This is a genomic window from Variovorax sp. 54, assembly GCF_002754375.1.
GTDB lineage: Bacteria > Pseudomonadota > Gammaproteobacteria > Burkholderiales > Burkholderiaceae_C > Variovorax.
Map to the genome: position 1 here is coordinate 4,172,174 of NZ_PEFF01000001.1, position 113,213 is coordinate 4,285,386.

The window sequence follows — 113,213 nt, forward strand, 5'->3', positions numbered from 1 at the left end:
TACGCCTGGCGCTTCACGGGGTCGGTGCTGCTGACGGCATTCAGCCTGATCGTCGGCAGCATCGCGCTGGCGCTGTGGTTCACCCAGGTCGACACCGGCGCGACCGGCCGCCGCCAGCGCGACGCCCTCTACTTCTGGGCCGCGGTCGCCGAGTTCTGCTGGGCCGTGCGCGTGGCCGACGCCATGATTCCAGAGCCGCCGCTGCCGTGGCAGCTCTGGGGCGTGCTGATGGCCGGCTGCTACGCGGGCTGGGCCGCGTCCGCCATGATGTTCTGCTATCACCTCGCCGACTGGGCGCAGAACCCGCGCCTGCGCTGGGCGCGATGGCCGATGGCGGCCGTGGTGGCCGGCACCGTGGTGTTCACCTGGCTGGCGCTGAACCGCGAGGAACCGCGCTGGCTCACGGGCTGGCTGGCGGTCGAGATCACCATCGTCGTCGGCTTCGTGATCGCCTTTGCCGTGGCCACGGTGCGCCGGCCCAGTGTCGAACGGCTGCTGGTGGCCGGCGCCGCGCTGGTCACGGTGGCCTTCGGCACGCGCGACTGGCTGGTGATCCGCCTGAGCGACGCCTATGGCGAAACCACCTGGGTGCGCTATTCCTCGGTGATGTTCGGCGTGGCGCTGCTGCTCATCGTGCTGCGGCGCTTTCACTTTGCGAGCGTGCAGGCGCGTGGCTGGGTCAAGACGCTGGCCGACCGGGTGGCGCAGCGCGAGCGCGAACTGGCGGCTACCTACGCCGAGCTGGAAGAGGTGGCGCGCGACCAGGCGCGCACCCACGAGCGCGAGCGCATCCTGCGCGACATGCACGACGGCGTGGGCTCACACATCAGCTCGGCCATCCGCCAGCTGCAGTCGGGCCAGACCAGCCCGGAAGAACTGCTGCGCACCCTGCGCGACTCGCTCGACCAGCTCAAGCTGTCGATCGACTCCATCCACCTGCCGCCCGGCGACATCGGCGCGCTGCTGGCGGCGCTGCGCTACCGGCTGGAGCCCCGGCTGGCCGCCGCGGACATCGCCTTCGAATGGGGTGTGGACGAGCTGCCGACGGTGACGCAGCTCGACGCCCACGCCACGCGGCAGCTGCAGTTTCTGCTGTTCGAGGCCATCTCGAACGTGCTGCAGCACGCCCACGCGAGCGCGCTGCGCATCGAGGCCGACGCGCGCGCCGGCGGCGTGCACCTGCGCGTGATCGACAACGGCGTGGGCTTCGACGCCACCGAGGTGCCGACGGCGCTGTCGAAGCGCGCCGCCGCCATCGGGGCCCGCCTGGCGATCGAAAGCCGACCGGGGCGCACGGTCGTTCAGCTCGGTTTCGACTGAAGGGGCGGGCGGGGCGGGGATAATCCGCCCCCATGTCTGCCGTGTTCAATCAGCCCTCCCTGGCGCGTCGCATTGCGCCCATCTTCCAGGGCTTCGACGGCTTCCTGGCCTTTGCCGTGATGCTGCTCGTCTTTGCCGGGCTGCTCACCATGTATTCCTCCGGCTACGACCATGGCACGCGCTTTCTCGACCATGGCCGCAACATGCTGCTGGCCGGCGGCATCATGTTCGTGGTGGCGCAGGTGCCGCCGCAGCGGCTCATGGTGTTCGCCGTGCCGCTCTACGCGGCGGGGGTGGCGCTGCTGATCGCGGTGGCGCTGTTCGGCATCACCAAGAAGGGCGCCCAGCGCTGGATCAATGTGGGCGTGGTGATCCAGCCCAGCGAAATCCTGAAAATCGCGATGCCCCTGATGCTGGCCTGGTGGTTCCAGCGCCGCGAAGGCCAACTGCGGCCGCTCGACTTCGTGGTGGCGACGGTGCTGCTCGCGGTGCCGGTCGGGCTCATCATGAAGCAGCCCGACCTGGGCACCTCGCTGCTGGTGCTGGCGGCCGGGCTGGCCGTGATCTTTTTTGCCGGGCTGCCGTGGAAGCTGATCGTGCCGCCGGTGGTGCTCGGCGCGGTCGCCATCACACTCATCGTGGGCTTCGAGTCGCGGCTGTGCGTCGACGGCGTCGACTGGCGCGTGCTGCACGACTACCAGAAGCAGCGCGTGTGCACGCTGCTCGACCCGAGCAAGGACCCGCTGGGCAAGGGCTTCCACATCATCCAGGGAATGATCGCCATCGGGTCGGGCGGCGTGGGCGGCAAGGGCTTCATGCAGGGCACGCAGACGCACCTCGAGTTCATTCCCGAGCGCACCACCGACTTCATCTTCGCGGCCTATTCGGAAGAATTCGGCCTGATCGGCAACCTGGCGCTGATCGCGGCCTTCATCCTGCTGATCTTCCGCGGGCTGACCATTGCGCTGAACGCGACCACGCTGTTCTCGCGCCTGCTGGCCGGGGCGGTGACCATGATCTTCTTCACCTATGCCTTCGTGAACATGGGCATGGTCAGCGGCATCCTGCCGGTGGTGGGCGTGCCGCTGCCGTTCATCAGCTACGGCGGCACGGCCATGGTCACGCTGGGGCTGGGGCTGGGCCTGTTGATGTCGATCGCCCGGGCGCGGAAACTGTCCCAGAACTAGAGTCCCCCGGGGCGGCACGGACGGGGGCGGCTGCCTAGAATGGCAGCCATGATCTCTCGCGAACCCACCATCGAGCGCTTGGCTATAGCGCAACAGCTCCTGCTCACGCCGTTCGGCCTGGACGAATCGCACCTGAGCAAGGCACTGGCCGAGATCACCGCGCACCGCGTGGACGATGCCGACCTGTACTTCCAGTACACCCGCAGCGAGGGCTGGAGCCTCGAGGAAGGCATCGTCAAGACCGGCAGCTTCAGCATCGACCAGGGCGTCGGCGTGCGTGCCGTGAGCGGCGAGAAAACCGCTTTTGCCTATTCGGACGACATTTCCGAGGCTTCGCTGCTCGACGCGGCCCGCACGGTGCGCTCCATTTCTTCCGCCGGTCGCACGGCCCGCGTGAAGACGCCCGCCCGCAAGATCGCCGCGAGCCGCTCGCTCTACAACGGCGTCGATCCCATTTCGACGCTCGACAGCACCGCCAAGGTCAAGCTGCTCGAACGGGTCGAGAAGCTGGCCCGTTCGCGCGATCCGCGCGTGGCGCAGGTCATGGCCGGCCTGGCGAGCGAGTACGACGTGATCCTGGTGGCGCGCGCCGACGGCACGCTGGCGGCCGATGTGCGTCCGCTGGTGCGGTTGTCGGTCACGGTGATCGCCGAGCAGAACGGGCGCCGCGAGGTCGGCTCGGGCGGCGGCGGCGGGCGTTTCGGCCTGGCTTACTTCACCGACGAACAGATCGCCGAGTACGTCGACCACGCCGTGAAGGCCGCGCTGACCAACCTCGACGCCCGCCCGGCCCCGGCCGGCGAGATGACCGTGGTGCTCGGCTCGGGCTGGCCCGGCATCCTGCTGCACGAGGCCATCGGCCACGGTCTGGAGGGTGACTTCAACCGCAAGGGCTCGAGCGCGTTCTCGGGCCGCATCGGCCAGCGCGTGGCGGCCAAGGGCGTCACGGTGCTCGACGATGGCACCATTGCCGACCGCCGCGGCTCGCTCAACGTGGACGACGAAGGCCACGCCAGCCAGCGCAACGTGCTCATCGAGGACGGCATTCTCAAGGGCTACATCCAGGATTCGATGAACGCGCGCCTCATGAAGGTCAAGCCCACGGGCAACGGCCGCCGCGAGAGCTACGCCCACGTGCCGATGCCGCGCATGACCAACACCTACATGCTCGGCGGCGACAAGGACCCGAAGGAAATCGTGGCCAGCATCAAGAAGGGCCTGTACGCCACCAACTTCGGCGGCGGGCAGGTCGACATCACGAGCGGCAAGTTCGTGTTCTCGGCCAGCGAGGCCTTCTGGGTCGAGAACGGCAAGATCCAGTACCCGGTGAAGGGCGCAACCATCGTGGGCAACGGCCCCGACGCGCTCACCCGCGTGACCATGATCGGCAACGACATGGCGCTCGATTCGGGCGTCGGCACCTGCGGCAAGGAAGGCCAGAGCGTGCCCGTCGGCGTCGGCCAGCCGACCCTTCGCATCGATGGCCTGACGGTAGGTGGAACGGCTTAGGACTTTCGGCACTTGCCGGCTGTTTCCTTCGGTTGCTAAGCTGCGCTCCTTTTTTGCGAACGACGAATCAAGGAGCATCTCAATGGGGAACAGGATCAATTCGCCCGCCGTGCTGTGGGCCGTGACCGCCGTGGTGGCGCTGGCCACCGCCGGTTGTGCATCGCGCGGCAGCTCGGGCAGCCAGCCCGCCGCCGCACCGGCACCCGCTGCTGCAGCGCCTGCGGCGCCCAGCGGTTCGAAGGCCGGCCTGGACGCGCGTGGCAACGTGGTCGACTCGTCCAAGGTCGAGGCCGGCAGCGGCCGCACCGTCAAGGGCCTGAACGGCTACGAAGGCGAGATCACCGGCAACCCGGCGCGCAACAGCAAGTTCACGCGCCTGCAGATCGGCATGAGCACCAAGCAGGTCACCGACCTCGCCGGCCAGCCCACCGACCAGGGCGCCTACATGACGGGCAAGGCCTGGATTCCGTTCTACTTCGGCAGTGATCGCCACCGTTTCGAGATGACCTACAAGGGCCAGGGCCGCCTGATCTTCGCGGGCGGCGGCATGGGCGATTTCAGCAGCGGCAACCTGATCTGGATCATTCACAACGCCAACGAATCGGGCTACCGGTAAAAACAACACCGACCCGGCCGCGCGGCCGGGTTTTTATTTTCCGTGCTACATTCCGCCCACATGTCCGCCCTCCGCGCTTACTTTTTTGCCTACTTTTGGTTCCCGGTTTCCGGCGGACGAGAGGCGAGCGCGTAAAGCAAACGAACACCCTCCCAGAACCGCCGGTGGCTTCCAGCCCCCGGCGGTTTTTTTATGCCCTGACGATTTTTCATTCACACCCACAAGGAAGAGAACCATGAGCACGAACACCCCTCCCGCCGGCGACAGCTGGTATGCGAGCGTCGAAAAAACCAGCAAGACCGACGACGAACGCATCAAGGACATCAACGTGCTCCCCCCTCCTGAACATCTGATCCGCTTCTTCCCGATCCGCGGCACGCCGATCGAAACGCTGATCACCGGCACCCGCCGTGGCATCCACAACATCATGGCCGGCAAGGACGACCGGCTGCTGGTGGTCATGGGCCCGTGCTCGATCCACGACCCGGCCGCAGCCCTCGAGTACGCCCGCCGCCTCAAGGCCGAGCGCGACAAGTACGCCGGCACGCTGGAAATCGTGATGCGCGTGTACTTCGAAAAGCCGCGCACCACGGTCGGTTGGAAGGGGCTCATCAACGACCCGTACCTGGACGAGAGCTACCGCATCGACGAAGGCCTGCGCATCGCGCGCCAGCTCTTGATCGACATCAACCGCATCGGCCTGCCGGCGGGCAGCGAGTTCCTCGACGTGATCTCGCCGCAGTACATCGGCGACCTGATCGCCTGGGGCGCCATCGGCGCGCGCACCACCGAAAGCCAGGTGCACCGCGAGCTGGCCTCGGGCCTTTCGGCGCCCATCGGCTTCAAGAACGGCACCGATGGCAACATCCGCATCGCCACCGACGCCATCCAGGCGGCGGCGCGCGGCCACCACTTCCTGTCGGTGCACAAGAACGGCCAGGTCGCGATCGTGCAGACCAACGGCAACCGCGACTGCCACGTGATCCTGCGCGGCGGCAAGACGCCGAACTACGACGCCGCCAGCGTCGAGGCCGCCTGCAAGGACCTCGAAGCCGCCAAGCTGCCGCCCACGCTGATGGTCGATTGCAGCCACGCCAACAGTTCCAAGCAGCACCAGAAGCAGATCGACGTGGCGAAGGACATTGCCGACCAGATCGCCGGCGGCTCCAAGCGCGTGTTTGGCGTGATGATCGAAAGCCACCTGCAGGCAGGCGCCCAGAAGTTCACGCCGGGCAAGGACCAGCTGTCGGGCCTGGAGTACGGCAAGAGCATCACCGATGCGTGCATCGGCTGGGACGATTCGGTGCAGGTGCTCGAGACCTTGTCTCAAGCCGTCAAGCAGCGCCGCGGCTGAGCCGGTAGTTAGTTAGAGCATGGGGGCCAGGTCGGGCCAGTGGTGCCGCATCGACGCCGCCTCGTCGCTGCCCTGCGGCACCAGCGAGAAATCCGCGAAGTCGAAGCCCGGCCCGACCATGCAGGCGACCAGCGTGTAGTCGCCGGCCGCGTGGCCCTGGATCGGGCGCGCGGCCTGCCATTGGCCGGCGGGCACCACGTGCTGCGGCCGCGTGCCGTGGATATCGACCGGGCCCAGCTTCACGTGGGCCGGCGCGGTTCGCATGGCTGCGTCGCAGGTCCACAGCGCCAGGGGCACGCCTTCCAGGTGCACCCAGACTTCATCGGACAGCACCCGGTGCCAGCGCGAATGCTGGTGGACTTCGAGCAGGAAATAGATGCTGGTCAGCGCGCTGCGGGGCGCGCGGCCGTCGGCGGGCGTCACGCTCGTGGCCGACCGGAACACCTCGGCATACCAGCCGCCCTCGGGGTGGGGCTGGAGCTTCAGGGTGTCGATCAGCTCACGCGCGCGCATGCCGCTCATGATCCGTGGGCGGCGCGCAGGGCGTCCAGCAGTTTCTCGTGCACGCCGCCGAAGCCGCCGTTGCTCATGCAGACGATGTGATCGCCGGGCCGCGCCGCAGCCACGACCTGCTGCACCAGCGGCTCGATGGCGCCGACGACCTGGGCGCGTGCGCCCATCGGCGCCAGCGCGGCGGCGGCGTCCCAGTCGAGGCCGGCTGTGTGACAGAACGACAGGTCGGCCGATTCCAGGCTCCATGGCAGTTGCGCGGCCATCACGCCCAGCTTCATCGTGTTGCTGCGCGGCTCGAAGGCCGCGAGGATGCGCTCACTTTGCTTGCCGGCATCGTCGAGTTTCTTGCGCAGGCCGTCGAGCGTGGTGCGGATCGCGGTGGGGTGGTGGGCGAAGTCGTCGTAGACGGTGATCGCGCCGCCGGTGCCCTCGACCGTGCCGCGCAGCTCCATGCGACGGCGCACGTTGCGAAAGCGCCCGAGCGCGCGGGCCGCGTCGGCCGGCGGCACGCCCACGTGGTCGGCGGCCGCGATGGCGGCCAGCGCATTCATCTGGTTGTGCAGGCCCGAGAGTGCCCACTCGACCCGGCCGACCACCTCGCCGCGGTGCAGCACATCGAAGGCGTCGTGCGTGCCGCGCGCCTGCCATTCCGTGGCCGGACCGCCATCGCCGAAGCGGGCGAGTTCGCTCCAGCAGCCCTGGGCCAGCACGCGCTGCAAACTGTCTTCGGTGGCGTTCACCACCAGGCGCCCGGTGCCGGGCACGGTGCGCACGAGGTGATGGAACTGGCGCTCGATGGCGGCCAGATCGTCAAAGATGTCGGCGTGATCGAACTCCAGGTTGTTCAGCACCGCGGTGCGCGGCCGGTAGTGAACGAACTTGCTGCGCTTGTCGAAGAAGGCCGTGTCGTACTCGTCGGCCTCGATCACGAAGGCTGGGCCGTCGCCCAGTCGGGCCGACACGCCGAAGTCCAGTGGCACGCCGCCGACCAGGAAGCCGGGCGCCTTGCCGCCCTGTTCGAGTACCCAGGCCAGCATCGAGGTGGTGGTCGTCTTGCCGTGCGTGCCGGCCACGGCCAGCACATGCCGGCCCTGCAGCACGTGCTCGGCCAGCCACTGCGGGCCGCTGGTGTAGGGCTTGCCGGCGTCGAGGATGGCTTCCATCAGCGGGAACTTGGGGCTGCCGTCGGGCAGCCGGGCCCGCGACACCACGTTGCCGACCACGAACATGTCGGGGGCGAGGGCCAGCTGGTCGGCGCCGAAGCCTTCGATCAGGTCGATGCCGAGCGCGCGCAGCTGGTCGCTCATCGGGGGGTACACGCCGGCGTCGCAGCCGGTGACCCGGTGGCCTGCTTCGCGTGCGAGGGCGGCCACACCGCCCATGAACGTGCCGCAGATACCCAGAATATGAATGTGCATCGGCCAATTCTAGGGAGGCGCTGCAGGTGCTCCGGCCGCTTCGCCCCGGGCGCCGTACTGATGTTCATGTGAGGGACGCTCGCAGCGGGCAGAATGCCCCGATGGACACGTCCAAGCGTGAGATCGCCGCCGTTGCCGCCCGACTCGTGGTCGAGGAGGGGCTCGAGTACGGCCCGGCCAAGCGCCGGGCGCTGCGTGAACTCGGCCTCCCGACGCGCACCGCGCTGCCCAACAACGACGAGGTCGAGGCCGAGGTGCGCGACTACATCGCGCTCTTCTGCGCCGACACCCAACCCCAGGAACTGCACGCACTGCGTCTGCTCGCGCTCGAATGGATGGAGCGCATGGTCGTGTTCCGGCCGCATGTGGGTGGCGCCGTCTGGCATGGCACGGCCACACGTTTGTCAGACATTTATATTCAATTGTTCTGCGATGATTCCAAGTCGGCCGAAATCGCCCTGATCGATCACCACGTGGACTACGAGCCGCGCATGGTGACCGGCTTCCATGGCGAGCAGGTCGAAGCCCTCAGCGTCCACGCGCCGAGCCGGGCGCTGGGCGAGGAAATCGGGGTCCACCTGCTGGTGTACGACCTCGACGACCTGCGCGGCGCCCTCAAGCCCGACGCCCAGGGGCGCGCGCCGCGCGGCGACCTGAACGCGCTGCGCCGACGCATTGAACAAGTAAAGGACCAGTGAATGACTTCAACGCCCACACGACGCGGCATGCTGTATGCCGGCGTGGCGGCAGTCGCTGCCGCGGCCGGCGTGGCCGGCGCCTGGTGGCGGGAGCGCAATGACAGCGGCGTCGCGGCCAGCGGCGGCGAAAAGCTCGATGCAGCCATGTTCTGGGACCAGCGCTTCGAGCGCCCCGAGGGCGGCGAGCTGGCCCTGACGAGCCTGCGCGGCAAGCCCCTGCTGCTCAACTTCTGGGCCACGTGGTGCCCGCCCTGCGTCGAAGAAATGCCGATGATCGACGCCTTTTTCCGCGAACATGGTGCCAACGGATGGCAAGTGGTGGGATTGGCCATCGATCAGCCCAGTGCCGTGCGCAAGTTCCTGCAGCGCACGCCGGTCACCTACCCGACCGCATTGGCCGGGTTGCAGGGCATGGAACTGGTCAAGAATCTGGGTAACACTGGGGGCGGCCTGCCGTTCACCTTGGTACTCCACGGCGACGGTTCGGTACTGGCTCGTAAAATGGGCAAGCTTGAAACCACCGACCTGGACGCTTGGCGACGCCAACTTGTTCACGGTTAGAATTTAAATACACAAGCTGGCGTTAGACGCCAAACGCCGAAAATCGACGGTTTTCGGTCAAGTTCTTTCCTAAAGACCGGCAAAGCTGGCACTGGAGTCCCATGGATCTGCGCAAACTCAAGACACTGATCGATCTGGTGTCCGAATCGAATATTTCCGAACTGGAAATCACCGAAACCGAAGGCAAGGTCCGCATCGTCAAGGGTGGCGGTGCCGCCCCCGTGCAGTACGTGCAGACCCTGGCCGCCGCGCCCGCCGTGGCAGCGCCCGCCGTTGCTGGTGCCGCTCCGGCCGCCGCGGCCCCCGCCGTTGAGGCTGCTCCGAGCGGCCATGCCGTCAAGTCGCCGATGGTCGGCACCTTCTACCGTTCGTCCAGCCCGGGTGCTGCGGCCTTCGTCGAAGTCGGCAGCAAGGTGAACGAGGGCGACACGGTCTGCATCATCGAGGCGATGAAGATCCTCAACGAAATCGAGGCCGACAAGTCCGGCACGATCACGCAGATCCTCGGCGAAAACGGCCAGGCGGTCGAATACGGCCAGCCGCTGTTCATCATCGAGTAAGCATGTTCAAGAAGATTCTGGTCGCCAATCGCGGCGAGATTGCCCTTCGGATCCAGCGTGCCTGCAGCGAGATGGGCATCAAGGCCGTGATGGTCTATTCCGAGGCTGATCGCGACGCCAAGTACGTCAAGCTGGCACAGGAAGCCGTCTGCATCGGCCCCGCGCCGTCGGGCCTGAGCTACCTCAACATGCCGGCCATCATCTCGGCCGCCGAGGTGACCGACGCCGAAGCCATCCACCCCGGCTACGGTTTCCTCAGCGAGAACGCCAATTTCGCCGAACGCGTGGAGCAAAGCGGCTTCCAGTTCATCGGCCCAACGCCCGACAACATCCGCACGATGGGTGACAAGGTCTCGGCCAAGCAGGCCATGATCAAGGCCGGCGTGCCCTGCGTGCCCGGCTCGGAAGGCGAACTGTCCGACGACGCTGCCACCAACAAGCGCATCGCCCGTGCGATCGGCTACCCGGTCATCATTAAGGCGGCAGGCGGCGGCGGTGGTCGCGGCATGCGCGTGGTGCACACCGAGGCGGCACTGGTCAATGCGATCCAGATGACCAAGGCGGAAGCCGGCGCGGCCTTCAACAACCCGGCCGTGTACATGGAGAAGTTTCTCCAGAACCCGCGCCACATCGAAATCCAGATCCTCGCGGACAAGCACAAGAACGCCGTCTACCTGGGCGAGCGCGACTGCTCCATGCAGCGCCGCCACCAGAAGGTGATCGAGGAATCGCCGGCCCCCGGCATTCCGCGCAAGCTGATCGAGAAGATCGGCGAGCGTTGTGCAGCGGCCTGCAAGAAGATCGGCTACCGCGGCGCCGGCACCTTCGAGTTCCTGTACGAGAACGGTGAGTTCTACTTCATCGAGATGAACACGCGCGTGCAGGTGGAGCATCCGGTCACGGAGTTCACCACCGGCATCGACATCGTGAAGACGCAGATCATGGTCGCCGCCGGCGAGAAGCTGCCGTTCACGCAGCGCCAGATCGAGATGCGCGGCCACGCCATCGAAGTGCGCATCAACGCCGAAGACCCGTGGAAGTTCACGCCGTCGCCGGGCCGCATCACCATGTGGCACCCGCCGGGTGGCCCGGGCGTTCGCGTCGACTCGCACGTGTACACCAACTACTTCGTGCCCCCGAACTACGACTCGATGATCGGCAAGATCATCGTGTACGGCGACACCCGCGAACAGGCGATGGCGCGCATGCGCACGGCGCTGAACGAGACCGTGATCGAAGGCATTCAGACCAACATGCCGTTGCACCGCGAGCTGATGGTCGACGCCAAGTTCATGAGCGGCGGCACCAACATCCATTACCTCGAAGAGTGGCTCGCAGCGCACAAGCGCTGAGTCCACGCGCGAAAACGCCCTGTATGTTTGAACTCCGCCTGATGGCGCCGGAAGACCGGGTCGAATGGCTCGGCGATGCACTCGACGCACTCGATGCGCTGAGCGTGTCGGTCGAAGACGCCGACGCGCAAACCGATGCCGAGCAGGCCCTGTTCGGCGAGCCCGGCATGCCGCCGCCCAAGGAGGGCTGGCAGCGTTCGCGCGTGATCGCGCTGTTCCCCGATGAAGCTGCTGCCAACGAGGCGGCTTCGGTGCTCGCGCTGCAAGACCTCTTCGGCGGTTGCGCGGTGCTCGGCGTGGGGCCGGTGCCCGATCAAGACTGGGTGCGGCTCACGCAATCGCAGTTCGCACCGGTCGAGATCACGCCCGAGTTCTGGATCGTGCCCACCTGGCACGAACCGCCCGCGCAGGCCAAGCAGGTGATCCGGCTCGACCCGGGTCTGGCCTTCGGCACGGGCACGCACCCGACCACGCGCATGTGCCTGCGCTGGATCGCAACGCAAGGCGAGGGCGCGTTTGCCGACCAGCGCGTGCTCGACTACGGCTGCGGCTCCGGCATCCTGGCCATCGGCGCGGCGAAGTTCGGCGCGCGCACCATCGACGCCGTCGACATCGACGAGGCCGCGGTCTCCTCGACCCGCCTCAACGCCGAGGCCAACAGCGTGCAACTGAACGCCGGCCTGCCCGAAGCGGCCCAGGGCGAGTACCAGACGGTGCTCGCCAACATCCTTGCGACGCCGCTCAAGGTGCTGGCGCCGCTGCTGCGCAGCCACGTGGCCACCGGTGGTTCGCTGGTGCTGGCCGGCATCCTCGAGCGCCAGGCCGACGAGCTGAAGGCGGCCTATGCGCCGTACGCCGCGCTCGAAGTCAGCGACACCGAGGACGGCTGGATCCTCATGACCGCGCGCTGCTGAAGCGCGCGGCCGGGCGCTCGCGCTGCGGGCGCCCCGGGTGCTCGCCTGCACGGCGAGGGCCCAACCCTACAATCGCCCGGTCATGAGCCTCGTCACGCGTTGCCCCGCCTGCACCACCACCTTCAAGGTGGTGCGCGACCAGCTTCGCATCTCGGACGGTTGGGTGCGCTGCGGCCGCTGCAGCCATGTGTTCGATGCAACGCTCGACCTGCAGGATGCGCCTGATGGCGCCGTGTCCGCGCCTGCCGCGCCGGCACCTTCGCCGATGGCTTCGATGGCCGCACTGGTGGCGTCTTTCGACGATGCGCGCATCGACCTGACGGCCGTGCGACCCGCTGTCGAGGAAGCGGACTTCCTCGATGACGAACCCGAGTCCCAGGCGTCGCCGCCGGCCCCTCAGGAGGAAGCTGGCCTCTCGACTGCGGCCGTCAACGCCGCGGCGGCCGTCTCTCCGCTGCCTTTCTCGCTGACGCTGCCCGAGCATGGCCTCGCTGCAGACGAGCCCTGGTCCGACCTCGACACCACCGAACCTGCATGGCGTCCGCCCGCGAGTTCGCTGCCGCCGTTTCCGAACATCGACCTGAACCTCGGCGCACCACCACCCGCATCGCCGTCGCCTGCGCCGCCGTTGCCCAACCTGCCGCGCAGCACCGCGCTGCGCGGGTTGGTCGCAGCGACCGGTGAGAACGACGATGGCGCGGCTGGAGAGCGCGAGCAGGAAGAAAAAGACCACGACCAGCTTTTGATCCAGAAGGCGCTGCGCCGTGCGCGCGCCAAGTCGGCCAAGATCGCGAACGCCAAAGCCCGCGACGCGCAACACGAAGAGGCCGTCGCGCCGCTGCCGGGCCCAGGCATCCGCGCCGAAGGCGAACCGGACTTCTCGCTCTCCGCGGCCTTCGAGGCGCCCGAGGATCACCCCTTCGCCGAAGAAGACGAGCCCGTTGAAAAGCCTCTTGGCTTCTGGCAGCGCAAGGGCGTGCGTCGTCTGCTCGTGGTGCTGGCCGTGCTCGCGGCCCTGGTCCTCCTCGTGCAGGTCGTTCGCCACGAACGGGACGGCATCGTGGCGCGCCAGCCGAACCTGCGGCCAGCCCTGTCGGCGCTGTGCCAGTACACCGGCTGCGAGCTCGCGGCGCTGCGCCAGATCGGCGACATCGTGATCGAAGGCGCGGCCTTCGCGCGCGAGAAGAGCGGCGGCAACGACTACCGGTTGAGCTTCACCTTGCGCAATGCCGCGACCGTACCGCTTGCCATGCCGGCCATCGAGCTGTCGCTGCTCGACACGCAGGAACAAGCGGTTGTGCGGCGCGTGCTGACGCCCACGGACTACGGCGCGCCGGGCGTGCTGGCGGCGCGTGCCGACCGCGCGGCTTCGCTGCCGCTGACCTTGTCGGCCAACGAAGCGGCGGCGCTGCCCCCGATCGCGGGTTACCGCGTCGAAGCTTTCTATCCCTGAGCGGAGCGCCGACACGCGCGCCGTTCTTTCCTTTCTCATCCAACCTACGGTCCACCCATGGCAGCAGTGATTTGCGGTTCCCTCGCGTTCGACACCATCATGACTTTCGAGGGCCGGTTCGCCGACCAGATCCTGCCGGACCAGCTGCACATCCTGAATGTGTCGTTCCTGGTGCCGGGCCTGCGTCGTGACTTCGGCGGCTGCGCCGGCAACATCGCCTACAGCCTCAACGCACTCGGCGGCACAGCGCTGCCGATGGCCACGCTGGGCAGCGACGGCGCCGACTATGCCGAGCGCATGCGCACGCTGGGTATCAGCACGGAGTTCGTGCGTCAGCTCGACGGCACGTTCACCGCGCAGGCGATGATCATGAACGACACGGACAACAATCAGATCACGGCGTTCCACCCCGGCGCGATGCAGCAGGCGCACGTCACGAAGGTGGTGGCGCGCGAAGACATCAAGCTCGGCATCATCGCGCCCGACGGCCGCGACGCGATGCTGCAGCACGCCGAGCAGTTCGCCGCCGCCGGCATTCCCTTCGTGTTCGATCCGGGCCAGGGCCTGCCGATGTTCGACGGCGACGCGCTGCGTCACTTCATCGAGCTTGCGAGCTGGGTCGTGGTCAACGACTACGAAGGCAAGATGCTGTCGCAGCGCACCGGCTGGAGCCTGGCCGAGATCTCGCAACGCGTGCGCGGCCTCGTGGTCACGCTGGCTGCTGAGGGCTGCGAGGTGTGGACGAAGGGTGAACGCGAGCACGTGCCCGGCGTGACACCCACGGCGGTCATCGAGCCCACGGGTTGCGGCGACGCATGGCGCGGCGGCCTGCTGTACGGCCTGGAAAAGGAATGGCCACTGGCGCGCTGCGCAGCGCTCGGTAACCACATCGGTGCGCTCAAGATCGCGCAACGCGGACCGCAGAACTACCAGATCGATCGCGCGGCGCTCGACCTGTGATTCGCTGACTGGCCCGCATCGCTTCGGCGATGCGGCCACAGCGGGCGCCCATGAAAAAAGCCCGGCACCTTGCGGTACCGGGCTCTATGCCTTTCAGGGCCGCTGAGAATTCACTCAGGGCTTGCTGGCCGTCGGAAACGGCCAGGCTGCCTGGGGATTCAGCGTCGTTTGCGCCGCAGGGGCAGGCGCTACGGCAGCCTTCGCAGGCGCGGCGGCCTTCTTGGCAGCAGGCTTCTTGGCAGCAGCGGCAGGCTTGGCAGCGGGCTTTTTCGCGGCTTTCTTGGCCGCAGCCTTCTTGGCAGGGGCCTTCTTGGCGGCAGCCTTCTTCGCAGGCGCCTTCTTGGCAGCAGCCTTCTTGGCAGGCGCCTTCTTCGCTACGGCCTTCTTGGCAGGGGCTTTCTTGGCGGCGGCCTTCTTTGCCGGAGCCTTCTTGGCAGCGGCCTTCTTCGCCGGTGCAGCCTTCTTCGCTACGACCTTCTTGGCTGCAACCTTCTTGGCCGCGACCTTCTTTGCCGGAGCCTTCTTCGCTACGACCTTCTTGGCGACAGCCTTCTTAGCCGGAGCCTTCTTGGCAGCGACCTTCTTTGCCGGAGCCTTCTTCGCGGCGACAGCCTTCTTTGCCGGAGCCTTCTTTGCAGCGACCTTCTTGGTCGGCGCTTTCTTTGCAGTTGCCATTTCTATTTCTCCTTGATCAAGTTGAAAAAATCAACCTATTGAAGCACTCCACGCGCGTTGGGAGCGTGAAGCGATTCATGGCGTTGGAATCTGAGCCCCAGCACCATGAACACCTGAGCCCTCGTCCATGCCGCGCTCTGTGGCGCGGTCGGTGGCAAGGGCAATTCTTGAATTCATGAATTGTTGTGTATCGAAAAATTCAATCCCAGGAGAGCGCACCACCCGACTGGTACTCGATCACGCGGGTTTCGAAAAAGTTGCGCTCTTTCTTCAGGTCAATCATTTCGCTCATCCAGGGGAACGGGTTTTCCTCGTTCGGGAAGAGCGTTTCGAGGCCGATCTGCTGCGCGCGCCGGTTGGCGATGTAGCGCAGGTAGCCCTTGAACATGGAGGCGTTCATGCCGAGCACGCCGCGCGGCATGGTGTCTTCGGCGTATTTGTATTCGAGCTCGACGGCCTTCATGAAGAGGTCCTTGATCTCGGCCTTGAACTCTGCGGTCCAAAGGCCGGGATTCTCGAGCTTGAGCTGGTTGATCAGGTCGATGCCGAAATTGCAGTGCATCGACTCGTCGCGCAGGATGTACTGGTACTGCTCGGCGGCGCCGGTCATCTTGTTCTGGCGGCCCAGCGCAAGAATTTGCGTGAAGCCGACGTAGAAGAAGAGGCCTTCCATCAGGCAGGCGAACACGATGAGCGACTTGAGCAGCGTCTGGTCGGTCTCGTGCGTGCCGGTCTTGAAGAGCGGGTCGCTGATGGCGTCGATGAACGGGAGCAGGAACTGGTCCTTCTCGCGGATCGACTGCACTTCGTTGTAGGCGTTGAAGATCTCGCTCTCGTCCAGGCCGAGCGACTCGACGATGTACTGGTACGCGTGCGTGTGGATCGCTTCTTCAAATGCCTGGCGCAGCAGGAACTGGCGGCACTCGGGGGCCGTGATGTGGCGGTAGGTGCCCAGCACGATGTTGTTGGCGGCGAGCGAATCGGCGGTCACGAAGAAGCCGAGGTTGCGCTTGACGATGCGGCGCTCGTCTTCGGTCAGGCCGTTCGGGTCTTTCCACAACGCGATGTCACGCGTCATGTTCACTTCCTGCGGCATCCAGTGGTTGGCGCAGGTGGCGAGGTACTTTTCCCAAGCCCACTTGTACTTGAACGGCACCAGCTGGTTGACGTCGGTCTGGCCGTTGATGATCCGCTTGTCGGAAGCCTTGACGCGCTGGCCTGCAGCGGCAGCCACCGGTGCGGTGGCAGTGGCGGGTTGTGCAAGCGACGAAGTCGGAGCGGCGACCGCGCGACCTGCGGAAGAACCGCTGGTCGATGCGTGGTGCTGCTGCAATCCTTGTTGCATATCCTTTGGTAAGGAGGGCTTGACTTCTTCGTCCCAGGTCAACATAGAAAAATCCAATGCGCAATTATCGGAGCAACGATGTGAGTTGCAAAGTGCTCGTTCACATCGTGCGCCATTTATGGGGTTGTTATGTTGCTCGCATGCATCGCGCGACGTCAGTCAATGCCTTGATTGATTGAACGTCGCGCGCTTTTTACTTGTGCGAGCACCTCGCTGATCGATCGAAGCGTCTGGTGTGTTGACGCTTCACTTGCACATCACTGGCAGGCTTCGCAGGTCGGATCGTCGACACCGCAGAACGCGATGTCGGTGGCGGGCATTGCGCTCATCTGTGCCTGCGCTGCAGCAGCGGCGGCTTCGAGTGCGCTCATGCCCGAGGGTGCGTCGTTGCCCGACGACACCGCGTTGAGACGGCCCGATTGCACCGTCGACTTTTCTGCGTGCGTCGCGCTCTGCGTGCGCAGGTAGTACGTGGTCTTCAGGCCGCGCAGCCACGCGAGCTTGTAGGTGTCGTCGAGCTTCTTGCCCGAGGCGCCGGCCATGTAGATGTTCAGCGACTGCGCCTGGTCGATCCACTTCTGGCGACGCGAGGCGGCTTCGACGAGCCACGTGGTTTCGACTTCGAACGCGGTGGCGTACAGCGCCTTCACGTCTTGCGGCACGCGGTCGATGGGGCGCAGCGAACCGTCGAAGTGCTTCAGGTCCATGACCATCACGTCGTCCCACAGGCCCAGGCGCTTCAGGTCGCGCACCAGGTAGTGGTTGATGACGGTGAACTCGCCCGACAGGTTCGACTTGACCGACAGGTTGCCGAAGCAGGGTTCGATGGAAGCGTCAACGCCGATGATGTTCGAGATGGTCGCGGTCGGAGCGATGGCCACGCAGTTCGAATTGCGCATGCCCTGGGTCTTGATCTTCTGGCGCAGCGCGTCCCAGTCGAGCGTGGACGAGCGGTCCACTTCGACGTAGCCGCCGCGTGCCTTCTCGAGCAGGTCGAGCGTGTCGATCGGCAGGATGCCCTTGTCCCACAGCGAGCCCTTGTAGCTCGAGTACTTGCCGCGTTCACGTGCCAGGTCGGCCGACGCCGAGTACGCGTGGTAGCAGATGGCTTCCATCGACTCGTCAGCGAACTGCACGGCTTCTTGCGAGGCGTAGGGAATGCGCAGTTCGTACAGCGCGTCCTGGAAGCCCATCAGGCCCAGGCCGACCGGACGGTGGCGCAGGTTGGAGTCGCGCGCCTTCTTCACGGCGTAGTAGTTGATGTCGATCACGTTGTCGAGCATGCGCATCGCGGTCGAGATCGTCTTCTGCAGCTTGACCTGGTCGACCTTGCCGTCCTTCAGATGCTGCAGCAGGTTCACGGAACCCAGGTTGCACACGGCGGTTTCGGTGTCGCTGGTGTTCAGCGTGATCTCGGTGCACAGGTTCGACGAGTGCACCACGCCGGCGTGCTGCTGCGGCGAGCGCACGTTGCAGGCGTCCTTGAACGTGATCCAGGGATGGCCGGTCTCGAACAGCATCGTGAGCATCTTGCGCCACAGGTCCGACGCCTGAATGGTGCGCGCGGGCTTGATGTCGCCGCGGGCAGCCTTCTCTTCGTAGGCGACGTAGGCCTTCTCGAAGTCGGCGCCGAACAGGTCGTGCAGGTCAGGCACGTTGGAGGGCGAGAACAGCGTCCAGGTGCCCTTTTCCATCACGCGGCGCATGAAGAGGTCGGGGATCCAGTTGGCGGTGTTCATGTCGTGCGTGCGGCGGCGGTCGTCGCCGGTGTTCTTGCGCAGCTCCAGGAACTCCTCGATGTCGAGGTGCCAGGTTTCCAGGTACGTGCAGACGGCGCCCTTGCGCTTGCCGCCCTGGTTCACGGCCACGGCCGTGTCGTTCACCACCTTCAGGAACGGCACGACGCCTTGCGATTCGCCGTTGGTGCCCTTGATGTGGCTGCCCAGTGCGCGCACGCGGGTCCAGTCGTTGCCCAGGCCGCCGGCGAACTTCGACAGCAGCGCGTTTTCCTTGATCGACTCGTAGATGCCGTCCAGGTCGTCGGGCACGGTGGTCAGGTAGCAGCTGGACAGCTGCGAGCGCAGCGTGCCGGCGTTGAACAGAGTGGGCGTGCTCGACATGAAGTCGAACGACGACAGCACTTCATAGAACTCGATGGCGCGGGCTTCGCGGTCGATTTCGTTCAGCGACAGGCCCATGGCCACGCGCATGAAGAACGCTTGCGGCAGTTCGATGCGCGACTTGCGCACGTGCAGGAAGTAGCGGTCGTACAGCGTCTGCAGGCCGAGGTAGTCGAACTGGTTGTCGCGCTCGGCCTTGAGGGCGGCGCCCAGGCGAGGCAGGTCGTACTGCAGCAGTTTTTCGTCGAGCAGCTCGTTGTCCACGCCCTTCTTGATGAATTGCGGGAAGTAGTCGGCGTAGGCGGTGGCACGGTCGACGGGCATCACTTCGCGGCCGATGATCTCCTTGAAGATCGTGTGCAGCAGCAGGCGCGCGGTGGCGAAGGTGTAGTCGGGGTCCTTCTCGATCAGCGTGCGGGCCGCCAGGATGGAAGCCTTGTAGACCTCGTCCAGCGGCACGCCGTCGTACAGGTTGCGCATCGTCTCGGCAACGATCGGGGCCGCGGTGATGCTGTCGCCCAAGTTTTCGCAGGCCGATTCGATCAGGCCCTTGAGCTCGTTCAGGTCGAGCGCCACGCGCTCGCCGTTGTCGAGCACGTGCAGCACCGGCGCGGCGGGCAGGTCCTGCTCGCCTTGCTTCGAACGCTCCTGGGTGCGGCGTTCGCGGTACAGCACGTAGGCACGTGCGATTTCATGGTGGCCGCCGCGCATCAGGCCGAGCTCGACCTGGTCCTGCACGTCTTCGATGTGGAAGGTGCCGCCGCCCGGACGCGAGCGCACCATGGCGCGGATCACGCCTTGCGTGAGCACGTCGACCGTTTCGCGCACGCTGGCCGACGCCGCGCCCTGGGTGCCATGCACGGCCAGGAAGGCCTTCATCATGGCGATGGCGATCTTGTTCGGTTCGAAGGGAACGACGGCGCCGTTGCGGCGAATGATCTGGTAGTGGGCGAGGTTCTGACCGGTGGGCGAGCCCGCAGTGTCTTGTTGCTGCTGCGGCGTCGCGGGGACGGCGCGGGGGGTCGACGGGGTGTTCAGTGCAGTTTGCATTCGCTTCCTCTCGGTTGTGCAATTCTTGTTGGTTGGCAGCGCCTCGTTGGACGCTGCGTCGGCGTTGGTGCCGAACGGGAGGACACTATATCTAGGGTGTGGAGGGGCTACAACCCACTAGATGTAGTGTTTTGCATCGAATTCAAGCGCTACGGGTAATCCCTTGGAAGGCCGATGTGCCCGGCGATCCCGCGCCAATACTGAGTCATGGTCGCGCAAGCCGCGCGGGGCGGGGCTTGTGGGCCGATTTGGGCCTGCAGGCCGCATGGTTGCTGCGTTGCGCGTCTGCGCTCTCGAGATTGCTGCACTGCGAGCGCAGCGCATCGCGGGTCGCGGGCCGATTGAAAAAATTAGCGCGCCACCACCTGCTCGGGAAACATCTGTGGACTCCAGCCGAGTTGTTCGCGCAGCACGCGCCAGTCGAAACCGGCGCCGGGGTCTTGCTTGCGGCCGGGCGCGATGTGCTCGTGGCCGGCGATGTGGGCGATGGCGCAGTGCTGCGCGAGCGCAGCGCAGAGGCTGGCCAGCGTTTCGTACTGGGCCTCTTCGAAGCGCTCGCCCTCGAGGCCTTCGAGCTCGATGCCGACCGAGTCGTCGTTGCAGTTGGTGCGCCCGCGCCACGACGACACGCCGGCATGCCAGGCGCGGTCCTCGCAGCTCACGAACTGCCAGAGCTCGCCGTTGCGCCGCACATAGAAATGCGAGGACACCTCGAGCCCGCGGATCGACTGGAAGTACGGGTGCGCATCCCAGTCGAGTTGGTTGGTGAAGAGCTGCTGCACGGCGTTGCCGCCGTATTCGCCCGGCGGCAGGCTGATCGAGTGCAGCACGATCAGGTCGGTCTGCGCACCGACGGGGCGCGGGCCGAAGTTGGGCGAGGGCAGGGCCTTGGCGAAGCGGTACCAGCCAGCGCGCCACAAGCCGTCGTCGCCGGCCGGTGTCGCGACGGGGGCGTCAGTCGTCGGCATGCGCGGTGGCACCGTCGTCGCCGTTGGGTGTGGAGATGCCCAGGCGAGCGATGCGGTAGCGGATCTGGCGCAGGCTCATGCCCAACCGCGCGGCAGCGGCCGTGCGGTTGAAGCCGCTTTCGTGCAGCGCGCGCACGAGGATCTCGCGCTCCTGCTGGTCGAGCCAGGCTTGCAGGTCGGAGGGCAGCGGCGGCGGCGCGGGCTTGGGTTCGACGGCCGGTGCCGATGCGGGCGCAGCAACAGCGGCGGTCGCAGCCTCGGTTGGCACGGCGGCAGATTCGTTGCGGGGCGCCGCCGGCATCGTGCCCATCAGGTCGATCTGCAGCTCGTCGCCGTCGTTCAGCGCCACGGCGCGGTGCAGCAGGTTCTCGAGCTCGCGCACGTTGCCGTCGAGCGGGTGCTGGGCCAGGCGCTGCAGCAGCGCGTCGGACAGGCGCGGCGCCGGCAGGCCGCCGTCTTGCGCGATGCGCGCGAGCAGCGCGGTGCACAGCGCGGGCAGGTCTTCGCGGCGCTCGCGCAGCGCGGGCACCGCGATCTCGATCACGTTGAGGCGGTAGAACAGGTCTTGCCGGAAGCGGCCGGCCAGCACTTCGGCGTGCAGATCCTTGTGGGTGGCGCTCACGATGCGCACGTCGACCGCGTCTTCCTGCGTCGAACCGATGGCGCGCACGCTGCGCTCCTGAATGGCGCGCAGCAACTTCGACTGCATGGCCAGCGGCAGGTCGCCGATCTCGTCGAGGAACAGCGTGCCGTCGCGCGCCGCCTGGAAGTAGCCGTCGCGGTCTTGCGAGGAGCCGGTGTACGAGCCCTTCTTGGCGCCGAAGAATTCGGCCTCGAGCAGGTTCTCGGGAATCGCGCCGCAGTTCACCGCGACGAAGGGGCCGTCGCTGCGCTGGCTGCAGCCGTGCACGGCGCGCGCGACCAGCTCCTTGCCGGTGCCCGACTCGCCGCGCACCAGCACCGGCGCCATGCCGCGCGCCACCTTGGCGATGCGCGACTTGACGAGGCGCATCGGGTCGGAGTCGCCGACCAGCCGGTCGAGCGCGGTGGCGCCGCTGCGCGTCACGGACAGCGCATCGGGGCGCTCGCCGCCGTGGCTGGCAGCCTGCGGCGCCGGCTTCTGCGGCACGACCACCGCGGCGCGGTTGGCCTGCACGGCCGACGCCACCACGGCGCGGAACTGCTTCAGGTCGACCGGCTTCGTGAGGTAGTCGAAGGCGCCGGCCTTCAGCGCCTCGACCGCGTTCTCGGCCGAGCCGTAGGCGGTCATGACCACGCAGCGCTCGCTGCGCTGGTCTTTCTGGATGCGGTGGATGATCTCCATGCCTTCGCCGTCGGGCAGCCGCATGTCGGTGATCACGGCGTCGAAGCGGCCGGCCTCCAGGTGCTGCCAGGCTTCGGACACGCTGCCCGCCGCTTCCACCCGGTAGCCTTCACGCAGCAGCGTGAGTTCGTACAGCGTGCGCAGGTCGGGTTCGTCGTCGATGACGAGGATCTGCGCGGGGCGCGGGGCGGCGGCGGAAGGCGGGAGGGAGCTCACGGCCGCTATTGTGTCAGCCGGTTTTCGCTCGGGGCGAAGCTGACGAAGAATTCGTTGCCCTCGGGGCCGCCCGGCACCAGCGCGCGCCGTTCGTAGCCGATGGTGGCGCCGTGGCGCCGGCACAGCTCGCGGCACAGGAACAGGCCCAGGCCGCTGGAGCGGCTCTCGGACGAGAAGAAGGGTTCGAACAGATGGCGCTGCACCGCGGGCTCCAGCGGCGCGCCGTCGCTCCACACCAGCAACGCGGCGCGCTGCACGCCGGCCCGCTGCGTCGTGGTGATGACCTGGATCGCGCCCTCGCGCTGGCTCGCGTAGCGCGCCGCGTTGTCCAGCAGGTTCACCAGCAGGCGGCGCAGGTGCTCGGCTTCGAAGCGCACCTCGCTGCCCGGCGCGTCGAGCGCCACGCGCACGCCCTTGCGCTGCGTCTGGCGCACCCATTCCTCGGCCAGGATCTGCGCGGCCGGGTCGAGCACCAGCTGTTCGCCGAGCGACAGCACGCGCTGCTGGCGCGCGCGCGAGACGTCGAGCACGTCGTCCACGATGCGCGCCAGGCGCTGCGCGTTGTGCTGCACCATGTCGGTCAGCTTGCGGTGCGCCGGGTCGGTCAGGTCTTCGCTGAGCAGCGCGCTGGCCTGCGCGATGGCGGCCAGCGGGTTGCGGATTTCATGCGCCACCGCGGCCGACATGCGGCCCATCGCGGCGAGCTTTTCGGTGCGGATGCGGGCTTCGAGCTCGCGCAGGTCCTGCAGGAACATCACGCACAGGCTGTCGGCGCGCCGGTCGTCGGTGGGCGTGAGCCGGGTGCGCACGCGCACCTCGCGCGCCGCACCGCGCGCCTGCGCCACCGGGATTTCTTCGGTCTGCGGCGCGCGCCGCGCGAAGGTCTGGCGCGCTAGCGCGGCCAGCGCGTGCCAGGCCGGCTGGGCGTGCAGCGGGAACGGCAGTGGCAACTGCGCCAGGCCCTGGCCGAGAATCGCGTCGGCCGCCGGATTGGCGGTGTGCACCAGGCCCTCGGCGTCGATCACCAGCACGCCTTCGGTGAGCGTTTCGATCACCAGGTCGTTGACCTGCGCCTGCATCTGCGCGTGGCTGCGGCTGCGTTGCGCCACCGCCTCTTCGCGCGCCAGCCGGCGCGCCAGTTCGTGCGCGAGCAGCGCCACCACGAACAGGCCGGTGCCGGTGAGGGCGGCCTGCACGAAGCGCGCGGAGGGGTCGTTCGGTTGCTGCAGCCAGTGCCAGCCGGCGTCGGCCAGCAGCAGCAGCGTCACGGTGGCCGTGGTGCCCAGGCCCACGAGCAGCGTGCCGAGCACCGCGCTCATCAGCACCGGCAGCGCGAACAGCGGCGTGTAGTTGACGCTGCCGCCCTGCAGCACCTGCAAGGCGCTGAAGATGCCCAGGTCGACGCCGATGGTCAGCAGCCACAGCGTCGAGAAGCCGCGGATCGGCGGCGCGAAGTGCGCGTAGCGCATCTCCAGCCAGGCCAGCACGAGGTAGCCGCCCGACAGCACGATCGGCAGTGGCTGCACCGTCTGTCCGATGGCGAAGGCCACGCCTTGCAGCAGCACCAGCACCAGCGCCACGAAACAGCGCGCCGCCATGAAGCCGCGCCACAGCCGCAGCAGCGCGCTGCTGTCGCCGGCGCCCAGGTCGAGCACGTCCCAGTCGGTGGCCGGCTCGCCGCGCGACCGGCGCAACGAACTCATGCGGAGGTGCCGGCCTGACGGTGCGCGGCGCTGCAGTACACCGCGCCGTCCGGCCCGGGGAGCGCGTCGGCCGCGGGCAGGTGCAGTCCGCAATGGGCGCAGCGCACCATCGCCTGCGGCGGGCCTACGGCCGGCGTGCGCTGTTGCGCCTTCCTGGCGCGTTCCTGTTGCGCGTCGCGCATCTCTTCGCGCCGGTTCTTGCGCCACAGCCAGATCGCGACCCACACCACCGCGAGGACGAGCAGGTACTTCATGCGGGCAGGCGTGTCAGCACGACTTCGAGCACGAAGCGCGAGCCCACATAGGCCAGCAGCAGCAGCGCAGCGCCTGCGTACAGCACGCGTCGCGCGGTGCGCCCGCGCCAGCCGAAGCGCGCGCGCCCGGTCAGCAGCACGGCGAAGCTGAGCCAGGCGAGCACCGAGAAAATCGTCTTGTGGTCCCACTTCCACGCGCGGCCGGCGGCGCCGTAGAGCTGTTCGCTGAACAGCAGGCCGGCCAGCAGCGTGGCCGACAGCAGCACGAAGCCCGCCGTGACGAAGCGGAAGGTGAGCCGTTCCAGCGTGAGCAGCGGCACGCCGGCCTGTGCATCGGCACTGGCAAGGCGGATCTGCTTTTCAGCCCGCGTGATCAGCCAGGCGTGGACCACGGCGGCGCCGAACAGGCCGTACGAAGCGATGCCCAGCGCCAGGTGCAGCGGCAGCCAGGGCGAGGCGCTGACATGCAGCGGCGTGCCGGGGAACAGCAGCGCCAGCAGCACGGCAGCCGCGCCCAGCCAGGCCAGCGCACGGCGTGCCTTCAGTTGCGGGTACAGGCGGCTTTCGACCGCATAGACCGTGAGCACCAGCCACGCCGTGACCGACAGCGCCGGCGCAAAACCGAAGCGAGGGTCGCCGCCGATCAGCCCGTGGCCCAGCACCGCAGCGTGCAGCAGCCATGCGATGCCGAGCGCCCATTGGGTGGTCTGGCGGCTGAGCCGCGCACCGGCGGCAGCGGCAAAACCGTAGGCTGCCGCGGTGGCGATGCCCAGCGCCACGCCGAGTGGAGAGGGGATCGCTAAAATCATCGGTGGAGTGTATAGGCTCGCCTCGAGGCTTCGCGCACGTCGTGTCGCTTCGCCCACCCCCTGCCGGGGGCAACACCCGTGGTCCGGCACAGCCGGTTGCGCGGGGTTCCACGACAGAGCGAGCCCGCATACCGCTTCCAGGTTTTCACGACTTTCCATCGGTCCGCTGCCGCGGACAACAAGGTATTTCCTTCATGGCCACCGCCCTCACCGAAAAGTTCTCCCGCCTCGTCAAGACGATGAGCGGCCAGGCGCGCATCACCGAAAGCAACGTGCAGGACATGCTGCGCGAGGTACGCATGGCGCTGCTGGAGGCCGACGTGGCGCTGCCCGTGGTGCGCGACTTCGTCGCCCGCGTGAAAGACAAGGCGCTGGGCCAGGAAGTGCTGGGCTCGCTCAAGCCGGGCCAGGCGCTGGTCGGCATCGTCAACCGCGAACTCGCCGCCACCATGGGCGAGGGCGTGTCGGACATCAACCTCGCGGCCCAGCCGCCCGCCGTGATCCTCATGGCCGGCCTGCAGGGCGCCGGCAAGACCACCACCACCGCCAAGCTGGCCAAGCACCTGATCGAGAAGCGCAAGAAGAAGGTGCTCACCGTGTCGGGCGACGTGTACCGCCCGGCCGCCATCGAGCAGCTCAAGACGGTGACCAAGCAGGCCGGCGCCGAGTGGTTCCCGAGCACGCCCGACCAGAAGCCGCTGGACATCGCGCGCGCCGCGCTCGACCACGCCAAGCGCCACTACTTCGACGTGCTGCTGGTCGACACGGCCGGCCGCCTCGCGATCGACGAAGTGCTGATGACCGAAATCAAGCAGCTGCACGCCGAGCTGGATCCGGTCGAAACCCTGTTCGTGGTCGATGCCATGCAGGGCCAGGACGCGATCAACACCGCCAAGGCCTTCAAGGAAGCGCTGCCGCTCACCGGCATCATCCTGACCAAGACCGACGGCGACTCGCGCGGCGGTGCGGCGCTGTCGGTGCGCCAGGTCACGGGCGTGCCGATCAAGTTCGCCGGCACGAGCGAGAAGATCGACGGCCTCGAAGTGTTCGACGCCGAGCGCCACGCCGGCCGCATCCTGGGCATGGGCGACATCGTCGCGCTGGTCGAGCAGGTCACGGCCGGCGTCGACGTCGAAGCGGCGCAGAAGCTCGCGGCCAAGGTCAAGAGCGGCGCGGGCTTCGATCTGAACGACTTCCTCGGCCAGCTGCAGCAGATGAAGCAGATGGGCGGTCTCTCCAGCCTGATGGACAAGCTGCCCCAGCAGATGGCCGCCAAGGCCAGCGAAGCCGACATGACCCGCGCAGAGCGCGACATCCGCCGCAAGGAAGGCATCATCCAGAGCATGACGCCGCTGGAGCGCCGCAAGCCCGAGCTGCTCAAGGCCACGCGCAAGCGCCGCATCGCGGCCGGCGCCGGCGTGCAGGTTCAGGAAGTGAACCGCCTGCTCAACGAGTTCGAGCAGATGCAGGGGATGATGAAGAAGATGAAGGGTGGCGGCCTGATGAAGATGATGAAGAAGATGGGCGGCATGAAGGGCATGGGCGGAATGCCCGGCATGGGCGGAGGCGGCGGCAAGCTGCCGTTCTGAGCGGACGCCCCGACCCTCTCTTATATATAAGAAGGCCCGCCGGTTCGCACCGGCGGGCCTTCTTGTTTTCAGGTCTGTCACGCGCCATGAAAAAAGCCGACCCTGAGGTCGGCTTCTTGTGGGTGCTGTGTCTTCAGCGCATCAGGCGGTTGCCAGTGCCGGGCGCGCCAGGCGCAGCGCATGCATCCACGCACGACGCAGCACGGCGGGCGAACGCGATTCCTCGGGAATCAGCAGGAAGCCGCGGTCGCGCAGCGTGGTGCCCAGCGCGATCTGGCTGGTCAGCACGGTCAGCGGGATCGCCAGCAGCAGCGGCAGGCCGACAGGCATGAGCCAGATCAGCGCGCTCGGGTCGATCATGGCGACACCGACGGCCAGCATGGCAATCACCAGCGTCATGGGGGCCAGCTGGGTTGCAGCGACCTTCCACGGCACGGCGTTGGCTTCACGCGGGGGCGACTTCCAGTCGAGCTTGATGCCGGTGAGGGCGACCAGCACGAACAGCGAGTGGGCCAGCATGCGCACCGGGGCTTGCACGATGGCCAGGCCGGCTTCGAGCACCGAGCTCTTCACGAGGCCCCACACACCACCGTACTGGCGTTGCTCGCCGCGCATCAGCACGGCGGCGATGCCCAGCACGCGCGGCAGGAACAGCAGGCACAGGGTCCAGACCCACAGGCCGGCCAGTTCGGCGGGCAGCACGCTCCAGCTCGACACGAGGCTCGAGCCGCTCAGCCACAGGGCGGTGCCCAGCGTCAGGAACGCGAGCCACAGCGGGGCCGAGGCATACGCCATGGTGCCGGTCACGAACATTGCGCGGTGCACCGGGTGGATGCCGGGTTCGGCCATCAGGCGGGCGTTCTGCAGGTTGCCCTGGCACCAGCGGCGGTCACGTTGCAGCTCGGCCAGCAGGTCCGGCGGTTGCTGTTCGTAGCTGCCGACCAGGTCGGACACCAGCCACACGTGGTAGCCGGCGCGGCGCATCAGCGCGGCTTCGACGAAGTCGTGCGACATGATGCCGCCCGACATGCCGCCGGTGCCCTTGATGGGGGCCAGCGCGCAATGCTTCATGAAGGCTTCGACGCGGATGATCGCGTTGTGGCCCCAGTAGTGCGACTCGCCGAGCTGCCAGAACTGCATGCCCAGCGTGAACAGGCGACCCGTCACGCGCGAGGCGAACTGCTGTGCACGAGCGTGCAGCGTGACGTGGCCGATGGCCTGCGTCGCGGTCTGGATGATGCCGGCGGTGGGGTTGGCTTCCATCAGCTTGACCATCGAGGACAGGCAGTCGCCGCTCATCACGGAGTCGGCGTCGAGCACGACCATGTAGCGGTAGTCCTTGCCCCAGCGGCGGCAGAAGTCGGCCACGTTGCCGGCCTTGCGGTGCGTGCGGCGGGTGCGCAGGCGGTAGTACACCTCGACCTGCGGCTGGTTCGGGCTTTCGGCCAGGGCGGCGCGCAGGTCTTCCCAGGCGGCGCGCTCGGCGGCGGCGGTCTCGGGGTTGTAGCTGTCGGACAGCACGAACACGTCGAACTGCTTGGCGTGGCCCGTGGTGGCGACCGATTCGCAGGTGGCGCGCAGGCCGGCGAACACCGTGGCCACGTCCTCGTTGCAGATCGGCATGATGATCGCGGTGCGTGCCTCGGGGTTCATCGGGTGGTGGACCACCTGTTTCGCCGAGAGGGCGTGCTTGTCACCGCGCACGGAGACATAGAAGCCCATGAGCGCGGTCACGAAGCCAGTGACGACCCAGCCCGACAGCAGGCCGTACAGGCCGATCTGGCCGTATTCGAGCCAGACGTTGTCGTAGTCGGGTTGCACGCTGGCGAATAGCGACGACGCGATCACGGTGCTCAGCAGCGTGAGCAGCATGAAGGCGAGGCGGCGCTGGCCGGCGGCGCGTTCCCAGGCCTGGGGGGCCGGGGCGGCCTGCTTGGCGGCGGGGGCGCTGTCGGCATTGCGGCCGGCGCCCAGGCGCACGAGCATGGCGGTGCCCAGGCTGTTCCAGAAACCGCGCCAGGGGCGCGGTGCCATGGAGCCGCGATTCACCGGCGGTGCGGTGACGGCGTTGGGGTGGCGTTCCTCGCGCAGCGCGCTGCGGCGCGCGATGTCGGATTCGGCGAGGACGTTGAGGTGGGAGAAGTCGTTCGGCTTCATCGTTTCATTCACCAACGTTGCTTGTCGAGGGGGGTGTCGCCAATGGCCGGAAGGCGCTTGAAGACGCAGTCCGTGGCGGCGCCGCCAACGCCCGAGAGCGCGGTCAGCGAATGGCCCGCGGCACGGGGCCGCGAGGAGGAAAACTGCTTTTGACGCAGGCCGTCGCGCTGCGGACGCAGTGCGAAAGATGGGCTGGTAAGTGCTGTCATGCCAGTACAGGGGCAAACCCTGTGCCAGCCTGGAAAAACGCTTTCAAATCAACGACTTGGCGCGACTCGGAGCGTTTTCCGGTGGGGGAGGGGCCTGTTGGACCCCCGAAACCCCTGTTTTTGTCGCCGAATCCCGACAAGCCGGGGAGACCTAGGGAAAACAGCCTTTCAAATCAACGACTTAGGCCTGTCGCTACTCGGCGACAGGGTCGCCACCGGGAGCGACAACGTCGGCCTTGAAGTTGCCCGGCGTGAGCTCGTGCTTCTGCAGCAGGCGGTAGAACTCGGTGCGGTTGCGGTCGGCCAGGCGGGCGGCGTCGGCCACGTTGCCGTCGGTCAGCTTGAGCAGGCCGACGAGGTAGTCGCGCTCGAAACGCTGCTTGGCTTCGGCGTAGGTGAGCACCTCCACGCTCGGCACGCGCAGCGCGCGCTGCACCAGCGCCAGCGGGATCAGCGGCGAGCCCGACAGCGCGCAGACCTGTTCCACCACGTTGTAGAGCTGGCGCACGTTGCCCGGCCACGCGGCGGTGGTCAGCGCCTTCAGCGCCTCGGGCGCGAAGCCCGACAGCCGCTTGCCGTACTTGGTCGACAGCTTCTGCAGGAAGTGATTGGCCAAGAGCGGAATGTCTTCGCGCCGCGCCGACAGCGGTGGCAGCGTGAGCGTCACCACGTTCAGGCGGTAATAAAGGTCTTCGCGGAACTGGCCGGCTTCCATCGCGGCGTCGAGGTCGCGGTGGGTGGCCGAGACGATGCGCACGTCGACCTCGATCGACTGGCTCGCGCCCAGCGGGCGCACCGCGCGCTCCTGCAGCACGCGCAGCAGCTTGACCTGCAGGGCGGGCGGCATGTCCCCGATTTCGTCGAGCAGCAGCGTGCCGCCGTCGGCCTGCTGGAACAGGCCCTTGTGGTTGGCGTGGGCGTCGGTGAAGGCGCCCTTCATGTGGCCGAACAGCTCGGATTCGAGCAGCGCCTCGGGAATGGCGCCGCAGTTGACCGCCACGAAGGGCTTGTCGGCGCGCGCGCTGGCCTTGTGGATGGCGCGCGCCAGCAGTTCCTTGCCGGCGCCGGAGTCGCCGCGCAGCAGCACGGAGGCGTCCGACTTGGCGACCATGCGCGCCTCGGCCAGCAGCTCGGCCATGCGGTTGCTGCGGCTCACGATTTCCGAGCGCCAGCTGTCGTCGCCGGTCTTGCTGGGCGTGGTGGTCGGCGCGCCGAGCGCCAATGCTTGCGCGATTTTCTCGAGCAGCTCGCGCGCGTCGTAGGGCTTGGTGAGGTAGGTGAACACGCCGCGCGCCGTGGCCTCGACCGCGTCGGGGATGGTGCCGTGCGCGGTCAGCAAGATGACGGGCAGCGTCGGGTGGCGCTTGCGGATCTCGTCGAACAGCTGCAGGCCGTCGCGCCCGGGCAGGCGCACGTCGCTGAGCACGAGCTGCGGGTGCTCGATCTCAAGTTGCGTGAGTGCGGTCTCGGCCGAAGTGACGGCCGTGACCTGGTAGCCCGCCGACACCAGCCGCATCGAGAGCAGCCGCAGCATGTCCGGGTCGTCATCGACCACGAGGAGGCGGGCACCGGTTGTGCTCATGGGTTCGTTCTGCTTCCGTTGGCGGGCGTGACAGGTGCCGGCGTGTTGGGCCGGGCGAAGCTGCGCTCGATGGCGCGCAGCGCCTCGATGCGGTCGTTGAGCTGGTCGATGCGACGCTGGCTGTCGCGCAGCTGCTGCACCTGCTTGTCGCGGTCGTCCTCGACGCGGCGTTGCTCGATGTAACGCGCCGCCAGCACCCGTGCGAGCGGATGCAGCGGCTGGGCCTCGGGCGCGGGGTTGGCGATCACGCGCTGCAGCAGGCCCAGCGCGCGCGCCAGGTCGGCCGGCACGCGGGTCTGCGCGAGCAGGATCGCGAGCTGCATCTGCGCCGCGGGCGTTTCGCCCTGTTCGCTGACGCGCGCAATTTCGGCGCTCAGGTCGGCGCCGCCCAGCGGGCGCACCTTGTCGGCGTAGGCCAGCAGGGTCGCGAGGGGGCCTTGCGTGAGCTGCGTGAAGAGCGAAGCCGGCTGCGTGGCCGGCGCGCGGGGCTCGGCCTCGACCGGCACCACGCGCGGCGCGGCCACGGGCGGCGGCAGCGCGTCGGCTTCGGCCGGCGGCTTGGGCTGGGAGGCGCAGGCTGCCAGCAGCAGGGCGCATGGCACGGCCATGGCCCCGATGAAGGTGGATCTGCGGACGAACGAAAGGAACATGGGTCGAAAAAGCGCGGGGCGGTGTTGAAGAGGGGGTGTCCGGGGTCAGGTCGTGCGCGGCAGTTCGATGCGAAAGCGTGCACCGGGGCCGTCCGGCAGCAGGGCGATGCGGCCCCCATGGGCTGCAATGTACTCCTGCACGATGGAAAGTCCGATGCCGGTGCCTTTCACCGTGTGCTCGGGCTGGCGCTCGCCGCGGAAGAAGGGTTCGAAGATGCGGTCGCGGTCGTTCACGGCAATGCCGGGGCCGGCGTCGCACACGTCGATGTGCACTGCCTCGGGCGTGCCCGACACGGCCAGCGTGATCACGCCGCCCGCGGCCGAGAAGCGGATCGCGTTCGACAGCAGGTTGGCGATGGCGGTGCCGAGCTTGGTGCGGTCGACCGTGAGCGTGATCGGCTCGCCCTCGGCGCGCACGCGCAGGCCGTGTGCCTGCCACTGCAGGCGCTGGGCCTCGATCTGCTCTTCGATCAGCGGCAGCAGCTCGGTGCGCTCGCGGCGCAGCTCGCGCGCCTCGAAGGCGGCGGCGTTGAAGCGCAGCAGTGCCTCGATCTGGTTCTGCAGCGACACGGTGTTCTGCTGCAGGATCTGCGCGACTTCGAGCTGCGCCGGGTTCAGCGGACCGGTCACGCCGTCTTCGAGCAGCGACACGCCTTCGCGCAGCGCCGCCAGCGGCGTCTTCAGCTCGTGCGACACGTGGCGCAGAAAGCGCGCCTTGTCGGCATCGAGTTCGGTCAGCCGCAGCCGCAGCCATTCGAGCTGCTGCGACACGCGCCGCACGTCGGCCGGGCCGCGGATGTCGATGGGTTCGTCGAGCCGGTTCTGGCCCAGGCCGACGATGGCGTTCTCGAGCCGCTTGAAGGGCCGCGCCAGCCAGATGCCGAAGGCCAGCGCCAGCGACACGGCCAGCACGCTGGCGGCCACCACCTCGCGCATCAACCGGCGGCGTGCGTTTTCGATGCGCTTGGCCAGCGCGTCGTTCTGCGTTTCGATCAGGAACTGCGCCTGCTGGGCGAGGTTGGTGTTCAGCGCGTCGAGTTCGCGGAACTGCATCGCCATCGTGCTTTCGCGCGCCAGGGCGCTGTCGGGGCTGCCGCTGAGCAGCCCTTCGATCACGCCGAGCTGGCTGCGCCACATGTCGATGCCGGCGGCCGGCAGGCCGTTGCGTTCCAGGCGCTCCAGCACCTGATGCGCCTCGCGCGCCGCCTCGTCGAAGCGGCGGCGCAGCACGGCGTCGTTGAGCACCAGCGACTGGCGCCCCGCGCGCTCCATGGCCGCGCTGCGTTCGGCCAGCGACTGCGAAGCGCCCGACAGGCGCAGCGCACGCGCGGCAGCGTCGCGGCTTTGCGTGACGAGCGCGTCGTACTGCAGCACCGAGCGCAGCGCCACGCCCACCAGCAGCGCGGTGATCAGCAGGAAGGCAAACAGCAGGAGCTGCTGGAACGAGCCCCGGACGGACGGACGTTTCGCCATCAGTGGGCGAGCGCCGTGGCGGCAGCAGCAGCCAGGGCCGATTCGCGCGTGACCACTTCGCCGCGCAGCGTGTACGCCAGCGAGCGGGTGATGCGCAGGTCGGCCATCTGGCCCACGAGGCGGGCGTCGCCCTCGAAGTTGACGACGCGGTTGCAGGCGGTGCGGCCCATGAGTTCGTTCGCGTCCTTGCGCGAGGCGCCCTCGACCAGCACGCGCTGCGTGCTGCCCACGAGCGCATCGCCGAAGCGGCGCACGTTGCCATCGATGACGCGTTGCAGCGTCTGCAGGCGCGCCAGCTTCACCTCGTGCGGCGTGTCGTCGGCCAGCGCGGCGGCGGGCGTGCCGGGGCGCGGGCTGAAGATGAAGCTGAAGCTGTTGTCGAACTGGCAGTCGTCGATGAGCTTCATCATCTTGTCGAAGTCGGCATCGGTCTCGCCGGGGAAGCCGACGATGAAGTCACTGGACAGGGCCAGGTCGGGGCGGATGGCGCGCAGCTTGCGCACCGTGCTCTTGTATTCCATGGCCGTGTAGCCGCGCTTCATGGCCATGAGGATGCGGTCGCTGCCGTGCTGCACCGGCAGGTGCAAATGCGAGACGAGCTGCGGCACCTTGGCGTAGGCCTCGATGAGCCGCGGCGTGAACTCGTTCGGGTGGCTGGTGGTGTAGCGGATGCGCTCGATGCCGGGGATCTCGGCCACGTACTCGATGAGCAGCGCGAAGTCGGCAATTTCGGCGGTGTCGCCCATCTTGCCGCGGTAGGCGTTCACGTTCTGGCCCAGCAGCGTGATCTCGCGCACGCCCTGGTCGGCCAGGCCGGCGATCTCGACCAGCACGTCGTCCAGCGGGCGGTTCACTTCCTCGCCGCGGGTGTAGGGCACCACGCAGTAGCTGCAGTACTTGGAGCAGCCTTCCATGATCGACACGAAAGCGGTCGCGCCTTCGACGCGCGCGGGCGGCAGGTGGTCGAACTTCTCGATTTCTGGGAAGCTGATGTCGACCTGCGGGCGGTCGAGCCTTTCGCGGTCGTTCAGCATTTCGGGCAGGCGGTGCAGCGTCTGCGGGCCGAACACGATGTCGACGTAGGGCGCGCGCGCGATGATGGCCTGGCCTTCCTGGCTCGCCACGCAGCCGCCCACGCCGATCTTCACGCCCTTGGCCTTCAGGTGCTTCACGCGGCCGAGGTCGGAGAACACCTTCTCTTGTGCCTTCTCGCGCACCGAGCAGGTGTTGAACAGGATGAGGTCGGCCTCGTCCACGTTCTGCGTGGGCTCGTAGCCCTGCGCGGCGTGCAGTACGTCGGCCATCTTGTCCGAGTCGTACTCGTTCATCTGGCAGCCGAAGGTCTTGATGAATACTTTTTTCATGGGGAGCTCTCTGTGCCCTTCGAAAAGGTGAAGGGCTGCGAGGCGCGCGTGGCGCCCGCGGATTTTTGCTTGCTTGCGGGGTGGCCGCGTTACTGCGTGTTCACCGTGTCGTTCGAGACGAACGGCCAGATGTTCAGGAACGGCTTGTTCAGCGATTCACGGCTGGCCATGGCCTCGTCGGGCGTCAGGATCCAGACCTCGCGCAGCAGCCCGGCGGCGTCGCGCGTGTAGTTCACGAGGTACTTCTGGCCAATGATGGCGCCGGGCATCACCAGCATGTTCTGCGGGCTGCGGATGCGCGCACCGGCGCCCAGGCGGTCGGCCCGGCCGTCGAGCTCGACGTCGGGGGCGCTGGTCACCATGAACTTGCCGCGCAGCGTGCCGATGGGGAAGTTGCGCCCGCCATTGAGCGATTCGTTCTGCGTCTGCGGACGGGGCACTTCGTCCTGGGCGCTGGCGTGGAGCGAGAAAAGGGCTGCGGCGCCGGCAACGGCTGCGCAAAGGGCGAGGGAGGTGAGTGTTTTCGTGGGTGTCTTGCAGCGGTTCATGGGGTATATCCAGAGGCTGTGGACCGGCGATTTTAGCGAGGGGGTGTTTTCCCCTATGCCGGAGCGCAGCGGGTGGTGCGGGGGCTTTCTGTCGGCCTGCTTTACATTTCTTTACGGTGCCCGTGAACACTGCGCGTCGGCCACTGCTCCAATAGATGCTGTCAGCCCAAAGTGCACAAGAACTCCATGAAGAAAACTGCCGCCTTCGCCCTTGCGGGCGTGTTGATCGTAGCCGTCGCGGGCGGCTGGTGGCGCATGTCGGGCGATCGGCCGGCCGCGAAAGACGCCAAGTCCGCGAATGCCGGCCCTCCCGTCGCGCTGGTCACGCTGGCCACGGCTGAAAAGCAGGACGTGCCGGTGACGGTGCAGGTCAACGGCAGCGTGGTCTCGCTCAACAGCGTCGACCTGCGACCGCAGGTCACCAACACCGTGAGCGCGGTGCACGTCAAGGAAGGCCAGTTCGTGAAAGCAGGGCAGCTGCTCTTCACGCTCGACGACCGCAACGACCAGGCCAACCTCGCGCGCGCCCGGGCCCAGCAGCAGAAGGACGAGGCCACCATGGCCGACCTGGAGCGCCAGTACAAGCGCAGCCAGGACCTGGTGGCACAGAACTTCATTGCCAAGAGCGCGGCCGACGCCACGCTGTCGCAGCTCCAGGCGCAGCGCGCCGCCGTCGCGGCCGACCGCGCCGCGGTGCAGTCGGCGCAGGTGGCGCTGGGCTACGCCACGCTGCGCGCGCCCATCGCCGGGCGCATTGGCGCCGTCAACATCTACCCCGGCACGCTGGTGCAGCCCACGCTGTCACTGGTCACCATCACCCAGCTCGACCCGATCGCCGTGAGCTTCCCGGTGCCCGAAGGCAACCTGCAGGACCTGCTGGCCGCCGCGCGCACGCGCGCCAAGGTCGAGGCGCTGGTCACGGGCCGGCGCGAGCCGCTGTTCGGCACGCTTGACTTCGTTGACAACACGGTCGATCCGCAGATCGGCACCGTGCGCGCCAAGGCCGTGTTCGCCAATGCCGACCAGAGCCTGTGGCCCGGCCAGTTCGTCAACACGCGCATCACGGTGCGCATGCTCGACGGCGTCACCGTGGTGCCGGCCGCGGCGCTCATGATGCTGTCCGACGGCACCTCGCTGTACGTGGTCGATGCCGAACACAAGGCGGCGCGCCGCCAGGTCAAGGTGCTCCACACCTTCGGCACCAAGGTCGCGGTGAGCGGCGTGACGCCCGGCGAGCAGGTCGTGATCGAAGGCAGCCAGAACGTGCGTCCGGGCGGCAAGGTGCGCGTCGACACCAAGGCGCCGGCCGGACCGGGTGGGGCGCCCGCCAACGGCACCACGGGCGTGACGCCGGGCAGTGCGGCCTCGTCGGACATCAAGCCCACGCGGGAACGCGCATGAACATTTCAGAGCTCTGCATCCGCCGTCCGGCGATGACGGTGCTGCTGTCGGCGGCCGTCGTGGTCATCGGCATCTTTGCGTACTTCAGCATCCCGGTCGCGGCGCTGCCGAGCTACAACACGCCGGTCATCAACGTCAACGCGCAGCTGCCGGGCGCCAGCCCCGACACCATGGCGAGTTCGGTTGCGCTGCCGCTCGAAAAGCAGTTCTCGACCATCCCCGGCCTGCAGACCATCAGCTCGGTGAACACCCAGGGCGTGACCTCGCTCACGCTCGAATTCGTCAGCAGCCGCGACATCGACGCCGCCGCGGTCGACGTGCAGGCCGCGCTGCTGCGCGCCCAGCGCCAGCTGCCGCAGGAACTCACGCAGCTGCCCTCGTACCGCAAGGTGAATCCGGCCGACGCGCCGGTGCTGTTCATTGCGCTGATCTCGCCGTCGATGAACCCGTCGGAGCTCAACGACTACGCCGAGAACCTCATTTCGCCCACGCTCTCGACCATCGACGGCGTGGCGCAGGTGGGCGTGTACGGGCGCAAGGCCTTCGCGGTGCGCATCAAGGCCAACGCCGACCTGCTCAACGCGCGCAACATCACGCTCGACGAACTGGCCAAGGCCGTGAACTCGGCCAATGCCAACACGCCGGTCGGCACGCTCGACGGCCCGCGCCAGACGCTCACCATCCAGGCCAACCGCCAGCTCATGAAGGCGGCCGACTTCGCCAAGCTCATCATCGCGCAGCGCAACGGCGCGCCGGTGCGGCTGGACGAAGTGGCCACGCTCGAAGACAGCTTCGAATCGGTCAAGACGGGCAGCAGCTTCAACGGGCAAGACTCGATTTCGCTGGCCGTGCAGCGCCAGCCCAATGCCAACACCGTGCAGGTGGTGGACGCGGTGCGCGCGCTCATCCCGCGCTTCAAGGCCGAACTGCCGCAGTCGGTCGAGATCCAGATGGTCAACGACCGCTCGATCTCCATCCGCGAGGCGGTGCACGACGTGCAGCTCACGCTGCTGGGCACCATTGCGCTGGTGGTGTTGGTGATCTTTTTGTTCCTGCACCGACTGGTGGCCACGCTGATTCCGGCGGCCACCATCCCGATCTCGCTGATCGGCGCGGTGGCGCTGCTGTACGCCTTCGGCTACAGCCTGGACAACGTCTCGCTGCTGGGCATCACGCTGGCCGTGGGCCTGGTGGTGGACGACGCCATCGTGGTGCTCGAAAACATCATGCGCTACGTCGAGAAGGGCATGGAGCCGATGGCCGCCGCCCTGCGCGGCGCGCGCGAGGTGGGCTTCACCATCGTGTCGATCTCGATCTCGCTGGTGGCCGTGTTCATTCCGATCTTCTTCATGCCCGGCGTGATCGGCCTCTTGTTCCACGAGTTCGCCGTGGTGGTGGCGCTGGCCGTGCTGGTGTCGGCCGTGGTGTCGCTTACGCTCGTGCCCATGCTCGCGAGCCGGTTGCTCAAGCACGTGCCGCGCAAGGAAGGCGCGCTGGACCACGAAGAAGAGCACCCCGAGCCCGGCACGGCGATCGGCCGCGCCTTCGAACGCGGCTACCGCGCGGTGCACGGCGGCTACATGCGCACGCTCGACTGGACGCTCGGGCACCGCGCGCTGATGCTGGCGATGGCGGGCCTGACCTTCGTCGTCACGGCCTGGCTCTTCGTCAGCATTCCCAAGGGCTTCTTCCCCGAGGAAGACATCGGCCAGATCCAGATCACCACCGAGGCGGCCGAAGACATTTCGTTCACCGCCATGAAGGCGCTGCAGGACCGCGTGGCCGCCGCGCTCCAGGCTGATCCGAGCGTGGACTACGTGAGCTCCTTCGTCGGCGTGGGCGGCCCGACCGCCACGCAGAACTCGGGCCGGCTGTTCGCGGTGCTCAAGCCGCGCAGCGAGCGCCCCAAGATGGCCAAGGTGCTCGAGTCGCTGCGCCAGCGCTTCCGCGAGATTCCGGGCATTGCCGTCTACATGCAGCCGGTGCAGAACCTGCGCCTGGGCGGGCGCCAGAGCAAGGCGCGCTTCCAGTACACGCTGCAAAGCGTGAACGCCGGCGAAATGGTGCCGTGGTCGACGAAGCTCATGGAGCGCATGCGCGCCGATCCCGACTTCCGCGACGTCACCAGCGACTCGCAGAACCGCGGCCTGCAGGCCACGCTGGAGATCGACCGCGACAAGGCCGGCGTGCTCGGCGTGGCCGTGGGCGACCTGCGCACCGCGCTGTACAACGCCTACGGCGACCGCCAGATCGGCAGCATCTACGGCGCCAGCAACACCTACCAGGTGATCCTGTCGGCGGCCGACAGCGACCGCCAGTTCGAGGAAGACGTGGCGCGCCTGTCGGTGCGCAGCACCACCGGCAAGCTGGTGCCGCTGTCGGCCTTCTCGACCGTCAAGCGCACCGTGGGCCCGACCTCGGTCAACCACCAGGGCCAGTTGCAGGCGGTGACGGTGTCGTTCAACCTCGGCCCCGACGTGCCGCTGGGCAACGCGACCGCGAAGATCGACCGCTTCAAGGAAGAGCTGAAGATGCCGCCGTCGATCATCACGACCTATGGCGGTGACGCGGCGGTGTTCCAGAGTTCGCAGTCGAGCCAGGCGGTGCTGCTGGTGCTCGCGGTGCTGGTCATCTACGTGCTGCTGGGCGTGCTGTACGAAAGCTACATCCACCCGCTGACGATTCTGGCGGGCCTGCCCTCGGCGGCCGTGGGCGCGTTGCTCTCGCTGAAGCTCTTCGGCTTCGACCTCACGCTGATCGCGACCATCGGCATCCTGCTGCTGATCGGCATCGTGAAGAAGAACGCGATCATGATGATCGACTTCGCCCTCGACGCGCAGCGCACCGAGGGCATGCAGCCGGTCGACGCGATCCGCGAAGCCTGCCGGTTGCGCTTCCGCCCGATTCTCATGACCACGCTGGCCGCGCTGATGGGTGCGCTGCCGCTCGCGCTGGGCCTGGGCGCCGGCGCCGAGCTGCGCCAGCCCCTGGGCGTGGCGGTGGTGGGCGGACTGATCTTCTCGCAGGTGATCACGCTGTACATCACGCCCGCGATCTACCTGGCGCTCGATCGCTACAGCGGCAGCGGACCGATGGTGGAGCTGCCCGGCGAGGCGAAGGCCGAAGCGGCTGGCGGCCACGCCGCCTCGCACGCCTGACGGCGATCCAAAAGATGCCGGATGGCCATGAACGTGGGCCACCCGGCCAGAAAGGACTTCTGCAGTCCTGCGAAACGCCACACCCAGGCCATCGCCCATTCATTGAAGGCGCTTCGGCCTCTCTCCTCAACGGCTCCCTCATTCCCTCCGCCGCTGCTCTTCCCATGTGTGTGACGGGATGAATGATGGCGAGGGGCTGAGGGTGGCGACGGTATCCAGCGATACAGGAGGTGGGCTTTTTTCTTACGGTGTCGCGTCGCGGAAACAACGCAAGGCCGGCGCATCCGAAATGGTGACCTGCCGGGCCCGCGTTTCGATGAGCCCCTGTCCCGCCAGCGCATTCAGCGTGCGCGTGACGGTGACGCGGCTCAAGGCCGTCATGGCGCCGATCTGCTCATGCGTCAGATCGACGGTGAGTTGGTTCGATGCCTGCGTCGATGGCGGGCGCGCCACCCGCAGCAGCAGATCGATGACCCGCTCCTTGGGCGCCGCCGAGGCCACCCCGGCCAGCTTGGCGACGATCATGTGGTTCTTGAACCCGAGCAGCTGGATCAACGAGGTCGCGAGCTCGGGCAGCTTCGAGAACTGCTGCGCGACATCCGCCGGGCGGTAGCGGCTGAGCATGGCCGGCGCGACCGCACGGGTCGTCGTGGGCCGAGGGCTGTCGGCAAACGCCGGGCCTTCGCCAAAGATCGCGCCCGGCCCGAAGATCTCGAGCAGGAACTCCGAGCCGTTGCTTCGCTGGATCGTCGAATGCACGAACCCCGACCGCAACAGATAGAAGTAATCGTGCCGTTCGCCTTCGCGCGCAATGGTGTCGCCGGCCTCCAGGGTGACGAAGCCGCCCAGGTGCGTGGCGGCGATCCACGGCGCAGACAGTGTCTGGGACGCATCCCAGCTGGCGTACGCCGAGGGGGTGGGAGGGGTTCTTTTCATGGGAGCGTCTTGCCCGGGGCGGAGAAAGGCGAGCGGCCCATCGAGCTGTCGCGCTAGGTCGTGGACTCGTCGAGCGGCGTGTCCGACGCCAGGTGCGTGATGTCGCTCCAGCCGACGAGGCTGAAGCCCTCGGGCGTCCACAGCATGCGGTTGATGGCTGCGTTGCCGAGCTGCCAGGTGCGCGGCGCCTGCAGTTCCTGGCGCGTGGCGGCGCGGTAGAGCACGTCCATCACGCCCCCGTGGGCCACCAGCACCACCAGTTGGCCCGGGTGGCGCGCGGCGATGGCCGAGGCGGTACCTGTCACGCGGTCGCGAAAGGTCAGCAGGCTCTCGCCGCCGCCTTCGGGCTCGAACTCGGGGTCGCGCTCGCGCCAGCGGCGGGCGTCTTCGGGCAGCGTGGCCTCGATCTCGGCGAAGCTCATGCCCTCGAAGCGGCCGAAGGCGCGTTCGCGCAGGCCCAGGTCGGGCTGCACGTCAAGGCCGTGGGGCTCGGCGATGGCCTGCGCGGTCTGCCAGGCGCGCGAGAGGTCGCTGGCATAGACCGCCGCAATCGGCTCGTCGGCCAGCGCCTGTCCGGCGCGCTGCGCCTGCCAGAGGCCGGTGGCATTGAGGCCGATGTCGAGGTGGCCCTGGATGCGGGTGTCGACGTTCCAGGCGGTTTCGCCGTGGCGCACGGCGATCAGGCGGGTGAGGTTGGCTTCCATCCGTCCGAATTCTAGAAGTGCGTCATTTCTTGGCTGCGGGTTTGAGTTCGATGTTCACGCGGCGCTCGCCCGGCGGCGGGTTTGGAAAGCCCTGCAGCGCGGCCTCGAACATCACCGGCAGGATCGCCGCGCTCGAGCTGTAGGGGCCGTCGTTTCGCGCGCGGGTCTCGTACACCACGCGGTGGCTGCCGCCCGCCTCGCGCAGCACGAGGCTCACCTCGCGCTGGTACCAGGGGTTGGCCGGCGGCGTGAACATCGGGCCGCCGTACCAGCCGCTGCCATACCAGCGGTGGCCGTAGTAGCCGCCGTAGCCGTAGCCCCAAGGGCCGGGCCCGTAGAGCCATGGATCGGCCCAGGGCGACAGCGCCGCCGTCACGCGTGCGCCGATCTGCGCGGTGTACTGCGGTTGGGCGTCGTCGCGGCGCAGGCCGACCTTGTCGAGCGCGGCCGCGGCCATGGCCTCGAGCCCGTCCTGGCGCGCCGTGTCGGCCTGCTGCGAAGGCAGGCGCTCGAAGCGGTAGGTGGCGCCGGGCGGCACGGTCGTGCCCGGCGTGGCAAAGCTCTTGACGTTGCTGTCGACCACCCAGGAGGTGGCGCAGCCGCTCAGGGTTGCTGCCAAAAATAGAGCTGAAAACGCACGATACATAAGGGTCTCCGGGCCAAGTGCCCTAAATTCCCCTGGGTTGCCCGAGTCAGCCTTGGACGATGCGCAGGGCTGAGGGTGCCTGGGAGAGCAGGTCGAAAGCGGGCGTGTCGAAGGCCTTGTCGCCGTTCTCGTCGGCCACGCCCGTCGCCTTCAGACCCTTGAAGTCGTGCAGTGTTCCGTCGAGCAGGTGCGAAGGCACGACGTTCTGCAGCGCGGTGAACATGTTTTCCACGCGGCCGGGGTACTTCTTGTCCCACTCGCGCAGCATCTCGCCGACCTGCTTGCGCTGCAGGTTCTCCTGGCTGCCGCACAGCGTGCAGGGAATGATCGGGAACTCGCGGTGCTGGGCCCAGCGCACCGTGTCTTTTTCGGCCACGTAGGCCAGCGGGCGGATCACGATGTGCTTGCCGTCGTCGCTCACCAGCTTGGGCGGCATGCTCTTCAACTTGCCGCCGAAGAACATGTTGAGGAAGAAGGTCTGCAGCATGTCGTCGCGGTGGTGGCCCAGCGCGACCTTGGTGGCGCCCAGCTCGTCGGCCACGCGGTACAGGATGCCGCGGCGCAGCCGGCTGCACAGGCCGCAGGTGGTCTTGCCCTCGGGGATCACGCGCTTGACGATGCTGTAGGTGTCCTGGTTCTCGATGTGGAAGGCCACGCCCAGGTCGCTCAGGTACTTGGGCAGCACCTCTTCGGGAAAGCCGGGCTGCTTCTGGTCGAGGTTGACCGCGACGATGTCGAAGTGGATGGGCGCACGCGCCTTCATCTTGAGCAGGATGTCGAGCAGCGCGTAGCTGTCTTTTCCGCCCGAGACGCACACCATGACCTTGTCGCCTTCTTCGATCATGTTGTAGTCGACGATGGCCTGGCCGACCTGGCGGCACAGGCGCTTCTCGAGCTTGTGCGTCTCGCGCTCGATCTTCAGCGAATGGGGGGGCGCGCCGGCTTCGGGCGTTTCGTCGATCCAGACGGCGTTCATTGGGTGGCTACTTCGGGCAAATCGGGGGAAAGACCCCCGATTTTGCCTTGGATCACCATTCCCCGGCTTCGATGCGGATGGCAACTTCGCAGTCGTCGAAGATTTCGAGCTTGGCGATCTTCACGCGCACGCCCCGCACGCCGGGCAGTTGCAGCAGGCGCTGCGCGAGCTTGCCGATCAGGCTTTCGAGCAGGTTGACGTGCTCGGCGGTGCACTCGTCGATGATGATGCGGCGCACCTTGCGGTAGTCCAGCACGTGGAAGATGTCGTCGTCCTGCGGCAGCAGCGGCTGCGGGCCGAGGTTGAGCTCGGCGTCGACCAGGATCGGCTGCGGCGCGGTTTTTTCCTGCTCCAGGATGCCCAGGTTGGCGTCGAAGCGCAGGCCCTGGAGGGTGAGTGTCTGGTGGCCGTGCGGTGTGTTCGTGGACATGGTGGTGGTGCTCGTCACATGAGCGAGAAGTCGCGCTCGAATTTCATGAGGTGCTGGCCGCCGTCGACGAGCAGCGTGGTGCCGGTGATCGAGCTGTTTTCCAGCGCGAATTTCACGGTGGCGGCCACGTCTTCCGATGTGGACGAGCGGCCCAGCGGCGACAGTTTGTGCAGCTGCGCGAACTTGTCGTCGTCGAGCATGTGGCTCGCCAACGTGAGGCCGGGCGCCACGCCCACCACGCGCACGCGCGGTGCGAGCGCCAGCGCCAGCATGGGGGTGGCGGCTTCGAGCGCGGCCTTGGAGAGCGTGTAGCTCAGGAAGTCGGGGTTCGGGTTCCAGAGCTTCTGGTCGAGCAGGTGCACCACGGCGCCCTGCGCGTCGCGCCGGGCCAGGTGGTCGTGCAGCGCCTGCGCCAGCAGGATGGCCGCGCCGGTGTTGCTGCGCGCGTGGCGCTCCATGAGCGCGTAGCTGAAGCTGGCGGCGTCGTCGTGCTCGAAGAGGGCGGCGCTGTGCACCACCGCGTCGACGGCGCGAAAGCGCGCTGCCACGCGCGGCAGCAGGGCGCGCGTGGCCTGCTCGTCGGCCAGGTCGGCCTCGAACAGCGCCGAGTCGCCCGAGCGCGCGGCGCAGTCGGCGACGGTCTGCTCGGCTTCGGCGCGCGAGCTGAGGTAATGCACCGCCACCTGCCAGCCGCCCGCCGCGAGCGCCAGCGCGATCTCGCGGCCCAGCCGGCGGCCCGCGCCCGTGACGAGGACGGTGCGGCGGCGATCGGGGGAGGAGGGTGGAGTGGCACTCATGCGAGGGAAGAAAACGAGGAGGAAGAGGACAATGTCGCCGTGACGACGCCAACCACAAACAGTTTACCCATCGCCCTCGACCATCTGATTACCCGTTCTGTCGAACGTGCGGGCGGATGGATCGGCTTCGACCGCTTCATGGCCTTGGCCCTGTATGCGCCGGGGCTCGGCTACTACGCCAACACTTCGGCCAAGTTCGGCCACATGCCTTCATCCGGCAGCGACTTCGTGACCGCGCCCGAGCTGACGCCGATGTTCGGCCACACGCTCGCGGTGCAGGTGCTCGAGGCGCTGGAGAAAACCGGCACCGACACGGTGTGGGAATTCGGCGCGGGCTCGGGGGCGCTGGCGGTGCAGCTGCTGCATGCGCTGGGAGAGATGGGGCGCAGCGATGTGCGCTATCGCATCGTCGATCTGTCGGGCACCTTGCGGGAGCGGCAGCAGCAGGCGCTGGCGGGGCATGCGGGGCGGGTCGAATGGCTGGGGGAGCTGCCTGAGTCCATGGCGGGCGTGGTGGTCGGCAATGAAGTGCTCGACGCGATGCCGGTGCAGTTGCTGGCGCGGGTGAAGGGGGCGTGGTTCGAGCGGGGGGTGGTGCGGAATCCGGCGGGGGATGGGTGGACCTGGGCGGACCGGCCGACTGATCTTCGGCCGCCGTTCGAGGTGGCGGGGGTGCATGACTACCTGACCGAGGTGCATCCGCAGGCTCAGGCCTTTATTGCGACGCTGGCGGACCGGCTGGAGAAGGGCGCGGCTTTTCTCATCGACTACGGGTTTCCCGAGAGCGAGTACTACCACCCGCAACGGCACATGGGGACGGTGATGTGCCATCGGGGGCACCAGGCGGATGGCGATCCGCTGTCGGAGGTGGGGTACAAGGACATCACGGCGCATGTGGACTTCACGGGGATCGCTGTGGCGGGGCAGGAGGCGGGGCTTTCTGTTCTTGGCTACACGAGCCAGGCTCGGTTTCTTTTGAACTGCGGGATGTTGGGGTTGATGGAACGCGGGACTGTGGCGCAGCGGGGGATGGCGGCTCGGTTGATTCATGAGCATGAGATGGGGGAGTTGTTTAAGGTGGTGGGGTTTGCTGTGGGGGAACCCTGGGACGCTGTGGGGTTCGCTGAAGGGGATCGGAGTCATACGCTCTGACTGTTTGGGTTCTGGCTGAGGGTTTGCTTTCCGAGGCCGGGACTCGCCCCGGCGGGCGACTCACTTTCTTTTGCTTCGCCAAAAGAAAGTAAGCAAAGAAAAGGCGACCCCACTGTCTGCGTCCCTCCGCTGCGCTGCGGGCAACCTGCGGTGCTCGCGTTTCGCGGGGTCTCGCCCAAACTCGCTTCGCTCAAACAAGGGCGAGCCCTGATCCGCGAAACGCTGCGCTCCTCGGCGCATACAGAGGGGCTTGGGAGCCGGGCGGGCCATCGCTGCGCTCGGCCACCACGGCGCCACGGGCGCTGCGCGACCGTGGCGCCTTGTGCTTTCAACGAAGAAATTTGGTCATAAGCAAGCAACAAAGACTTCGTTGGGGAACGCTGCTTGCGCTCCTACATTGGCGGCATGACTGCCGTTCTTTCTCGCGCGACCCCCACTGCAGATGCCCCTGCGCAGCCTTTCGAGGTGCGGCCTTTCGATGCGCCGGTCGGTGCGGAGATCGTCGGGCTCGACATCGCTGAGCCGATCAACGCCGCCGACTTTCAACGCATCCACCGCGCGCACCTCGACCACCATGTGCTGGTCTTTCGCGACCAGCGCATCACGCCCGCACAGCACATCGATTTCAGCCGCCGCTTCGGGCCGCTCGAGATCCATGTGCTGCACCAGTTCCAGCTGAAGAACCACCCCGAGATCCTGATCGTTTCGAACATCAAGGAGAACGGCGAACCGATCGGTCTCGGCGATGCGGGCGTGTACTGGCACTCCGACATTTCGTACAAACCCAAGCCCAGCCTGGGTTCGCTGCTGCACGCGCAAGAGCTGCCGAGCGAAGGCGGGGACACGCTGTTTGCCGACCAGCACCTGGCGTGGGACGCGCTGAGCCCGGCACTGCAGCAACGCATCCTGCCGCTGAAGGCGGAGCACAGCTACCTTGCGAAGTACGAAGAGCTGCGCGCGAAGAACCCGTGGCGGCCCAAGCTGTCGCAGGCGCAGGTCGACCAGGTCGCGCCTGCGGTGCAGCCGGTGGTGCGCACGCACCCGGAGACGGGGCGCAAGGCGCTGTTCGTCAGTGAGCATTTCACGACGCGCATCGTCGGTCTGCCGCAGGACGAGAGCGATGCGCTGCTGGCCGAGCTGTTCGCGCACAGCGTGAAGCCCGAGTTCGTGTACCGCCACGCCTGGGCGCCGCACGACCTGGTGTTCTGGGACAACCGCTCGCTGATGCACCTCGCGGCAGGCGCGCCCGATCACTTGCGCCGCCGACTCAACCGCACCACGGTCGTGGGCGATACGCCTTTCTGATTTCTTTCCTTTCTTCCTTTCTTCTTCCGGACTTTTCAATGAACCGCTTCACACGCCGCGCCGCCGCGCTCGTCACCGGCCTCGGCCTTCTCGCCGGCAGCCTGGCCGCGCAGGCCGAAGGGCAGATCCGCATCGCCGAGCAGTTCGGCATCGTCTACCTGCTGCTCAACGTGGCGCAGGAGCAGAAGCTGATCGAGAAGCACGCGAAGGCCGCGGGGGTCGATGCGAAGGTGGAGTGGGTCAAGCTCTCGGGCGGGTCGGCGGTGAACGACGCATTGCTGTCGGGGAACATCGAAATCGCGGGTGCGGGCGTGGGGCCGCTGCTCACACTGTGGGACCGCACCAAGGGCAAGCAGAACGTGAAGGGCGTGGCTTCGCTGGGCAATTTTCCGTACTACCTGGTGAGCAACAACCCGAACGTGAAGACGATTGCCGACTTCACGGAGAAGGACCGTATCGCGCTGCCCGCGGTGGGCGTGTCGGTGCAGTCGCGGGTGCTGCAGATCGCGTCGGCCAAGCTGTGGGGCGAGAAGGAGTTCAACCGGCTCGACAAGATCAGCGTGGCGCTGCCGCACCCCGATGCGGCCGCGGCCATCATCAAGGGCGGCACGGAGATCACGGGGCACTTCGGCAATCCGCCGTTCCAGGAGCAGGAGCTCGCAGGCAACCCGAACGCGCGCATCGTGCTGAACTCGTACCAAGTGCTGGGCGGGCCGTCGTCGGCCACGGTGCTGTACGCGACCGAGAAATTCCGCAACGAGAACCCGAAGACTTACAAGGCGTTCGTCGATGCGCTCGACGAGGCCGCGAAGTTCGTCACGGCCAATCCCGAGAAGGCGGCGGACATCTACCTCAAGGTGAGCAACGCGAAGCTCGACCGCGAGTTGCTGCTGAAGATCATCAAGAACCCCGAGGTGCAGTTCAAGACCGCGCCGCAGAACACCTACGTGTTCGCGGAGTTCATGCACCGCGTGGGCGCGATCAAGAACAAGCCGGCGTCGGTGAAGGACTATTTCTTCGATGACGCGCATACGGCTTCGGGGAATTGAGTGAGCCCCACGGTCGCCTTGCCTTCGGGGATTGACTCCCTCTCCCATCGGGAGAGGGCGGGGGTGAGGGGGGAGCCTTCGGCATCGTCGGCAGCCCTCACCCCAACCCTCTCCCGCGCGCGGGAGAGGGGGCAAGACACAGACACGGCCCCGCTGCTCCAGGTCGACAACGTCAGCCTCGAGTACCGCACGCCCGAGCGCGTGGTGCGCGCCACGCACCGCGTGAGCTTCGACGTGCACGCCGCCGACCGCTTCGTGCTGCTCGGGCCTTCGGGCTGCGGCAAGTCGACGCTGCTCAAGGCCGTGGCCGGGTTCATCCCGCCGGTCGAGGGCGAGATCCGCCTCGACGGCCGGCGCGTGTCGCAGCCGGGCCCCGACCGCATCGTCGTGTTCCAGGAGTTCGACCAGCTGCCGCCGTGGAAGACGGTGAAGCAGAACGTGATGTTCCCGCTGCTCGCCTCGCGCACGCTGGGCCGCAAGGAAGCGGCCGAGCGCGCGCTGCACTACCTGGACAAGGTGGGCCTCTCGAAGTTCGCCGACGTGCACCCGCACCAGCTCTCGGGCGGCATGAAGCAGCGTGTGGCGATTGCGCGGGCGCTGGCGATGCAGCCGCGCGTGCTGCTGATGGACGAGCCCTTTGCCGCGCTCGACGCGCTCACGCGCCGCCGCATGCAGCAGGAACTGCTCGAACTGTGGGACGAGGTGCGCTTCACGTTGCTGTTCGTCACGCACTCGATCGAGGAGGCGCTGGTGGTGGGTAACCGCGTGGCACTGCTGTCGCCGCATCCGGGGCGCATGCGCGCCGAACTCAACAGCCACGGCTATTCGCTCGAGAGCCTGGGCGGTGCGGACTTTCAGGCGACCGCGCGGCGCATTCACGACATGCTGTTCGAGGAAGAACCCGAAGCGGTGAGCGCGCCATGACCCCGGTCTTTCTCCCTCCCCTTCCGGGGGAGGGCAGGGGTGGGGGCACGCGGCGTATCCATCGGGCGCTCTGCCTGCCCCCATCCCAACCTTCCCCCAGAGGGGGAAGGAGCCATACACCATGAGCACTCTTTCGCCTCCCATTCGCCCCGAATACGAACGCACGCTCGAGCCTTTCACCGAGCTGCCGGTCGAACGCGCGCTGCCGCTGGCCACGCGCCTCGCCTCGCAGACCTGGTTGCGCAAGGGCCTGATTCTTGCCGTCATCGCCGTGCTGTGGGAGCTGGCGGCGCGCTGGCAGGACAACGACCTGCTGCTGCCCACCTTCACCGCCACCGCCCGCGCATTGGTCGAAGGGCTGGCCAGCGGCGAGCTGGTCGAGAAGGTGCGCATCTCGCTGGCTGTTCTGCTGCAGGGCTACCTCGCGGGCGTGCTGCTGGCCTTCGGGCTCACGACGCTGGCCGTGTCCACACGCATCGGGCGCGACCTGCTGGACACGCTGACCTCGATGTTCAACCCGCTGCCCGCGATCGCGCTGCTGCCGCTGGCGCTGCTGTGGTTCGGGTTGGGGCGCGGCAGTCTGGTGTTCGTGCTGATCCATTCGGTGCTGTGGCCGCTGGCGCTCAACACCTATGCGGGCTTCCAGGGCGTGCCCGAGACGCTGCGCATGGCGGGGCGCAACTATGGCCTGACGGGGCTGCGCTACGTGCTGCAGATCCTGGTGCCGGCCGCGCTGCCGTCGATCCTGTCGGGGCTGAAGATCGGCTGGGCCTTTGCGTGGCGCACGCTGATCGCGGCCGAGCTGGTGTTCGGCGCCTCGTCGGGCAAGGGCGGGCTGGGCTGGTACATCTTCCAGAACCGCAACGAGCTGTACACCGACCGCGTGTTCGCCGGCCTGGCGATGGTGGTGCTGATCGGCCTGCTGGTGGAAAGCCTGGGCTTTCGCACGCTGGAGCGGCTCACGGTGCGGCGCTGGGGCCAGCAGCGCTGACAGCAAGCGCGTGAAGGGGCGGGGCGCACGAATGCCCCGGCGATGGCGAAACGGGCGCGGGCTCGGGTCTAATCGCAGCTTTTGGCACGCGTTCTCCTTCCCATGAGCTCTTCCGCCCCCGACCTTTCCTCGATCGCCGGTGCGCTGGCCGATGCCGCCGCCGCCCAGTCGATGCGCTACTTCCGCACGCCGCTGGACATCATCACCAAGGCCGACGAAAGCCCGGTCACGCTGGCCGACCGCGCCGCTGAAACCGCCATGCGCGAGATCCTCGGCGCACGCGTGCCCACCGACGGCATCTTCGGCGAGGAGCATGGCCCCGAGCGGCTCGACGCCGACCGCATCTGGGTGCTCGACCCGATCGACGGCACGCGCAGCTTCATCACCGGCTCGCCGCTGTGGGGCACGCTCATCGGCGTGCTGCAGGGCGGGCGCGTGGTGTTCGGCATGGTCGACATGCCGGTGCTGAAAGAACGCTGGGTGGGCGAGGCCGGCAAGGGCGCGACGCGCGACGGCCAGCCCGTGCGCGTGAGCGGCTGCACCGAGATCGCCAAGGCCCGCATCGTGACCACCTCGCCTGACATCTTCTCGCCGGCCGACTGGAGCGCCTTCGACCGCCTGAGCCGCCAGTGCGCGATGCGCCGTTTCGGCGGCGACTGCTACGGCTACGCCCAGCTGGCGGGCGGCACCATCGACCTCGTGGTCGAGACCGGCCTGCAGCCCTACGACTTCCTGGGCCCGACGGGTTTGATCGAGGCCGCGGGCGGCGTCGTCACCGACTGGGAGGGGCGGCCGCTGGGCCTGAATCCCGATCAGCGCGTGATTGCTGCAGCCACACCCGAACTTCACCGACAAGCCCTGGCCGTGCTGGCCGCCTAGACTGTTTTCATGTTCCGCTGGCTGATCGTCGTTGTCCTCGCGCTGGTGCTCATGAGCGGCCTGACCGCCTGGTTGCGCCGCTTCGGCTTCGGACGGCTGCCCGGCGATTTCGAGTTTCGCGCCTTCGGCCGCGACTGGCAGCTGCCGATCGCGAGCACGGTGCTGCTCAGCATGATCGCGGCGCTGGTGGCGCGGCTGCTCTGAGCACGGCGCGTTCAAGACTGAGAAAGAAGAGAACCCCGCAATGAGAGCCTGCGTAGACATCGGCGGCACCAAGGTGGCCGTGAGCCTTTCCGCTTCGAGCGACGCGCCGCTGATCGGCCGCCGCAGCGAGCCCACCGCCAAGACCGGCAGCAACGACGCCGTGGCGGTGCAGATCCTGCGGCTCATCGACGAGGTCTGCGCCGAGCAGGGCGTCGACCCGGCGAGCATCGACCGCGTGGGCGTGTCGTCGACCGGGCCCTTCGAGCTGCACGACGGCATGGTCGAGCTGGCCACGCCCAACATCTGCGGCGGCATCGCAGGCCCCTCGCGCGGGCTGCCCAACAACTGGATGACGGCCATCGTCGAGGCGCCGCTGGCGCGCCGCTTCGCCCGCGTGCGCGTCGAGAACGACGCCGTGGCCGCGCTCGAGGCCGAGCGCCATTGGGGCGCGCTGAAGGGGCTCGACAACTGCGCCTACGCCACCTGGAGCACCGGCGTGGGTGTGGGCCTGTGCGTCGACGGCAAGGCACTGCGCGGCAAGAACGGCAACGCCGGCCATGCGGGCCACAGCTTCGTGGTCGACGACGACAGCGACGCGCTGTGCGGCTGCGGCAACCTGGGTGACGTGGAAGCGCTGGCCGGCGGCAATTCGATCGCGCACCGCTTCGGCCAGCCCGCGGCCGATCTGTTCACGGCCGCCGCGGCCGGTGACGCCGCTGCGCTCGAGAAGGCCGATGCGCTGTGCCGCGTGATCGGCCGCATGCTCTACAACCTGGTCATCACGCTCGACCTGCAGCGCATCAGCCTGGGCGGCAGCGTGTTCTGGCACCACCGCGACTTCGTGCTGCCGCGGCTGCAGGCGCAGGTCGACGGCAAGCTGCCACCGCTCACGCGCGGCGTGCTGCTGGTGCCCGCCGGGCTCGGCGACAAGGTGGGCGACTACGCGGCCTTGGCCTTGCTCGACTGAACAGAAGCGCGCGACGGCCTGACCGTCGCTGACGCCGGCGGATTCTTCTGCGCCGCGCAGCCTTCGTCGACGATCTGCCCCAACCGCCGCAGCCCCGCATCGACCGCTTCGCTGAAAGGCCAGCCGCAGTTGATGCGCAGGTAGTGGTCGAAGCGTGAGGCGTTCGAGAACTGCGCGCCCGGCGCCACCAGCATGTGCTCGCGCAGGGCCGCCTCGAACACCGCCACCGACGACAACCGATCGGGCAGCTCCACCCACAGCTGGAAGCCGCCGCGCGGCAGGTTGAGCCGCGTGCCGGCCGGGAAGTAGCGCGCAATGGCGTCGGCCGTCTGGTCGCGTTGCGTGTGCAGGCGTTCGCGCAGCCGGCGCAGGTGGCGGTCGTAGCCGCCGCTGGCAATGATCTCGCCCGCGGCGATCTGCGCCAGCGCCTCGTTGTTGCGCGTCTGCGCGTACTTGAGCATCTCGACCTGCGCATGCCAGCGCCCGGCCGTGATCCAGCCCAGCCGCAGGCCCGGCGCCAGCACCTTGTGCAGCGACGCGCAATACACCACGTTGCCCGTGCGGTCCCAGGACTTGATGGCGCGCAGCGGCACCTCGGTTTCCACCAGGTCGCTGTAGGTGTCGTCCTCGACCAGCGCGATGCCGTGGTTTTCGCACATCTGCACCAGCCGCTGCTTGTGGGCGTCGGGCATCACGCTGCCGATGGGGTTCTGCAGGTGCGGCACCACCACCACGGCCTTGATGTCGTCGTAGGTGTGGATGGCCAGGTCGAGCGCTTCCAGCGAGATGCCGGTCTGCGGGCTGGTGGGAATCTCCAGTCCGCGCAGGCCCAGGCTTTCGAGCACCTGCAGCAGGCCGTAGAAGGTGGGCGATTCGACGGCGACGGTGTCGCCGGGCTTGGCGATGGCGCGCAGCGCGAGGTTCAGCGCCTCGATGCAGCCGTTGGTGACCAGCACGTCGTCGGGCGCCACGGTCATGCCCACGCGCAGGTTGCGCTGGGCCACGACCTGGCGGAACTGCTCGTGGCCTTTTTGCGAGGAGGCGGTGGTCAGCAGCTCGGGGCGCTGGCGCAGCGCGCGCGTCATGGCGTTGCGCAGCGCCTCGGCGGGGTAGAGCTCGGGGGCGGCGCGCGAGATCGCGAAGTTGAGCTTCACGTCGTTGAGCCGCCCGCGCGCCATGAAGTTGGCCATGCGCGTGCGCATGTTGACGAACTGTGCCGGGTCGGGCGGCAGGCCGGACACGGGTTCTTCCATGGCCGCGATGGCCAGCCGCTGCGGGCGGCGCACGAAGTAGCCGGAGCGGTCGCGCGCCTCGACCCAGCCTTCGCTTTCCATGGCGCGGCAGACCTGCAGCGCGGTCGACAGGCTGATGTCGTGCAGCCGCATCAGGCTGCGCAGCGACGGGAGCTTGTCGCCGGCCTTGAGCGAGCCGGCGTGGATCGCGTCGACGTAGTGCGCCGCGAGCTGGCGGTAGAGCGGTAGCGAATCCATGGGTCGATGTTCCCCGCATCGGGCATCCAAAAACAGATGCAGTTGCTTGGGAAAAGGACCATAACAGATGGCGCGAAAGACCGGCTGTTCCGGTCGCAATAGCCATCGGGTGTGCCTGTTTTTCGGGCGGTGGAATTCCTACGATGAAGCCCACATCCACCCGAGGTCCGCCATGATCACCACCCTTTCCGAAGCGCCCGATTCCATCGTTCTCGAACCCGGCCAGTCGCTGCGCACCGCGGTCGATGCGGGCGCCTGGCTTCAGCTGGCCGAGGGCCGCGCCCGCGTGGTGTCGCCGCCGGGCTGGCTGGGCGAGAGGGTGTTCATGACCGAGACGCTGCTCGGCGAAGGCGACGTGCACTGCGTGCCGCAGGGCGGGTGGATCGAGGTGTTGGCCATCACGCCGGTGCACCTGCGGGTGCATGCGCCAGTGCGGCCAGTCCGGGCGGCGCCGGTCGAAGAGGCGCGGCCGGTGATGCGCTTCGTGCGCTTGCTGACGGGCTGGTGAGGTCCGGGGCAGGGCGCCTGCCCCGAACCAAAGCCCAAAGCCGCCGTCAGTTCTTCGGCAACTTCTGCGGGCGCTTCCAGTTGGCAAAGCTGACCTGCTTGCCCCGCGCCACGGTCAGCGCGCCGGGCTCGGTCGACTTGTTCACGGTCGAACCGCCGCCGATGGTGCCGCCCGCGCCGATCGTCACGGGCGCCACGAGCACGCAGTTGCTGCCCACGTGCACGTCGGCCTCGATCACGGTGCGGTGCTTGTTGGCGCCGTCGTAGTTGGCCGTGATGCTGCCCGCGCCGTAGTTCACGCGCTCGCCCACCGTGGCGTCGCCCAGGTAGGCCAGGTGGTTGGCCTTGGCGCCCGCCGCCAGCGTGGAGTTCTTGACCTCGACGAAGTTGCCGATGTGCACCTCGGCGCCCAGCTGGGCACCGGGCCGCAGCCGCGCAAAGGGGCCGACCAGCGCGCCCGCGCCCACCGTCACGCCGGCCTTCTCGCCGTCGATGTGGGTGAAGGGGTGGATCACCGCGCCCGCCTCGATGCGCACGTTGGCAATGACGCAGTTCGCGCCGATGCGCACGCCTTCGCCCAGCGACACCGTGCCTTCGAACACGCAGTTGACGTCGATGTCGACGTCAGCGCCGCAGCTCAGCGTGCCGCGCAGGTCGAAGCGCGCCGGGTCGGCCAGGCGCACGCCCTGTTCCATCAGCGCATTCGCCTGGCGCAGCTGCCACGCGCGTTCCAGCGCCGCGAGCTGGGCCGGGCTGTTGATGCCCGCCACCTGCAGCGCGTCGGTCGTGACGTGCGCCACCACCGGCACGTGGTCGTCGGCCGCGAACTTCACGATGTCGGTCAGGTAGTACTCGCCCTGCGTGTTCTTGTTGTCCAGCCGCGCGAGCCAGCCCTTGAGCAGCCGCGCGGGCGCGGCCATCACGCCGCTGTTGATCTCGCGCACGGCGCGCTGCGCCTCGGTCGCGTCCTTGTGCTCGACGATGGCCGTCACCTCGCCGCCCGCCGTGGTGCGGATGATGCGGCCGTAGCCCGTGGGGTCGTCGAGTTCGATGGTCAGCAGCGCGAGCCGCTCGCCGCCGCTGGCGGCGATGAGGGTGCGCAGCGTGTCTTCGGCGATCAGCGGCACGTCGCCCGACAGGATGACGACGGTGCCGTCGTCCGGCAGCTGCGGCGTGGCCTGCTGCACGGCATGGCCGGTGCCCAATTGGGGCTCCTGGCGCGCGAAGCCGAGCGCGGCGGCGTTCACGGCCGTGGCCTTGATGGCGGCTTCGACCTGCTCGGCGCCGTGGCCCGTCACGACCACGACATGGCGCGCGCCGATGCGCGCGGCGGTGTCGGTCACGTGGGCCAGCAATGCGCGGCCGGCCAAACGATGCAACACTTTGGGCAGCTTGCTCTTCATGCGCGTGCCCTTGCCGGCCGCCATGATGACGACGTCGACCGGTCCCTGGTTGCTCTGCTGCGGAGTCTGATTCATGCGCTTTTCTTCCCGGATTCGTTGTGCTGGACTGGGCCGAATTATCGGCGTGCTGCTGCTGGCCGCTGCCCTGGGGGCTTGCAGCACGGTCAAGCTCGCCTACAACAACCTGCCCGAACTGAGCTACTGGTGGCTCGACGGCTACTTCGACTTCGACGGCGCCCAGACCCCCAAGGTGCGCGACGAGCTCGCCCAGCTGCTGGCCTGGCACCGCCAGAACGAGCTGCCGCGCATCATCGGCCTGCTGCAGGAAGCCCAGGGCCTGGCGTCGGCCGAGGTGACGCCGGCCCAGGCCTGCCAGCTGGCCGACCAGGTCCGCGAGCGCCTGCTCGCCGTCACCGAGCGTGCCGAGGCCGCCAGCGCCGATTTCGTGCTGAGCCTGAGCGAGGCCCAACTGCAGCAGCTCGAGCGCAAGTACGCGAAGAACAACACCGAGTACCGCAAGGACTGGCTCGACCGCAGCCCCGCGCAGGTGCATGAAAAGCGCTACGACCAGTTCCTCGACCGGCAGGAAGACTTCTACGGCCGCCTCACGACCGAGCAGCGCGCGCTGCTGCGCCAGCAGGTCGCGCAGTCGGTGTTCAGCCCGCGCTTGGCATATGAAGAGCGGCGCCTGCGCCAGCAGGAGGCGCTGGTGCTGCTGCGGGGCTTTCTCGGCGCCAATGGTGCCCCGCGCACCTCGCCGGTCGAGGCCCGCGCCGCGCTGCATGCCTATATCTTGCGCATCGCCGATCCACCGCCCGGCCCGTGGCGCGACCAGCAGCAGGCGCTGCTGCAGGAAGGCTGCCGCAACCTGGCGGCGCTGCACAACACCACCAGCGCCACGCAGCGCGAGCAGGCGGTGCGCCGGCTGCAGGCCTACCAGAGCGACCTGCGGCAGCTGGTGGCCGCGCGCTGAGCCCACGGCCCCCACAAGAAACCCGGCGTGGCACCGGGCAAAGAAAAAGGCGGCCGAAGCCGCCTTTGTTCAGAAGAGCCGGGAGTGCGGGCGGTCGGTCAGACCGGGTCCCACACGTAGGTGGCACCGTAGCCATCCCAGGCTTCCATGACGATGCGCTGGCCGGCGGCCACGGTGAGCGACTCGCCCGGGGCCAGCACGATGTCTTCGCTGGGGCCGTGGGCGGTGGCGTCGGGCGTGACCCACACGCGGCCCTGCTTGACGCGCAGCACGCTCGCCGACCGCGCCTTCAGGCTCATCGCCTCGCCGGGCGCAATCTGCCAGGCGCCACGGCGCACGGCCGGCGGAATGGCCGCGGTGCGGTTGGAGCGGGACAGGGAAGCGAGCGATTCGTTGGTGCAGACGGCGGTGGACATGGTGTGGACTCCTAAGCTGATCCGAGCGCCTTGACAGACAGAGAGGTTGGCGCAGTTCGGGAATGAATGATCGTTTTTGTGGCCTTGGAGGTCCAATGAAAACGAGGTAGCCTACTGATGCGATTCCCGCATCAATCAACCGGCCGCCGGGAACGCACACCAAAGTCATACCCATGCAACATTCGCAAACCCACCTGCGTTCCCGCCCCATTTCCGCGGGGCACCTGCGGGCCTTCGAGGCGGTGGCGCGGCACCTCAATTTCCGCGCCGCGGCCGAGGAAATGGCGCTCACGCAGTCGGCCGTGAGCCGGCAGATCCAGTCGCTCGAGGAAGAGGTGGGCGTGTCGCTGTTCCTGCGCCACACGCGGGCGGTCGAGTTGACCAGCGCCGGGGCGCAGCTGCTGCTGTCGGTGCAGCAGGCGTTGCCGCGCATCGACATGGCGGTGCGGCAGATCCGCCAGAGCGCGGGGCGCAAGAGCGTGGCGCTCACCACCTTTGCCTCGTTCGCCTCGATGTGGCTGATTCCGCGGCTGGAAGCCTTCCAGCGCGACAACCCCGAGATCGACATCCGCATCGACGCCAGCGACATCGCGGTCGACCTCGACGTGGCCGACGTGGACATCGCGCTGCGCTACGGCCCGCCCGAGGTCATGCCCGCCGGCGCCGTGCGCCTGTTCGGCGAAAACCTGACGCCGGTGGCGAGCCCGTGGCTCATCAAGAGCAATCCGCCGATCAAGACGCCGGCCGACATCGCCCGCTTCACGCTCATCGAGGCCGGCGACGCGCACCGCACGCACCTCGAATGGCTCACGTGGCGGCGCTGGTTCGAGGTGAACGGCATGGAGCGCGCCCAGCCCAAGCGCTGGCTCTACTTCAACTACGCCTACCAGATGGTGCAGGCCGCGCTCACCGGCCAGGGCGTGGTGCTGGCGCGCAACTCGCTGGTGGCCGAGAGCCTGGCCAACGGCGACCTGGTCGAGGTGCTGCCGCAGCACCGCCTCGATTCGCCGATGGCCTACTGGCTCATCTCGGGGCCGCGCAACGCGCTGCGGCCGGAGATCAAGGCCTTTTCCGACTGGCTGGAGGCGCAGGCCGCCGTCACGCGTGAAACGGTGGGCGAGGTGCCCGACCCCGACACCGTCGACAACCTCGACTGAGCCCGCTCAGGAGGTCGGCCAGACGACGCCGTTGTCATTCAGGATGGCATCGAGCGGCAGGTCGTGCGTCTCGGGCTCGAAGTCTTCGAGAAAGCCGTTCGTGAAGCCCAGGCCCACCGTGAACGGCCGGGGCTCCAGCGCCGCCAGCGTGCGGTCGTAAAAGCCACCGCCGTAGCCCAGCCGGTAGCCCCCCGCGCTGTAGCCCACGCAGGGCACGAACAGCAGGGTCGGCACGATCAGTTCGGTGTCCTTCGGCTTGGGAATGCCGTAGGCGTCTTCCTCCATCTGGCAGCCCGGGTACCAGGCATGGAAGGTGAGCGTCTTGTGAACTTTGTCGATCACCGGCAGTCCGATGCGGCGGCGCTGCGTTTCTTCCATGAGCTCGCCGTCTTCCTTCCAGCGATGCAGTGCGGGCAGCGGGTCGAATTCGCCCTTGATCGGCCAGTAGGCGCCGATCACGGTGTCGGGCCGGCCGACCAGCCAGATCCGCATCACACGCTGCAACAGGTCGGCCCGCGCGAGGCGGTCGGGCAGCGCCAGGCGTTGCTCGATGAGTGCCTTTCGCAGTTGACCCTTCAGAAAACTCGCCGTGGCCGAGGTGTCGGCATCCTTTGACTTGTCCATAATCCCCCGATGCAGTTCCCAAGCATTTTGGCATCCGCGCGCGCTCATCCGCGTCGCGGCGCGCCCGCCCTGGTTTTTTCCGCCGTTCTCGCACTCGCCGCGCTGCTGTCGCAACAGCCCGCCGCCGCGCAGAACAACACCAACGACGACGTGCTGGTCCAGATGAAGCAGGCCTTCCAGCGCGGCGACAAGGCCCGTCTCACGGCCTTGCTGCCCCAAGCGCGTGGCCACGCTCTCGAACCTTGGGCCGCCTACTGGGAGCTCAAGGCCCGCCTGCAGGAAGCCGCGCCCAACGAGGTGCAGGACTTCTACGCCCGCTACCCCAACACCTACCAGGAAGACCGCCTGCGCAACGACTGGCTGCTGCTGCTCGGCCAGCGCCGCGACTGGGACGGCTTTGCCGCCAACATCGCCGGCTTCCGCATGGGCGACGACGCCCAGGTGCGCTGCTACGCGGTGCTGGTCGACACGCTGCGCACCGGCACGGCCACGCAGGCGCAGGCCGACGAAGTGCGCCGCAACTGGTTTGCGCAAAAAGACAGCGACGACGGTTGCCTCACCGCGGCCGACCGCATGGTCGCGGCCCGTCTGATGAGCACCAACGACGCCTGGAAGAAGGCGCGCCTGGCCATCGAGGCCAACCGGCCCGCCGCCGCACGCGGTGCCGTCACCATCGCCGCACCCGATGCGCTGCCGCTGTTCGAAGAGGTCAACGCCAGCGCCGCCAAGTTCCTCACGGGCCGCGCCTTCGTGGCCGCCAAGTCGCGCAAGGAACTGGTGGTGCTCGCGCTCATCAAGATCGCGGTGGCCGACCCCGACCAGGGCGCCGCGCAGCTCGACAGCAAGTGGAGCCCGATGCTCTCCGCCGAAGAGCGCAACTGGGTCTGGGGCACCATCGGCCGCGCGGCCGCGAACAAGCTCTCGCCGATGGCCGTGAGCTACTTCGGCAACGTCACGAAGAACAGCGACCTGTCCGACGACATGCTCGGCTGGCGCGTGCGCGCCGCACTGCGCGCCAGCCAGTGGAAGGACGTCGCACTCGCCATCAACGCCATGAGCGACGCCGCCCAGCAAGACCCCACCTGGGTCTACTGGAAGGCCCGCGCGCTCAGCAGCGCCGGCGGCGACGAGCGCCGCGCGCAGGCCCGCGAGCTGTACACCAGCATCGCCGGCACGCGCGGCTTCTACGAAATGCTGGCGCTCGAAGAGCTGGGCCAGCGCGTCGTGGCGGCCACGCGGCCCGCGCCGCTCACGCCCGAAGAAAAGAACGCCGCGCGCACCAACCCCGGCTTGCAACGCGGCCTGCAGGCCATCGGCATGGGCCTGCGCTCCGAAGGCACGCGCGAGTGGAACTACGCCACCAACCTGCACGACAAGGGCGGCATGGACGACCGCGCCCTGCTGGCCGCCGCCGACCTGGCCTGCCAGCGCGAGGTGTGGGACCGCTGCATCAACACCAGCGAGCGCACCAAGGGCGTGATCGACGTCGAGCAGCGCTTTCCCATGCCCTTCCATGACACGGTGCTGCGCAAGAGCCAGGACATCGGCCTCGACCCGGCCTACGTGTACGGTCTGATCCGCCAGGAAAGCCGCTTCATCATGGATGCGCGCTCGGGCGTCGGCGCCTCGGGCCTGATGCAGGTCATGCCCGCCACGGCACGCTGGACCGCCCGCAAGATCGGCCTGACCGACTTCACGCCGGGCCAGATCAACGACCGCGAGACCAACATCACCATCGGCACCAACTACCTGAAGCTCGCGCTCGACGACTTCGACGGTTCGATGGCACTGGCCGCTGCGGCCTACAACGCCGGCCCGGGCCGGCCGCGCAACTGGCGCAACGGTCCGGTCATCGACGCCGCCATCTGGGCCGAGAACGTGCCCTTCAGCGAGACGCGCGACTACGTGAAGAAGGTGCTGGCCAACACCACCAACTACGCCGCGATCATCAGTGGCAAGCCGCAGTCGCTGAAGGAGCGCCTGGGCCGCGTGGGCCCGCGTAACGCCGCCGAGCCGGAACCCAACAAGGACCTGCCCTGAAAAATGAGCCCCCACGCTCATCACTGCGTGTATTCGCTGCCCCCCGAGGGGGCGCAGGCCTCCCTTGGGGCGGCCCGGCGGGAGGCCTGAATGAGCTGGCGCGACGAGGTGCTCGACACCGTCGCGTCCGAATTTTCGGACGTGGGCGACGTCGCGCAACTCACGCGCATCTCGGTGCGGCTGCTGCTGGCGGCCGTGCTGGGCTTTTTTCTGGGCTTCGAGCGCGAGCAGCAGGGCAAGGCGGCCGGCGTGCGCACCCACATGCTGGTGGCCATCGGCTCGGCGTTGTTCGTGCTGATCCCGCAGCAGACCGGCATCGTGCCGGCCGACATGAGCCGCGTGATCCAGGGGCTGGTGGCCGGCGTCGGCTTCCTGTGCGCCGGCACCATCCTCAAGCAGGGCAAGGACGAATCCCACGTGCAGGGCCTCACCACCGCCGCCGGGCTCTGGATGACGGCCGCCATCGGCATGGCCTGCGGGCTCGGCCGCGAAGTCACGGCCGTGTTCAGCGCGCTGCTGGCGCTCGCGGTGCTGTCGCTGGTGCCGCGCCTCGTGGGCTTGATCGAGCGCGTCGTGAAACCATCCACGGACGCCTCCGGCCCGCGCGTGATCGTCCCGCCCGAATCCCGCCAGGGCGACGAACGCTGAAGCGGCCCGCATCAATTCGCGCCGCCTTCGTCATCAATCGCAGCGCGCCGCCCGGCTAGCATCGACGGCTTTGCCCCGCATTCCCGCACTGACCCGGAGACCCTGACAGATGTCCAAGCTCTACATCGGCAACAAGAATTACTCGTCGTGGTCCATGCGCCCCTGGGTGCTCATGACCCAGGCCGGCATTCCCTTCGAAGAGGTGATGGTGCGCTTCGACTCGTTCGACGCCACCTCGCAGTTCAAGCACGTGGTCGGCGCCATCAACCCGGTGGCCAAGGTGCCGGTGCTGGTCGACGACGACCTCGCCGTGTGGGACACCCTCGCCATCGCCGAGTACCTGGCCGAGCGCTTCCCCGAGAAGCAGCTGTGGCCCCAGGGCGTGGCCGAGCGGGCCCGCGCGCGCAGCGTCTGCGCCGAAATGCATTCGGGTTTCACCAACCTGCGCGGCAACTGCCCGATGAACATCGAGGCTTCGCTGCCCGAGGTGGGCGCGCGGCTCCTGGCCGAGCAGCCCGGCGTGCAGGAAGACCTCGACCGCATCGTGCAGATGTGGACCGAGCTGCTCGAGACGCACGGCGGCCCGATGCTGTTCGGCGCCTTCACCATCGCCGACGCCTTCTTCGCGCCGGTGGGCATGCGCATCCGCGGCTACGGCCTGCCGGTGCCGCCGGCCATCGACGCGTACATCGCGCGCGTGGCCGCCTTGCCGGGCGTCGCCGCGTGGATCGCGGGCGCCCTGGCCGAGAAGACCTTCGTGGCCTTCGACGAGCCTTACCGCACCTCGCGCGATTGAGCGCGCGATTGGGGCTCGCCGGACTTCATCAGAACCGGTACGTCGCCGCCAGGTAGGTGACGATCGGGTTCAGCTTCAGGCTCGATTCGCTGCGCGCCACCGGCAGGCCGGTGATGCTGGTCGTCGTGAGCTTGGCCTTGGTCTTCAGCGGGATGTACGACACCGAGAACGACACGCCCCAGTGCTTGTCGAACTGGTAGGCCACGCCGGCGTTGAGCACGGGCGCGAACGCGCTGTCGAGCTTGGCGGTGGTGTTCACCGAGTACGGCGACACGTGGAACTGGCTGGCCAGCGCGCCCTGCAGGTTCGACGTGAGCTTCACGTCGCTGTACCAGACATAGGTGGCGCCCAGGCCCACGAACGGACGGAAGGCGTCGTTGCCTTCGTTGAAGTAGTACTTGGCCAGCACGGTGGGGCTCCACTGGCGGGCCTGGCCGAGTTCGCCCACGCGGGCCAGCGTGCCGCTGCCGTTGAGCTTGAACTTGGGCGGCACGCCGAGCACGCCCTCGACGGCCCAGTGGCTGTCGATGAAGTAGGCGATGTTCATGCCCAGCGTGTCCGAGTCGGTGACGCTCGCGCCCGAACCGGCCAGCACGCTGTGCACGGGCGAGGTCACGGTCAGCGGCTTGCTCGAATCCTGCGGCGACAGATGGAACCAGCCGGTGCCGACGACCCAGTCGCCCGCGTTCTGCGCCAGGGCGCTGCCCGATGCCAGGACCCCGAGTGCCGCCAATGCCAACGATGCTGTTGTTGTGAGTTTCTTCATAGCTGTGAATGCTCCTTGGGTATTGAAAACAGCCCCGCGCACGGGGGCGCCGGCCAGCGACCGGTGCTTCGCGCGATGCAAATTTGCGAACGGTCGTTCGCATCGCTCGTCGATTATCGAACGACCGTTCTTTTTGTGTCTAACGAGTATCCCTACACTGCACTCATGAACATTTTTCTCGTCGGCGGTGCACTTCGCGACCGGCTGCTGGGCCGCCCCGTGTCCGACCATGACTGGCTGGTGGTGGGCGCCACGCCCGAGGCCATGGTGGCGCGCGGCTACCTGCCCGTGGGGCGCGATTTCCCCGTGTTCCTGCACCCGCAGACGCGCGAGGAGTACGCGCTGGCCCGCACCGAACGCAAGAGCGCCCCCGGCTACCGCGGCTTCGTCGTGCATGCGGCGCCCGACGTCACGCTGGAGCAAGACCTCGCGCGGCGCGACCTGACCGTCAACGCCATCGCGCTGCCCGCCGAGCACGTGGGCGCCGACGGCAGTTTCGATCCGCGCCCCGAGACGCTGGCCGACCCCTTCCACGGCCAGCGCGACCTGCGCGACAAGGTGCTGCGCCACGTGACCGACGCCTTCCGCGAAGACCCGGTGCGCATCCTGCGCGTGGCGCGCTTTGCCGCGCGCTTCGACGACTTCACCGTCGCGCCCGAAACCATGGCGCTCATGCGCGAGATGGTCGCGGCCGGCGAGGTCGATGCGCTGGTGCCCGAGCGCGTGTGGCAGGAGCTCGCGCGCGGCCTGATGGAAACGCGCCCCTCGCGCATGTTCGAGGTGCTGCGCGCGTGCGGCGCGCTCGCCGTGCTGCTGCCCGAGGTCGACCGGCTCTGGGGCGTGCCGCAACCCGCGCAGCACCACCCCGAAATCGACACCGGCGTGCACCTGATGATGGTGCTCGACACCAGCGCGCGGCTGGGTGCCCCACTGCCCGTGCGCTTCGCCTGCCTGATGCACGACCTCGGCAAGGGCACCACGCCCGCCGACATGCTGCCGCGCCACATCAACCACGAGCTGCGCAGCGTCGATCTGCTGCAGGCCGTGTGCGAACGCTGGCGCGTGCCGGTGGAGCTGCGCGAACTGGCCGAGGTGGTCGCGCGCGAGCACGGCAACATCCACCGCAGCGCCGCGCTCGGCGCCACGCCGCTGGTGCGGCTGCTGGAGCGCTGCGACGCCTTCCGCAAGCCCGCGCGCTTCGCCGAGGCGCTGCTGGCCTGCGAATGCGACGCGCGCGGCCGGCTCGGCTTCGAAGACAACGCCTACCCGCAGCGCCCGCGCCTGCTCGCGGTGCTCGCGGCGGCCCAGAGCGTGGCCACCGACGTGGTGGCGCGCGAGGCCCAACAGGCCGGCGCCACGGGGCCGCGCATCGGCGAGGCGATCCACCGGGCGCGCATCGCGGCGGTGGCGGCGTCGTTACCCGCGACCGCCGACTGATCACCGCCCTCGGCGCACGCCGGGACTTTGGCCGACACGCGCCGCGTGCGAGCCGTGCTATGGTTTTTCCCAATGCCAAAGTCCTCCAGCAGCAACGCCCAGTTGCCTCCTCCGCCGGGCCGGGACGCCGCCCTTTTTCTCGACTTCGACGGCACGCTGGTCGGCCTCGCCGCCACGCCTGAAGCCATCGAGGTGCCGCCCGCCCTCGTGCCTTTGTTGAGCGACCTGCGCGACCTGCTCGGTGGCGCGCTCGCCGTGGTGTCGGGCCGCCAGATCGATGCCATCGACCGCTTTCTGGCGCCGCTGCGCCTGCCCGCGGCGGGCGAGCACGGCGTGCAGCGCCGCGATGCCGAAGGCGGCATGCAGGAGCAGCGACCGCCCGATCTCGTGCCCATCCTCGACGTGGCCAACGAACTCGCGCGCATCCACGAAGGCCTGCTGGTGGAGCGCAAGCACGCCGCCATCGCGCTGCACTACCGGCTCGCACCGCAGCTCGAGGCCGTGTGCCGCGACGCGATGACGCGCGCCATCGAAGGCCATCCGCAGCTCGAGCTGCTGCACGGAAAGTTCGTGTTCGAGGTGAAGCCCGCGGGCGTGAACAAGGGCCTCGCAATCGAAGCCTTCATGAACGAAGCACCGTTCGCGGGCCGCACGCCGATCTTTGCGGGCGACGACACCACCGACGAGAGCGGCTTCGCCGTCGTGCAGCCGCGCGGCGGCGTTGCGATCAAGGTCGGGACCGGGCCCAGCCTGGCGCTGCACCGGCTCGAATCGCCGCGCGCGGTCTACGAATGGCTGGTGCAGGCACGCGACCTGCTGGCCGCACCCGATCACCACAAGACATCACCGAGGAGCCCCGCATGAGCGAACACCAACTGCCGGAGGCCCCACAGGACCGCGCGGGCAACGCCCTGGCCGGCGCGGCGGGCCCTGACGACCAGGCACCCGTCGACGCCGCGAAAGTGGCGGCAGCCCTGCCGCGCGGCTTTGCGCCGCCGGCCGAGCCTTCGCTCAATGTCGGCGTGATCGGCAACTGCGCCTACAGCGCGCTCATCGATGCGCGCGCGCGTGCCGTCTGGTGCTGCCTGCCGCGCTTCGACGGCGACCCGGTCTTCAACGCGCTGCTGCACCCCGGCGAGGAAGCCGGCGCCTGGGCCATCGAGATCGAGAACTTCGCTTCCAGCAAGCAGTGGTACGAGCCCAATACCGCCGTGCTGCGCACGCAGCTGTTCGACAGCGCAGGGCAGGGCATCGAGATCACCGACTTCGCGCCGCGCTTTCACAGCCGCTCGCGCTACTTTCGTCCGCTCATGATGGTGCGCCGTGTACGCCCCATTGCCGGCACGCCGCGCATCCGCGTGGCGCTCGACCCGCGCTTCCAGTGGGGCGCGTCGGAACCCATCGAGGTCACGCGCGGCAGCAACCACATTCGCTATGTCGGTCCTGACGTCACGCTGCGGCTGAACACCGACGCGTCGATCTCGCACATCCTCGCGCGCCAGCCCTTCGTGATCTCGCGCGAGTACAACTTCATGTTCGGCGTGGACGAGACGCTGCTCGAAGGCATCGCCGACACGGCGCGCAAGTTCGAGCAGGAAACCATTTCGTACTGGCGCACCTGGAGCAAGCGCCTGGCCATTCCCTTCGAGTACCAGGACGCGGTGATCCGCGCGGCCATCACGCTCAAGCTCTCGCTGTACGAAGACACCGGCGCCATCGTCGCCGCCATGACCACCAGCATCCCCGAGGCGCCGGGCAGCCAGCGCAACTGGGACTACCGCTACTGCTGGCTGCGCGACGCCTTCTTCGTGGTGCGCGCGCTCAACTCGCTGAGCGAGGTGGGCACGATGGAAGACTATCTGCGCTGGCTCGGCAACGTGGTGATCGGCTCGCACGGCGAGCACATCCAGCCGCTGTACGGCATCGGGCTGGAGCGCGAGCTGCCCGAGTCTTTTGTCGACGGCCTGCCCGGTTACCGCGGCATGGGCCCGGTGCGCGTGGGCAACCAGGCGCAGGAGCACTTCCAGCACGACGTGTACGGCAACATCGTGCTCGGCGCGGCGCAGGCTTTCCATGACCACCGGCTGTTGAGCCGCGCGGGCGTGGCGGAGTTTCCGCACCTCGAGGCGGTCGGCGAAAAGGCGGTGCGCGTGTACGGCACGCCCGACGCCGGCATGTGGGAGCTGCGCACGCGCGCCCGCGTGCACACCAGCTCGGCGCTCATGAGCTGGGCCGCCTGCGACCGGCTGGCCAAGATCGCGCGCACGCTGGAGCTGCCCGAACGCGCCGCCTACTGGCACGGCCATGCCGCGCGCATGAAGGAAGAAATTCTGGCCAAGTCGTGGAGCGAGGAGCGCCAGGCCTTTGCCGAGAGTTTCGGCGGCAACGAGCTCGACGCCAGCATCCTGCTGATGGTCGAGGTCGGCCTGATCGATGCGCGCGACCCGCGCTTCATCTCGACCGTCGACGCGATGGAAAAGTCGCTGTGCGACGGCCCTTACATGCGCCGCTACGAAGCGGCCGACGATTTCGGCAAGCCCGAGACCGCCTTCAACATCTGTACCTTCTGGCGCATCGACGCACTGGCCAAGATCGGCCGCAAGGCCGAGGCGCGGCAAATCTTCGAGACCATGCTCGCCGCGCGCAACCCGCTGGGCCTGCTGTCGGAAGACACGCACCCGGTCACGGGCGAGATGTGGGGCAACTTTCCGCAGACCTATTCGATGGTCGGCATCATCAATGCGGCCGTGCGCCTGTCCGCTCCCTGGGATTCGTGCATATGAGTCGTCTCGTTGTTGTTTCCAACCGCGTGGCCGATCCACGCAAGCCCGCCGCCGGCGGCCTGGCCGTGGCCCTGGGCGAGAGCCTGCAGCAAAGCGGCGGCCTGTGGTTCGGCTGGAGCGGGCAGATCGTCGAAGGCGGGCCCACGGGCGAAGGCGAACTGCGCACGCAGCAGGCCGGCAAGGTGACGCTGGCCACGCTCGACCTGAGCCGCGAAGACCACGACAGCTACTACCTGGGCTACAGCAACGACGTGCTGTGGCCGGTGTTTCACAACCGGCTGGACCTGGCGCATTTCGATGCAGGCTTCATCGGCGGCTACCGGCGCGTGAACCAGCTGTTCGCGCGCAAGCTGATGCCGCTGCTGAAAGATGACGACATCATCTGGATCCACGACTACCACCTGATGCCGCTGGCCGCCGAGCTGCGCGCCATGGGCTGCAGGCAGCGCATCGGTTTCTTCCTGCACATTCCGTTGCCGCCGCAGATCATCATCGCGGCCATTCCGCAGCACGAATGGCTGATGCGCTCGCTGTTCTCGTACGACCTGATCGGCTTCCAGGCGCAGCAGGACGTGCAGCACTTCGAGCACTACGTGCGCAACGAAGCCCACGGCGAGTACCTGGGCAACGACATGTACCGCGCCTACGGGCAGACGGTGCGCTGCAACGCCTTCCCCATCGGCATCGACGTGGACGAGTTCGCGGCGCTCACGCACGCCAAGGAATCGCGCGACATGTACGAGACCATGAAGCGCGAGTACTCGAGCCGCCGGCTGCTCTTGGGCATCGATCGGCTCGACTATTCGAAGGGCATCCCGCAGCGTGTGCGCTCGTTCCGCGAGCTGCTGGCCAACTACCCCGAGAACCGCCGCAGCGCCACGCTGATCCAGATCGCCTCGCCCACGCGCGAGACGGTCGATGCCTACGCCGACATCCGCAAGGAACTCGAATCGCTGTGCGGCGCCATCAACGGCGACTACGGCGAACTCGACTGGATGCCGGTGCGCTACATCCACCGCATGGTCGCGCGGCGCCGCGTGCCGGGGCTGTGCCGCGCGGCGGCCGTGGGCTTGGTGACGCCGCTGCGCGACGGCATGAACCTTGTGGCCAAGGAATACATCGCGGCGCAGGACCCGGCCGACCCCGGCGTGCTGGTGCTGTCGCGCTTTGCGGGCGCGGCCGAGCAGCTGAAGGAAGCGCTGCTGGTGAACCCGTACGACACGCACGGCACGGCCGAGACGGTGCAGCAGGCGCTGCAGATGCCGCTGGAAGAGCGGCGCGAGCGGCACCAGAAGCTGCTGGCGCGCATCCGGGCGCAGGACATCCACTGGTGGCGGCGCACGTTTCTCGAAGCGCTGCGCGAGGCGGCGAGCGAGCGCTGATCGTTTCAGGAGCCCGCGTCAGCCCAGCGGAATGCGGGCCCCGAACTTCGCGCGCTTGAGGCTGAAGAACGCCTTCACGTTGCGCACGTTGGCGTCGGCCGTGAACAGCCGCTGCGTCAGCGCGCCGTAGCCGGGCATGTCGCGCGCCACCACGACCAGCACGAAATCAGGCCCCGGCGACACGCGCCAGCACTGCTGCACCGCGTCGTCCGCGATCACGCGGGCCTCGAAGGCGTCGAGCGCGGCGGCATCCTGCCGGTCGAGCGAAATCTCCACCACCGCCTGCAGGCCGTGGCCCAGCACCGTGGCGAGGCGGTCAGGGGAGAGCAGGGCGACCTGGCGCTCGATGAGCCCTTCCTGCCGCAGCCGCTGCACGCGGCGCAGGCAGGTCGGCGGCGAGATGCCTACCTCGGCGGCCAGGCGCTGGTTGGTCTGCGAGGCGTCGTGCTGGAGCGCGTCGAGCAGCTTGAGATCGATCGCGTCGAGGGAGATTGATTCCATATTGGTTGAAATTATGGAATAAAACTCCACTTGAAGGTTTGGGTGAAATAAAAGTCCAAAACCGTGGAAATTTAGACGCCTTATTTCCCGGTGGCCTCCCTACCATCGAGCCCTTCTGTTCTTCAAGACAAGGTACACCCCATGTGCGGCATCGTCGGCGCAGCCTCCCATCGCGACATCGTTCCGGTCCTGGTCCAGGGCCTTCAGCGGCTCGAATACCGCGGCTATGACTCCTGCGGCGTCGCGGTGCATGCGGGCGGCCTGAGCCGTGCGCGCACCACCTCGCGCGTGGCCGAACTGCTGACGCAGGTGCGCGACGACAAGATCGAAGGCCTCACCGGCATTGCCCACACCCGCTGGGCCACCCACGGCGCACCGGCCGTGCACAACGCCCACCCCCACTTCAGCCACGGCCCCGGCGCCGATGCACCGGCCGCGCGCCCGGGCCGCATCGCGCTCGTGCACAACGGCATCATCGAGAACCACGAGCCGCTGCGCGCCGCGCTCGAAGCCAAGGGCTACGTGTTCGAGAGCCAGACCGACACCGAGGTCATCGCCCACCTCGTCGACAGCCTTTACAACGGCGACCTGTTCGAAGCCGTCAAGGCCGCCGTGCTGCAACTGCATGGCGCCTACGCCATCGCCGTCATCTGCCGCGACGAACCGCAGCGCGTCATCGGCGCGCGCGCCGGCTCGCCGCTGATCCTCGGCGCGGGCAAGGACGGCACCGAGAACTTCCTGGCCAGCGACGCGATGGCGCTGGCCGGCGTGACCGACCAGATCGTCTACCTCGAAGAAGGCGACGTGGTCGACCTGCAGCCCGGCAAGTACTGGATCGTCGACAAGAACCACAAGCCCGTCACGCGCACCGTGCGCACCGTGCACGCCCACAGCGGCGCGGCCGAGCTGGGCCCGTACCGCCACTACATGCAGAAGGAAATCTTCGAGCAGCCGCGCGCCATCGGCGACACGCTCGAAGGCGTCGAGGGCATCGTCCCCGAGCTGTTCGACGGCATCGGGCAGGACGGCGCCACCGGCGCCAGCGCGCACCGCGTGTTCCAGGACATCGACAAGATTCTCATCCTGGCCTGCGGCACCAGCTACTACAGCGGCTGCACCGCCAAGTACTGGCTCGAGAGCATCGCGAAGATCTCCACGCAGGTCGAGATCGCCAGCGAGTACCGCTACCGCGACTCCGTGCCCGACCCCAAGACGCTGGTCGTCACCATCAGCCAGTCCGGCGAAACCGCCGACACGCTGGCCGCGCTCAAGCACGCGCGCTCGCTGGGCATGGAGCAGACGCTGACCATCTGCAACGTCGCCACCAGCGCCATGGTGCGCGAATGCAAGCTGGCCTACATCACGCGCGCCGGTGTCGAAATCGGCGTCGCTTCGACCAAGGCCTTCACCACCCAGCTCGCGGGCCTGTTCCTGCTGACGCTCGCCATCGCACAGGCCAAGGACCGCCTGAGCGCCGTCGACGAAGCGCGCTACCTGAAGGAAATGCGCCACCTGCCCGTCGCGCTGCAGTCGGTGCTCGCGCTCGAGCCGCAGCTCATCGGCTGGGCCGAGGACTTCGCGCGCAAGGACAACGCCCTGTTCCTCGGCCGCGGCCTGCACTACCCGATCGCACTCGAAGGCGCGCTCAAGCTCAAGGAAGTGACCTACATCCACGCCGAGGCCTATGCCGCCGGCGAACTCAAGCACGGCCCGCTCGCCCTCGTCACGAGCGAGATGCCCGTGGTGGCCGTGGCGCCCAACGACGCGCTGCTCGAAAAGCTCAAGAGCAATCTGCAGGAAGTGCGCGCCCGCGGCGGCGTGCTCTACGTGCTGGCCGACGGCGACACGCAGATCGCGAGCGGCGAAGGCCTGCACGTGATCCGCATGCCCGAGCACTACGGCGCGCTGTCGCCGCTGTTGCATGTGGTGCCGCTGCAGCTGCTGGCGTATCACACGGCGTGTGCGCGTGGGACGGACGTGGACAAGCCGCGGAACCTTGCCAAAAGCGTGACGGTGGAGTGAGGGGGCGAGGGCGGCGCCAATTCCGCCCCATCAGGTCGTGCACGTGCAAATAGAGCCGGAATGCACCCTGATGTGTTGATTTCCGTTTGCGAGTGATCCGGTTTTCCATGCGAGCACCGGCCGCAAGACATTGCGGCCGGTCAGTTCGCGGCGGACAAGTGGATCAAACGTGCACGGAAATCAACAGGGAGTGATCCGCCGAGCGGGATATTTTCCGGCGCTGACGTCGAGTGCAACTCACAGAGGCGACAGCACCCAAGGGCTTTTTTCATCGGTCATGAGATCTTCGGCAATACCGATGATCCCGCCCAGCGTCATGTTCTGACCCCCCCAGCTGGCCCGGCCAATGATGTAGCTCTTTGCAAACTGTGGCCAGGAAGAAAAATTCGAACGCAATTCTTGCTCTACATTCGCAAGAATGCGGTTGAATTCGTCCGGCTCAATGTATTTGCAGTCCAATGACATTCTTGCCACCGTGACGCGACGGCCAAGGTCCCAGGCCAGTATGCCGGCGCTGTAATCCTTGGGGAGATACGAGCCATTGACCTTGTCTTCGAGAAGTCGAAAAACGGATCGCAGATTCTCCAGCATCTCCATGGCTTGCTCCAAAGCCGAGAAAACGCGATCTTTTTCCTCGGACGGCCCCTGCGCGGCCATCCGCATTCGCACCGTGTCGGGGGCGCCGTATCGACCGCTGGCTGCCAATGCCTCCAGAACCTTCGGGCGCTCGTCGCCTGAAGCCCCCTCGCCGTCAATCCGAAAAACAATGTCGTAGAAAAAGCGATGGCCATAGCGGCCGAGGGACTCCAGGGTTTCAGCGGCTTCCTGAGGCGAACTGATGCCCCAGGACGAGCCAAGCCCCTCGGTGAGCGCATCGGCAGACAGCCCGGTCGTGTAGCTGTCGCAATACGCCGTGACCTGTTCGGAGTTGATGAGCCCCGCTTGAAGTGCTCGCTGCGCCACCGGGTCCGTCGCGGCCCCATCAGGGCAATTTCTGTATTTTTTTCCAGAAATTATCTGGAGCAATTTATTCAGAAAACCCATGGATTAGATTTGCTTGAATGCGGCATTGACGGCGCGATGCTTGAGTGCATTCACGAACACGTCAAAGTCTGAATCCTTTGCCATGTGAATGGCATCGAATTCATGCTTTTTAGGCGCCATGGACGGGGTGCTGATTTCCACCGTCTTTTCTGCAGTCGATGTCGAGGTTTCCGGGGTGTCCGTGATGGTGACCTTGTCGATGGCGTCGTAGCTCACCGTGGTCAGTACGCCTGCAAATTTCTTGACGGTCGTGAAAGACATGCTCTTCTCGTCAAGAACAATGCGGGCGCCTTGGCTGTTGGCCGCGCGCTTCTTGAACAGGGTTCCAACCGTCAGATACGTGACGTAAGCCCCGATCAACATGAGAATGCCATTGGCCACGCCAGCCGGAAGATTGAGCCGAAGGGTTCCTATTTTCAGATCGGCAATCGGATAAAAAATGGCGGCAATGATGATTGCCGGGCCAATCAGGCCGAAAACGTACTCGAGAATCGAGTACTCCATTTTGTAATTAATGGTCTGCATGTAGCATATTTCCTTATAGTTGATTTGGCCGGGCGATCGCCCGGCAGGTAGTCGGTCCTGAAAAATTCCTCCAACCCCCGGACTAATGTAACAAGTCGCATCACGATGCCGCCGGCCTGCTGTACCTCCAATGCGCCTGCAAAGGCTTCGCCTGCCTTCGTGCGCAACAGGTGCATCGCGATGGCGGTGAGCGCACTTCTGGCGGCTTGCGGGTCACACGATCCCCAGCCGCCTGAGCGAATGTCGCCCGCACCTGCTGCCCGCACCACGGTGGTGCTGCCGCCCGTTGCGTACGGGCATGACCAGGGCCGCCAGATGTCTGAAGCCGATGACGCGTGTGGCGTGCCGGACCCGCTGCGTCAGGCTGTGCAAGATCAGTTGAAGGCGCGGTATGACGTGGTGCGCCCTGTGCCGGGTACCACCGGCACGGACGCCGCACTTTTGCTGAAGATCGACATCACGGACATCGTGACCGTCAGCGCCGGCGGCCCCACGATCGTGGTCGTCCGTGCGGTGCTTGAACAACCGGGATTGCCCTCTGCGCAATTCCAAGGCCTGCGCCAGGCGCACACCCCCTCCGCCGATGTCACGGCGCAGACGACCGAATGCAGCGCAATGGACGCAGTGATTCAGGGATTGGGCGTGGACGTTGCGAAATGGATGCGCAAGCCGGTGGACGGGGTGTCTCTGGTGAACGGAGAGTGAACTCAGCCCCGCCGCCTTCATGGACAAATGGTAATGAAGCGCGGGCCGTTCCCGCTTCCAGCTGGGCTAGGATTTGTGTTGCAGCCCTTGCGTCCCAGGGGCACCACATGAGTCCAACGGCGCCGTCATCCATGGGTATTTCTTGTCGTGGCCGCACCGACTGACGTGCTCGGCCCCACCGTCATCTGGCACTGCCTCATCGTCGAGGACGATGCCGACAACGCGCGCTACATCGCCGAAGGCTTCCGCTCGCTCGGCCATGTGGCGGTGATCAGCCGCGACGGCGCGGATGCGTTCGCGCGTGCCACGGGCGAGACGTGGGACCTTGTCATCCTCGACCGCATGCTGCCCAACGACGTGGACGGCCTGTCGATCCTCACCACGATGCGCGCCCTCGGCAAGAAGACGCCGGTGCTGGTGCTCAGTGCATTGAGCGCGCTCGATGAGCGCGTGCGTGGGCTCAAGGCCGGCGGCGACGACTACCTGGCCAAGCCCTTTGCCTTTTCCGAACTCGCGGCGCGCGCCGAGGCGCTGGTGCGGCGCTCGCGCAGCGGGCCCGAGATCCGCACGCTGCAGCTGGCCGACCTCACGCTCGACCTGGCGCGCCGCCACGTGGAGCGCGGCGGCCGGCCCATCGCGCTGCAGCCGCGCGAGTTCAGGCTGCTGGCCTATCTCATGATGCATCCGGGGCAGGTGGTCACGCGCACCATGCTGCTCGAGGCCGTGTGGGACTACCAGTTCGACCCGCAGACCAACGTGATCGACGTGCAGGTGAGCCGCCTGCGCGGCAAGCTCGATGCGGGCGGCGCGCCGACGCTGATCCACACCGTGCGCGGCGTGGGCTACACGCTGGCCGCGCCGCAATGACGCGGGCCCTGCGCCAGCTGTGGCGCTCGGTCGGCTTCCGGCTCGCCTTCTATTACGGCCTGCTCGTCGCCATCACCATGCTGGCCGCACTGGCCATCGTCTACATGCAGACCGTCGGCGTGCTGCAGCAGCGCATGGTGCGGCAGGTGGGCGCCAGCCTGCAGCAGCTGATGGTGCGCTACGAAGCGCGTGGCGCCGACGGTGTGGCGGGCGAGATCGCCCACGCGCTCTCCGACGGCCGCAACTCCGACAACGAGATCTACCTGCTCACCGACCGCGAGGGACACAAGCGCGCAGGCAACCTCGACCAGATGCCTTCGCTGGCGCCCGACGCGGGCGACGGCGTGCACCGCCGCGTGGTGCGTGCGGGCCAGACCGTCATCGCCTACCTCGTGATGCGCCCGCTGCCCGACGGCGGCATCCTCGTGGTGGGGCACGACCTGCGCGACCAGGAATCGATCGAATCGCTGGTGGCCAGCGCCAGCGCGGCGGCGGGCATCGTGGCGGTGCTGCTGCTCATCGGCGGCACCTTCGTCTTTCGCCAGGAACTGGAGCGCAGCGTGGGTGCGGTGCGGCGCACGGCCGCGCGCATCGCGGCGGGCGAGCTGCAGGAGCGCGTGGCACCTTCGGGCCAGGAAGACGAGTTCGCGCTGCTGGAGGGCGACATCAACGCGATGCTCGACCGCATCCAGTCGCTGATGGACGGCGTGCGCCATGTGTCGAACACCATCGCGCACGACCTGCGCACGCCGCTCACGCGCGTGCTGGTGCGCCTGCGTGCGGTCGAGGCGGGGCTCGGGCTCGGCGATGCGAACCACCCGCAGCGCGAGCCCGTGGCCACTGCCATCCGCGAGCTCGAGGAGCTGGCCGTGATGTTCGAGAAGCTGCTGCAGATCGCCGAGGTCGAAGCCGGCGCGCGGCGCCAGCAGTTCGCGCCGGTGGCGCTGCACGTCATCGCCGACGACGTGGCGGAGCTGTACGAGGCGGTGGCCGAGATGCGGGGCATCACGCTGCTGCGCGAGCCCGCCGACCGCGCCGTGGCGATGGGCGATCGCGACCTGCTCGCGGGGGCGGCGGCCAACCTGCTCGACAACGCGCTGAAGTACGCAGGGGAAGGCGCCACGGTGCGCATCGGCACGCACACGGTCGACGGGCGTGCGCAGCTCGTCGTGCAGGACAACGGCCCCGGCATTCCGAGCACCGAGTACGCGCATATCGGCGTGCGCTTCCATCGGCTGGACCACAGCACGCCGGGCCACGGCCTGGGGCTCGCGAGCGTGCAGGCGGTGGTGGCGCTGCATGGCGGGCGCCTGCAGTTCGGCGATGCCCGTCCGGGCCTGCGCGCCTGCATCGACCTGCCGACGGCGGACGCCTGAGCGGCGCCTTCTTCGCCTCGTCGCGCCTCGAACATTGCCGAATGGCAATGCTTTGTTCATACACACCGCCGCGCTGAATTCCTAGGATCGCTGACGCACATCGTGTGCCGATCAACGCAGTTCCAGGAGACATCAACGGTGAGAATCAAGAGTCAGAGAGACTTCTGCTCGGGCGTGCTTTTCAGCGCCTTCGGCGTGGCCTTCGCATGGGGCGCCACGACCTACAACGTGGGCACCGGCGCCCGCATGGGCCCCGGCTACTTTCCGCTCATCGTGGGCATCCTCATCGCCTTCATGGGCGTGCTGATCACGTTCAAGGCCCTCACGGTCGAGACCGACGACGGCGAGCCCGTGGGCCGCATCGCATGGAAACCGCTGCTGTTCATCATCGGCGCCAACCTGGTCTTCGGCGTGCTGCTCGGCGGCCTGCCGAGCATCGGCCTGCCGTCGATGGGGCTCATCGTCGCGATCTATGCGCTGACCTTCATCGCGAGCCTGGCGGGCGACAGCTTCGGCTGGAAGGGCGTGACCCTGCTGGCGACCGTGCTCGCGCTCGGCAGCTACCTGGCCTTCGTGGTGGCACTGAAGCTGCAGTTCCAGGTGTGGCCCACCTTCATCGCCGGTTGACCCGCGCAGAACAACAAGAAATCCAAGAGAACAATGGACCTGATTACCAATCTTTCGATCGGCTTCGGCGTGGCCTTCACCGCGCAGAACCTTGTCTATGCCTTCGTCGGCTGCCTGCTGGGCACGCTGATCGGTGTGCTCCCGGGCATCGGTCCCGTGGCCACCATCGCGATGCTGCTGCCCGCCACCTACGCACTGCCGCCCGTGTCGGCGCTGATCATGCTGGCCGGCATCTACTACGGCGCGCAGTACGGTGGCTCGACCACCGCGATCCTGGTGAACCTGCCAGGTGAGTCATCGTCGGTGGTGACCGTGATCGACGGCTACCAGATGGCGCGCAAGGGGAGGGCCGGGCCGGCGCTCGCTGCGGCGGGTTTAGGCTCGTTCTTCGCCGGCTGCGTCGGCACGCTCATTCTTGCGGCCTTCGCACCGCCGCTGACCGAGCTGGCCTTCAAGTTCGGCCCGGCCGAATACTTCTCGCTGATGATCCTGGGCCTGATCGGCGCCGTGGTGCTGGCCTCGGGCTCGCTGCTCAAGGCCATCACGATGATCCTGCTCGGGCTGGCACTGGGCCTCGTGGGCACCGACGTCAACTCGGGCGTGGCGCGCTACAGCTTCGACATTCCTGAACTGACCGACGGCATCGGCTTCATCGCGATCGCGATGGGTGTGTTCGGCTACGGCGAGATCATCGCCAACCTGGCCGTGCCCGAGCACGAGCGCGAGGTGTTCACCGCCAAGGTCAAGGGCTTGTGGCCTACCAAGGAAGACTTCAGGCGCATGACGCCCGCGGTGCTGCGCGGCACCGCGCTGGGTTCCGCGCTGGGCATCCTGCCGGGCGGCGGCGCGCTGCTGTCGGCCTTCGCGGCCTACACCATCGAGAAGCGCATCAAGCTCAAGCAGGGCGAGGTGCCCTTCGGCAAGGGCAACATCCGCGGCGTGGCGGGGCCGGAGTCGGCCAACAATGCCGGCGCGCAGACGTCGTTCATTCCGCTGCTGACGTTGGGCATTCCACCCAACGCCGTGATGGCGCTGATGGTGGGTGCGATGACCATCCACAACATCCAGCCGGGCCCGCAGGTGATGACCAGCAACCCAGAACTCTTCTGGGGCCTCATCGCCTCGATGTGGATCGGCAACCTGATGCTCATCGTGCTGAACCTGCCGCTGATCGGCATCTGGATCAAGCTGCTGACCATTCCCTACAAGTGGCTCTTTCCGTCGATCGTGCTGTTCTGCGCGGTGGGCGTGTACTCCGAGAACAACAACACCTTCGACGTGTGGATGGTCGCGATCTTCGGCATCGTGGGCTACCTGTTCCTGAAGCTCAAGTGCGAGCCCGCGCCGCTGCTGCTGGGCTTCATCCTCGGGCCGATGATGGAAGAGAACCTGCGCCGCGCGCTGCTGCTGTCGCGCGGCGACTGGAGCGTGTTCGTCATGCGCCCGCTGTCGGCGGGGCTGCTGGCCGCCGCCGCGCTGCTGCTCATCGTGGTGCTGCTGCCTTCGGTGAAGGCCAAGCGCGAAGAAGCGTTCGTGGAGGAGTGACGCGGCCGCGCTGTCTTACCCGCCGAACAGTCGCCGCATCCAGCCCAGCTTGACCTGCCCCGCGGCGCCGCCTTGCTGCACCGCATGGCGGACCTGCGCGTGCACGAGGACTTCGGCCGATGAATCGGTCGTCCGTAGGTGCGCTTTCACGGTGGCCACATACGCGCCGTCTTCATGGCGGATGTGATTGAACAGCCACCGCGAGAGCATGTCGTGCAGCTCGGCCAGCACCTCTTCGCCGCATTCGAAGCGTGCGCGGAATTCGGTGACGCGGCGCACGAAGATCTCGTGCACCTTCTTGTGCGGGCCCGAGAAGGGGTAGCCCGCGTCCTCGATCATGGCTTCTTCGAGCGCGAAGTGCGAGGCGGTGTAGTCGATGGTCTCTTCGATGATCCGGCCCACGACCTTGCGGTCGTTCGTGCGCCGGGCGTCGTCCAGCGCATTGATGTATTGCACGATGCGCTGGTGCTGCGTGTCGATCTCATGGATCCCCGTATTGAGCTCGGTCTTCCATACAAGGTGGGCCATGGTCTTCAGAACTTTGCAGGTGGATGTAAAAGTCCAGTATCGGCAGCCGAAAGCGGCGCGCGGTTGATCTGAATCAAGCGCGTCCGCAGGGCGAAAGAGAAAGAAAGACAATCGTCCCGTGACCCCCGCCGAAGACCACCAGACCCCGCCCGCCGTTGTCGAGCCCCGGCCGTTGCCGCTCGTCGTGCGCTGGCTGCTGATGGTCTTTGCCGTGCTGTGCCTCGTGCTGGCCGCCATCGGCGTGGTCGCGCCGGGCATGCCGACCACGGTCTTCGTGCTGATGGCCGCCTGGGCCGCCGCGCGCAGCTCGCCGCGGCTGCACCGCTGGCTGCTGAACCACCGGCTCTTCGGCCCGCTGCTGCGCAACTGGGAAAACGGCCGCACCGTGAGCCGCCGCGCCAAGTGGAGCGCCACCGCGGCGATGGCGTTCTGCGCGGTCGTCATCGTGTTCACTGCGCACAAGCCGTGGCTCGCGGGCGTCGCCATCGGGTCGATGGCGGTCGTGCTGGCGTGGCTGTGGCGGCGGCCGGAGCCGCAGGGCTGATCCGGCGCGCCGCTATCGGCTATCGGCTGACGGGTGCGCTGCGCGCCAGCGGCAACGTCAGCAGCGCGCTCACCAGTTCGGCCTGCCGCGTGGTGCCGGTTTTCTCCATCGCCCGTTGCAGGTGCGAGCGCACCGTCGGCAGGGCGATCTTGCTGCGCTGGGCGATTTCCTTGAGGGCGAACCCCGAGGCGATCTGCACCGCGACCTTGGCCTCGGCCGGCGTCAGGCCGAAACACTCGGCCACGATGAAGGCGTCCAGCGGCGCCTTCGAAGCCTGCGGGGCGTGCAGCAGGATCAGCGCGCACGACTGCTGGCCGAACATGCCCATCGTCTGCGTGGCGTCCATGCGCGTGATGAAGGCCAGGACGCGGGCGCCGTCCTTGCGGCGCAGGACCACCGCCTCCCGCTTGGCTTCACCGTCGTTGCCATTGCCGCCGAGCTGCATCGCATCGATGCCGCGCGTGAGCCGTTCTTGGTTCTCCGGGTGATGGCAATGCAGGAAGCCATGGCGCTCGCTCACCACGTCCTGGTGGTTCAACCAGTCGGCTGCCACCGGGTTGACGTGCCGGATGCGCCGGGCCTCGTCCACGAGGAGCATCGGATGCGGGAACTGGTCGAGCAGGTGCCGCGCCACACCCAGCTCGACGAAGGCCGCGCGGATGTGCTGCACGTTCCGAAGCGCCTCGCCCAGGTGATGCCGGACCTGGTCGATCAAGGGGAGGTCGGCGGGGCCGATGGGCGCGCTGCCGTGGCCGCGCATGATGCCCAGCAGGTAGAGCGCGTCGTCGCTGTCGAGGATCTTCGTGGCCGACAGGTAGCGGCCGCCGTGCGGGATCAGGAAGTCTTGATAGAAAGGGCTCGCGGCCACGTAGCGTGCATCGAAGTGCTCGTGGCAGTGCATCCATCGGCCGACCGGCGTGGCCAGCGTGGCCAGCGTGGGCGCCATGCGCGGGTTGATCGAATGAAAGAAGCGGATGTAGTCGAGCGCCGCCTGCGGTGTCACGGGGCCGCCTTCGCCGCTGAAGATCAGCGCGCCGCTGCGCTTGTCCACGCCGATGACCTGGACCGCCCACAGGTCCAGCTGCGTGGCGAGGCTGGAGAGCGGCTGTTGCCAGTCCAGCCGGCCGGCCGCCGCGGCATACAGGTCGGAGATGAGGGCGTCGGAGAGCATGGAATCGTGCGGGATGTGTCAGGGCTGCTCGGCCGCAAAGGTCCGCGCCGGCAGCGACAGCAGCACACGCACCAGGTCCGACTGGCGGTTCACGTCGGCCTTGAGCATCACCTGCGCGACCTGGGTGCGCACCGTGGCCAGCGCCTTGCCGCTGCGCTGGGCGATTTCCTTGATGTTGCTTCCGCCCGCGAGCTGCGCCGCCACGCGTGATTCGGCAGGCGTGAGCTTGAAGCACTCCGCAAGGATGAACGGGTCGAGCCCCTGCGCGCGTTGCGCGGGACCGTGCAGGATGACCAGCGCGCGGGCGCCGAGGCCGAAGGCGCCCATGGCCTTGTCGGGCCGCACGGCGCTCACGAACGCCAGCCACGGTTCGCCCGAGACGCCTTTCAGTGCCACCACGCCGCGCCGCAGCGACGGCGGTGCTTCGGTGTCGGACAGTTGCAGCGCGTAGATCGCTTCGGTCAGCGCCTCGTTCTCCCCCTTGCCCAGGCCCGCCAGGAAGCCGCCGCGCTCCGCGACCACCTGGCCTTCGCGCAGCAGCTTGGCCGCCGCAGCGTTGCGATGGCGGATGCCACGCGTTTCGTCGACCAGCAGCATGGGGTAGCCGAACTGGTTGAGCAGTTCGCGCGCCATGCCGAGTTCGGCGTAGGCCTCGCGCACATGCACGAGGTTGTGCATGGCCTCGGCGAAATGGAAGCGGAACTGCTCGAAGACCTTCATCTCGCCGCTGTGCAGCGGGTGGCTGCCATGGCCGCGCATCATGGCCAGCAGGAACACGACCTCGTCGTTGTCGATGAGCACGGTGCCCGAGGCGTACCGGCCGCCGTGGGGAATGAGAAAGTCTTGATAGAACGGGTCGTGCGCCACGTAGCGGTCGTCGAAGTGCTCGTGGCAGTGCAGCCATTGGCCTTGCGGTGTGGCCAGCGCCATGCCGACGCGCGGATCGAGGGCGTTGTACTGCCGGAAGTAGTCCAGCGCGGTCTGCGGCGTGGAGCGGCCCCCGTGCACGCTGAACATCAGGTGGCCGCGCCGCTTGTCGACGCCCATGATCTGGATGGTCCACAGGTCGAGGTAGCGCGCCACGTGGGCCAGGGTGGTCGACCAGTGGGCCCGTCCGCTCGCGGCGGCATAGATCTCGGAAACCAGCGAATCGATCACGTCATCCTCCCTGTGCAAGCCTGCAAGGGATGGAATCCGAAAGGCGCGGGTCCGTCATCCCATGAACCCGGGACGTGCGATCTGTGTCGGATCGTGCCGGGGCGCCTGCGTCGCGCAGCGCCAGCGGCATGGTCGGCGTGCCGGGCACGCCGCGCATCATGCAAACGGATGATGCGCCCGCGTTGCGGTCTCCGCTAGCGTTTGCGCCGCCGGGGGCTCAGCCCTTCACCAGCTCCGCGCAGACCGCCGGGTTCCAGTGGAAGCTGCGTGCCTTGTAGTCGGTGTCGAAGATCACCTTGTAGCGGCAGCTCGTGGCGCCGCCGCCCGAGCGGAAGTGGAAGACGTAGTCCCACTCGCGCACGGCCGCCATGCCTTCGTCGAAGTGCGGGCGGCCGATGAGGGCGTAGAGCTGGTCCTTGGTGGCGCCGGGGCCGATGGCGCGCAGGTTCTCGCGGTTCGGAAAGCTGCCTTCGGTCTGCCAGGCCTGCTGCTGGTCGGCACCGGGCCAGACGAGTTCGGTGGCCTTGCCGTCGCTGTCGATGCCGCGGCTCACGTACGAGGTGCAGCCGGTGAGCGTCAGCACGGTCAACAGCGTGGCGATGGGGAAGAAGGTGCGGGTCATGAGAGAAGAAGTCCTGTGGCCTGGATCGATGGCGGTTCTGTGGCTCATGCAACTCACCACTGGAAGCCCGCACCAGCCGAGACGCCGACGTTGCCGCGCGAGTTGGCCGAACCGGTGAACTTCATCACCCACTTGCCGTTGTCCGAGATGCTCGAGAAGCCCAGCGCGACGGCGCTCTGGCCTTCGTAGCCGGCCACGCCGGCCGCGAGCATGTTCTTGCCCGGCATGTAGGCCTGCGGCATGCCCGCCATGGCCATCGCACCGGCCGTGCCGGCGTTGGCGTCGCGCTGGTTCAGACGGATCGCGTCGCGCCATTGCGCACTCTGTGCGTTCAGCTGGTTGACGTTGACCGCATCCGTGCCGGCCACGCCGGGCGCCACGTTGGACACGGTGGTGCCGTTCGGCGCCTGCCCGTTGCCCAGCACGATCTGGTTGTGGTTCACGCTGCCGTCCACGTTGGTGACGTAGTTGACCGCGCCGGACTGCACCGCCTGCAGCTGCCGCACATTGACCGCGTCGGTCGCCTGCGTGCCGCCCGCGACGTTGCTGATCTGCCGTTCGCCGCCCGCGCTGCCGACCGAGACCGCACCCTGCGTCGAGCCCACGGCGATGTTCGAGAAGCGTTCCTTCTGGCCGCTCATGCCTGCACGGTCGGCGACAGCGCCGGCGCCCAGCGCCACGCCGTTGACGGTGCTGGCGGTCGCGCCGGTGCCGATCGCTACGGCTGACGCCGCCGACGCCGTGCTCTGGCGACCCATCGCTACGGCCGATTCGGCGTTCGCGGTGGCGCGGTCGCCCACGGCAACGGAGCTGTCGGCCAGTGCCTGCGTGTTCGCGCCCAGCGCGGCGGCGTTGATGCCGTCGGCAATCGCCTTGTCGCCGGCCGCGAGGCTGCTCTTCTTGCGCGCCTGCGTGTTGGCGCCGAGCGCGGTGGAATTGATGTCGCTCGCGGTGGCGCGGTCGCCTGCCGCGAGGCTGCTGGTGGCCACCGCGGTGGTGTTGGCGCCGATGGCCGTGGCGTTGGTGCCGAAGGCTTGGGCCACGTTGCCGACGGCCGTGCTGCTGACGCCCGCGGCCACGGTGGTGGAGCCGATGGCGGTGGCGTAGGTTTCGGTCGCGCGCGCGTCGGAGCCCGCGGCCACGCTGCCGAAGCCGGTGGCCTTGGCAGACGTGCCGCCGAGCAGCAGGGCCTCGCCGCCGAGGTTGCCGCTCACCATGCCCTGCAAGGCCGCGGCATCGGGGCCGCCGTTCACGGGGTCGGTCGGCACGCCGGTGATGAGCGCGAAGCCGCCGCTGCCGTTGGGCACCTGGCAGGCCCACGTGGGACCGGCGCCGCCCGAGCTGCATACCGCGCCCGAGCCGGTCGTGTAGCTGGCGCCGCCCAGGCTCACATCGGCCCAGGCCGCCGGACCTGCGAGGCCGGCGGCCACTGCGAGCACGGCGCCCGCGATGCCCCTGGTTTTCTTCTTGTTGACGCGTGCGACGCGCGCACCGCCCCCCACGTGCTGGATGACGTGTTCCATGGTTCTCTGCTCCCTGATGAACGAACGCGCCGCGAGCGGCGCACCTGATGTGTGACGCTGCGACTGTATGAATCGGAGGGCGCGAGAACCTAGGACCTAATTCACAATTAATGTGAACGACCCGCAAGCAATTGTTGCTTCCGCACAGGCATTCACACTTCCCTCAGGAGATCGCATGAAACCCCAGCCCATCGAGCACGCCGCCGCTTCCGACGAGGTCCGCGCGGTGTTCGACGACATCAAGGCGTCGCGCCACGTGCCCGACGTCAACAACTTCTGGAAGTACCTGGCCAACGACCCGGCCACGCTGAAGCGCACCTGGGCCAGCCTCAAGGAGGTGATGGCACCGGGCGCGCTCGACCCGGTGGTGAAGGAAATGATCTACCTCGCGGTGAGCGTCACCAACAACTGCGGCTACTGCATCGCGAGCCACCACGCGGGCGCGGAAAAGGCCGGCATGACGCCGGCCATGTTCGCCGAGCTGATGGCCGTGGTCGGCATGGCGAACGAGACCAATCGGCTGGTCAACGGCTATCGCGTGCCGATCGATCCAGCGTTCGACAAATAAGCCCCTTCACCCGATCGTCATCAGGCTCGCGTTCCCGCCCGCCGCGGCGGTGTTGACGCTCAGCGCGCGCTCCAGCACCAGGCTTTCGAGCGGGATGCCGGTGTCGCCGGGCGCGAAGCCGCGCACGCCGACGATGGGGCCGGGCCGCGCCGCCACCTGTTGCAACACGGTGGCGAGGTGGCCTGCGTCGCCGTGGTGCAGCACGGCATCGAACACCACGGTGGGCGCGCGCCAGTCGTTGGCGAGCACGACCGCGTGGCGCGCCTCGTCGGGCAGCGCAGCCAGCAGTGCGTGTGCGCCGGGCGCATCGGCGGGCCAGATGGCGGTGCTGCCGACCGAGAGCACCGCCGCGAGTTGCACGAGCCGGTCGGCTTCCGCATCGGCAAGGCACAGCACGGCCTCGCGCGGCTGCAGCGTGTAGACGTTGCGCTCGCCGGTCGGGCCGGCCAGCGTGCGCGCGCAGCCCACGGGCGCGAGGCCGGCGAAGCGGCGGCACTGCGCGGCGAGTGCGTCGCGGCCTGTGTCGCGCGCCCAGCCTTCGAGTGCCGCGAGGCCGCTGGCAGGTGCAACGGGTGGGTCTTCGGCCACGGCGCGCACGAGCACATCGTCGGGCCGTGCCGACAGCAGGCGCGCCATGTACAGCGGCCCGCCGGCCTTCGGCCCCGTGCCCGACAGCCCCTCGCCGCCGAAAGGCTGCACGCCCACCACCGCGCCGACCATGTTGCGGTTCACGTAGACATTGCCGGCCTGCGCCTGCGCCACCACCTGCGCGATGGTCTCGTCGATGCGCGTGTGCACGCCCAGCGTGAGGCCGTAGCCGCTGCCGTTGATCTGGCCGATGAGCGCGCCGAGGTCGCGGCGGCGGTAGCGCAGCAGGTGCAGCACGGGGCCGAACACCTCGCGCTGCAGCTCGCCCAGGTGCTCGAGTTCGACCAGCGTGGGCAGCACGAAGGTGCCGTGGCGCATGTCGTGGCCGAACTCGCGGCCCTGGCGGAACACGCGGCGTCCGCGCCCGCGCATGCCGGCGATGTGGCGCTCGATGCCGTCGCGCGCCTCGTCGTCGATGACGGGGCCCACGTCGACGGCGAGCCGCGCGGGGTTGCCGATGCAGCTCTCGGCCATCGCGCCTTGCAGCATCGCGACGAGGCGGTCGGCCGCTTCTTCCTGCACGCACAGCACGCGCAGCGCCGAGCAGCGCTGGCCGGCGCTGTCGAAGGCCGAGGCCATCACGTCGGCCACCACCTGCTCCACGAGTGCGGACGAGTCGACGATCATCGCGTTCTGTCCGCCGGTCTCGGCGATCAAGGGCACCGGCGCACCCTGCGCACCGAGGCGCATCGACAGCGTCTTCTGCAGCAGGCGCGCGACCTCGGTCGAGCCCGTGAACATCACGCCCTGCACGCGCGCGTCGCCGACCAGCGCGGCGCCGACGGTTTCGCCGCGGCCCGGCAGCAGCTGCACCGCCGCGCGCGGCACGCCGGCCTCCCACAGCACGCGCACCGCTTCGGCGGCGACCAGCGGCGTCTGCTCGGCCGGCTTGGCCAGTACCGGGTTGCCGGCCGCGAGCGCGGCGGCCACCTGGCCGGTGAAGATCGCGAGCGGAAAGTTCCACGGGCTGATGCACACCACCGGCCCGAGCGGGCGGTGCGTGGCGTTGGCGAAGTCGGTGCGCGCCTGCGCCGCGTAGTAGCGCAGGAAGTCGACCGCTTCGCGCACCTCGGCGATGGCGTTGGCGCCGCTCTTGCCGGCCTCGCGCATCAACAGGCCGAGCAGGCGCGGCTGCTGCGCTTCGAGCGATGCGGCGGCGCGGTCGAGGGCCGCGGCGCGATCGGCGGGCGGTGTGGCAGCCCATGCGGCAGCGATGCCTTCGGCCTGTGCGATGGCCGAGGCCACGTCGCCCGGCACCGCGTCCTGCACCTGCCCGACGAGGTCGCGGCGGTCGGCGGGGTTGCGCACGTCGGCCCAGGTGCGGGCGGCTTCGTCTTCGGCGCGTGGCGCAGCGAGCATCGGCGTGGCGCGCCAGGGTTCTGTCGCGCTGGCCTGCAATGTGGCGGCGAGCGCATGCAGCGTGTTTTCGCTCGCGAGGTCGAGGCCTTGCGAGTTGGCGCGCTGCGCACCGTAGAGCGCGGCCGGCAGCGGAATGGCCGCGTGCGGCAGGCCCATCGCGCCTTCCTCTGCAGCCATGCGTTCGACCGTCGCGACCGGGTCTTCCACCAGCGTGTCGAGCGGAATCGACGCATCGGCGATGCGGTTCACGAACGAGGTGTTCGCGCCGTTCTCCAGCAGCCGCCGCACCAGGTAGGCCAGCAGCGTCTCGTGCGTGCCCACCGGCGCGTAGATGCGGCAGGGCCGGCCGAGCGGGCCCACCACCTGCTCGTACAGCGGCTCGCCCATGCCGTGCAGGCATTGAAATTCGTACTGACCCGGCGTGTAGCGCGACGGGTCGGCCATCGTGTAGATCGCGGCCAGCGTGTGGGCGTTGTGCGTGGCGAACTGCGGGTACACCGCATCGGGCGCGTCGAGCAGGCGGCGCGCGCACGCGAGGTACGACACGTCGGTGTAGGCCTTGCGCGTGTAGACCGGGTAGCCCGCCAGGCCGTCGAGCTGCGCGCGCTTGATCTCGCTGTCCCAGTAGGCGCCCTTCACGAGGCGCACCATGAGCCGGTGGCCGCTGCGGCGCGCGAGGTCGATCACCCAGTCGATCACGAAGGGGCAGCGCTTCTGGTAACCCTGCACCACGAAGCCGATGCCCTGCCAGCCTGCCAGCGCGGGCTCGAAGCACAGGCGCTCCAGCAGGTCGAGCGAGAGCTCGAGCCGGTCGGCTTCTTCGGCGTCGATGTTCAGGCCGATGTCGTAATGCAGCGCCAGCAACGCCAGGTCGCGCAGCACCGGGTACAGCTCGGCCATCACGCGCGTGTACTGCGCGCGGCTGTAGCGTGGGTGCAGCGCCGACAGCTTGATCGAGATGCCCGGCCCGCCGTACACGCCGCGCCCGTTCGAGGCACGGCCGATGGCGTGGATCGCGCCTTCGTACGCGGCGCGGTAGCGGCGCGCGTCGTCGGCCGTGAGCGCGGCCTCGCCGAGCATGTCGTACGAATAGCGAAAGCCCTGCGCCTCGAGCGTGCGCGCATGCGCCAGCGCCTGGCCGATGGTTTCGCCGGTGACGAACTGCTCGCCCATCATGCGCATCGCCATGTCGACGCCCTTGCGGATCAGCGGCTCGCCGCCCTTGCCGATCAGCCGTGTGAGCGTGGCCGACAGGCCCGTCTCGCTGTGCGTGGCCACCAGCTTGCCCGTGAGCAGCAGGCCCCAGGTCGCGGCGTTGACGAACACCGACGGGCTGCGGCCCGCGTGCGCCTGCCACTGGCCCTGCGCGATCTTGTCGCGGATGAGCGCGTCGCGCGTGTCGGCATCGGGAATGCGCAGCAGCGCCTCGGCCAGGCACATCAGCGCCACGCCTTCCTGCGACGAGAGCGCGTACTCCTGCAGCAGGCCCTGCACGAGGCCGGAGCGACCGCCGCCGTTCTTGCGTTGGCGCAGCTGGTGAGCGATGCGATGGGCGAGGGCGTGGGCTTCGGCGGCCTGGGCGGCGGGCAGCCGGGCCTGGTCGAGCAGCGGCTGCAGCGCCTCGGCTTCGGGCGGCCGGCAGGCGGCGGTGATGCGGGTGCGCAGCGCGGACGGCGCGGCGGGGCCGTCCGCGAAAGTGGCGAAACGCGAGGGCAGGGGGGCGGGATCGTTGGCGCTCATGGTGCGTCAGTGGTGGTGATGTGTTGGATGATTTCAGCGATTGGCATGAATATTTCTCCAAAGAACAGTCACTTCGACGAACAAGTCTCCGATAGCCGCGACGACACGCTTTCATCCAGGGGTTGACCGGATTTCTATTTAATTGGATATTTCATCTAATATGAAAGAAGAATCCGCTTCGACCCCCAGCCTCAACGATCGCATCGCCCAGCGCGTGCGCGCACTGCGCGCCGCACGCGATCTCTCGCTCGATACCTTGGCCACGCACTGCGGCGTCAGCCGCTCGATGATCTCTCTGATCGAGCGCGGCGAGAGCAGTCCGACGGCCGTGCTGCTCGAAAAACTCGCGACCGGCCTCGGCGTGCCGCTGGCCTCGCTGTTCGAGCCCGACGCGCCCACGGCCAGCCCGGTGTCGCGCCGTGCCGACCAGCTCGAATGGCGCGATCCGCATTCGGGCTACCTGCGCCGCAACGTCTCGGCCGGCGGCGACGCCTCGCCGATCCAGATCGTCGAGGTGCTGTTTCCGCCCGGCGCGCGCGTGGCCTACGAAACCGGCGCGCGCGAGCCGCGCATCCACCAGCAGGTGTGGGTGCTCGAAGGCTGCATCGAACTCGCGGTGGGCGATCAGCAGTACCGGCTCGACGCCGGCGACTGCCTGGCGCTCGTGCTCGACCAGCCCACGAGTTACTACAACCCCACCCGCGAGACGGCGCGCTACGCGGTCGTCATCACCAGCGCGCCATCCCACTCCAACCGGAAATGACCATGACTGCTGCCACCACCACCCCGCGCCTGCGCGCCCTGTCGACCGTCAGCGAGGCCGAGCTGAACGCGCTGGCCGACGTGCTCATCGACTGCGTCGAAGGCGGCGCCTCGGTGAGCTTCATGCAGCCGCTCACGCCCGAGCGCGCACGGGCCTTCTGGCGCCACGTGGCCGACGGCGTGGCGCGCGGCGAGCGCGAGCTGCTCGTGGCCGAGGACGACGAAGGCATCGTCGGCACCGTGCAGCTGGTGCTGGCCCAGCCCGAGAACCAGCCGCACCGCGGCGAGGTCGCGAAGATGCTGGTGCACCGCCGCGCACGCCGGCTCGGACTGGGCGCGCTGCTGATGAAGGGCGCCGAACAGCGCGCGCGCGACCACGGCAAGACCTTGCTGGTGCTCGACACCTCCAGCCCCGAGGCCGAGCGGCTGTACACCCGCTGCGGCTGGCAGCGCGTGGGCACGATCCCCGGCTACGCGCTGCTGCCCGACGGCACGCCGTGCGGCACCACCTACTTCTACCGCGCGCTCGGCGACTGACGGCCATGCGGTCTACAGTCGGCCAGCCCTTTCATTTCTCATCGCCATGAAACACCCCTTCGCCGAACTGATCGACCTGCACTGCGAGCAAGCCACCGCAGGCGCCAGCACCATGACGCTGGTCGTCGCGCCGCAGCACCTGAACCCGCATGAAGTGGTGCACGGCGCCGTGCTCTACGCGCTGGCCGACACGGGCATGGGCACGGCGCTGTACCCCACGCTCGAGGCGGGCGAGATCTGCGCCACCATCGAGATCAAGATGAACTACTTCAAGCCCGTGTTCGAGGGCCGGGTCGTCTGCAAGACCACGCTGCTCAACCGCGGGCGCACCGTCGCCAACCTGGAGTCGCGGCTGTACGTGGGCGACGTGCTCGTGGGGCATGCGAACGGCAACTACGCGATCTTCCGGCGCAGCCGCGCCGAAGGCTGAGCACGGCGGGGCCCGACGCCGCCCCCGGATTTCCGCAGTGGCAGGCAGCGCCGCGGCCTGTCATCATTCGCGGCGCATGACTCACCAAGAAGCTCCCGTCCCCCTCGCCGATCTGTTGAACCGCGCCAGGCAGGCCCTGGCCACCCCGGACGGGGCGCTGCCCCCGGCCGCGCCCGCCACCGACGAGGCCGGCTGCGTGGTGTTCCTCGCGATGGGCGAGGGCGAGAGCCGCGCCCGCGTCGTCATGGGCCGCGGCCCCGACACCGAGGCCGCGTGGCAGGCCGCCGCCGAGGCGCTGGCCGCGAAGGCCAAGCGCGCCGAGCGGCCCGCGCAGCGGCTGCGCGCGGAGATCGTCGAGCGGGTCACGCCGATGACCTGGGGCGAACTGAAGGCGCGGCTGGTGCAGACCAAGCGCAACTACTTCAACGAAGGCATCGCGTTCGAGGCGCGCTTCGAGACCGCGCTGCTCGCACAAGAGATGCACGGCAGCGCCGTGCTCTACAACGGCACGCTGGACCATGCCGACCCCAACAGCGGCAACCTGCGCACGCACGCCCAGCGCCGCTTCGGCGCCGAGCACGACTTTCCCACCGACGACGCCACGCCCGTGTGGTGCTTCACCACGCGCGCCGTGTACGTCGATGCCGAGGGCGCCTGGCCGCTCACGGCCGAAGGGCAGGCCGCGGGCTTTCGCACGCTCACCGACTGGAACGCGAAACAGGTGCGCGCGCTGGTCGACTCGGCGAGCGACTACCTGGCCGAGCAGGTCAAGCCCACGGGCGAGTTCCATTACGGCTGGTTCCCGTGCTTCGACCGCGCGATTCCCACCTACAACACGCTGCGCCACGCCAGCTCCACCTACGCAATGCTCGAAGGCTGGGAGCTCACGCGCAGCGACACGCAGAAGTCCGCCATCGACCGTGCGCTGGCCTTCCTGAGCCAGCGGCTGATCCGCCGCGCCACGCTGGCTGACGGCACGCAGGCCGCGTTCCTGGTGGACATGGGCAACGAGATCAAGCTCGGCGGCAACGCCGTGTGCCTGCTGGCCTTCGTGAAGTACACCGAACTGACCGGCGATGCGCAGTACCAGCCGCTCATGGAGCAGCTCGCGCTGGGCATCCGCTCCATGCAGGACGCGCAGACCGGCCGCTTCGTGCACGTGCTCAACCACCCGGGGCTCGACGTGAAGGAGCCGTACCGCATCATTTATTACGACGGTGAAGCGGCCTTCGGCTTGATGCGGCTGTACGGCCTCACGCGCGATGCGCGCTGGCTCGCGGTGGTCGAAAAAGCCTTCGAGCACTTCATCGCGGCGGGCCATTGGCGCGCGCATGACCACTGGCTGAGCTACTGCGTCAACGAACTCACGCGCGTCAAGCCCGAAACGCGCTACTACCAGTTCGGCCTGCAGAACATGGCCGGCCACCTGGACTTCGTGCTGGAGCGCATCACCACCTTCCCCACGCTGCTCGAGCTGATGATGGCCGCGCGCGAGATGGTGCTGCGGCTCGAAGCCGACCCGGCGCTGCGCCCGCTGCTCGCGGGGCTCGATCGCCACAAGTTCGACCGCGCGCTGGAGCACCGCGCGCGCTACCTCGCCAACGGCCATTTCTGGCCCGAGCTGGCGATGTTCTTTCGCCACCCCGACCGCATCGCGGGCTCGTTCTTCATCAAGCACCACAGCTTCCGCGTGCGCATCGACGACGTGGAGCACTACCTGTCGGGCTACGTGGCCTACCACCGGCTGCTCGAAGCGCGCGAGGCGCAGCAAAAGAGCGCGCAGCTCTCGCAGGCCGCCACCGAACCGGCCGCGCCGCGCGGCCTCGAGGGCACCGTGTTGTGGGGCGGCGACGTCAACCTGGGCCGCCGCCAGCACTACCGCATGCACGAGTTGGGCGGCCCGGCCCGGATGCTCGGCGACATCCCCGCGCTGCGCGAGGTGGACCTGCGCATCGTGAATCTCGAATGCGTGGTTGCCACCACGGGCGAGCAGGGCGTCGAGAAGGACGAGGGTGGCCCTTACTACTACCGCGCGCGGCCCGAGATGCTGTCGGTGCTGACCGAAGCCGGCATCGACATGGTCGCCACGGCCAACAACCACAGCGGCGACTACGGCCCCGAGGCGTTGCTGGAGCAGCACGGGCTGCTGAACGCCGCCGCCATCGCGTTCGCCGGCACCGGGCCCGACCTCGATTCGGCGCTGCGCCCCGCCTTCCGTCAGGCCGGTGGGCTGCGCGTGGCGCTGTTCTCGCTCGACGCCACGCAGCCGCGCTTTGCGGCCACCGCGCAGCGCCCCGGCGCGGCCTGGCTGTCGCTCGACGACCCCGCCGCCTGGCGCGCCACGCTCGCGCCGCGCATCGCTGCCGCGCGCCATGAGGCCGACGTGGTGCTGGTGGCCGTGCACTGGGGCGAGAACCTGGAGACCGCGCCTTCGCGCGCCGAGATCGCCGTCGGCCATGCCATCGTCGAGGCCGGTGCCGATGCGGTGCTCGGCACCTCGGCCCACGTGCTGCAGGGCATCGAGGTCTACCAGGGCCGGCCGATCCTGCACGACGCGGGCGACCTGCTGTTCGACGCGATCCGCAACGACCTCGCGGACTCCGGTGTGTTCTCGCTGCGCCTCGGGCCGCATGGCGTCGAGGAGGTGGTGTTCACGCCGGTGGGCGTGGGCTTCGGTTTCTCGCAGCAGCTCGCGGGCGAGGCGGCGCAGGCCGCGAGCGCGCGCTTTGCCGAACTGTGCCGCGCGCTCGGCACCGAGACGACGGCGCGGCCTGATGGACGCTGCGCGCTGCAGCTGTCGCCACCCGAACGCACCGCGCCGGCCGGCCGCCCACCGCTGGCGCCGCTGTCGGCGTCGCGCCCGCCCGCGCTCGTCGGCCCCGTGCTCGCGCCCCGGCCCGAATGGTCGGTCGATGCGGTGCCGGCCGATGCGCAGATGCGCCCGATCGAGATCGGCCCGCTGCGCCTCGTGGGCATCCGCTGCGCGCCGACGCAGATCGTCGGGCGTCGGCTGCTGTGGGTCGAATCGTTCTGGACCGTCGATGCGCCCGTGGACGCCGACCTGCGCGTGCAGTTCCGCGCGCTGCCGATGCGCAGCACCACCATGCCGCCGTGGGGCGAGGCCATGGACCACGACCCCTGCGACTGGATGTGGCCCACCAGCCGCTGGACGCCGGGGCGCATCTACCGCGACCGCTACGGCCTGCGCGCACCGCGCCCGGGCCTGCTCGAGAACGACGTGCTGCAGATCGAGGTGCGCGTGCGAGGCACGTTGCCCGACCTGCCGGGCGCGCGCCGCCTGCCCGTGTGGTGCGGCCTGCGCGTGCCGAAGTTTCCGACGCCGCTGTCCGAGCGCCCCGCGCCCGTGCTCGCGGCGCTGCGCCCCGGTGCGCCGCCGCAGGCGCCGCCCGTGTGGACCGCCGATGAGCTGCAGCGCGTCACCGGCGGACAGTGGCTGGTGCCGCCGCCGCCGGACTGGTTCGTGAACGCGGTGGTGCGCGGACCGGCGCACATGGCGCAGCTGCCGGCGCCGGCGCTGTTCATCGCGTCGGACTACCGCACGCTCGCCAGGCACGAAAACTACAGCAAGCCGCGCGCCGACAACCCCGACCGCCACGACGACCTGCCCGCGCTGCAGCGCGGGCTGGCGGGCGCCGTGGTGGCGCACCCGGTGGCGGGGCTCGCCCCGTCCTTCCCGCTGCTGCAGGTAGACGACCCGATCCGCGCCATGATCGACCTGGGCGTGGCCGCGCGTGCGCGCTTCCAGGGCCGCGTGGTGGGCGTCACCGGCACGGTCGGCAAGTCGTCCACCATCGCCATGGTGCGCGACCTGCTGCCCGAGGCCGCGCGCGTGCACACCACCATCGACAACTACAACTCGCGCGTCGGCGTGCCGGCCATGCTGGCCAACCTCGCGGCCGACGCCGACGTGTGCGTGCTCGAGATGGCGCAGAGTTCGCTGTGGATGGACCGCGGCCCGATCTCGCTCGTGGCGCGCCCGCACGTGGCCATCCTCACCGAGATCGGCCTGTCGCAGACCCGCCAGGCCGCCACGCTCGAACAGACGGCCGAGTTCAAGTCGCGCATCTTCCTGGGGCTGGAGCCTGGCGGCGTGGCCATCGTGCCCGACCACATTCCCTGCCTGGCGCAGGTGGTGCGGGCCGCGGCGCGCACGGCGGGCGCCATCTGGGTCGTGGGCAGCGGGCCCGACGCCAACGTCCGCATCGTCGACACCCGGCCCGAACCCGACGGTGGCTGCCGCGTGCGCATTGCGTTGCCGGGGCGCACGGTCGAGTACCTGTTCCCGATCGCGAGCGCCGGGCTGGTGCGCAATTCGTCGCTGGCCTTTGCCGCGCTGCTGGCCATGGGCTTCGACGCCGAGGCCGCGTGCGCGCGCATGCCTTTCGTTCGCCTGCCGTCTTCGGTGATGCAGGTGCGCGCGCTGCGCACGCAGGGCGGCGTGCAGGCCACGCTGATCGACGACAGCTGGAACGCCGAGGTCATGTCGATGCGCAACGCGATGGAGTTCGTGCGCACCTACCAGCGTGCCACGCACGGGCCGGTGACGCGCAAGATCGGCGTGCTCGGCCGCATCATCAACCTCGACAAGGAAGCCGAGGCGATGCACCGCAGCCTCGCTGCACCGGTGCTCGCGTCGGGCATCCAGCACCTCGTGACGCACGGCGCCGAGATGCGCTGGCTGCGCGAGGAGGTGCCGGCCGAGCTGCTCGGCCCGCACTTCGAAGACGCCGCGCAACTCACCGGCTACCTCGGCGAGTTCCTGCGCGACGGCGACCTGGTGCTGGTGAAGGGCGACCGCCAGCAGTCGGACTTCGGTCTCGTTTCCGAGCTGCTGCAGAAGCTATGAGCCCGCGCGCGCGCCTGGCCTGTGTGCTCCTCGCGCTCATGCAGACGGCCTGCGCGCAGCGTGCCGATCCGCCGAAGGCCGCATCGCCGCGCGAGCCGGCCGCTTCCGCCTCAGCCGAGGGCGCACTGCTGCACTGGAACCAGCCCGCCGTGCGCGCCAACTGCCCCGACCGCCCCGGCTTCCTCTGGGTGCAGGCGGTCGAGGGGCCGTCGTGCATCCGCTACTTCGCGAGCCGCGACATCGACGACGCGCGCATCGCCATCGTGCAGTTCTCGGGCGACCGCGACAGCGTGATGAACCAGTCGCCCACGCGCATCCCCGGCAACACCGAACCGTTGCGCACGCTCGACGCGCAGGCCGCGAGCGACCGCGCCGGCATGCCGTGGATCTTCATGGCGCGGCCCGGCACCTACGGCTCGTCGGGCGACCACCGCCGGCGGCGCGAGGCGGTGGAGTTCCATGCGCTCGATGCGGCGCTCGAGGCGCTGATGCAGCGCCACCGGCTGCAGCGCGTGGTGATCGTCGGCCACAGCGGCGGCGCCACGGCCGGCGCCGCGCTGCTCACGCTCGGGCGCACGCGCGTGGCCTGCGCGGTGCTCACCTCAGGCGCGTTCGACCTGCTGGAGCGCGCGCGCCTGCTCGGCCGCTCGAAGGACGGCCGCACCGACACCACGGGCAGCGCGCAGGTCTACGACCCGCTGGACCATGTGGCGGGCATTCCGCGCGACCCGCAGCGGCGCATCGTGCTGATCGGCAACCCTGACGACCGCAACACGCCGTTCGCGCTGCAGCAGCGCTTTGCCGATGCGGTGCGCAAGGCGGGCCACCGCGTCGAGGTGATGACGTACGCGGCCGAGCCACCGACCTTCCACGACCTCAAAGACCGCATCGGCCTGCGCACCGCCTCGCAGTGCGCGCGCGAGGCACTGCAGTCGCAAGCCCGATGAGCACCTCTCTCACTTCACGCCCCTTCGGCCTCATGCCCGACGGCCGCCCTGTCACCGAATACACGCTCGACAACGGCCACGGTCTGCGCCTGAGCGCCATCAACCTCGGCGGGATCGTCACCGCGCTGCACGTGCCCGACCGGCAGGGGCGCAGCGCGAACGTGGTGCTGGGTTTGCCGTCGCTCGATGACTACCTGAAGCCGCATCCGCACTTCGGCACCATCGTCGGGCGGTATGCCAACCGCATCGCGGCGGGCCGCTTCACGCTCGACGGCACTGCTCATCAGCTGGGCCTGAACGATGGCCCGAACACGCTGCACGGCGGCGCCACGGGGTTCGGCAAACGCTACTGGGAGATCGCGCCGGTGCCGGATGAGCTCGCCCTCGAACTGCGCTACACCAGTGCCGACGGCGAAGAGGGCTACCCCGGCGAGGTGCAGCTGACGGTGCGCTACACGCTGAGTGCCACGGCCAACACCTGGCGCATCGACTACCGCGCCACCACCGACCGGCCCACGGTGCTCAACCTGAGCCACCACGACTACTTCAACCTCGCGGGATCGGGGGCGGTGATGGACCATGTGCTGACGCTTCCCGCGAGCCGCTACTGCCCGGTGGATGCCACGCTGATTCCGCTCGGGCTGGGCGAGGTGGCGGGCACGCCTTTCGATTTCCGCACGCCGACGCGCATCGGCGAGCGCATCCGCGAAGGGCACGCGCAGCTGCTGCGTGCGCACGGCTACGACCACAACTGGGTGCTCGATCGCAGCGGTAACGGGCTTGCACTGGCCGCCCGCCTCGCCCACGAAGCCTCGGGCCGCGTGATGGACGTGCACACCACCGAGCCCGGCGTGCAGTTCTATTCGGGCAACTTCCTCGACGGCAGCCTGCTCGGCAGCGCGGGTGCGAGCCTGCGCCAGGGCGACGGCCTGTGCCTGGAGACGCAGCACTTTCCCGATGCGCCGAACCAGCCGGCGTTTCCGTCGACCGTGCTGCGTCCCGGCGAGGTGTTCGCCAGCACGACCGAGCACCGCTTCAGCGTTTGCTGAAGCGCGCGCCGGCTCAGCCTGCGAACAATGCTGCCGGCACGCCCGGGCTGTCGATGCGCACCGAGAAGAGCCCACCGGCCAGCGGCTCGCGCTTCAGTTGTTCTTCGGTGCGGCTGTTGCGCGCCGTCGTGATGTAGAGCGTCTGCATGTCGGCGCCGCCAAAGGCGCAGTCGGTCACGTTGCTCGCGGGCAGCGCGATGCGGGCTAGCTCGGCGGCGCTCACCGGGTCGTGGCAGGTGATGCAGGCGCCGTCCCAGTGCGCGATCCACAACCGGCCGGCCGCGTCGGTGGTCATGCCGTCGGGCAGGCCGTCGCCCTTCGGGAAACGGTGCCACACGCGCTTGTTCGACACCGCACCGGCCGCCATGTCGAAGTCGTAGGCGTACAGCATGTTGATCGCCGTGTTGTTGAAGTACATGGTGCGGCCGTCGCCCGACCACGTCGGCCCGTTGGTCACCTCGAAGCCGTCGTCGTGCCGCGTGCATTGGCCGTCGGCGTCGAAGCGGTAGAGCGCGCCGGTGGGCGCCTTGCAGTCGAAGTCCATGCTGCCGGCCCAGAAGCGGCCCCGGCTGTCGCACTTGCCGTCGTTGAAGCGGTTGCCGGTGCGCTCGGGTTCGGGCTGGTGCAGGTAGCGCGGCGTCGCGGTGTCGCCGGGCGCGGTGGTGTCGAACAGCGCGAAGCCGCGGCGCAGCGTGAGGAACAGGCCCGGCGCCGACGCGCGCTCGGCAATCGCGGTGATCTCTTCGTCGAAATGCCAGGTGCGCTGCGCGCCCGTGGCCGGGTCGTAGCGGAAGAGGCGCGGTTTCAGGATGTCGATCCAGTACAGCACCTGCTCGCGCACCGACCACAGCGTGCCCTCGCCGAGGTCGGCGGCGGCGGGCCAGAGGCATTCGGGCGTGCCGAGCACGCGAGGGGCCGCGAGCGGCGAAGAAGGGGCGCTTGTCTCTTGCATGTTCATTTGTTCTTTCTGAATGTCATGTCGCCTTGACGCGGCGGATCGTATCAAGGCATATTGATAATAGAAATTGAAAATAACTGCATCAATTGATATGCGTTTTGCAATGTCATGAAATGCGCCGTGGAGACCTTTTCCTTGAATTCCCCTCAGCTTTCCATCCATCCCAGTCTGAAGGGCCGCACCGTGTTCGTCACCGGCGGCGGCAGCGGCATCGGCGCGGCCATCGTCGCTGCTTTCGCAGCGCAGGGCGCGCGTGTGGCCTTCGTCGACATTGCAGAAGGTGCCAGCGCGGCGCTCGCCGCGCAGATCGCCGAGGCCGGCCACGCGGCGCCATGGTGGCGCGCCTGCGACGTGCGCGACATCGGCGCGCTGCAGCAGGCCGTGGTCGACGCGGCCGCCGAACTCGGCGACTTCGCGGTGCTGGTCAACAACGTGGCCAGCGACGACCGCCACACGCTCGAGTCGGTCACGCCCGACTACTACGACAACCGCATGGCCATCAACGAGCGGCCCGCGCTGTTCGCGATCCAGTCGGTGGTGCCGGGCATGAAGCGCCTGGGCTTCGGCTCGGTGGTCAACCTCGGCTCCACGGGCTGGCAGACCAAGGGCTCGGGCTACCCCTGCTACGCGATCGCCAAGTCGTCGGTGAACGGCCTCACGCGCGGGCTCGCGGTGGAGCTGGGCCGCGATCGCATCCGCATCAACACCGTGTCGCCCGGTTGGGTGATGACCGAGCGGCAGGTCAAGCTCTGGCTCGACGACGAGGGCGAGAAGGCGCTGCACCGCAACCAGTGCCTGCCCGACAAGCTGATGCCCGAAGACATCGCGCGCATGGTGCTGTTCCTGGCGTCCGACGACGCGAAGATGTGCACCGCGCAGGAGTTCACGGTCGACGCCGGCTGGACCTGATCAGTCCATCTCCAGCTTGCGTCCGTAGACGCTCATGCTCGCCGTCTTCAGCGCTTTCATCATCACCTTCGCGGCCGGCGACAGCAGCCGGTCGGTGCGCGTGATGATGCCGAAGGCGTCCATGTGACAGGGCATGTCCAGCGGCAGCAGCGACACGATGCCGTGCGCCGCGTAGTAGCGCGCGACGTCGGTCGCCAGCACCGCGACCATGTCGCTCTGCTGCAGCATGCGTGTGATGAACAGCAGCGCCGAGCTTTCGATGGTGTTGCTCGGCGGCGCCAGGCCTTCTTCCTGGAACATCAGCTCGAAGCGGTGCCGCAGCACGCTGCCCGCGGGCGGCACGATCCAGCCGGCGCCCACCACGTCGCGCAGCGTGAGCCCGCTCACGCCCAGCAGCGGATGGCCCGGGCGCACCAGCGCGCACACGGGTTCTTCGGTCAGCGCCTCGTAGCGCAGCTGCGACTTGTCGTGTTCGGCGAACAGCCGCGCCACGAGGATGTCGAGCTTGCCCTGTTCGAGCCGCTCGAGCAGGACCGGGCTCGTCTCGATCTCCAGTGACACGCGCAGGTCGGGCTGCTCGCGCTTGACCATCGCCACGGCCGGTGGCATCAGCGTGAGGCCCGGCGCGGTGATGGCGCCCACGTTCACCTGGCCGAGGCGCCCGGCCTTCAGTGCGGTGAGCTCGTCGTGCGCCTGGTTCAGGCTGGCCAGCGCCACGCGGGCGTGGCGGATCATGGTCTCGCCGTACCAGGTGGGCCGCATGCCGCGCGGCAGCCGGTCGAACAGCGGCACCTCGAGCACGTCTTCCAGGTCCTTCAACAACTTGGAGGCCGCGGGCTGCGTCATGTTGAGCACCTGCGCCGCGCGGTGGATGTTGCCTTCCTCGGCCAGCGCCACCAGCAACAGCAACTGGCGGGTCTTGAGGCGGGCGCGAATGAACCAGTGGTTGTAGGTGTTCATGAAGAGGGTGCGAACGAAGGTCTGACGGGGTTTTCCAGAATCCACCGATTGATATGCATTTTGTCTAAAAAACGATTGGATCGATATCGAAATCATTTTTAGACTTCCGCCCCAGACCCCATAACAACAGAGACAAGGCAACGCCACGGTGATCCACGGCGAGCTTCGGCAGAGCGTGCGCCAGTACATCAACGGCCGCTGGGAAACCAGCGCGACCACGGGTGTCAGCGTCAATCCTTCCGACACCAGCGAGGTGGTGGCCGAGTACGCACGTGCCGACCGGCGCCAGGTCGAGTTGGCGATCCGCGCGGCCAGCGAGGCCTTCGTGCACTGGAGCCACAGCACGCCGCAGCGGCGCGCCGATGTGCTCGACCGCATCGGCACCGAGCTGCTCGCACGCAAGGACGACCTGGGTCTGCTGCTGGCGCGCGAGGTGGGCAAGACGCTGCCCGAGGCCGTGGCCGAGGTGGCGCGCGCGGGCCAGATCTTCAAGTTCTTCGCGGGCGAAGCCCTGCGCGGCGGCGGTGGCGAGAACGTGGCCTCGGTGCGCGCCGGCGTGCAGGTCGACGTGACGCGCGAGCCGGTCGGCGTGGTGGGCCTCATCACGCCGTGGAACACGCCCTTCGCGGTGCCGGCCTCGAAGATCGCTGCGGCACTGGCGCATGGCAACAGCGTGGTCTTCAAGCCGGCCGAGCTGGTGCCGGCCTGCGGCTGGGCGCTGACCGACATCATCAGCCGCGCCACGCTGCCGGCCGGCGTGTTCAACCTCGTGATGGGCAGCGGGCGCGAAGCGGGGCAGGCGCTGGTCGACAGCGCACTGGTCGATGCGCTGAGCTTCACCGGCTCGGCCGTCAATGGCGAACGCGTGCTGCAGGCCGCCGCCACACGGCGCGCCAAGGTGCAGCTGGAGATGGGCGGCAAGAACGCGCTCGTGGTGCTGGCCGATGCCGACCTCGAACGCGCCGTCGACTGCGCGGTGCAGGGCGCCTACTTTTCCAACGGCCAGCGTTGCACGGCGTCGAGCCGGCTCATCGTCGAAGCCTCTGTGCACGACGCCTTCGTGGCGCAGCTGCGCCAGCGCCTGAAGACACTGAAGATCGGCCACGCGCTGGAGCGCGGCATCGACATCGGCCCCGTCGCCGACGAAGAGCGGCTGGCGCAGAACCTCGCATGGATCGACATCGCGCGCGAAGAGGGCGCAGAGCACGTGTGGGGCGGCGAAGCACTGCAGCGCGCCACCGCCGGCCACTACATCAGTCCCGCGCTCTTCCTGGCCAAACCCGAGCACCGCATCGCACGCGAAGAGATCTTCGGGCCGCTGGCCTGCGTGCTGCGCGCCGGCGATTACGACGAAGCGCTCGCGTTGTGCAACGACACGCCCTTCGGCCTGTGCGCGGGCATCTGCACCAACTCGCTCAAGCACGCGATGCACTTCAGGCGCCATGCCGTGGTCGGCATGACGATGGTCAATCTGCCGACCGCGGGGGTGGACTTTCATGTGCCCTTCGGCGGTCGCAAGGGGTCGGGCTACGGGCCGCGCGAACAAGGGCGCCACGCCGCGGAGTTCTACACGACGGTCAAGACCGGCTACATGCTGGCCTGAGCTGAAAGCCAACGGTTCTCGAACGGTTTCTTAAAAGCAAGTCAACAGAAGGAGACATCCCATGACCATGAATCGCCGCACCCTCAACACCGCCCTGGCCGCTGCCGCGCTCGGCGGGCTGCTGCCCGTGTCCGTCTTCGCGCAGAAGAAGCTCGTGCTCGGCTTCGCGCAGGTGGGCGCCGAAAGCGAATGGCGCACGGCCAACACCGAGTCGATCAAGTCGTCGGCCAAGGAGGCGGGCATCGAGCTGAAGTTCTCCGACGCGCAGCAGAAGCAGGAAAACCAGATCAAGGCGATCCGCTCGTACATCGCGCAGAAGGTCGACGTGATCGCGTTCTCGCCCGTGGTCGAGTCGGGTTGGGAAACCGTGCTGCGCGAGGCCAAGGCCGCCAAGATTCCGGTCGTGCTGACCGACCGCTCCGTGAGCACCAAGGACGACTCGCTCTACGTGACCTTCATGGGCTCCGACTTCACCGAAGAAGGCCGCAAGGCCGGCCGCTGGCTGGTCGAGAAGATGAAGGACCAGAAGGGCGAGGTGAACATCGTCGAGCTGCAGGGCACCGTGGGCTCGGCCCCGGCCATCGACCGCAAGAAGGGCTTCGAGGAAATCATCAAGGCCGACCCGAAGTTCAAGATCACCCGCTCGCAGACTGGCGACTTCACGCGCGCCAAGGGCAAGGAGGTGATGGAAGCCTTCCTGAAGGCCGAGGGCAAGAAGATCAACGTGCTCTACGCGCACAACGACGACATGGCGATCGGCGCGATCCAGGCGATCGAAGAGGCGGGCCTGAAGCCCGCGAAGGACATCACCATCATCTCGATCGACGGGGTGAAGGGCGCCTTCGAAGCCATGATCGCCGGCAAGCTCAACGTGTCGGTGGAATGCAGCCCGCTGCTCGGGCCGCAGCTCATGAGCGCGGTGAAAGACATCAAGGCCGGCAAGACGCTGCCCAAGCGCATCGTCACGGAAGAAGGCATCTTCCCGATGGAAGTCGCCGCCAAAGAATTCCCCAACCGCAAATATTGAGTACTCCCCCAGGCTACGCGCACTTCGTGTCGCTTCGCCAACCCCCTCGCCGGGGGCAACACCAGCGGCCCGGCAAAGCCGGTTCCGCGGTGTTCCTTGAAAAAGACAGTACCCACTTGGAGCTCATCGCACCATGAAACGAAAATTCCTCAAAGCCTCGCTCGCAGGCCTCGCCTTTGCCGTCGTCGGCTTCACGCCGATGGCCCATGCGCAGGACAAGGGTCTCATCGCCATCTCGATGCCCACCAAGTCGTCGGCCCGCTGGATCGCCGACGGCGCCAACATGGTCAAGTACTTCAAGGACAAGGGCTACAAGACCGACCTGCAGTACGCCGACGACGACATTCCGAACCAGCTCGCGCAGATCGAGAACATGGTGACCAAGGGCTCGAAGGTGCTGGTCATTGCGGCCATCGACGGCACCACGCTCTCCGACGTGCTGCAGAAGGCCGCTGACAAGGGCGTGAAGGTCATCGCCTACGACCGGCTCATCAAGGGCTCGAAGAACGTCGACTACTACGCCACCTTCGACAACTTCCAGGTCGGCGTGCTGCAGGCGCAATCGATCGAAGCGGCGTTGGGCCTGAAGAGCGGCAAGGGCCCGTTCAACATCGAGCTGTTCGGCGGTTCGCCCGACGACAACAACGCTTTCTTCTTCTACAACGGCGCGATGTCGGTGCTCAAGCCCTACATCGACAGCGGCAAGCTGGTGGTGCGCAGCAAGCAGATGGGCATGGACAAGGTCGGCACGCTGCGCTGGGACGGCGCGGTGGCGCAGGCGCGCATGGACAACCTGCTGTCGGCCTATTACACGAAGAACCGCGTGGATGCGGTGCTGTCGCCGTACGACGGGCTGTCGATCGGCATCCTCTCGTCGCTCAAGGGCGTGGGCTACGGCTCGGGCTCGCAGCCGATGCCGGTGGTGTCGGGGCAGGACGCCGAGATTCCGTCGGTCAAGTCGATCCTGCGCAAGGAGCAAAGCTCCACCGTGTTCAAGGACACGCGCGAACTCGCCAAGGTGACGGTGGCGATGGCCGACGCCATGCTCTCGGGCAAGACGCCCGAGGTGAACGACACCAAGACCTACAACAACGGCATCAAGGTCGTGCCCTCGTACCTGCTCAAGCCGGTGAGCGTGGACGCATCGAACTGGAAGACGGTGCTGGTCGACAGCGGCTACTACAAGGAAAGCCAGGTCAAGTGAGCCAGGACGGCGAACGCACGATCCTCGAGATGCGCGGGATCACCAAGACGTTTCCCGGGGTCAAGGCCCTGAGCAACGTCAACCTCGCCGTGCGCGCGGGCGAGATCCATGCGGTGGTCGGCGAGAACGGCGCGGGCAAGTCGACGCTCATGAAGGTGCTGAGCGGCGTCTACCCGTGCGACTCGTACACCGGAGAGATCCATTTCGAGGGCGAGCTGCGCCGCTTCAAGACGATCGCCGACAGCGAGAAGCTCGGCATCATCATCATTCACCAGGAGCTGGCGCTGGTACCGCTGCTCTCGATTGCCGAGAACCTGTTTCTCGGCAACGAGATCGCGACCGGCGGCGTGATCGACTGGTTCGCCGCCTATGCGAAGACGCGCGAGCTGCTCGCCAAGGTGGGCCTGAAGGAGTTGCCCACCACGCTCGTGACCGACCTGGGCGTGGGCAAGCAGCAGCTGGTGGAAATTGCGAAAGCGCTGGCCAAGGAGGTGAAGCTCCTGATCCTCGACGAGCCCACCGCTAGCCTCAATGAGAACGACAGCGATGCGCTCTTGATGCTGCTGCTCGAACTGAAGCGGCAGGGCATCGCGTCGATCCTCATCTCGCACAAGCTCAACGAGATCGCCAAGGTGGCCGACGCGATCACCGTGCTGCGCGACGGCGCGACGGTGGAAACGATGGACTGCGCCAAGCAGGCGATCAGCGAAGACCGCATCATCCGCGGCATGGTGGGCCGCGACATGGAACACCGCTACCCGCAGCGCTCGCCGAAGATCGGCGAGACGGTGCTCGAAGTGCGCGACTGGCGCGTGCACCACGCGCTGCACGCCGACCGCGAGCAGATCAAGGGCGTGAACCTCCATGTGCGCCAGGGTGAAATCGTCGGCATCGCCGGCCTCATGGGCGCGGGCCGCACCGAACTGGCGATGAGCGTGTTCGGCAAGTCGTACGGCCAACGCATCAGCGGCTCGGTGCTCATGCACGGCAAGCCGGTGGACGTGAGCACCGTGCGCAAGGCCATCGACCACGGCATTGCCTACGTCACCGAAGACCGCAAGGGCCTCGGGCTGGTGCTGGAGGAAGGCATCCGCAAGAACATCAGCCTCGCGAACCTCGATGCGATTGCCGAACGCGCGGTGATCGACGACGGCCGTGAGTTCAAGGTGGCCAACGACTACAAGAAGTCGCTGAACATCCGCTGTTCGGGCGTCGAGCAGCTCGTGGTCAACCTGTCGGGCGGCAACCAGCAGAAGGTGGTGCTGAGCAAGTGGCTCTTCACCAAGCCCGAACTGCTGATACTGGACGAACCCACGCGCGGCATCGACGTGGGCGCCAAGTACGAGATCTACACCATCATCGACCAGCTCGCGAGCGAGGGCAAAGGCATTCTCATGATCTCTTCCGAACTGCCGGAGTTGCTCGGCATGTGCGACCGCATCTACGTGATGAACGAGGGCCGCTTCGTGGCCGAGTTCACGGCGGCCGAGGCGTCGCAGGAGCGCATCATGCATGCGATCGTCAGCGCAGGGAGTTCTGTCCATGTCGCCGCCTGAAGCCAACGCAGTGCAGGGCGCCGCCCCCGTGGCAGCGAAGCTCCACGTGGGCTTCCTGAAGAACAACCTGCGCGAGTACGGCATGCTGATCTCGCTGGTCGCGATCATGGTGCTGTTCCAGGTGCTGACCGACGGCACGCTCTTGCGGCCGCTGAACCTCACCAACCTGCTGCTGCAGAACAGCTACGTCGTCATCATGGCGCTGGGCATGCTGCTGGTGATCGTGGCGGGGCACATCGACCTGTCGGTGGGCTCGGTCTGCGGCTTCATCGGCGCGCTCGCGGCGGTGCTGATGGTGGAGTACGAATGGCACTTCGTGCCGACGGCCCTCATCAGCATCGCGGCGGGTGCCGTCATCGGTGCGGCGCAGGGCTGGTTCGTGGCCTTCCGCAAGATCCCGTCGTTCATCGTCACGCTCGCGGGCATGCTGGTGTTCAAGGGGCTCACGCTGGCGCTGCTCGCGGGGCAGTCGGTGGGGCCGTTTCCGGTGGAGTTCCAGCGCCTGAGTTCGGGCTTCATTCCCGATCCGCTGGGCGGCGACACGGTGCGCACCACCTCGCTGGTCGTGGGCGCCCTCGCGGCCGCGGCGCTGGTGTTCTTCAAGCTGCGCGGGCGCGCCAAGCTCAAGGCGCATGGCATGGAGCAGGAGCCTTACGCCTTCTTCCTCGTGAAGAACCTGTTCTTCGCGGCGATCATCCTGTTCTTCAGCTACCTGCTCTCGACCTACAAGGGCCTGCCCAATGTGCTGATCGTGATGGCGGTGCTGATCGTGGTGTACGACTTCGTCACCAACCGCACGACCATCGGCCGTCGCATCTATGCGCTCGGCGGCAACGAGAAGGCGGCGCGGCTGTCGGGCGTGAAGACGCAGCGGCTCGCGTTCCTCACCTTCGTGAACATGGGCGCGCTGGCGGCGCTCGCGGGCCTCGTGTTCGCGGCGCGCCTGAACACCGCCACGCCCAAGGCGGGCCTGGGCTTCGAGCTCGATGTGATTGCTGCCTGCTTCATCGGCGGCGCCTCGGCCTCGGGTGGCGTGGGCCGGGTGATGGGCGCGGTGATCGGCGCCTTCATCATGGGCGTGATGAACAACGGCATGTCGATCCTGGGGATCGGCATCGACTACCAGCAGGTCATCAAGGGTCTGGTGCTGCTGGCGGCGGTGTTCATCGACGTCTACAACAAGAACAAGTAGACGCATGACCGAGCGCGCCGCCACCCCCGTGCTGGAACTGCGGGGCATCCACAAGCGCTTCAGCGGCATCGCCGTGCTGAACGACGTCCAGCTCAAGCTCTACCCGGGCGAGATCCACGCGCTGATGGGGCAGAACGGTGCGGGCAAGTCGACGCTCATCAAGGTGCTCACGGGCGTGCTGCCGTCGAGCGGCGGCGAGATGTTCTTCGACGGCCAGGCCATCCGGCCCGGCTCGCCGCTGGAGGCGCAGAAGCTGGGCATCAGCACGGTCTACCAGGAAGTGAACCTGTGCCCGAACCTCTCGGTGGCGGAGAACGTGTTCGCGGGGCGCTATCCGCGCTGCGGCGCGCTGCAAGGCTTTCGCATCGACTGGGCTTCTGTGAACCGCCGGGCAGAAGAGCTGCTCGCGCGCATCGGGCTGGACATCGACGTGACGCGCTTGCTGTCGAGCTATTCGGTCGCGGTGCAGCAGATGGTGGCGATCGCGCGTGCGCTCGGTGTGTCGTCGAAGGTGCTGATCCTCGATGAGCCGACTTCTAGCCTCGACGACGACGAGGTCGAGAAGCTGTTCGAGGTGCTGCGGCGGCTGCGCGGCGAGGGGCTCGCGATCGTCTTCGTGACGCACTTTCTCAACCAGATGTATGCGGTGTCGGACCGGATCACGGTGCTGCGCAATGGCAATTGGGTGGGCGAGTGGCGCGCGGCGGATCTCGGACCGCAGGCGCTGATCGCGGCGATGTTGGGGCGCGAGTTGGCGGCGCAATCGGCGCGGCCTGCGGCACTGCCGGCGTTCGATGAAGCGGCTGCCGCTTTGTTGCAGGCCGAAGGGTTGGGGCAGGCGGGGCAGTTGCAGGCGACCGATCTGCGCGTGCGTGCCGGTGAGGTGGTCGGCATCGCGGGGCTGCTGGGTGCGGGGCGCACCGAACTCGCGCGGCTGCTGTTCGGGCTCGAATCGCCGGACCGTGGCGTGCTGAAGATTGACGGCCGTTCGGTCAGCTTCTCGAATCCGGCCGATGCGATCCGAGAGGGTCTCGCGCTGTGCCCTGAAGAACGCAAGACCGATGGCATCGTGGCCGAGTTGTCGGTGCGCGAGAACATCGCGCTCGCATTGCAGGCCCGGTTGGGCACGCGGAAGTTTCTTTCGCACGCCGAGCAGACTGCGATGGCCGAGCGCTTCGTCGCTTCGCTGGGCATCAAGACGGCGAGCGTCGAAACGCCGATCGGCCTGCTGTCGGGCGGCAACCAGCAGAAGGCCATGATCGCGCGCTGGCTTGCGACCGAGCCGCGCCTGTTGATCCTCGATGAGCCCACGCGCGGCATCGACGTCGCTGCCAAGCAGGAAATCATGGAAGAGATCCTGCGGCTCGCGCATGCGGGCATGGCGGTGATTTTTATCTCGTCGGAAATGAGCGAGGTGGTGCGCGTGGCGCATCGCATCGTGGTGCTGCGCGATCGGCAGAAGGTGGGCGAACTGCCGGGCGGTTCGACCGAGGACGAGGTGTACGAAATGATTGCTGCCGCATGACGCACGTGCTGTCTCCGTGTTGTCCCCTCTCCCGCGTGCGGGAGAGGGCTAGGGTGAGGGCGGAGGCCTTCAACAAGCAGCAGGCCTTTGCGCAGGCCGCACCCTCACCCCAACCCTCTCCCGCAAGCGGGAGAGGGGGCAAGACCGAGGCGTTGCGCCGTGTTCGAGGCCGCGTGCCCCCATCCCAACCTTCCCCCGGAAGGGGAAGGGGCAAGGCAGAAGACATGAACCGCCGCGAGGTGTTGTCTTTCTCCCTCCCCTCCCGGGGAAGGGCCGGGGTGGGGGCTCGCGGCCTTCACCGCCGCGCAGCATCAGAGGCCGCGTGCCCCCATCCCAGCCTTCCCCCGGAAGGGGAAGGAGCAAGGCAGAACCCATGACGCGCCTTTCATCCTTCATGCAGCATCGCCTCGCCTGGCCGCTCATCACACTGCTGCTTCTGCTCGCCATCAACACCGCATTCAACGCGAGCTTCCTGCACCTTGAGTGGCGCGACGGCCATCTGTACGGCAGCCTGATCGACATCGTGAACCGCGCGGCGCCGCTCGTGCTCGTCTCGCTCGGTATGACGCTCGTGATCGCCACGCGCGGCATCGACATCTCGGTGGGCGCGGTGGTCGCCATCGCGGCGGCGGTCGCGGCCTGGATGATCGGCGGCTCGGTGTCCAGCGACGTGAGCCGCTTCCCCATGCCGCTCGCGATCCTTGCGGCGCTGGGTGTCGCGCTGCTGTGCGGCCTGTGGAACGGCCTGCTGGTCGCCAAGGTCGGCATGCAGCCGATCATCGCGACGCTGATCCTCATGGTGGCGGGGCGCGGCATCGCGCAGCTCATTGCGGACGGGCAGATCATCACGATCTACTACAAGCCCTTCTTCTTCCTCGGCAGCGGCTACCTGCTGGGGCTGCCGTTCTCGCTGTTCATCGTGGCGGCGGTGTTCGTGCTGCTGTACCTGGCGATCACGCGCACGGCGCTCGGCCTGTTCATCCAGGCGGTCGGCATCAACCCGACCGCAGCGCGCGTGGCGGGCATCCAGTCGCGGCGGCTCGTCGTGGGTGCGTATGCGTTCTGCGGTGCGTGCGCGGGTGTGGCGGGCCTGTTGATCAGCTCGAACGTGAAGAGCGCGGACGGCAACAACGCGGGCCAACTGCTGGAGCTCGACGCGATCCTCGCGGTCACGCTCGGCGGCACGGCGCTCACGGGCGGGCGCTTCAGCCTCGTGGGCAGCGTGATCGGCGCGCTCATCATCCAGACGCTGACCTACGCGATCTATTCGCTGGGCGTGCCGCCGGAGATCAACCTCGTGGTGAAGGCGGTGGTCGTGTTCGTGGTGATGCTGATGCAGTCGCCGGAGTTCAGGGCGGAGGTTCGGTCGCTGGTGCAGCGGCCGGCGCATGACGGGGGCAGGGCATGAGCGCGGTGATCGAGGCAGCACCCTCACCCCAACCCTCTCCCGCAAGCGGGAGAGGGGGCAAGGCGGGGCTCAATCCGAAGTACCTGCCGCTGACTGCGACCATCTCGCTGTTCATGCTGATGGCGACGCTGGGCTCGGTGTTCTACGACGGCTTTTTCTCGGCGCAGGTGTTCCTCAACCTGCTGATCGACAACGCCTTCCTGATCGTCGTCGCGGTCGGCATGACTTTCGTGATCCTCTCGGGCGGCATCGACCTGTCGGTGGGCTCGGTGATCGCGCTCACGACGATGGTGTCGGCCTCGCTGGTCGAGAAGCACGGGTGGAGCCCGGCGGTCGTGATTCCGCTGGTGCTGGCGATGGGCACGGCCTTCGGCGCGTTCATGGGCCTGCTCATCGAGCGCTTCCGGCTGCAGCCTTTCATCGTCACGCTCGCGGGCATGTTCCTCGCGCGGGGGCTGTGCTATCTCATCAGCATCGATTCGATCAGCATCACCAACGCGTTCTACTCCGAGGTCTCGCAGGTCCGCATTCCGATCTGGGGCGAGGCCTCGGTGTCGATCAGCGCGGTGATCGCCATCACGGTGTTGCTGGCCGCGGTGTTCATCGCGCACTGCACGCCCTTCGGCCGCGCGGTGTACGCCATCGGCGGCAGCGAGCATTCGGCGATGCTCATGGGCCTGCCGGTGCGCCGCACGCTCGTGGGCGTGTACACGCTCTCGGGCTTCTGCTCGGCGCTGGCCGGTGTGATCTTCACCTTCTACATGCTCTCGGGCTACGGCCTGCACGCGGTCGGGCTGGAGCTCGACGCCATCGCGGCCGTGGTGATCGGCGGCACGCTGCTCACCGGCGGCGTGGGCTATGTGGCGGGCACGCTCTTCGGCGTGCTGATGCTCGGGATCATCCAGACGCTGATTTCCTTCGACGGCACGCTGAGCTCGTGGTGGACGCGCATCGTGGTCGGTGCGCTGCTCTTCGTGTTCTGCCTGCTCCAACGCTTCTTCACCTCGCGCGCCCCGCGCCGCTGACCACTTCCCCATGACAAAGAAACTGCGCTCGACCGAATGGTTCGGCTCCGCCGACAAGAACGGCTTCATGTACCGCAGCTGGATGAAGAACCAGGGCATCCCCGACCACGAGTTCGACGGCCGGCCCATCGTCGGCATCTGCAACACCTGGTCGGAACTCACGCCGTGCAACGCGCACTTCCGCAAGATCGCCGAGCACGTGAAGCGCGGCATCTCGGAGGCGGGCGGCTTCCCGGTGGAGTTCCCGGTGTTCTCGAACGGCGAGTCGAACCTGCGGCCGACCGCGATGCTCACGCGCAACCTCGCGAGCATGGACGTCGAAGAAGCGATCCGCGGCAACCCGGTCGATGCGGTGGTGCTGCTCACGGGCTGCGACAAGACCACGCCCGCGCTGCTGATGGGCGCAGCCAGCTGCGACATCCCGGCCATCGTGGTCACGGGCGGGCCGATGCTCAACGGCAAGCTCGACGGCAAGGACATCGGCTCGGGCACCGCCGTGTGGCAGCTGCACGAATCGCTGAAGGCGGGCGAGATCAACCTGCACCAGTTCCTCTCGGCCGAAGGCGGCATGTCGCGCTCGGCGGGCACCTGCAACACGATGGGCACGGCCTCGACGATGGCCTGCATGGCCGAGGCGCTGGGCACCTCGCTGCCGCACAACGCGGCGATTCCGGCGGTCGATGCGCGGCGCTATGTGCTCGCGCAGATGTCGGGCATGCGCGCGGTGCAGATGGCGAAAGAAGGGCTCACGCTCTCGAAGATCCTCACGCGCGAGGCCTTCGAGAATGCGATCCGCGTGAATGCGGCCATCGGCGGATCGACCAACGCGGTGATCCACCTGAAGGCGATTGCGGGCCGCATCGGCGTCGAGCTGGAGCTGGAAGACTGGACGCGCATCGGCAGTCACACGCCGACCATCGTCGACTTGATGCCCTCGGGGCGTTTCCTCATGGAAGAGTTCTATTACGCGGGCGGCCTGCCTGCTGTGCTGCGCCGCCTCGGCGAGAACGGCCTGCTGCCGCACCCCGATGCGCTCACCGTCAACGGCCGTTCGATCTGGGACAACGTGCGCGACGCACCGAGCCTCGACGACGAGGTGATCCGCCCGCTCGACAAGCCGCTGATCGCCGATGGCGGCATCCGCATCCTGCGTGGCAACCTCTCGCCGCGCGGTGCGGTGCTCAAGCCCTCCGCGGCAACGCCCGAACTGCTCAAGCACCGCGGCCGCGCCGTGGTGTTCGAGAACCTGGAGCACTACAAGGAACGCATCGTCGATGAAGACCTCGACATCGACGCGAGCTGCGTGATGGTGCTGAAGAACTGCGGCCCCAAGGGCTACCCCGGCATGGCCGAGGTCGGCAACATGGGCTTGCCGCCGAAGCTGCTGCGCCAGGGCGTGAAGGACATGGTGCGCATCTCGGACGCGCGCATGAGCGGCACGGCGTATGGCACGGTGGTGCTGCACGTCGCGCCTGAAGCTGCGGATGGCGGGCCGCTCGCGGCGGTGCGCGACGGCGACTGGATCGAGCTCGATTGCGATGCGGGGCGATTGCACCTCGACATCAGCGACGAAGAGCTGGCGTCGCGCCTGGCGTCGTTGTCTGCCTCCGATGCGCAGCCGATGAGCACGCGCGGCGGCGGCTACCAGAAGCTCTACGTGAACCATGTGCTGCAGGCCGACGAAGGCTGCGACTTCGATTTCCTGGTCGGCTGCAGAGGCTCGGCCGTTCCCCGCCACTCCCACTGATCACACGCCATGACCCCCCGATACCGCGGCATCTTCCCGGTGGTGCCCACCACCTTCACCGAACAGGGCGCGCTCGACCTTGAGAGCCAGAAGCGCTGCGTCGATTTCATGATCGACGCGGGCTCCGACGGCCTGTGCATCCTCGCGAATTTCTCCGAGCAGTTCGTGCTGTCCGACGAGGAGCGCGAAGTGCTCACGCGCACCATCCTCGACCACGTGAAGGGCCGCGTGCCGGTGATCGTGACGACGACGCACTACAGCACCCAGGTCTGCGCCGAGCGCAGCCGTCGCGCGCAGGCCATGGGCGCGGCGATGCTGATGGTGATGCCGCCGTACCACGGTGCGACCTTCCGCGTGCCGGAGCCTCAGATTTATGAGTTCTACGCGCGGCTGTCTGATGCGGTGACGATTCCGATCATGGTCCAGGACGCGCCCGCGAGCGGCACGGTGTTGTCGGCGCCGTTCCTCGCGCGCATGGCGCAAGAGATCGAACAGGTCGCGTACTTCAAGATCGAAACCGCCGGTGCCGCGTCGAAGCTGCGCGAGCTGATCCGCTTGGGCGGTGACGCCATCGAAGGCCCGTGGGACGGCGAAGAAGCCATCACGCTGATGTCCGACCTCGACGCTGGTGCGACCGGTTCGATGACCGGCGGCGGCTACCCCGATGGCATTCGCCCGATCATCGAAGCGCACCGTGCGGGCGACCGCGACACCGCCTTCGCGCTCTACCAGCAGTGGTTGCCGCTCATCAACTACGAGAACCGCCAGGCGGGCCTGCTGGCCTGCAAGTCGCTCATGAAGGAGGGCGGCGTGATCGCTTGCGAGGCGCCGCGGCATCCGCTGCCGGCGATGCACCCCGCGACGCGCGCCGGGCTGATCGAGACGGCGAAGCGGCTCGATCCGCTGGTGCTGCGCTGGGGGCGGTAGGGGCAATAGCCAGCTCGCTGTCCTCGACGAAGTAGGGCGCGAGGATCTCGCTCAGCCAGTTCATCACCGCGAGCACGCGCGGCGCGAGCTGGCGCCGGTTGACGTACACCAGTGACACCGGCATCGGGCGCGCGCTGAACGCCGGCATCACCTGCACGAGCGAGCCGGCCGCAAAGCCGCGCAGCAGGCCGCTGATCGGCGCCTGGATCACGCCGAGGCCCGCAACCGCCGCGGCGTTGTAGGCGTCGGTGCCGTTCACCGTGACCGTGGCGCGCACGGGGTGCATGCGGTAGCGGCCCTGGGCCGCGTCGAAGTACTCCCAGCCTGCGTCGTTCGGCGAAAGGGTCTGCGCGAAATGCACGATGCGGTGCTGCGCGAGGTCGGCGAGCGTCTGCGGCGTGCCGTGCGCCTGCAGGTAGGCGGGGCTGGCGGCATTGGCCATGCGCATGAAGCCGAGCGGCCGTGCAACGAGTTCGGAATCGCCCAGCACGCCCACGCGCAGCACGCAGTCGAAGCCCTCGTTCACGAGATCGACGCGGCGGTCGGTGGTGCTGATGCCGATCTCCAGCGCGGGATGCCGCGCAAGGAATTCGGGCAGACGCGGAATGACGAGGTCGCGCGCCACGGTGGCCGGCAGGTCGATGCGCAGCCGCCCCGTGAGGCCGCCGGTGTGCGCGCGGAACATGGTGGCCAGTTGCTCGCCTTCGGCCAGGTAATCCTTGCAGCGCTCGAGAAAGCGCGTGCCGTCTTCCGTGAGGCGCACGCTGCGCGTGGTGCGCTGCAGGAGGCGCGTGCCCAGGCGCTCTTCCAGTTGCTGCACGGCCACCGAGACGCGCGCGCGGGTCAGGCCCAACTGGTCGGCGGCGCGGCTGAAGCTCGCGAGCTCGGCGACCCTCGCGAAGATGCGCAGTTCGTCGGTGCTCATGGCGGATGATTGTTTCGTTTCTGGATAACAGTGTGCGTCGTCTGGCGGAATTTATCTTTCTGCCGGTAATTTTTAAAGTCCTCCCATCGATTCACCGATCAACCACCGAGGACTTTGAAATGACTGCTTCCACCACTTCCAACCCGTCGCGCATCGCACTCATCACCGGCGGCAGCCGGGGCCTGGGCCGCAGCGCCGCGCTGGCACTCGCCGCCGACGGCGTCGATCTGATCCTGACCTACGTGTCGAACGAAGCCAGCGCACAGGCGGTGGTGTCGGAGATCGAGGCGAAGGGGCGCCGCGCCGTCGCGCTGCAGCTCGACGTGGGCGACAGCAAGGCCTTTGCCGCGTTCTCGGAATCAGTGAAGGCAGCACTGGCCGCCACCTGGCAGCGCGAGCGCTTCGACTTCCTGGTGAACAACGCGGGTGTGGGCCTGCATGTGAACTTCGAGGACATGACCGAAGCGCAGTTCGACACGCTCTACAACATCCACTTCAAGGGCACGTACTTCCTCACGCAGAAGCTGCTGCCGCTCATCAACGACGGTGGGCGCATCGTCAACGTGTCGTCGGGGCTCACGCGCTTTGCGATGGAAGGCGCTTCGGCCTATGCCGCGATGAAGGGTGCCGTGGAAGTGCTGACGCGCTACCTCGCCAAGGAACTCGGCAAGCGCGGCATCGCGGCGAACACCATTGCACCGGGTGCGATCGAGACCGACTTCGGCGGCGGCAGGGTGCGCGACAACGCACAGGTGAACGCAATGGTCGCGAGCTTCACCGCGCTCGGACGTGCGGGGCAGCCCGACGACATCGGCGGTGCGATCGCGGGCTTGCTGGGGGAGGGGAGCCGCTGGGTGAATGCCCAGCGCATCGAGGTGTCGGGCGGGATGTTCGCCTGAGCACCGCGTGCCCGGGGAGGGTCAGCTCTTCTCGAGCTCGGTGACTTGCAGGGACAGATCGAACAGCTTGGACTTGCTGGCGTAGTAGCGGTCCAGGCGCCACTCCTTCAGGATGTCCATCGCGAGTTCGAAGCTCTTGTAGTCGAGGCTGTAGAGCGTGATCAACTCGAAGCTGCGTTCGGCTTCGAGCGCCAGCACGAGTTGGGCAAGGATCTTGGCCGATTCGTTGGCCGGGTCCGTTTCGATGAATCGGCGAGCGACCTTGATGGCATTCATGGGAAAGTGTTCCTC

The 113,213-nt window shown here is 67.9% G+C and carries 98 protein-coding genes and 1 pseudogene (1 of these 99 cut by a window edge); 59 read left to right on the forward strand and 40 right to left on the reverse strand.

What is annotated here, in order from left to right:
• From CLU95_RS19295 to CLU95_RS19315, 5 genes are all read left to right on the forward strand, one after another.
• Positions 1–1,320: the 3' portion of a sensor histidine kinase gene (locus tag CLU95_RS19295; protein WP_099795093.1), read on the forward strand. Its footprint begins 516 nt before the window's first position; only the last 1,320 of its 1,836 coding nucleotides appear in the window; its start codon lies beyond the left edge, outside the window; the stop codon is at positions 1,318–1,320.
• A 32-nt stretch (positions 1,321–1,352) separates the two neighbouring features.
• The gene (gene rodA / locus CLU95_RS19300; RefSeq protein WP_099795094.1) at positions 1,353–2,507 is read left to right on the forward strand and encodes a rod shape-determining protein RodA; all 1,155 of its coding nucleotides are present in this window, start codon (positions 1,353–1,355) and stop codon (positions 2,505–2,507) included.
• Between the two features lie 48 nt (positions 2,508–2,555).
• Positions 2,556–4,016: a metalloprotease TldD gene (gene tldD / locus CLU95_RS19305; protein WP_099795095.1), complete on the forward strand. Its 1,461-nt coding sequence runs from the start codon at positions 2,556–2,558 to the stop codon at positions 4,014–4,016.
• An 82-nt stretch (positions 4,017–4,098) separates the two neighbouring features.
• Entirely contained in the window at positions 4,099–4,632 is a 534-nt protein-coding gene (locus CLU95_RS19310) for a hypothetical protein (RefSeq protein ID WP_099795096.1), read from the forward strand.
• A gap of 235 nt (positions 4,633–4,867) precedes the next feature.
• On the forward strand, positions 4,868–5,986 hold the full coding sequence (locus CLU95_RS19315) for a 3-deoxy-7-phosphoheptulonate synthase (RefSeq protein WP_099795097.1): 1,119 nt from the start codon (positions 4,868–4,870) through the stop codon (positions 5,984–5,986).
• A 12-nt stretch (positions 5,987–5,998) separates the two neighbouring features.
• Here the strand turns inward: CLU95_RS19315 and CLU95_RS19320 are convergent, their stop codons facing one another.
• Positions 5,999–6,508 (reverse strand): cupin domain-containing protein, encoded by a 510-nt coding sequence (locus CLU95_RS19320; protein ID WP_099795098.1) that lies wholly within the window; start codon positions 6,506–6,508, stop codon positions 5,999–6,001.
• The gene (gene mpl, locus CLU95_RS19325) at positions 6,505–7,917 is read right to left on the reverse strand and encodes a UDP-N-acetylmuramate:L-alanyl-gamma-D-glutamyl-meso-diaminopimelate ligase (RefSeq protein WP_099795099.1); all 1,413 of its coding nucleotides are present in this window, start codon (positions 7,915–7,917) and stop codon (positions 6,505–6,507) included. The genes CLU95_RS19320 and mpl overlap by 4 nt, the downstream gene beginning before the upstream one ends.
• A 101-nt stretch (positions 7,918–8,018) precedes the next feature.
• Here mpl and CLU95_RS19330 point away from each other — a divergent pair, with 101 nt between their 5' ends.
• The 7 genes from CLU95_RS19330 to CLU95_RS19360 all read left to right on the forward strand — a co-directional run bounded on the left by CLU95_RS19330 (position 8,019) and on the right by CLU95_RS19360 (position 14,415).
• Positions 8,019–8,615, forward strand: a complete 597-nt coding sequence (locus tag CLU95_RS19330; protein ID WP_099795100.1) for a hypothetical protein — start codon at positions 8,019–8,021, stop codon at positions 8,613–8,615.
• Positions 8,616–9,176: a TlpA family protein disulfide reductase gene (locus CLU95_RS19335; protein ID WP_099795101.1), complete on the forward strand. Its 561-nt coding sequence runs from the start codon at positions 8,616–8,618 to the stop codon at positions 9,174–9,176.
• A gap of 101 nt (positions 9,177–9,277) precedes the next feature.
• Entirely contained in the window at positions 9,278–9,736 is a 459-nt protein-coding gene (gene accB / locus CLU95_RS19340; RefSeq protein WP_099795102.1) for an acetyl-CoA carboxylase biotin carboxyl carrier protein, read from the forward strand.
• A gap of 2 nt (positions 9,737–9,738) precedes the next feature.
• Positions 9,739–11,088 carry an acetyl-CoA carboxylase biotin carboxylase subunit gene (accC, locus tag CLU95_RS19345; protein ID WP_099795103.1) on the forward strand — a complete coding sequence of 450 codons (1,350 nt, stop codon included), beginning with the start codon at positions 9,739–9,741 and terminating at the stop codon, positions 11,086–11,088.
• A gap of 23 nt (positions 11,089–11,111) precedes the next feature.
• The gene (gene prmA, locus CLU95_RS19350; RefSeq protein ID WP_099795104.1) at positions 11,112–12,002 is read left to right on the forward strand and encodes a 50S ribosomal protein L11 methyltransferase; all 891 of its coding nucleotides are present in this window, start codon (positions 11,112–11,114) and stop codon (positions 12,000–12,002) included.
• Positions 12,003–12,084: 82 nt separating this feature from the next.
• Positions 12,085–13,455 (forward strand): zinc-ribbon and DUF3426 domain-containing protein, encoded by a 1,371-nt coding sequence (locus CLU95_RS19355; protein ID WP_099795105.1) that lies wholly within the window; start codon positions 12,085–12,087, stop codon positions 13,453–13,455.
• Between the two features lie 57 nt (positions 13,456–13,512).
• Positions 13,513–14,415 carry a carbohydrate kinase family protein gene (locus CLU95_RS19360; protein WP_099795106.1) on the forward strand — a complete coding sequence of 301 codons (903 nt, stop codon included), beginning with the start codon at positions 13,513–13,515 and terminating at the stop codon, positions 14,413–14,415.
• A gap of 114 nt (positions 14,416–14,529) precedes the next feature.
• Here the strand turns inward: CLU95_RS19360 and CLU95_RS19365 are convergent, their stop codons facing one another.
• The 8 genes from CLU95_RS19365 to CLU95_RS19400 form a co-directional block, all read right to left on the reverse strand.
• Positions 14,530–15,090: a histone H1-like DNA-binding protein gene (locus CLU95_RS19365; protein WP_099795107.1), complete on the reverse strand. Its 561-nt coding sequence runs from the start codon at positions 15,088–15,090 to the stop codon at positions 14,530–14,532.
• A gap of 199 nt (positions 15,091–15,289) precedes the next feature.
• Positions 15,290–16,480: a ribonucleotide-diphosphate reductase subunit beta gene (locus CLU95_RS19370; protein WP_099795108.1), complete on the reverse strand. Its 1,191-nt coding sequence runs from the start codon at positions 16,478–16,480 to the stop codon at positions 15,290–15,292.
• Between the two features lie 212 nt (positions 16,481–16,692).
• Positions 16,693–19,605: a ribonucleoside-diphosphate reductase subunit alpha gene (locus tag CLU95_RS19375; RefSeq protein WP_099795109.1), complete on the reverse strand. Its 2,913-nt coding sequence runs from the start codon at positions 19,603–19,605 to the stop codon at positions 16,693–16,695.
• Between the two features lie 350 nt (positions 19,606–19,955).
• Positions 19,956–20,573 carry a 1,6-anhydro-N-acetylmuramyl-L-alanine amidase AmpD gene (gene ampD, locus CLU95_RS19380; RefSeq protein ID WP_099795110.1) on the reverse strand — a complete coding sequence of 206 codons (618 nt, stop codon included), beginning with the start codon at positions 20,571–20,573 and terminating at the stop codon, positions 19,956–19,958.
• Positions 20,560–22,113 (reverse strand): sigma-54-dependent transcriptional regulator, encoded by a 1,554-nt coding sequence (locus CLU95_RS19385; RefSeq protein ID WP_099795111.1) that lies wholly within the window; start codon positions 22,111–22,113, stop codon positions 20,560–20,562. Before CLU95_RS19385 ends, ampD begins: the two co-directional genes overlap by 14 nt.
• Positions 22,114–22,118: 5 nt before the next feature.
• Positions 22,119–23,816: a two-component system sensor histidine kinase NtrB gene (locus tag CLU95_RS19390; protein WP_099795112.1), complete on the reverse strand. Its 1,698-nt coding sequence runs from the start codon at positions 23,814–23,816 to the stop codon at positions 22,119–22,121.
• Positions 23,813–24,070 carry a PP0621 family protein gene (locus CLU95_RS19395; protein ID WP_099795113.1) on the reverse strand — a complete coding sequence of 86 codons (258 nt, stop codon included), beginning with the start codon at positions 24,068–24,070 and terminating at the stop codon, positions 23,813–23,815. The genes CLU95_RS19390 and CLU95_RS19395 overlap by 4 nt, the downstream gene beginning before the upstream one ends.
• Complete coding sequence (locus CLU95_RS19400; RefSeq protein WP_056575582.1) at positions 24,067–24,879, reverse strand: cytochrome C assembly family protein; 813 nt, start codon at positions 24,877–24,879, stop codon at positions 24,067–24,069. The genes CLU95_RS19395 and CLU95_RS19400 overlap by 4 nt, the downstream gene beginning before the upstream one ends.
• A 194-nt stretch (positions 24,880–25,073) precedes the next feature.
• Here CLU95_RS19400 and ffh point away from each other — a divergent pair, with 194 nt between their 5' ends.
• A complete protein-coding gene (gene ffh, locus CLU95_RS19405; RefSeq protein WP_099795114.1) occupies positions 25,074–26,468 on the forward strand; it encodes a signal recognition particle protein in 1,395 nt (464 codons plus the stop codon).
• A gap of 141 nt (positions 26,469–26,609) precedes the next feature.
• Here the strand turns inward: ffh and mdoH are convergent, their stop codons facing one another.
• The 6 genes from mdoH to CLU95_RS19440 form a co-directional block, all read right to left on the reverse strand.
• Positions 26,610–28,625 (reverse strand): glucans biosynthesis glucosyltransferase MdoH, encoded by a 2,016-nt coding sequence (mdoH, locus tag CLU95_RS19410; RefSeq protein WP_099795115.1) that lies wholly within the window; start codon positions 28,623–28,625, stop codon positions 26,610–26,612.
• Positions 28,626–29,027: 402 nt separating this feature from the next.
• A complete protein-coding gene (locus tag CLU95_RS19420; RefSeq protein WP_095948204.1) occupies positions 29,028–30,416 on the reverse strand; it encodes a sigma 54-interacting transcriptional regulator in 1,389 nt (462 codons plus the stop codon).
• The gene (locus CLU95_RS19425; RefSeq protein ID WP_373669275.1) at positions 30,413–31,024 is read right to left on the reverse strand and encodes a hypothetical protein; all 612 of its coding nucleotides are present in this window, start codon (positions 31,022–31,024) and stop codon (positions 30,413–30,415) included. The genes CLU95_RS19420 and CLU95_RS19425 overlap by 4 nt, the downstream gene beginning before the upstream one ends.
• An 87-nt stretch (positions 31,025–31,111) precedes the next feature.
• Entirely contained in the window at positions 31,112–32,539 is a 1,428-nt protein-coding gene (locus CLU95_RS19430; protein ID WP_099795117.1) for a sensor histidine kinase, read from the reverse strand.
• Positions 32,539–33,903, reverse strand: a complete 1,365-nt coding sequence (gene miaB / locus CLU95_RS19435) for a tRNA (N6-isopentenyl adenosine(37)-C2)-methylthiotransferase MiaB (RefSeq protein WP_099795118.1) — start codon at positions 33,901–33,903, stop codon at positions 32,539–32,541. Before miaB ends, CLU95_RS19430 begins: the two co-directional genes overlap by 1 nt.
• A gap of 89 nt (positions 33,904–33,992) precedes the next feature.
• Positions 33,993–34,451 (reverse strand): hypothetical protein, encoded by a 459-nt coding sequence (locus CLU95_RS19440; RefSeq protein WP_099795119.1) that lies wholly within the window; start codon positions 34,449–34,451, stop codon positions 33,993–33,995.
• A 255-nt stretch (positions 34,452–34,706) separates the two neighbouring features.
• Between CLU95_RS19440 and CLU95_RS19445 the strand changes: the two genes are divergently transcribed.
• Together CLU95_RS19445 and CLU95_RS19450 are read left to right on the forward strand one after the other, a co-directional pair.
• Positions 34,707–35,852 (forward strand): efflux RND transporter periplasmic adaptor subunit, encoded by a 1,146-nt coding sequence (locus tag CLU95_RS19445; RefSeq protein ID WP_099797386.1) that lies wholly within the window; start codon positions 34,707–34,709, stop codon positions 35,850–35,852.
• On the forward strand, positions 35,849–39,010 hold the full coding sequence (locus tag CLU95_RS19450; protein ID WP_099795120.1) for an efflux RND transporter permease subunit: 3,162 nt from the start codon (positions 35,849–35,851) through the stop codon (positions 39,008–39,010). Before CLU95_RS19445 ends, CLU95_RS19450 begins: the two co-directional genes overlap by 4 nt.
• 243 nt (positions 39,011–39,253) lie before the next feature.
• Here CLU95_RS19450 and CLU95_RS19455 read toward each other — a convergent pair whose 3' ends face one another.
• The 6 genes from CLU95_RS19455 to CLU95_RS19480 form a co-directional block, all read right to left on the reverse strand.
• Positions 39,254–39,946, reverse strand: a complete 693-nt coding sequence (locus CLU95_RS19455; RefSeq protein WP_099795121.1) for a Crp/Fnr family transcriptional regulator — start codon at positions 39,944–39,946, stop codon at positions 39,254–39,256.
• Positions 39,947–39,999: 53 nt separating this feature from the next.
• A complete protein-coding gene (locus CLU95_RS19460) occupies positions 40,000–40,650 on the reverse strand; it encodes a histidine phosphatase family protein (protein WP_099795122.1) in 651 nt (216 codons plus the stop codon).
• Between the two features lie 22 nt (positions 40,651–40,672).
• A complete protein-coding gene (locus CLU95_RS19465) occupies positions 40,673–41,269 on the reverse strand; it encodes a DUF4136 domain-containing protein (RefSeq protein WP_257214671.1) in 597 nt (198 codons plus the stop codon).
• 73 nt (positions 41,270–41,342) lie between these two features.
• A complete protein-coding gene (gene ttcA, locus CLU95_RS19470; protein ID WP_099795124.1) occupies positions 41,343–42,272 on the reverse strand; it encodes a tRNA 2-thiocytidine(32) synthetase TtcA in 930 nt (309 codons plus the stop codon).
• A 52-nt stretch (positions 42,273–42,324) separates the two neighbouring features.
• Positions 42,325–42,702 carry a dihydroneopterin aldolase gene (locus tag CLU95_RS19475; protein WP_056576172.1) on the reverse strand — a complete coding sequence of 126 codons (378 nt, stop codon included), beginning with the start codon at positions 42,700–42,702 and terminating at the stop codon, positions 42,325–42,327.
• 14 nt (positions 42,703–42,716) lie between these two features.
• Positions 42,717–43,499, reverse strand: coding sequence for an SDR family oxidoreductase (locus CLU95_RS19480; protein ID WP_099795125.1), 783 nt, complete (start codon positions 43,497–43,499; stop codon positions 42,717–42,719).
• A gap of 39 nt (positions 43,500–43,538) precedes the next feature.
• Between CLU95_RS19480 and CLU95_RS19485 the strand changes: the two genes are divergently transcribed.
• From CLU95_RS19485 to CLU95_RS19525, 8 genes are all read left to right on the forward strand, one after another.
• Positions 43,539–44,651 (forward strand): class I SAM-dependent methyltransferase, encoded by a 1,113-nt coding sequence (locus tag CLU95_RS19485; RefSeq protein ID WP_099795126.1) that lies wholly within the window; start codon positions 43,539–43,541, stop codon positions 44,649–44,651.
• Between the two features lie 405 nt (positions 44,652–45,056).
• The gene (locus tag CLU95_RS19495; RefSeq protein ID WP_099797387.1) at positions 45,057–45,956 is read left to right on the forward strand and encodes a TauD/TfdA dioxygenase family protein; all 900 of its coding nucleotides are present in this window, start codon (positions 45,057–45,059) and stop codon (positions 45,954–45,956) included.
• 38 nt (positions 45,957–45,994) lie between these two features.
• Entirely contained in the window at positions 45,995–47,005 is a 1,011-nt protein-coding gene (locus CLU95_RS19500; RefSeq protein ID WP_099795128.1) for an ABC transporter substrate-binding protein, read from the forward strand.
• Between the two features lie 153 nt (positions 47,006–47,158).
• Entirely contained in the window at positions 47,159–47,929 is a 771-nt protein-coding gene (locus CLU95_RS19505; protein WP_099797388.1) for an ABC transporter ATP-binding protein, read from the forward strand.
• Between the two features lie 121 nt (positions 47,930–48,050).
• Positions 48,051–48,920, forward strand: coding sequence for an ABC transporter permease (locus tag CLU95_RS19510; protein ID WP_099795129.1), 870 nt, complete (start codon positions 48,051–48,053; stop codon positions 48,918–48,920).
• Positions 48,921–49,022: 102 nt separating this feature from the next.
• Positions 49,023–49,799 (forward strand): histidinol-phosphatase, encoded by a 777-nt coding sequence (gene hisN / locus CLU95_RS19515; protein WP_099795130.1) that lies wholly within the window; start codon positions 49,023–49,025, stop codon positions 49,797–49,799.
• A 9-nt stretch (positions 49,800–49,808) separates the two neighbouring features.
• Positions 49,809–50,003 carry a DUF2905 domain-containing protein gene (locus CLU95_RS19520; RefSeq protein ID WP_093245072.1) on the forward strand — a complete coding sequence of 65 codons (195 nt, stop codon included), beginning with the start codon at positions 49,809–49,811 and terminating at the stop codon, positions 50,001–50,003.
• 40 nt (positions 50,004–50,043) lie between these two features.
• Positions 50,044–50,970 (forward strand): ROK family protein, encoded by a 927-nt coding sequence (locus CLU95_RS19525; protein WP_099795131.1) that lies wholly within the window; start codon positions 50,044–50,046, stop codon positions 50,968–50,970.
• On the opposite strand, the gene CLU95_RS19530 is transcribed toward CLU95_RS19525, so the two are convergent.
• Entirely contained in the window at positions 50,943–52,460 is a 1,518-nt protein-coding gene (locus CLU95_RS19530; protein ID WP_257214672.1) for an aminotransferase-like domain-containing protein, read from the reverse strand. The two genes, CLU95_RS19525 and CLU95_RS19530, sit on opposite strands and share 28 nt — an antisense overlap.
• Positions 52,461–52,632: 172 nt before the next feature.
• Between CLU95_RS19530 and CLU95_RS19535 the strand changes: the two genes are divergently transcribed.
• Positions 52,633–52,968, forward strand: coding sequence for a hypothetical protein (locus tag CLU95_RS19535; protein ID WP_099795132.1), 336 nt, complete (start codon positions 52,633–52,635; stop codon positions 52,966–52,968).
• Positions 52,969–53,014: 46 nt separating this feature from the next.
• Here the strand turns inward: CLU95_RS19535 and glmU are convergent, their stop codons facing one another.
• On the reverse strand, positions 53,015–54,445 hold the full coding sequence (gene glmU, locus CLU95_RS19540; RefSeq protein WP_099795133.1) for a bifunctional UDP-N-acetylglucosamine diphosphorylase/glucosamine-1-phosphate N-acetyltransferase GlmU: 1,431 nt from the start codon (positions 54,443–54,445) through the stop codon (positions 53,015–53,017).
• Here glmU and CLU95_RS19545 point away from each other — a divergent pair.
• The gene (locus tag CLU95_RS19545) at positions 54,444–55,343 is read left to right on the forward strand and encodes a DUF6279 family lipoprotein (protein ID WP_257214673.1); all 900 of its coding nucleotides are present in this window, start codon (positions 54,444–54,446) and stop codon (positions 55,341–55,343) included. The two genes, glmU and CLU95_RS19545, sit on opposite strands and share 2 nt — an antisense overlap.
• A 98-nt stretch (positions 55,344–55,441) precedes the next feature.
• On the opposite strand, the gene CLU95_RS19550 is transcribed toward CLU95_RS19545, so the two are convergent.
• On the reverse strand, positions 55,442–55,759 hold the full coding sequence (locus tag CLU95_RS19550; RefSeq protein WP_099795134.1) for a DUF2917 domain-containing protein: 318 nt from the start codon (positions 55,757–55,759) through the stop codon (positions 55,442–55,444).
• Positions 55,760–55,932: 173 nt separating this feature from the next.
• Between CLU95_RS19550 and CLU95_RS19555 the strand changes: the two genes are divergently transcribed.
• A complete protein-coding gene (locus CLU95_RS19555) occupies positions 55,933–56,916 on the forward strand; it encodes a LysR substrate-binding domain-containing protein (RefSeq protein WP_099795135.1) in 984 nt (327 codons plus the stop codon).
• Between the two features lie 6 nt (positions 56,917–56,922).
• Here the strand turns inward: CLU95_RS19555 and CLU95_RS19560 are convergent, their stop codons facing one another.
• Positions 56,923–57,540: a 5-formyltetrahydrofolate cyclo-ligase gene (locus CLU95_RS19560; protein WP_099795136.1), complete on the reverse strand. Its 618-nt coding sequence runs from the start codon at positions 57,538–57,540 to the stop codon at positions 56,923–56,925.
• 9 nt (positions 57,541–57,549) lie between these two features.
• On the opposite strand from CLU95_RS19560, the gene CLU95_RS19565 reads away from it, so the two are divergent.
• The 3 genes from CLU95_RS19565 (at position 57,550) to CLU95_RS19580 (ending at position 61,024) form a co-directional block, all read left to right on the forward strand.
• A complete protein-coding gene (locus CLU95_RS19565) occupies positions 57,550–59,580 on the forward strand; it encodes a lytic transglycosylase domain-containing protein (protein WP_099795137.1) in 2,031 nt (676 codons plus the stop codon).
• A gap of 90 nt (positions 59,581–59,670) precedes the next feature.
• Positions 59,671–60,228: an MgtC/SapB family protein gene (locus CLU95_RS19575; RefSeq protein WP_099795138.1), complete on the forward strand. Its 558-nt coding sequence runs from the start codon at positions 59,671–59,673 to the stop codon at positions 60,226–60,228.
• A gap of 109 nt (positions 60,229–60,337) precedes the next feature.
• The gene (locus tag CLU95_RS19580) at positions 60,338–61,024 is read left to right on the forward strand and encodes a glutathione S-transferase family protein (protein WP_099795139.1); all 687 of its coding nucleotides are present in this window, start codon (positions 60,338–60,340) and stop codon (positions 61,022–61,024) included.
• A gap of 28 nt (positions 61,025–61,052) precedes the next feature.
• Here CLU95_RS19580 and CLU95_RS19585 read toward each other — a convergent pair whose 3' ends face one another.
• Entirely contained in the window at positions 61,053–61,790 is a 738-nt protein-coding gene (locus CLU95_RS19585) for an OmpW/AlkL family protein (protein WP_099795140.1), read from the reverse strand.
• A 165-nt stretch (positions 61,791–61,955) separates the two neighbouring features.
• Between CLU95_RS19585 and CLU95_RS19590 the strand changes: the two genes are divergently transcribed.
• The 4 genes from CLU95_RS19590 (at position 61,956) to otsA (ending at position 67,392) form a co-directional block, all read left to right on the forward strand.
• A complete protein-coding gene (locus CLU95_RS19590) occupies positions 61,956–63,227 on the forward strand; it encodes a multifunctional CCA addition/repair protein (RefSeq protein WP_099795141.1) in 1,272 nt (423 codons plus the stop codon).
• A gap of 72 nt (positions 63,228–63,299) precedes the next feature.
• Entirely contained in the window at positions 63,300–64,091 is a 792-nt protein-coding gene (gene otsB, locus CLU95_RS19595) for a trehalose-phosphatase (RefSeq protein WP_099795142.1), read from the forward strand.
• Positions 64,088–66,010, forward strand: coding sequence for a glycoside hydrolase family 15 protein (locus tag CLU95_RS19600; RefSeq protein WP_099795143.1), 1,923 nt, complete (start codon positions 64,088–64,090; stop codon positions 66,008–66,010). Before otsB ends, CLU95_RS19600 begins: the two co-directional genes overlap by 4 nt.
• Positions 66,007–67,392: an alpha,alpha-trehalose-phosphate synthase (UDP-forming) gene (otsA, locus tag CLU95_RS19605; RefSeq protein ID WP_099795144.1), complete on the forward strand. Its 1,386-nt coding sequence runs from the start codon at positions 66,007–66,009 to the stop codon at positions 67,390–67,392. Before CLU95_RS19600 ends, otsA begins: the two co-directional genes overlap by 4 nt.
• 18 nt (positions 67,393–67,410) lie before the next feature.
• Here the strand turns inward: otsA and CLU95_RS19610 are convergent, their stop codons facing one another.
• Positions 67,411–67,893, reverse strand: coding sequence for an Lrp/AsnC family transcriptional regulator (locus CLU95_RS19610; protein WP_099795145.1), 483 nt, complete (start codon positions 67,891–67,893; stop codon positions 67,411–67,413).
• A 141-nt stretch (positions 67,894–68,034) separates the two neighbouring features.
• Here CLU95_RS19610 and glmS point away from each other — a divergent pair, with 141 nt between their 5' ends.
• On the forward strand, positions 68,035–69,915 hold the full coding sequence (gene glmS, locus CLU95_RS19615) for a glutamine--fructose-6-phosphate transaminase (isomerizing) (RefSeq protein ID WP_099795146.1): 1,881 nt from the start codon (positions 68,035–68,037) through the stop codon (positions 69,913–69,915).
• Positions 69,916–70,152: 237 nt separating this feature from the next.
• Here glmS and CLU95_RS19620 read toward each other — a convergent pair whose 3' ends face one another.
• Both CLU95_RS19620 and CLU95_RS19625 read right to left on the reverse strand, forming a co-directional pair.
• The gene (locus tag CLU95_RS19620; RefSeq protein ID WP_099795147.1) at positions 70,153–70,959 is read right to left on the reverse strand and encodes a DUF1266 domain-containing protein; all 807 of its coding nucleotides are present in this window, start codon (positions 70,957–70,959) and stop codon (positions 70,153–70,155) included.
• Between the two features lie 3 nt (positions 70,960–70,962).
• Complete coding sequence (locus CLU95_RS19625; RefSeq protein ID WP_099795148.1) at positions 70,963–71,484, reverse strand: hypothetical protein; 522 nt, start codon at positions 71,482–71,484, stop codon at positions 70,963–70,965.
• A 240-nt stretch (positions 71,485–71,724) separates the two neighbouring features.
• On the opposite strand from CLU95_RS19625, the gene CLU95_RS19630 reads away from it, so the two are divergent.
• The 5 genes from CLU95_RS19630 to CLU95_RS19650 all read left to right on the forward strand — a co-directional run bounded on the left by CLU95_RS19630 (position 71,725) and on the right by CLU95_RS19650 (position 76,604).
• A complete protein-coding gene (locus CLU95_RS19630) occupies positions 71,725–72,189 on the forward strand; it encodes a hypothetical protein (RefSeq protein ID WP_099795149.1) in 465 nt (154 codons plus the stop codon).
• Positions 72,190–72,372: 183 nt separating this feature from the next.
• Positions 72,373–73,056: a response regulator transcription factor gene (locus CLU95_RS19635; protein ID WP_099797390.1), complete on the forward strand. Its 684-nt coding sequence runs from the start codon at positions 72,373–72,375 to the stop codon at positions 73,054–73,056.
• On the forward strand, positions 73,053–74,432 hold the full coding sequence (locus CLU95_RS19640; RefSeq protein ID WP_099795150.1) for a sensor histidine kinase: 1,380 nt from the start codon (positions 73,053–73,055) through the stop codon (positions 74,430–74,432). Before CLU95_RS19635 ends, CLU95_RS19640 begins: the two co-directional genes overlap by 4 nt.
• Positions 74,433–74,570: 138 nt before the next feature.
• Positions 74,571–75,059: a tripartite tricarboxylate transporter TctB family protein gene (locus tag CLU95_RS19645; RefSeq protein WP_099795151.1), complete on the forward strand. Its 489-nt coding sequence runs from the start codon at positions 74,571–74,573 to the stop codon at positions 75,057–75,059.
• A 33-nt stretch (positions 75,060–75,092) separates the two neighbouring features.
• Positions 75,093–76,604: a tripartite tricarboxylate transporter permease gene (locus CLU95_RS19650; RefSeq protein ID WP_099795152.1), complete on the forward strand. Its 1,512-nt coding sequence runs from the start codon at positions 75,093–75,095 to the stop codon at positions 76,602–76,604.
• 15 nt (positions 76,605–76,619) lie between these two features.
• On the opposite strand, the gene CLU95_RS19655 is transcribed toward CLU95_RS19650, so the two are convergent.
• Positions 76,620–77,132, reverse strand: coding sequence for a bacteriohemerythrin (locus CLU95_RS19655; RefSeq protein WP_099795153.1), 513 nt, complete (start codon positions 77,130–77,132; stop codon positions 76,620–76,622).
• Between the two features lie 199 nt (positions 77,133–77,331).
• Between CLU95_RS19655 and CLU95_RS19660 the strand changes: the two genes are divergently transcribed.
• Positions 77,332–77,676 (forward strand): YbaN family protein, encoded by a 345-nt coding sequence (locus CLU95_RS19660; protein WP_099797391.1) that lies wholly within the window; start codon positions 77,332–77,334, stop codon positions 77,674–77,676.
• A 19-nt stretch (positions 77,677–77,695) separates the two neighbouring features.
• Here CLU95_RS19660 and CLU95_RS19665 read toward each other — a convergent pair whose 3' ends face one another.
• The 4 genes from CLU95_RS19665 to CLU95_RS19680 all read right to left on the reverse strand — a co-directional run bounded on the left by CLU95_RS19665 (position 77,696) and on the right by CLU95_RS19680 (position 82,150).
• Positions 77,696–78,847 (reverse strand): helix-turn-helix transcriptional regulator, encoded by a 1,152-nt coding sequence (locus CLU95_RS19665; protein ID WP_099795154.1) that lies wholly within the window; start codon positions 78,845–78,847, stop codon positions 77,696–77,698.
• 18 nt (positions 78,848–78,865) lie between these two features.
• A complete protein-coding gene (locus tag CLU95_RS19670) occupies positions 78,866–80,005 on the reverse strand; it encodes a helix-turn-helix transcriptional regulator (RefSeq protein ID WP_099795155.1) in 1,140 nt (379 codons plus the stop codon).
• A 217-nt stretch (positions 80,006–80,222) separates the two neighbouring features.
• Complete coding sequence (locus CLU95_RS19675) at positions 80,223–80,627, reverse strand: outer membrane protein assembly factor BamE (RefSeq protein WP_099795156.1); 405 nt, start codon at positions 80,625–80,627, stop codon at positions 80,223–80,225.
• Between the two features lie 53 nt (positions 80,628–80,680).
• Positions 80,681–82,150 carry a YadA family autotransporter adhesin gene (locus CLU95_RS19680; RefSeq protein ID WP_099795157.1) on the reverse strand — a complete coding sequence of 490 codons (1,470 nt, stop codon included), beginning with the start codon at positions 82,148–82,150 and terminating at the stop codon, positions 80,681–80,683.
• A 175-nt stretch (positions 82,151–82,325) separates the two neighbouring features.
• Here CLU95_RS19680 and CLU95_RS19685 point away from each other — a divergent pair, with 175 nt between their 5' ends.
• Positions 82,326–82,718 (forward strand): carboxymuconolactone decarboxylase family protein, encoded by a 393-nt coding sequence (locus CLU95_RS19685; protein ID WP_099795158.1) that lies wholly within the window; start codon positions 82,326–82,328, stop codon positions 82,716–82,718.
• A gap of 6 nt (positions 82,719–82,724) precedes the next feature.
• On the opposite strand, the gene putA is transcribed toward CLU95_RS19685, so the two are convergent.
• Positions 82,725–86,465: a trifunctional transcriptional regulator/proline dehydrogenase/L-glutamate gamma-semialdehyde dehydrogenase gene (gene putA, locus CLU95_RS19690; protein WP_099795159.1), complete on the reverse strand. Its 3,741-nt coding sequence runs from the start codon at positions 86,463–86,465 to the stop codon at positions 82,725–82,727.
• A gap of 160 nt (positions 86,466–86,625) precedes the next feature.
• On the opposite strand from putA, the gene CLU95_RS19695 reads away from it, so the two are divergent.
• The 6 genes from CLU95_RS19695 to CLU95_RS19720 all read left to right on the forward strand — a co-directional run bounded on the left by CLU95_RS19695 (position 86,626) and on the right by CLU95_RS19720 (position 95,057).
• A complete protein-coding gene (locus tag CLU95_RS19695; protein WP_099795160.1) occupies positions 86,626–87,228 on the forward strand; it encodes a helix-turn-helix domain-containing protein in 603 nt (200 codons plus the stop codon).
• A complete protein-coding gene (locus tag CLU95_RS19700) occupies positions 87,225–87,764 on the forward strand; it encodes a GNAT family N-acetyltransferase (RefSeq protein ID WP_099795161.1) in 540 nt (179 codons plus the stop codon). Before CLU95_RS19695 ends, CLU95_RS19700 begins: the two co-directional genes overlap by 4 nt.
• A gap of 46 nt (positions 87,765–87,810) precedes the next feature.
• A complete protein-coding gene (locus CLU95_RS19705) occupies positions 87,811–88,194 on the forward strand; it encodes a PaaI family thioesterase (protein WP_099795162.1) in 384 nt (127 codons plus the stop codon).
• A gap of 76 nt (positions 88,195–88,270) precedes the next feature.
• Positions 88,271–93,061, forward strand: coding sequence for a CapA family protein (locus CLU95_RS19710; RefSeq protein WP_099795163.1), 4,791 nt, complete (start codon positions 88,271–88,273; stop codon positions 93,059–93,061).
• Positions 93,058–94,008 (forward strand): alpha/beta hydrolase family protein, encoded by a 951-nt coding sequence (locus tag CLU95_RS19715; RefSeq protein WP_099795164.1) that lies wholly within the window; start codon positions 93,058–93,060, stop codon positions 94,006–94,008. The genes CLU95_RS19710 and CLU95_RS19715 overlap by 4 nt, the downstream gene beginning before the upstream one ends.
• The gene (locus CLU95_RS19720; protein ID WP_099795165.1) at positions 94,005–95,057 is read left to right on the forward strand and encodes an aldose epimerase family protein; all 1,053 of its coding nucleotides are present in this window, start codon (positions 94,005–94,007) and stop codon (positions 95,055–95,057) included. Before CLU95_RS19715 ends, CLU95_RS19720 begins: the two co-directional genes overlap by 4 nt.
• Before the next feature lie 13 nt (positions 95,058–95,070).
• Here the strand turns inward: CLU95_RS19720 and CLU95_RS19725 are convergent, their stop codons facing one another.
• The gene (locus tag CLU95_RS19725) at positions 95,071–96,015 is read right to left on the reverse strand and encodes an SMP-30/gluconolactonase/LRE family protein (protein WP_099795166.1); all 945 of its coding nucleotides are present in this window, start codon (positions 96,013–96,015) and stop codon (positions 95,071–95,073) included.
• Between the two features lie 108 nt (positions 96,016–96,123).
• On the opposite strand from CLU95_RS19725, the gene CLU95_RS19730 reads away from it, so the two are divergent.
• Positions 96,124–96,924: an SDR family NAD(P)-dependent oxidoreductase gene (locus tag CLU95_RS19730; RefSeq protein ID WP_099795167.1), complete on the forward strand. Its 801-nt coding sequence runs from the start codon at positions 96,124–96,126 to the stop codon at positions 96,922–96,924.
• Here the strand turns inward: CLU95_RS19730 and CLU95_RS19735 are convergent, their stop codons facing one another.
• Positions 96,925–97,884 carry a LysR family transcriptional regulator gene (locus tag CLU95_RS19735; RefSeq protein WP_099795168.1) on the reverse strand — a complete coding sequence of 320 codons (960 nt, stop codon included), beginning with the start codon at positions 97,882–97,884 and terminating at the stop codon, positions 96,925–96,927. It abuts the gene before it with no gap.
• Positions 97,885–98,032: 148 nt separating this feature from the next.
• Here CLU95_RS19735 and CLU95_RS19740 point away from each other — a divergent pair, with 148 nt between their 5' ends.
• The 10 genes from CLU95_RS19740 (at position 98,033) to CLU95_RS19785 (ending at position 111,098) form a co-directional block, all read left to right on the forward strand.
• Positions 98,033–99,487, forward strand: coding sequence for an aldehyde dehydrogenase family protein (locus CLU95_RS19740; protein WP_099795169.1), 1,455 nt, complete (start codon positions 98,033–98,035; stop codon positions 99,485–99,487).
• 61 nt (positions 99,488–99,548) lie between these two features.
• A complete protein-coding gene (locus CLU95_RS19745) occupies positions 99,549–100,514 on the forward strand; it encodes an ABC transporter substrate-binding protein (RefSeq protein WP_099795170.1) in 966 nt (321 codons plus the stop codon).
• A gap of 133 nt (positions 100,515–100,647) precedes the next feature.
• A complete protein-coding gene (gene chvE / locus CLU95_RS19750) occupies positions 100,648–101,718 on the forward strand; it encodes a multiple monosaccharide ABC transporter substrate-binding protein (RefSeq protein WP_099795171.1) in 1,071 nt (356 codons plus the stop codon).
• 29 nt (positions 101,719–101,747) lie between these two features.
• Positions 101,748–103,274, forward strand: coding sequence for a multiple monosaccharide ABC transporter ATP-binding protein (gene mmsA, locus CLU95_RS19755; RefSeq protein ID WP_099797392.1), 1,527 nt, complete (start codon positions 101,748–101,750; stop codon positions 103,272–103,274).
• Positions 103,261–104,466 (forward strand): multiple monosaccharide ABC transporter permease, encoded by a 1,206-nt coding sequence (gene mmsB / locus CLU95_RS19760; RefSeq protein WP_099795172.1) that lies wholly within the window; start codon positions 103,261–103,263, stop codon positions 104,464–104,466. The genes mmsA and mmsB overlap by 14 nt, the downstream gene beginning before the upstream one ends.
• Before the next feature lie 4 nt (positions 104,467–104,470).
• Positions 104,471–105,991: a sugar ABC transporter ATP-binding protein gene (locus CLU95_RS19765; RefSeq protein WP_099795173.1), complete on the forward strand. Its 1,521-nt coding sequence runs from the start codon at positions 104,471–104,473 to the stop codon at positions 105,989–105,991.
• 373 nt (positions 105,992–106,364) lie between these two features.
• Positions 106,365–107,399: an ABC transporter permease gene (locus tag CLU95_RS19770; protein WP_099795174.1), complete on the forward strand. Its 1,035-nt coding sequence runs from the start codon at positions 106,365–106,367 to the stop codon at positions 107,397–107,399.
• On the forward strand, positions 107,396–108,424 hold the full coding sequence (yjfF, locus tag CLU95_RS19775) for a galactofuranose ABC transporter, permease protein YjfF (RefSeq protein WP_099795175.1): 1,029 nt from the start codon (positions 107,396–107,398) through the stop codon (positions 108,422–108,424). Before CLU95_RS19770 ends, yjfF begins: the two co-directional genes overlap by 4 nt.
• A gap of 10 nt (positions 108,425–108,434) precedes the next feature.
• Entirely contained in the window at positions 108,435–110,171 is a 1,737-nt protein-coding gene (locus CLU95_RS19780; RefSeq protein WP_099795176.1) for an IlvD/Edd family dehydratase, read from the forward strand.
• A 9-nt stretch (positions 110,172–110,180) separates the two neighbouring features.
• Positions 110,181–111,098 carry a dihydrodipicolinate synthase family protein gene (locus CLU95_RS19785; RefSeq protein ID WP_099795177.1) on the forward strand — a complete coding sequence of 306 codons (918 nt, stop codon included), beginning with the start codon at positions 110,181–110,183 and terminating at the stop codon, positions 111,096–111,098.
• Positions 111,099–111,129: 31 nt separating this feature from the next.
• On the opposite strand, the pseudogene CLU95_RS19790 reads toward CLU95_RS19785, so the two are convergent.
• Positions 111,130–112,023 (reverse strand): annotated as a pseudogene (locus tag CLU95_RS19790) (LysR family transcriptional regulator); the annotation flags it as partial.
• Positions 112,024–112,142: 119 nt separating this feature from the next.
• Between CLU95_RS19790 and CLU95_RS19795 the strand changes: the two are divergent.
• Complete coding sequence (locus tag CLU95_RS19795; RefSeq protein WP_099795178.1) at positions 112,143–112,922, forward strand: SDR family NAD(P)-dependent oxidoreductase; 780 nt, start codon at positions 112,143–112,145, stop codon at positions 112,920–112,922.
• A gap of 21 nt (positions 112,923–112,943) precedes the next feature.
• On the opposite strand, the gene CLU95_RS19800 is transcribed toward CLU95_RS19795, so the two are convergent.
• Complete coding sequence (locus CLU95_RS19800; protein ID WP_056573109.1) at positions 112,944–113,198, reverse strand: hypothetical protein; 255 nt, start codon at positions 113,196–113,198, stop codon at positions 112,944–112,946.
• Positions 113,199–113,213 lie beyond the last annotated feature (15 nt).

Excerpts from the sequence above, each read along its gene's own strand:
- CLU95_RS19315 (WP_099795097.1), top strand. The coding sequence starts at position 4,868 with ATGAGCACGAACACCCCTCCCGCCGGCGACAGCTGGTATGCGAGCGTC.
- CLU95_RS19580 (WP_099795139.1), top strand. The coding sequence starts at position 60,338 with ATGTCCAAGCTCTACATCGGCAACAAGAATTACTCGTCGTGGTCCATG.
- CLU95_RS19395 (WP_099795113.1), bottom strand. The coding sequence starts at position 24,070 with ATGAAGTACCTGCTCGTCCTCGCGGTGGTGTGGGTCGCGATCTGGCTG.
- CLU95_RS19735 (WP_099795168.1), bottom strand. The coding sequence starts at position 97,884 with ATGAACACCTACAACCACTGGTTCATTCGCGCCCGCCTCAAGACCCGC.
- CLU95_RS19600 (WP_099795143.1), top strand. The coding sequence starts at position 64,088 with ATGAGCGAACACCAACTGCCGGAGGCCCCACAGGACCGCGCGGGCAAC.
- CLU95_RS19675 (WP_099795156.1), bottom strand. The coding sequence starts at position 80,627 with ATGACCCGCACCTTCTTCCCCATCGCCACGCTGTTGACCGTGCTGACG.
- CLU95_RS19535 (WP_099795132.1), top strand. The coding sequence starts at position 52,633 with ATGATCACCACCCTTTCCGAAGCGCCCGATTCCATCGTTCTCGAACCC.
- CLU95_RS19695 (WP_099795160.1), top strand. The coding sequence starts at position 86,626 with ATGAAAGAAGAATCCGCTTCGACCCCCAGCCTCAACGATCGCATCGCC.
- CLU95_RS19685 (WP_099795158.1), top strand. The coding sequence starts at position 82,326 with ATGAAACCCCAGCCCATCGAGCACGCCGCCGCTTCCGACGAGGTCCGC.
- CLU95_RS19330 (WP_099795100.1), top strand. The coding sequence starts at position 8,019 with ATGGACACGTCCAAGCGTGAGATCGCCGCCGTTGCCGCCCGACTCGTG.
- otsA (WP_099795144.1), top strand. The coding sequence starts at position 66,007 with ATGAGTCGTCTCGTTGTTGTTTCCAACCGCGTGGCCGATCCACGCAAG.
- otsB (WP_099795142.1), top strand. The coding sequence starts at position 63,300 with ATGCCAAAGTCCTCCAGCAGCAACGCCCAGTTGCCTCCTCCGCCGGGC.
- CLU95_RS19425 (WP_373669275.1), bottom strand. The coding sequence starts at position 31,024 with ATGGCCGTGCCATGCGCCCTGCTGCTGGCAGCCTGCGCCTCCCAGCCC.
- CLU95_RS19625 (WP_099795148.1), bottom strand. The coding sequence starts at position 71,484 with ATGCAGACCATTAATTACAAAATGGAGTACTCGATTCTCGAGTACGTT.
- yjfF (WP_099795175.1), top strand. The coding sequence starts at position 107,396 with ATGAGCGCGGTGATCGAGGCAGCACCCTCACCCCAACCCTCTCCCGCA.
- CLU95_RS19630 (WP_099795149.1), top strand. The coding sequence starts at position 71,725 with ATGTCGCCCGCACCTGCTGCCCGCACCACGGTGGTGCTGCCGCCCGTT.
- CLU95_RS19565 (WP_099795137.1), top strand. The coding sequence starts at position 57,550 with ATGCAGTTCCCAAGCATTTTGGCATCCGCGCGCGCTCATCCGCGTCGC.
- CLU95_RS19520 (WP_093245072.1), top strand. The coding sequence starts at position 49,809 with ATGTTCCGCTGGCTGATCGTCGTTGTCCTCGCGCTGGTGCTCATGAGC.
- accC (WP_099795103.1), top strand. The coding sequence starts at position 9,739 with ATGTTCAAGAAGATTCTGGTCGCCAATCGCGGCGAGATTGCCCTTCGG.
- tldD (WP_099795095.1), top strand. The coding sequence starts at position 2,556 with ATGATCTCTCGCGAACCCACCATCGAGCGCTTGGCTATAGCGCAACAG.
- CLU95_RS19575 (WP_099795138.1), top strand. The coding sequence starts at position 59,671 with ATGAGCTGGCGCGACGAGGTGCTCGACACCGTCGCGTCCGAATTTTCG.
- mmsA (WP_099797392.1), top strand. The coding sequence starts at position 101,748 with ATGCGCGGGATCACCAAGACGTTTCCCGGGGTCAAGGCCCTGAGCAAC.
- CLU95_RS19725 (WP_099795166.1), bottom strand. The coding sequence starts at position 96,015 with ATGAACATGCAAGAGACAAGCGCCCCTTCTTCGCCGCTCGCGGCCCCT.
- CLU95_RS19530 (WP_257214672.1), bottom strand. The coding sequence starts at position 52,460 with ATGGATTCGCTACCGCTCTACCGCCAGCTCGCGGCGCACTACGTCGAC.
- CLU95_RS19370 (WP_099795108.1), bottom strand. The coding sequence starts at position 16,480 with ATGTTGACCTGGGACGAAGAAGTCAAGCCCTCCTTACCAAAGGATATG.
- CLU95_RS19665 (WP_099795154.1), bottom strand. The coding sequence starts at position 78,847 with ATGCTCTCCGACGCCCTCATCTCCGACCTGTATGCCGCGGCGGCCGGC.
- accB (WP_099795102.1), top strand. The coding sequence starts at position 9,278 with ATGGATCTGCGCAAACTCAAGACACTGATCGATCTGGTGTCCGAATCG.
- ampD (WP_099795110.1), bottom strand. The coding sequence starts at position 20,573 with ATGCCGACGACTGACGCCCCCGTCGCGACACCGGCCGGCGACGACGGC.
- CLU95_RS19335 (WP_099795101.1), top strand. The coding sequence starts at position 8,616 with ATGACTTCAACGCCCACACGACGCGGCATGCTGTATGCCGGCGTGGCG.
- CLU95_RS19655 (WP_099795153.1), bottom strand. The coding sequence starts at position 77,132 with ATGGCCCACCTTGTATGGAAGACCGAGCTCAATACGGGGATCCATGAG.
- glmU (WP_099795133.1), bottom strand. The coding sequence starts at position 54,445 with ATGAATCAGACTCCGCAGCAGAGCAACCAGGGACCGGTCGACGTCGTC.
- ffh (WP_099795114.1), top strand. The coding sequence starts at position 25,074 with ATGGCCACCGCCCTCACCGAAAAGTTCTCCCGCCTCGTCAAGACGATG.
- rodA (WP_099795094.1), top strand. The coding sequence starts at position 1,353 with ATGTCTGCCGTGTTCAATCAGCCCTCCCTGGCGCGTCGCATTGCGCCC.
- CLU95_RS19555 (WP_099795135.1), top strand. The coding sequence starts at position 55,933 with ATGCAACATTCGCAAACCCACCTGCGTTCCCGCCCCATTTCCGCGGGG.
- CLU95_RS19620 (WP_099795147.1), bottom strand. The coding sequence starts at position 70,959 with ATGGGTTTTCTGAATAAATTGCTCCAGATAATTTCTGGAAAAAAATAC.
- CLU95_RS19320 (WP_099795098.1), bottom strand. The coding sequence starts at position 6,508 with ATGAGCGGCATGCGCGCGCGTGAGCTGATCGACACCCTGAAGCTCCAG.
- miaB (WP_099795118.1), bottom strand. The coding sequence starts at position 33,903 with ATGAAAAAAGTATTCATCAAGACCTTCGGCTGCCAGATGAACGAGTAC.
- CLU95_RS19455 (WP_099795121.1), bottom strand. The coding sequence starts at position 39,946 with ATGAAAAGAACCCCTCCCACCCCCTCGGCGTACGCCAGCTGGGATGCG.
- CLU95_RS19800 (WP_056573109.1), bottom strand. The coding sequence starts at position 113,198 with ATGAATGCCATCAAGGTCGCTCGCCGATTCATCGAAACGGACCCGGCC.
- CLU95_RS19560 (WP_099795136.1), bottom strand. The coding sequence starts at position 57,540 with ATGGACAAGTCAAAGGATGCCGACACCTCGGCCACGGCGAGTTTTCTG.
- CLU95_RS19650 (WP_099795152.1), top strand. The coding sequence starts at position 75,093 with ATGGACCTGATTACCAATCTTTCGATCGGCTTCGGCGTGGCCTTCACC.
- CLU95_RS19795 (WP_099795178.1), top strand. The coding sequence starts at position 112,143 with ATGACTGCTTCCACCACTTCCAACCCGTCGCGCATCGCACTCATCACC.
- hisN (WP_099795130.1), top strand. The coding sequence starts at position 49,023 with ATGAGCTCTTCCGCCCCCGACCTTTCCTCGATCGCCGGTGCGCTGGCC.
- CLU95_RS19780 (WP_099795176.1), top strand. The coding sequence starts at position 108,435 with ATGACAAAGAAACTGCGCTCGACCGAATGGTTCGGCTCCGCCGACAAG.
- CLU95_RS19375 (WP_099795109.1), bottom strand. The coding sequence starts at position 19,605 with ATGCAAACTGCACTGAACACCCCGTCGACCCCCCGCGCCGTCCCCGCG.
- CLU95_RS19720 (WP_099795165.1), top strand. The coding sequence starts at position 94,005 with ATGAGCACCTCTCTCACTTCACGCCCCTTCGGCCTCATGCCCGACGGC.
- CLU95_RS19585 (WP_099795140.1), bottom strand. The coding sequence starts at position 61,790 with ATGAAGAAACTCACAACAACAGCATCGTTGGCATTGGCGGCACTCGGG.
- CLU95_RS19705 (WP_099795162.1), top strand. The coding sequence starts at position 87,811 with ATGAAACACCCCTTCGCCGAACTGATCGACCTGCACTGCGAGCAAGCC.
- mdoH (WP_099795115.1), bottom strand. The coding sequence starts at position 28,625 with ATGAAGCCGAACGACTTCTCCCACCTCAACGTCCTCGCCGAATCCGAC.
- CLU95_RS19745 (WP_099795170.1), top strand. The coding sequence starts at position 99,549 with ATGACCATGAATCGCCGCACCCTCAACACCGCCCTGGCCGCTGCCGCG.
- CLU95_RS19360 (WP_099795106.1), top strand. The coding sequence starts at position 13,513 with ATGGCAGCAGTGATTTGCGGTTCCCTCGCGTTCGACACCATCATGACT.
- mpl (WP_099795099.1), bottom strand. The coding sequence starts at position 7,917 with ATGCACATTCATATTCTGGGTATCTGCGGCACGTTCATGGGCGGTGTG.
- CLU95_RS19765 (WP_099795173.1), top strand. The coding sequence starts at position 104,471 with ATGACCGAGCGCGCCGCCACCCCCGTGCTGGAACTGCGGGGCATCCAC.
- CLU95_RS19480 (WP_099795125.1), bottom strand. The coding sequence starts at position 43,499 with ATGAGTGCCACTCCACCCTCCTCCCCCGATCGCCGCCGCACCGTCCTC.
- CLU95_RS19460 (WP_099795122.1), bottom strand. The coding sequence starts at position 40,650 with ATGGAAGCCAACCTCACCCGCCTGATCGCCGTGCGCCACGGCGAAACC.
- CLU95_RS19450 (WP_099795120.1), top strand. The coding sequence starts at position 35,849 with ATGAACATTTCAGAGCTCTGCATCCGCCGTCCGGCGATGACGGTGCTG.
- CLU95_RS19550 (WP_099795134.1), bottom strand. The coding sequence starts at position 55,759 with ATGTCCACCGCCGTCTGCACCAACGAATCGCTCGCTTCCCTGTCCCGC.
- glmS (WP_099795146.1), top strand. The coding sequence starts at position 68,035 with ATGTGCGGCATCGTCGGCGCAGCCTCCCATCGCGACATCGTTCCGGTC.
- CLU95_RS19610 (WP_099795145.1), bottom strand. The coding sequence starts at position 67,893 with ATGGAATCAATCTCCCTCGACGCGATCGATCTCAAGCTGCTCGACGCG.
- CLU95_RS19365 (WP_099795107.1), bottom strand. The coding sequence starts at position 15,090 with ATGGCAACTGCAAAGAAAGCGCCGACCAAGAAGGTCGCTGCAAAGAAG.
- chvE (WP_099795171.1), top strand. The coding sequence starts at position 100,648 with ATGAAACGAAAATTCCTCAAAGCCTCGCTCGCAGGCCTCGCCTTTGCC.
- putA (WP_099795159.1), bottom strand. The coding sequence starts at position 86,465 with ATGAGCGCCAACGATCCCGCCCCCCTGCCCTCGCGTTTCGCCACTTTC.
- ttcA (WP_099795124.1), bottom strand. The coding sequence starts at position 42,272 with ATGAACGCCGTCTGGATCGACGAAACGCCCGAAGCCGGCGCGCCCCCC.
- CLU95_RS19440 (WP_099795119.1), bottom strand. The coding sequence starts at position 34,451 with ATGAACCGCTGCAAGACACCCACGAAAACACTCACCTCCCTCGCCCTT.
- CLU95_RS19715 (WP_099795164.1), top strand. The coding sequence starts at position 93,058 with ATGAGCCCGCGCGCGCGCCTGGCCTGTGTGCTCCTCGCGCTCATGCAG.
- CLU95_RS19730 (WP_099795167.1), top strand. The coding sequence starts at position 96,124 with ATGAAATGCGCCGTGGAGACCTTTTCCTTGAATTCCCCTCAGCTTTCC.
- CLU95_RS19770 (WP_099795174.1), top strand. The coding sequence starts at position 106,365 with ATGACGCGCCTTTCATCCTTCATGCAGCATCGCCTCGCCTGGCCGCTC.
- CLU95_RS19785 (WP_099795177.1), top strand. The coding sequence starts at position 110,181 with ATGACCCCCCGATACCGCGGCATCTTCCCGGTGGTGCCCACCACCTTC.
- CLU95_RS19420 (WP_095948204.1), bottom strand. The coding sequence starts at position 30,416 with ATGAGCACAACCGGTGCCCGCCTCCTCGTGGTCGATGACGACCCGGAC.
- CLU95_RS19545 (WP_257214673.1), top strand. The coding sequence starts at position 54,444 with ATGCGCTTTTCTTCCCGGATTCGTTGTGCTGGACTGGGCCGAATTATC.
- CLU95_RS19590 (WP_099795141.1), top strand. The coding sequence starts at position 61,956 with ATGAACATTTTTCTCGTCGGCGGTGCACTTCGCGACCGGCTGCTGGGC.
- CLU95_RS19430 (WP_099795117.1), bottom strand. The coding sequence starts at position 32,539 with ATGGCGAAACGTCCGTCCGTCCGGGGCTCGTTCCAGCAGCTCCTGCTG.
- CLU95_RS19700 (WP_099795161.1), top strand. The coding sequence starts at position 87,225 with ATGACCATGACTGCTGCCACCACCACCCCGCGCCTGCGCGCCCTGTCG.
- CLU95_RS19390 (WP_099795112.1), bottom strand. The coding sequence starts at position 23,816 with ATGAGTTCGTTGCGCCGGTCGCGCGGCGAGCCGGCCACCGACTGGGAC.
- CLU95_RS19400 (WP_056575582.1), bottom strand. The coding sequence starts at position 24,879 with ATGATTTTAGCGATCCCCTCTCCACTCGGCGTGGCGCTGGGCATCGCC.
- CLU95_RS19445 (WP_099797386.1), top strand. The coding sequence starts at position 34,707 with ATGTCGGGCGATCGGCCGGCCGCGAAAGACGCCAAGTCCGCGAATGCC.
- CLU95_RS19475 (WP_056576172.1), bottom strand. The coding sequence starts at position 42,702 with ATGTCCACGAACACACCGCACGGCCACCAGACACTCACCCTCCAGGGC.
- mmsB (WP_099795172.1), top strand. The coding sequence starts at position 103,261 with ATGTCGCCGCCTGAAGCCAACGCAGTGCAGGGCGCCGCCCCCGTGGCA.
- prmA (WP_099795104.1), top strand. The coding sequence starts at position 11,112 with ATGTTTGAACTCCGCCTGATGGCGCCGGAAGACCGGGTCGAATGGCTC.
- CLU95_RS19710 (WP_099795163.1), top strand. The coding sequence starts at position 88,271 with ATGACTCACCAAGAAGCTCCCGTCCCCCTCGCCGATCTGTTGAACCGC.
- CLU95_RS19355 (WP_099795105.1), top strand. The coding sequence starts at position 12,085 with ATGAGCCTCGTCACGCGTTGCCCCGCCTGCACCACCACCTTCAAGGTG.
- CLU95_RS19525 (WP_099795131.1), top strand. The coding sequence starts at position 50,044 with ATGAGAGCCTGCGTAGACATCGGCGGCACCAAGGTGGCCGTGAGCCTT.
- CLU95_RS19495 (WP_099797387.1), top strand. The coding sequence starts at position 45,057 with ATGACTGCCGTTCTTTCTCGCGCGACCCCCACTGCAGATGCCCCTGCG.
- CLU95_RS19500 (WP_099795128.1), top strand. The coding sequence starts at position 45,995 with ATGAACCGCTTCACACGCCGCGCCGCCGCGCTCGTCACCGGCCTCGGC.
- CLU95_RS19660 (WP_099797391.1), top strand. The coding sequence starts at position 77,332 with ATGGTCTTTGCCGTGCTGTGCCTCGTGCTGGCCGCCATCGGCGTGGTC.
- CLU95_RS19310 (WP_099795096.1), top strand. The coding sequence starts at position 4,099 with ATGGGGAACAGGATCAATTCGCCCGCCGTGCTGTGGGCCGTGACCGCC.
- CLU95_RS19680 (WP_099795157.1), bottom strand. The coding sequence starts at position 82,150 with ATGGAACACGTCATCCAGCACGTGGGGGGCGGTGCGCGCGTCGCACGC.
- CLU95_RS19640 (WP_099795150.1), top strand. The coding sequence starts at position 73,053 with ATGACGCGGGCCCTGCGCCAGCTGTGGCGCTCGGTCGGCTTCCGGCTC.
- CLU95_RS19510 (WP_099795129.1), top strand. The coding sequence starts at position 48,051 with ATGAGCACTCTTTCGCCTCCCATTCGCCCCGAATACGAACGCACGCTC.